This window comes from Amycolatopsis viridis, assembly GCF_011758765.1.
Lineage (GTDB): Bacteria > Actinomycetota > Actinomycetes > Mycobacteriales > Pseudonocardiaceae > Amycolatopsis_E > Amycolatopsis_E viridis.
In genome coordinates, this window is record NZ_JAANOU010000001.1 from 951,566 (window position 1) to 1,065,463 (window position 113,898).

The 113,898-nt window shown below is 71.0% G+C and carries 106 protein-coding genes, 1 tRNA gene, 2 pseudogenes and 1 riboswitch (2 of these 110 only partly in view); of the genes and pseudogenes, 70 read left to right on the forward strand and 39 right to left on the reverse strand.

Features of this window, described 5'->3' with window-relative positions:
• The 4 genes from galT to FHX46_RS04835 form a co-directional block, all read left to right on the forward strand.
• Positions 1-522, forward strand: partial view of a galactose-1-phosphate uridylyltransferase gene (gene galT / locus FHX46_RS04820; RefSeq protein WP_167111014.1) — the 3' portion only. It extends 564 nt beyond the left edge of the window; only the last 522 of its 1,086 coding nucleotides appear in the window; its start codon lies beyond the left edge, outside the window; the stop codon is at positions 520-522.
• A gap of 75 nt (positions 523-597) precedes the next feature.
• Complete coding sequence (locus tag FHX46_RS04825; protein WP_167111016.1) at positions 598-1,959, forward strand: trypsin-like peptidase domain-containing protein; 1,362 nt, start codon at positions 598-600, stop codon at positions 1,957-1,959.
• A gap of 712 nt (positions 1,960-2,671) precedes the next feature.
• Positions 2,672-3,172, forward strand: coding sequence for a MogA/MoaB family molybdenum cofactor biosynthesis protein (locus FHX46_RS04830; protein WP_167104119.1), 501 nt, complete (start codon positions 2,672-2,674; stop codon positions 3,170-3,172).
• A complete protein-coding gene (locus FHX46_RS04835) occupies positions 3,172-3,348 on the forward strand; it encodes a hypothetical protein (protein ID WP_167111018.1) in 177 nt (58 codons plus the stop codon). The genes FHX46_RS04830 and FHX46_RS04835 overlap by 1 nt, the downstream gene beginning before the upstream one ends.
• A 233-nt stretch (positions 3,349-3,581) precedes the next feature.
• On the opposite strand, the gene mscL is transcribed toward FHX46_RS04835, so the two are convergent.
• From mscL to FHX46_RS04855, 4 genes are all read right to left on the reverse strand, one after another.
• Entirely contained in the window at positions 3,582-4,016 is a 435-nt protein-coding gene (mscL, locus tag FHX46_RS04840; protein WP_167111020.1) for a large-conductance mechanosensitive channel protein MscL, read from the reverse strand.
• A 24-nt stretch (positions 4,017-4,040) separates the two neighbouring features.
• Positions 4,041-4,517, reverse strand: a complete 477-nt coding sequence (locus FHX46_RS04845) for a hypothetical protein (RefSeq protein WP_167111022.1) — start codon at positions 4,515-4,517, stop codon at positions 4,041-4,043.
• 136 nt (positions 4,518-4,653) lie between these two features.
• The gene (locus tag FHX46_RS04850) at positions 4,654-4,971 is read right to left on the reverse strand and encodes an FmdB family zinc ribbon protein (protein WP_313886024.1); all 318 of its coding nucleotides are present in this window, start codon (positions 4,969-4,971) and stop codon (positions 4,654-4,656) included.
• Positions 4,972-5,040: 69 nt separating this feature from the next.
• Positions 5,041-5,652 (reverse strand): 5-formyltetrahydrofolate cyclo-ligase, encoded by a 612-nt coding sequence (locus tag FHX46_RS04855; RefSeq protein WP_167111026.1) that lies wholly within the window; start codon positions 5,650-5,652, stop codon positions 5,041-5,043.
• A 24-nt stretch (positions 5,653-5,676) separates the two neighbouring features.
• Between FHX46_RS04855 and FHX46_RS04860 the strand changes: the two genes are divergently transcribed.
• From FHX46_RS04860 to FHX46_RS04880, 5 genes are all read left to right on the forward strand, one after another.
• Positions 5,677-6,579, forward strand: a complete 903-nt coding sequence (locus FHX46_RS04860) for a UTP--glucose-1-phosphate uridylyltransferase (RefSeq protein WP_167111028.1) — start codon at positions 5,677-5,679, stop codon at positions 6,577-6,579.
• The gene (gene glp / locus FHX46_RS04865) at positions 6,579-7,844 is read left to right on the forward strand and encodes a molybdotransferase-like divisome protein Glp (RefSeq protein ID WP_167111030.1); all 1,266 of its coding nucleotides are present in this window, start codon (positions 6,579-6,581) and stop codon (positions 7,842-7,844) included. Before FHX46_RS04860 ends, glp begins: the two co-directional genes overlap by 1 nt.
• A gap of 9 nt (positions 7,845-7,853) precedes the next feature.
• The gene (locus FHX46_RS04870; protein WP_313886025.1) at positions 7,854-8,513 is read left to right on the forward strand and encodes a GNAT family N-acetyltransferase; all 660 of its coding nucleotides are present in this window, start codon (positions 7,854-7,856) and stop codon (positions 8,511-8,513) included.
• Positions 8,514-8,656: 143 nt separating this feature from the next.
• Positions 8,657-9,415 (forward strand): divisome protein SepX/GlpR, encoded by a 759-nt coding sequence (gene sepX, locus FHX46_RS04875; RefSeq protein WP_167111032.1) that lies wholly within the window; start codon positions 8,657-8,659, stop codon positions 9,413-9,415.
• Positions 9,416-9,482: 67 nt separating this feature from the next.
• Positions 9,483-9,555 (forward strand) — tRNA-Ala (locus tag FHX46_RS04880).
• 218 nt (positions 9,556-9,773) lie between these two features.
• Here FHX46_RS04880 and FHX46_RS04885 read toward each other — a convergent pair.
• The 3 genes and pseudogenes from FHX46_RS04885 to FHX46_RS04890 all read right to left on the reverse strand — a co-directional run bounded on the left by FHX46_RS04885 (position 9,774) and on the right by FHX46_RS04890 (position 16,299).
• Positions 9,774-13,088 carry a hypothetical protein gene (locus tag FHX46_RS04885; protein WP_167111034.1) on the reverse strand — a complete coding sequence of 1,105 codons (3,315 nt, stop codon included), beginning with the start codon at positions 13,086-13,088 and terminating at the stop codon, positions 9,774-9,776.
• Between the two features lie 528 nt (positions 13,089-13,616).
• Positions 13,617-13,834 (reverse strand): annotated as a pseudogene (locus FHX46_RS28395) (hypothetical protein); the annotation flags it as partial.
• A 116-nt stretch (positions 13,835-13,950) separates the two neighbouring features.
• Positions 13,951-16,299, reverse strand: coding sequence for a poly(ethylene terephthalate) hydrolase family protein (locus tag FHX46_RS04890; protein ID WP_167111036.1), 2,349 nt, complete (start codon positions 16,297-16,299; stop codon positions 13,951-13,953).
• A gap of 300 nt (positions 16,300-16,599) precedes the next feature.
• Between FHX46_RS04890 and vanH the strand changes: the two genes are divergently transcribed.
• The 4 genes from vanH to FHX46_RS04910 are packed head-to-tail and all read left to right on the forward strand — an operon-like array spanning position 16,600 to position 20,457.
• The gene (vanH, locus tag FHX46_RS04895; protein ID WP_167111038.1) at positions 16,600-17,640 is read left to right on the forward strand and encodes a D-lactate dehydrogenase VanH; all 1,041 of its coding nucleotides are present in this window, start codon (positions 16,600-16,602) and stop codon (positions 17,638-17,640) included.
• A complete protein-coding gene (vanA-Sc, locus tag FHX46_RS04900; RefSeq protein ID WP_167111040.1) occupies positions 17,633-18,667 on the forward strand; it encodes a D-alanine--(R)-lactate ligase VanA-Sc in 1,035 nt (344 codons plus the stop codon). The genes vanH and vanA-Sc overlap by 8 nt, the downstream gene beginning before the upstream one ends.
• 2 nt (positions 18,668-18,669) lie before the next feature.
• Positions 18,670-19,278: a D-Ala-D-Ala dipeptidase VanX gene (gene vanX, locus FHX46_RS04905; RefSeq protein ID WP_167121131.1), complete on the forward strand. Its 609-nt coding sequence runs from the start codon at positions 18,670-18,672 to the stop codon at positions 19,276-19,278.
• 60 nt (positions 19,279-19,338) lie between these two features.
• Positions 19,339-20,457 carry a UDP-N-acetylglucosamine--N-acetylmuramyl-(pentapeptide) pyrophosphoryl-undecaprenol N-acetylglucosamine transferase gene (locus FHX46_RS04910; protein WP_313886026.1) on the forward strand — a complete coding sequence of 373 codons (1,119 nt, stop codon included), beginning with the start codon at positions 19,339-19,341 and terminating at the stop codon, positions 20,455-20,457.
• A gap of 3 nt (positions 20,458-20,460) precedes the next feature.
• On the opposite strand, the gene FHX46_RS04915 is transcribed toward FHX46_RS04910, so the two are convergent.
• Both FHX46_RS04915 and FHX46_RS04920 read right to left on the reverse strand, forming a co-directional pair.
• Positions 20,461-21,558, reverse strand: coding sequence for a sensor histidine kinase (locus FHX46_RS04915; protein WP_167111042.1), 1,098 nt, complete (start codon positions 21,556-21,558; stop codon positions 20,461-20,463).
• Entirely contained in the window at positions 21,551-22,246 is a 696-nt protein-coding gene (locus FHX46_RS04920; RefSeq protein WP_167111044.1) for a response regulator transcription factor, read from the reverse strand. Before FHX46_RS04920 ends, FHX46_RS04915 begins: the two co-directional genes overlap by 8 nt.
• 87 nt (positions 22,247-22,333) lie before the next feature.
• Between FHX46_RS04920 and FHX46_RS04925 the strand changes: the two genes are divergently transcribed.
• The 4 genes from FHX46_RS04925 to mptB all read left to right on the forward strand — a co-directional run bounded on the left by FHX46_RS04925 (position 22,334) and on the right by mptB (position 25,338).
• On the forward strand, positions 22,334-22,822 hold the full coding sequence (locus tag FHX46_RS04925; protein ID WP_167111046.1) for a D-alanyl-D-alanine carboxypeptidase family protein: 489 nt from the start codon (positions 22,334-22,336) through the stop codon (positions 22,820-22,822).
• An 86-nt stretch (positions 22,823-22,908) separates the two neighbouring features.
• On the forward strand, positions 22,909-23,658 hold the full coding sequence (locus FHX46_RS04930; RefSeq protein WP_167111048.1) for a hypothetical protein: 750 nt from the start codon (positions 22,909-22,911) through the stop codon (positions 23,656-23,658).
• A complete protein-coding gene (locus FHX46_RS04935; RefSeq protein ID WP_313886027.1) occupies positions 23,655-23,972 on the forward strand; it encodes a winged helix-turn-helix domain-containing protein in 318 nt (105 codons plus the stop codon). The genes FHX46_RS04930 and FHX46_RS04935 overlap by 4 nt, the downstream gene beginning before the upstream one ends.
• 70 nt (positions 23,973-24,042) lie before the next feature.
• Positions 24,043-25,338, forward strand: a complete 1,296-nt coding sequence (gene mptB / locus FHX46_RS04940) for a polyprenol phosphomannose-dependent alpha 1,6 mannosyltransferase MptB (RefSeq protein ID WP_313886028.1) — start codon at positions 24,043-24,045, stop codon at positions 25,336-25,338.
• Between the two features lie 52 nt (positions 25,339-25,390).
• Here the strand turns inward: mptB and FHX46_RS04945 are convergent, their stop codons facing one another.
• Positions 25,391-25,801, reverse strand: a complete 411-nt coding sequence (locus tag FHX46_RS04945; protein ID WP_167111052.1) for a hypothetical protein — start codon at positions 25,799-25,801, stop codon at positions 25,391-25,393.
• 213 nt (positions 25,802-26,014) lie between these two features.
• Complete coding sequence (locus FHX46_RS04950; protein WP_167111054.1) at positions 26,015-26,920, reverse strand: polysaccharide deacetylase family protein; 906 nt, start codon at positions 26,918-26,920, stop codon at positions 26,015-26,017.
• A 146-nt stretch (positions 26,921-27,066) separates the two neighbouring features.
• On the opposite strand from FHX46_RS04950, the gene FHX46_RS04955 reads away from it, so the two are divergent.
• From FHX46_RS04955 to FHX46_RS04975, 5 genes are read left to right on the forward strand one after another with little or no spacing between them, the layout of a single operon-like run.
• Complete coding sequence (locus FHX46_RS04955; protein WP_167111056.1) at positions 27,067-28,113, forward strand: Ldh family oxidoreductase; 1,047 nt, start codon at positions 27,067-27,069, stop codon at positions 28,111-28,113.
• Entirely contained in the window at positions 28,110-29,174 is a 1,065-nt protein-coding gene (locus FHX46_RS04960; protein ID WP_167111058.1) for a CapA family protein, read from the forward strand. Before FHX46_RS04955 ends, FHX46_RS04960 begins: the two co-directional genes overlap by 4 nt.
• Positions 29,168-29,884, forward strand: coding sequence for an RraA family protein (locus FHX46_RS04965; protein ID WP_167111060.1), 717 nt, complete (start codon positions 29,168-29,170; stop codon positions 29,882-29,884). The genes FHX46_RS04960 and FHX46_RS04965 overlap by 7 nt, the downstream gene beginning before the upstream one ends.
• Before the next feature lie 7 nt (positions 29,885-29,891).
• Positions 29,892-30,803, forward strand: coding sequence for an LLM class F420-dependent oxidoreductase (locus tag FHX46_RS04970; protein ID WP_167111062.1), 912 nt, complete (start codon positions 29,892-29,894; stop codon positions 30,801-30,803).
• Positions 30,804-30,819: 16 nt separating this feature from the next.
• Complete coding sequence (locus FHX46_RS04975) at positions 30,820-32,268, forward strand: purine-cytosine permease family protein (protein ID WP_167111064.1); 1,449 nt, start codon at positions 30,820-30,822, stop codon at positions 32,266-32,268.
• A gap of 27 nt (positions 32,269-32,295) precedes the next feature.
• Here FHX46_RS04975 and FHX46_RS04980 read toward each other — a convergent pair whose 3' ends face one another.
• The gene (locus tag FHX46_RS04980; RefSeq protein WP_208400005.1) at positions 32,296-33,336 is read right to left on the reverse strand and encodes a LacI family DNA-binding transcriptional regulator; all 1,041 of its coding nucleotides are present in this window, start codon (positions 33,334-33,336) and stop codon (positions 32,296-32,298) included.
• Between the two features lie 197 nt (positions 33,337-33,533).
• Between FHX46_RS04980 and FHX46_RS04985 the strand changes: the two genes are divergently transcribed.
• From FHX46_RS04985 to FHX46_RS05035, 11 genes are read left to right on the forward strand one after another with little or no spacing between them, the layout of a single operon-like run.
• The gene (locus FHX46_RS04985; protein ID WP_167111066.1) at positions 33,534-34,661 is read left to right on the forward strand and encodes an LLM class flavin-dependent oxidoreductase; all 1,128 of its coding nucleotides are present in this window, start codon (positions 33,534-33,536) and stop codon (positions 34,659-34,661) included.
• Positions 34,658-35,887: an enolase C-terminal domain-like protein gene (locus FHX46_RS04990; protein ID WP_208400006.1), complete on the forward strand. Its 1,230-nt coding sequence runs from the start codon at positions 34,658-34,660 to the stop codon at positions 35,885-35,887. Before FHX46_RS04985 ends, FHX46_RS04990 begins: the two co-directional genes overlap by 4 nt.
• 18 nt (positions 35,888-35,905) lie before the next feature.
• Positions 35,906-36,406, forward strand: coding sequence for a flavin reductase family protein (locus tag FHX46_RS04995; protein WP_167111068.1), 501 nt, complete (start codon positions 35,906-35,908; stop codon positions 36,404-36,406).
• Between the two features lie 28 nt (positions 36,407-36,434).
• A complete protein-coding gene (locus FHX46_RS05000; RefSeq protein ID WP_167111070.1) occupies positions 36,435-37,460 on the forward strand; it encodes an alcohol dehydrogenase catalytic domain-containing protein in 1,026 nt (341 codons plus the stop codon).
• Positions 37,457-37,963, forward strand: coding sequence for a helix-turn-helix domain-containing protein (locus FHX46_RS05005; protein WP_167111072.1), 507 nt, complete (start codon positions 37,457-37,459; stop codon positions 37,961-37,963). The genes FHX46_RS05000 and FHX46_RS05005 overlap by 4 nt, the downstream gene beginning before the upstream one ends.
• Entirely contained in the window at positions 37,954-39,399 is a 1,446-nt protein-coding gene (locus FHX46_RS28400) for an aldehyde dehydrogenase family protein (protein WP_167111074.1), read from the forward strand. The genes FHX46_RS05005 and FHX46_RS28400 overlap by 10 nt, the downstream gene beginning before the upstream one ends.
• Positions 39,390-40,217, forward strand: coding sequence for a carbon-nitrogen hydrolase family protein (locus FHX46_RS05015; RefSeq protein ID WP_167111075.1), 828 nt, complete (start codon positions 39,390-39,392; stop codon positions 40,215-40,217). The genes FHX46_RS28400 and FHX46_RS05015 overlap by 10 nt, the downstream gene beginning before the upstream one ends.
• A 2-nt stretch (positions 40,218-40,219) precedes the next feature.
• Positions 40,220-41,392 (forward strand): sugar ABC transporter substrate-binding protein, encoded by a 1,173-nt coding sequence (locus FHX46_RS05020; protein ID WP_167111077.1) that lies wholly within the window; start codon positions 40,220-40,222, stop codon positions 41,390-41,392.
• Positions 41,389-42,918 (forward strand): sugar ABC transporter ATP-binding protein, encoded by a 1,530-nt coding sequence (locus tag FHX46_RS05025; RefSeq protein WP_167111079.1) that lies wholly within the window; start codon positions 41,389-41,391, stop codon positions 42,916-42,918. The genes FHX46_RS05020 and FHX46_RS05025 overlap by 4 nt, the downstream gene beginning before the upstream one ends.
• Positions 42,915-43,964: an ABC transporter permease gene (locus FHX46_RS05030; protein WP_167111081.1), complete on the forward strand. Its 1,050-nt coding sequence runs from the start codon at positions 42,915-42,917 to the stop codon at positions 43,962-43,964. Before FHX46_RS05025 ends, FHX46_RS05030 begins: the two co-directional genes overlap by 4 nt.
• On the forward strand, positions 43,961-45,037 hold the full coding sequence (locus FHX46_RS05035) for a Gfo/Idh/MocA family protein (protein ID WP_167111083.1): 1,077 nt from the start codon (positions 43,961-43,963) through the stop codon (positions 45,035-45,037). The genes FHX46_RS05030 and FHX46_RS05035 overlap by 4 nt, the downstream gene beginning before the upstream one ends.
• 54 nt (positions 45,038-45,091) lie before the next feature.
• On the opposite strand, the gene FHX46_RS05040 is transcribed toward FHX46_RS05035, so the two are convergent.
• Positions 45,092-45,694 carry a CGNR zinc finger domain-containing protein gene (locus FHX46_RS05040; protein ID WP_167111085.1) on the reverse strand — a complete coding sequence of 201 codons (603 nt, stop codon included), beginning with the start codon at positions 45,692-45,694 and terminating at the stop codon, positions 45,092-45,094.
• 137 nt (positions 45,695-45,831) lie between these two features.
• Between FHX46_RS05040 and FHX46_RS05045 the strand changes: the two genes are divergently transcribed.
• The 9 genes from FHX46_RS05045 (at position 45,832) to FHX46_RS05085 (ending at position 54,261) form a co-directional block, all read left to right on the forward strand.
• Positions 45,832-46,296: a VOC family protein gene (locus FHX46_RS05045; RefSeq protein ID WP_167111087.1), complete on the forward strand. Its 465-nt coding sequence runs from the start codon at positions 45,832-45,834 to the stop codon at positions 46,294-46,296.
• Positions 46,297-46,375: 79 nt separating this feature from the next.
• On the forward strand, positions 46,376-47,314 hold the full coding sequence (locus tag FHX46_RS28965; protein ID WP_313886029.1) for a pyridoxamine 5'-phosphate oxidase family protein: 939 nt from the start codon (positions 46,376-46,378) through the stop codon (positions 47,312-47,314).
• Positions 47,315-47,322: 8 nt separating this feature from the next.
• The gene (locus FHX46_RS05055) at positions 47,323-47,532 is read left to right on the forward strand and encodes a ferredoxin (protein ID WP_167111091.1); all 210 of its coding nucleotides are present in this window, start codon (positions 47,323-47,325) and stop codon (positions 47,530-47,532) included.
• Complete coding sequence (locus FHX46_RS05060; protein ID WP_167111093.1) at positions 47,529-48,722, forward strand: NAD(P)/FAD-dependent oxidoreductase; 1,194 nt, start codon at positions 47,529-47,531, stop codon at positions 48,720-48,722. Before FHX46_RS05055 ends, FHX46_RS05060 begins: the two co-directional genes overlap by 4 nt.
• Before the next feature lie 328 nt (positions 48,723-49,050).
• Positions 49,051-50,460: an amino acid permease gene (locus FHX46_RS05065; protein ID WP_167111095.1), complete on the forward strand. Its 1,410-nt coding sequence runs from the start codon at positions 49,051-49,053 to the stop codon at positions 50,458-50,460.
• A 146-nt stretch (positions 50,461-50,606) separates the two neighbouring features.
• Positions 50,607-51,758, forward strand: coding sequence for a thiolase C-terminal domain-containing protein (locus FHX46_RS05070; protein WP_167111096.1), 1,152 nt, complete (start codon positions 50,607-50,609; stop codon positions 51,756-51,758).
• Positions 51,751-52,167, forward strand: a complete 417-nt coding sequence (locus FHX46_RS05075) for a Zn-ribbon domain-containing OB-fold protein (protein WP_167111098.1) — start codon at positions 51,751-51,753, stop codon at positions 52,165-52,167. The genes FHX46_RS05070 and FHX46_RS05075 overlap by 8 nt, the downstream gene beginning before the upstream one ends.
• Positions 52,164-53,087: an SDR family NAD(P)-dependent oxidoreductase gene (locus FHX46_RS05080; RefSeq protein WP_167111100.1), complete on the forward strand. Its 924-nt coding sequence runs from the start codon at positions 52,164-52,166 to the stop codon at positions 53,085-53,087. Before FHX46_RS05075 ends, FHX46_RS05080 begins: the two co-directional genes overlap by 4 nt.
• A complete protein-coding gene (locus FHX46_RS05085; protein WP_167111102.1) occupies positions 53,080-54,261 on the forward strand; it encodes a GNAT family N-acetyltransferase in 1,182 nt (393 codons plus the stop codon). The genes FHX46_RS05080 and FHX46_RS05085 overlap by 8 nt, the downstream gene beginning before the upstream one ends.
• 17 nt (positions 54,262-54,278) lie before the next feature.
• Here FHX46_RS05085 and FHX46_RS05090 read toward each other — a convergent pair whose 3' ends face one another.
• On the reverse strand, positions 54,279-54,863 hold the full coding sequence (locus FHX46_RS05090; RefSeq protein WP_167111104.1) for a TetR/AcrR family transcriptional regulator: 585 nt from the start codon (positions 54,861-54,863) through the stop codon (positions 54,279-54,281).
• Positions 54,864-54,921: 58 nt separating this feature from the next.
• Here FHX46_RS05090 and FHX46_RS05095 point away from each other — a divergent pair, with 58 nt between their 5' ends.
• On the forward strand, positions 54,922-56,442 hold the full coding sequence (locus FHX46_RS05095) for an AMP-binding protein (protein WP_167111106.1): 1,521 nt from the start codon (positions 54,922-54,924) through the stop codon (positions 56,440-56,442).
• A gap of 72 nt (positions 56,443-56,514) precedes the next feature.
• Here FHX46_RS05095 and FHX46_RS05100 read toward each other — a convergent pair whose 3' ends face one another.
• Both FHX46_RS05100 and FHX46_RS05105 read right to left on the reverse strand, forming a co-directional pair.
• Positions 56,515-57,720 carry a M20 metallopeptidase family protein gene (locus tag FHX46_RS05100; RefSeq protein ID WP_167111108.1) on the reverse strand — a complete coding sequence of 402 codons (1,206 nt, stop codon included), beginning with the start codon at positions 57,718-57,720 and terminating at the stop codon, positions 56,515-56,517.
• A 5-nt stretch (positions 57,721-57,725) separates the two neighbouring features.
• Entirely contained in the window at positions 57,726-58,730 is a 1,005-nt protein-coding gene (locus tag FHX46_RS05105; protein ID WP_167111110.1) for a cyclase family protein, read from the reverse strand.
• A gap of 442 nt (positions 58,731-59,172) precedes the next feature.
• On the opposite strand from FHX46_RS05105, the gene FHX46_RS05110 reads away from it, so the two are divergent.
• From FHX46_RS05110 to FHX46_RS05130, 5 genes are read left to right on the forward strand one after another with little or no spacing between them, the layout of a single operon-like run.
• Entirely contained in the window at positions 59,173-60,330 is a 1,158-nt protein-coding gene (locus FHX46_RS05110; protein WP_167111112.1) for an ABC transporter substrate-binding protein, read from the forward strand.
• 23 nt (positions 60,331-60,353) lie between these two features.
• Complete coding sequence (locus tag FHX46_RS05115; protein WP_167111114.1) at positions 60,354-61,244, forward strand: branched-chain amino acid ABC transporter permease; 891 nt, start codon at positions 60,354-60,356, stop codon at positions 61,242-61,244.
• Complete coding sequence (locus FHX46_RS05120) at positions 61,241-62,185, forward strand: branched-chain amino acid ABC transporter permease (protein ID WP_167111116.1); 945 nt, start codon at positions 61,241-61,243, stop codon at positions 62,183-62,185. Before FHX46_RS05115 ends, FHX46_RS05120 begins: the two co-directional genes overlap by 4 nt.
• Complete coding sequence (locus FHX46_RS05125; RefSeq protein WP_167111118.1) at positions 62,182-62,907, forward strand: ABC transporter ATP-binding protein; 726 nt, start codon at positions 62,182-62,184, stop codon at positions 62,905-62,907. Before FHX46_RS05120 ends, FHX46_RS05125 begins: the two co-directional genes overlap by 4 nt.
• Complete coding sequence (locus FHX46_RS05130; protein ID WP_167111120.1) at positions 62,907-63,617, forward strand: ABC transporter ATP-binding protein; 711 nt, start codon at positions 62,907-62,909, stop codon at positions 63,615-63,617. The genes FHX46_RS05125 and FHX46_RS05130 overlap by 1 nt, the downstream gene beginning before the upstream one ends.
• On the opposite strand, the gene FHX46_RS05135 is transcribed toward FHX46_RS05130, so the two are convergent.
• Positions 63,614-64,048 (reverse strand): Lrp/AsnC family transcriptional regulator, encoded by a 435-nt coding sequence (locus FHX46_RS05135; protein WP_167111122.1) that lies wholly within the window; start codon positions 64,046-64,048, stop codon positions 63,614-63,616. The two genes, FHX46_RS05130 and FHX46_RS05135, sit on opposite strands and share 4 nt — an antisense overlap.
• Before the next feature lie 161 nt (positions 64,049-64,209).
• Between FHX46_RS05135 and ilvN the strand changes: the two genes are divergently transcribed.
• The 5 genes from ilvN to FHX46_RS05160 are packed head-to-tail and all read left to right on the forward strand — an operon-like array spanning position 64,210 to position 69,257.
• Positions 64,210-64,734, forward strand: coding sequence for an acetolactate synthase small subunit (gene ilvN / locus FHX46_RS05140; RefSeq protein WP_167111124.1), 525 nt, complete (start codon positions 64,210-64,212; stop codon positions 64,732-64,734).
• Between the two features lie 33 nt (positions 64,735-64,767).
• Entirely contained in the window at positions 64,768-65,886 is a 1,119-nt protein-coding gene (locus FHX46_RS05145; protein WP_167111126.1) for a thiamine pyrophosphate-dependent enzyme, read from the forward strand.
• A complete protein-coding gene (locus FHX46_RS05150; RefSeq protein WP_167111128.1) occupies positions 65,883-66,890 on the forward strand; it encodes an alpha-ketoacid dehydrogenase subunit beta in 1,008 nt (335 codons plus the stop codon). Before FHX46_RS05145 ends, FHX46_RS05150 begins: the two co-directional genes overlap by 4 nt.
• 31 nt (positions 66,891-66,921) lie before the next feature.
• Positions 66,922-68,172 carry a dihydrolipoamide acetyltransferase family protein gene (locus tag FHX46_RS05155; protein ID WP_167111129.1) on the forward strand — a complete coding sequence of 417 codons (1,251 nt, stop codon included), beginning with the start codon at positions 66,922-66,924 and terminating at the stop codon, positions 68,170-68,172.
• 32 nt (positions 68,173-68,204) lie between these two features.
• The gene (locus FHX46_RS05160; RefSeq protein WP_167111131.1) at positions 68,205-69,257 is read left to right on the forward strand and encodes a Glu/Leu/Phe/Val family dehydrogenase; all 1,053 of its coding nucleotides are present in this window, start codon (positions 68,205-68,207) and stop codon (positions 69,255-69,257) included.
• 20 nt (positions 69,258-69,277) lie between these two features.
• On the opposite strand, the gene FHX46_RS05165 is transcribed toward FHX46_RS05160, so the two are convergent.
• Positions 69,278-70,189 (reverse strand): LysR family transcriptional regulator, encoded by a 912-nt coding sequence (locus FHX46_RS05165; protein WP_313886030.1) that lies wholly within the window; start codon positions 70,187-70,189, stop codon positions 69,278-69,280.
• A 75-nt stretch (positions 70,190-70,264) separates the two neighbouring features.
• Between FHX46_RS05165 and FHX46_RS05170 the strand changes: the two genes are divergently transcribed.
• The 4 genes from FHX46_RS05170 to FHX46_RS05185 all read left to right on the forward strand — a co-directional run bounded on the left by FHX46_RS05170 (position 70,265) and on the right by FHX46_RS05185 (position 73,727).
• Complete coding sequence (locus tag FHX46_RS05170; protein WP_243871226.1) at positions 70,265-71,488, forward strand: MFS transporter; 1,224 nt, start codon at positions 70,265-70,267, stop codon at positions 71,486-71,488.
• A 46-nt stretch (positions 71,489-71,534) separates the two neighbouring features.
• Positions 71,535-71,918 carry a hypothetical protein gene (locus tag FHX46_RS05175; protein ID WP_167111133.1) on the forward strand — a complete coding sequence of 128 codons (384 nt, stop codon included), beginning with the start codon at positions 71,535-71,537 and terminating at the stop codon, positions 71,916-71,918.
• Between the two features lie 100 nt (positions 71,919-72,018).
• Positions 72,019-72,963, forward strand: a complete 945-nt coding sequence (locus tag FHX46_RS05180) for an ATP-binding cassette domain-containing protein (RefSeq protein WP_167111135.1) — start codon at positions 72,019-72,021, stop codon at positions 72,961-72,963.
• Positions 72,960-73,727: an ABC transporter permease gene (locus FHX46_RS05185; protein WP_167111137.1), complete on the forward strand. Its 768-nt coding sequence runs from the start codon at positions 72,960-72,962 to the stop codon at positions 73,725-73,727. The genes FHX46_RS05180 and FHX46_RS05185 overlap by 4 nt, the downstream gene beginning before the upstream one ends.
• Here the strand turns inward: FHX46_RS05185 and FHX46_RS05190 are convergent.
• Positions 73,711-76,851, reverse strand: a complete 3,141-nt coding sequence (locus FHX46_RS05190; protein WP_167111138.1) for a BTAD domain-containing putative transcriptional regulator — start codon at positions 76,849-76,851, stop codon at positions 73,711-73,713. The two genes, FHX46_RS05185 and FHX46_RS05190, sit on opposite strands and share 17 nt — an antisense overlap.
• A gap of 112 nt (positions 76,852-76,963) precedes the next feature.
• Positions 76,964-77,971, reverse strand: coding sequence for an FUSC family protein (locus FHX46_RS05195; protein ID WP_167111140.1), 1,008 nt, complete (start codon positions 77,969-77,971; stop codon positions 76,964-76,966).
• Between the two features lie 97 nt (positions 77,972-78,068).
• Here FHX46_RS05195 and FHX46_RS05200 point away from each other — a divergent pair, with 97 nt between their 5' ends.
• Complete coding sequence (locus FHX46_RS05200) at positions 78,069-78,491, forward strand: MarR family winged helix-turn-helix transcriptional regulator (RefSeq protein ID WP_167111142.1); 423 nt, start codon at positions 78,069-78,071, stop codon at positions 78,489-78,491.
• On the opposite strand, the gene FHX46_RS05205 is transcribed toward FHX46_RS05200, so the two are convergent.
• From FHX46_RS05205 to FHX46_RS05215, 3 genes are read right to left on the reverse strand one after another with little or no spacing between them, the layout of a single operon-like run.
• Complete coding sequence (locus FHX46_RS05205; protein ID WP_167111144.1) at positions 78,456-79,961, reverse strand: PH domain-containing protein; 1,506 nt, start codon at positions 79,959-79,961, stop codon at positions 78,456-78,458. The genes FHX46_RS05200 and FHX46_RS05205 overlap by 36 nt on opposite strands.
• Positions 79,958-80,449, reverse strand: a complete 492-nt coding sequence (locus FHX46_RS05210) for a PH domain-containing protein (protein WP_313886031.1) — start codon at positions 80,447-80,449, stop codon at positions 79,958-79,960. The genes FHX46_RS05205 and FHX46_RS05210 overlap by 4 nt, the downstream gene beginning before the upstream one ends.
• A 16-nt stretch (positions 80,450-80,465) precedes the next feature.
• Positions 80,466-80,822, reverse strand: a complete 357-nt coding sequence (locus FHX46_RS05215) for an ArsR/SmtB family transcription factor (protein WP_167104274.1) — start codon at positions 80,820-80,822, stop codon at positions 80,466-80,468.
• Positions 80,823-80,895: 73 nt separating this feature from the next.
• On the opposite strand from FHX46_RS05215, the gene FHX46_RS05220 reads away from it, so the two are divergent.
• Positions 80,896-82,710, forward strand: a complete 1,815-nt coding sequence (locus FHX46_RS05220) for a heavy metal translocating P-type ATPase (RefSeq protein ID WP_313886272.1) — start codon at positions 80,896-80,898, stop codon at positions 82,708-82,710.
• Here FHX46_RS05220 and FHX46_RS05225 read toward each other — a convergent pair.
• From FHX46_RS05225 to FHX46_RS05245, 5 genes are all read right to left on the reverse strand, one after another.
• On the reverse strand, positions 82,695-83,261 hold the full coding sequence (locus tag FHX46_RS05225) for a TetR/AcrR family transcriptional regulator (RefSeq protein ID WP_167111148.1): 567 nt from the start codon (positions 83,259-83,261) through the stop codon (positions 82,695-82,697). The genes FHX46_RS05220 and FHX46_RS05225 overlap by 16 nt on opposite strands.
• Positions 83,234-84,043 carry an SGNH/GDSL hydrolase family protein gene (locus FHX46_RS05230; RefSeq protein ID WP_167121145.1) on the reverse strand — a complete coding sequence of 270 codons (810 nt, stop codon included), beginning with the start codon at positions 84,041-84,043 and terminating at the stop codon, positions 83,234-83,236. Before FHX46_RS05230 ends, FHX46_RS05225 begins: the two co-directional genes overlap by 28 nt.
• 155 nt (positions 84,044-84,198) lie before the next feature.
• Positions 84,199-85,788, reverse strand: coding sequence for a beta-N-acetylhexosaminidase (locus tag FHX46_RS05235; RefSeq protein ID WP_167111150.1), 1,590 nt, complete (start codon positions 85,786-85,788; stop codon positions 84,199-84,201).
• Between the two features lie 253 nt (positions 85,789-86,041).
• Positions 86,042-87,955, reverse strand: coding sequence for a propionyl-CoA synthetase (locus FHX46_RS05240; protein WP_167111152.1), 1,914 nt, complete (start codon positions 87,953-87,955; stop codon positions 86,042-86,044).
• A 412-nt stretch (positions 87,956-88,367) separates the two neighbouring features.
• On the reverse strand, positions 88,368-89,264 hold the full coding sequence (locus FHX46_RS05245) for a DUF1963 domain-containing protein (protein ID WP_167111154.1): 897 nt from the start codon (positions 89,262-89,264) through the stop codon (positions 88,368-88,370).
• A 797-nt stretch (positions 89,265-90,061) separates the two neighbouring features.
• On the opposite strand from FHX46_RS05245, the gene FHX46_RS05250 reads away from it, so the two are divergent.
• Complete coding sequence (locus FHX46_RS05250) at positions 90,062-91,786, forward strand: serine/threonine-protein kinase (RefSeq protein WP_167111156.1); 1,725 nt, start codon at positions 90,062-90,064, stop codon at positions 91,784-91,786.
• Positions 91,787-91,812: 26 nt separating this feature from the next.
• Here the strand turns inward: FHX46_RS05250 and FHX46_RS05255 are convergent, their stop codons facing one another.
• Together FHX46_RS05255 and FHX46_RS05260 are read right to left on the reverse strand one after the other, a co-directional pair.
• Positions 91,813-92,460: a class I SAM-dependent DNA methyltransferase gene (locus FHX46_RS05255; protein ID WP_167121147.1), complete on the reverse strand. Its 648-nt coding sequence runs from the start codon at positions 92,458-92,460 to the stop codon at positions 91,813-91,815.
• Positions 92,457-94,004, reverse strand: coding sequence for a dolichyl-phosphate-mannose--protein mannosyltransferase (locus tag FHX46_RS05260; protein ID WP_167111158.1), 1,548 nt, complete (start codon positions 94,002-94,004; stop codon positions 92,457-92,459). The genes FHX46_RS05255 and FHX46_RS05260 overlap by 4 nt, the downstream gene beginning before the upstream one ends.
• 64 nt (positions 94,005-94,068) lie before the next feature.
• Here FHX46_RS05260 and rsmI point away from each other — a divergent pair, with 64 nt between their 5' ends.
• From rsmI to FHX46_RS05280, 4 genes are all read left to right on the forward strand, one after another.
• Positions 94,069-94,896: a 16S rRNA (cytidine(1402)-2'-O)-methyltransferase gene (rsmI, locus tag FHX46_RS05265; RefSeq protein ID WP_167111160.1), complete on the forward strand. Its 828-nt coding sequence runs from the start codon at positions 94,069-94,071 to the stop codon at positions 94,894-94,896.
• A 550-nt stretch (positions 94,897-95,446) separates the two neighbouring features.
• Positions 95,447-96,046 (forward strand): DUF1989 domain-containing protein, encoded by a 600-nt coding sequence (locus tag FHX46_RS05270; RefSeq protein ID WP_167111162.1) that lies wholly within the window; start codon positions 95,447-95,449, stop codon positions 96,044-96,046.
• A gap of 5 nt (positions 96,047-96,051) precedes the next feature.
• Positions 96,052-96,654, forward strand: coding sequence for a flavin reductase family protein (locus FHX46_RS05275; RefSeq protein WP_208400010.1), 603 nt, complete (start codon positions 96,052-96,054; stop codon positions 96,652-96,654).
• Positions 96,655-96,692: 38 nt separating this feature from the next.
• The gene (locus FHX46_RS05280; protein ID WP_167111165.1) at positions 96,693-98,042 is read left to right on the forward strand and encodes an MFS transporter; all 1,350 of its coding nucleotides are present in this window, start codon (positions 96,693-96,695) and stop codon (positions 98,040-98,042) included.
• Positions 98,043-98,046: 4 nt separating this feature from the next.
• Here FHX46_RS05280 and FHX46_RS05285 read toward each other — a convergent pair.
• The 4 genes and pseudogenes from FHX46_RS05285 to FHX46_RS05300 all read right to left on the reverse strand — a co-directional run.
• Positions 98,047-98,424, reverse strand: a pseudogene (locus FHX46_RS05285) (chorismate-binding protein); the annotation flags it as partial.
• Positions 98,425-98,456: 32 nt separating this feature from the next.
• Positions 98,457-98,816 carry an OsmC family protein gene (locus tag FHX46_RS28750; protein ID WP_167111167.1) on the reverse strand — a complete coding sequence of 120 codons (360 nt, stop codon included), beginning with the start codon at positions 98,814-98,816 and terminating at the stop codon, positions 98,457-98,459.
• A gap of 711 nt (positions 98,817-99,527) precedes the next feature.
• Positions 99,528-100,766 carry an aminodeoxychorismate synthase component I gene (locus FHX46_RS05295; RefSeq protein ID WP_313886034.1) on the reverse strand — a complete coding sequence of 413 codons (1,239 nt, stop codon included), beginning with the start codon at positions 100,764-100,766 and terminating at the stop codon, positions 99,528-99,530.
• Positions 100,767-100,782: 16 nt separating this feature from the next.
• A complete protein-coding gene (locus FHX46_RS05300) occupies positions 100,783-101,448 on the reverse strand; it encodes a G1 family glutamic endopeptidase (RefSeq protein WP_167111168.1) in 666 nt (221 codons plus the stop codon).
• 111 nt (positions 101,449-101,559) lie between these two features.
• Here FHX46_RS05300 and FHX46_RS05305 point away from each other — a divergent pair, with 111 nt between their 5' ends.
• On the forward strand, positions 101,560-102,555 hold the full coding sequence (locus tag FHX46_RS05305; protein ID WP_167111170.1) for a DUF4185 domain-containing protein: 996 nt from the start codon (positions 101,560-101,562) through the stop codon (positions 102,553-102,555).
• Here the strand turns inward: FHX46_RS05305 and FHX46_RS05310 are convergent.
• The 4 genes from FHX46_RS05310 to FHX46_RS05325 all read right to left on the reverse strand — a co-directional run bounded on the left by FHX46_RS05310 (position 102,544) and on the right by FHX46_RS05325 (position 105,768).
• Positions 102,544-103,158 carry a GH25 family lysozyme gene (locus FHX46_RS05310; protein WP_167111172.1) on the reverse strand — a complete coding sequence of 205 codons (615 nt, stop codon included), beginning with the start codon at positions 103,156-103,158 and terminating at the stop codon, positions 102,544-102,546. The two genes, FHX46_RS05305 and FHX46_RS05310, sit on opposite strands and share 12 nt — an antisense overlap.
• A 176-nt stretch (positions 103,159-103,334) precedes the next feature.
• Positions 103,335-104,102: an ABC transporter permease gene (locus FHX46_RS05315; protein ID WP_167111174.1), complete on the reverse strand. Its 768-nt coding sequence runs from the start codon at positions 104,100-104,102 to the stop codon at positions 103,335-103,337.
• Positions 104,092-105,078: an ATP-binding cassette domain-containing protein gene (locus FHX46_RS05320; protein WP_167111176.1), complete on the reverse strand. Its 987-nt coding sequence runs from the start codon at positions 105,076-105,078 to the stop codon at positions 104,092-104,094. Before FHX46_RS05320 ends, FHX46_RS05315 begins: the two co-directional genes overlap by 11 nt.
• A gap of 84 nt (positions 105,079-105,162) precedes the next feature.
• A complete protein-coding gene (locus FHX46_RS05325) occupies positions 105,163-105,768 on the reverse strand; it encodes a PadR family transcriptional regulator (protein ID WP_167111178.1) in 606 nt (201 codons plus the stop codon).
• 62 nt (positions 105,769-105,830) lie between these two features.
• Here FHX46_RS05325 and metG point away from each other — a divergent pair, with 62 nt between their 5' ends.
• The 5 genes from metG to FHX46_RS05350 all read left to right on the forward strand — a co-directional run bounded on the left by metG (position 105,831) and on the right by FHX46_RS05350 (position 112,432).
• Positions 105,831-107,636 (forward strand): methionine--tRNA ligase, encoded by a 1,806-nt coding sequence (gene metG / locus FHX46_RS05330; RefSeq protein WP_167111179.1) that lies wholly within the window; start codon positions 105,831-105,833, stop codon positions 107,634-107,636.
• Positions 107,629-108,459, forward strand: coding sequence for a TatD family hydrolase (locus FHX46_RS05335; protein ID WP_167111181.1), 831 nt, complete (start codon positions 107,629-107,631; stop codon positions 108,457-108,459). The genes metG and FHX46_RS05335 overlap by 8 nt, the downstream gene beginning before the upstream one ends.
• 274 nt (positions 108,460-108,733) lie before the next feature.
• Positions 108,734-110,134 carry a resuscitation-promoting factor gene (locus FHX46_RS05340; protein WP_167121151.1) on the forward strand — a complete coding sequence of 467 codons (1,401 nt, stop codon included), beginning with the start codon at positions 108,734-108,736 and terminating at the stop codon, positions 110,132-110,134.
• A gap of 77 nt (positions 110,135-110,211) precedes the next feature.
• Positions 110,212-111,072, forward strand: a complete 861-nt coding sequence (gene rsmA, locus FHX46_RS05345; protein WP_167111183.1) for a 16S rRNA (adenine(1518)-N(6)/adenine(1519)-N(6))-dimethyltransferase RsmA — start codon at positions 110,212-110,214, stop codon at positions 111,070-111,072.
• A 65-nt stretch (positions 111,073-111,137) separates the two neighbouring features.
• A riboswitch (SAM riboswitch) is annotated at positions 111,138-111,230 on the forward strand.
• A gap of 188 nt (positions 111,231-111,418) precedes the next feature.
• Positions 111,419-112,432, forward strand: coding sequence for a methionine ABC transporter ATP-binding protein (locus FHX46_RS05350; RefSeq protein ID WP_167104334.1), 1,014 nt, complete (start codon positions 111,419-111,421; stop codon positions 112,430-112,432).
• 56 nt (positions 112,433-112,488) lie between these two features.
• Here the strand turns inward: FHX46_RS05350 and FHX46_RS05355 are convergent, their stop codons facing one another.
• Positions 112,489-113,898, reverse strand: partial view of a DHA2 family efflux MFS transporter permease subunit gene (locus FHX46_RS05355; protein ID WP_167111185.1) — the 3' portion only. Its footprint extends 6 nt past the window's final position; the window shows 1,410 of its 1,416 coding nt (coding positions 7-1,416); the start codon falls outside the window, past its right edge; it ends in the stop codon at positions 112,489-112,491.

Genomic DNA, 113,898 nt, shown 5'->3' on the forward strand with positions numbered 1-113,898 from the left:
CACGGCCAGATCTACGGCTACCCGTTCGTCACCCCGAAGACGCGGCGGATGCTCGACGTCGCCCGTGCGTACCAGGAGGAGCACGGCCGCCCGGTTCTCGGTGACGTCCTCGCCGCCGAGCGCAAGGTGGGCACGCGCGTGATCGCGGAGGGGCAGCACTGGACGGCGTTCGTCCCGCCCGCCGCGCGGTGGCCGGTGCACGTGCTGGTCGTGCCGCACCGCCAGGTCCCGGACATCCCCGCGCTCACCGACGCCGAGCGCGACGACTTCGCCGAGGTCTACCTGGACGTGCTCCGCCGCTGTGACGGGCTCTACGACCGCCCGCTGCCCTACATCGCCGCCTGGCACCAGGCGCCGGTCCGGATCGACCGCGAGCTGGGCTGGCTGCACCTGGAGCTGTTCTCGATCCTGCGCGCTCCGGACAAGCTGAAGTACCTGGCCGGCTCCGAATCGGGCGAGGCGGTGTGGATCAACGACGCCACGCCGGAGCAGATCGCGGACCGTCTCCGGGCGGGGGCCTGAGCCCGGCGGCATACTCATGCGTGACCCTCAGGCTGGCCTCAGCCAGCTCTCAGGACCGACACGCATGGTAGGGACATGACCGAGAACGACCCCAGCGCACCGCACGACGGCGGTGCCCCGCGGGACTCCGGTGCGCAGCAGCCGCCGGAGGACGCGAAGACACCCGCACGCGGAACGCCGCTCGGCTCGGGACCGCAGCAGCAGCCGAGCCCGTGGTCGGCGCAGGGAGCCGCGCCGGGGACCGGGCCACAGCAGCCCGGTGGGTACCCGTGGACGCCTCCTGGCGCGCAGCAGTCGCACTCGCCGTATGCGACCGCGACCATGCCGCCGCCGGCCGTGCCGCACCAACGGCGTGGCTCGGGCAAGCTCGTGGCCGGAGTCGCGGTGCTCGCGCTGATCGTCGGCGGCGGAGCGGGTGCCGCCGGGGGGTACCTGACCGCGCAGAACAGCGGGAGCGCCGGCACGGCCTACAACGCGCTCAACCAGCCGGTTCCGGCGCAGCAGACGACGACGGCCCAGCCCGGTTCCGTCGAGGCCGTGGCGCAGAAGCTGTCGCCGAGCGTGGTGGAGTTGCAGGTGGCCGGGCGCAGCGGGCAGGGCGAGGGGTCCGGCTTCGTGCTCTCCACCGACGGCTACATCCTGACGAACAACCACGTCGTCGAGGTCGCCGCGAACGGCGGGCAGATCCAGGCGGTGTTCCAGGACGGCAGCAAGACGCCCGCGTCGGTCGTGGGACGCGACCCGACGACCGACATCGCCGTGGTGAAGGTCAACGGCGCGAAGAACCTGACGCCGGTGGCGCTCGGCAATTCCGATGACCTGAACGTGGGGCAGTCGGTGGTGGCGATCGGGTCGCCGTTCGAGCTGGCCGGGACGGTCACCTCGGGCATCGTCAGCGCACTGCACCGCCCGGTGCGGGCAGGCGGCAGCGAGGGCGATCAGACGACGGTGATGAGCGCGATCCAGACCGACGCCGCGATCAACCCGGGCAACTCCGGTGGTCCGCTGGCGAACCTGGCGGGCCAGGTGATCGGCATCAACTCGGCGATCTACAGCCCGCAGTCGAGCGGAATGGGCCAGACGGAGGCGACCAACGCCGGTATCGGCTTCGCGATCCCGATCAATCAGGCGCGGCGCACGGCGCAGGAGATCATCGACACCGGTAAGGCGACGCAGACGTTCATCGGCGCCAACGTGAGCGACGCACCCCAGGGCGGAGCTTTGATCGCCGGCGTGCAGTCCGGCAGCCCGGCCGAGCAGGCCGGCCTGAAGCAGGGCGACGTGGTGACGAAGATCGACAACACGGTCATCAACGACGCGGACGGCCTCATCGCGGCCGTGCGGACCCGCGCTCCGGGCGACAAGGTGAACTTCACCCTGAGCGACGGGCGCACCGTGCAGGTCACGCTGGGCGGCCAGCCGGTGCCGACGAACTGAGGCTCGCGCGGGCCGGCTGCTCGGGGCGGCCGGCCCGGCAGGTCCGCCGGGATCGATGGCTCGGCTGGACGGATGGCCGGCCCGGGAGCGGTGAGGTCCTTGCCTGGTTGCTGTCGGGGCGGGTCAGGCGGGGTGATCCAGTCGTGACGTGGCCCGGGGCGGGCTGGACGGGCGGCTGTGGGGTTGGTTGCGCGCGGCCCGATGCGGCTCCGGGCGCGGTGCCCTAGTTGTCCTGCGGCCCGGGGCGGGGTGGTTCGGTTGACTCGTGAGCGGGGCGCGTCCGCGGAGGTGCAGGTGGGTCCCGGGGGTTGAACGAGGTGGCCGGTGGGACGAGCTCGGGGCTGGGTCGGGTGGCGTGCCTGCTGGATCGGCGGGGTGACGGCCGGGGGAGAGAGCCGCCGGCGCGTGTGGTCGGCCGGAGGTTCGGATGCCAGGTATGGGGTTTTGCGGCTGGTCGCACGGGGTGGCCGGCCTGGGGTCTGGCCACGGGGGTGGCCGGCGGGGGCGAGGAGACGCTCGGCCGCTCGGGGCGGCCGAGACCAACCTGACGGCTCGCTCGGGGGCGAGCCGCTTGCCGAGCCGCGTGCGACTGGGTCAACCGGTCGCGCGCGGCTTCCCATCTGCCGGGAAGCTCGTCCACTTCGGACGGCCACTCGGGTGTAGTGGTGACGTGCTCGCCCGCGTGCGGCGTGAACGGGATACCGTGTGCCCCATGGAACGCAGTGCACAGCGGCTGGGCCGCGCGCTCGTGGTGATCGTGGACGACCGCGCGGCGCACGGCGAGCATGAGGACACCTCCGGCCCCTTGGTTCAGGAGCTGCTGGAGGAAGCCGGCTTCATCGTCGACGGCGTGGTGCTCGTGCACGCCGACACGGTGGCGATCCGCAACGCGCTCAACACCGCCGTCATCGGTGGTGTGGACCTCGTCATCACCGTCGGCGGCACCGGGGTGTCGCCACGCGACGTCACCCCCGACGCGACGCTCGGCGTGCTCGACCGGCCCATCCCGGGCATCGGCGAGGCCCTGCGCTCCTCCGGGCTCGCCGCCGGCGCGATCGACGCCGGCATCTCCCGGGGCCTGGTGGGCGTCTCGGGCAGCACGCTCGTGGTCAACCTCGCCGGCTCGCGCGCTGCCGTGCGGGACGGCATGGCGACGCTGTCGTCGCTCGTGCCCTACGTGATCGACCAGCTCTCCGGCCTCGACGAGTCCTGATGGCCGGGCAGGACCGGGAGCGCAAGCCTCCCCGCGATCGCGACCGGCGCAAGCTGGACGAGATCTTCGGGGAGGTCCTCCCGGACACCACGTCCGACGAGCGCGAACCGGAACGCCCGGCCGGGAACGACGACACCTGGTACCGGGAGAACCGGCCGCCCCACCACGGCGGCTAGCGGGCTCGCCGGGCACGAGGCCGCGGTCTCGACCCCGGCCGAACCCGCCCGGCGGCAGCCGCGGGTGCCGGCCCGCGCGTGTCCTGACCCGCCGGCCCTGCCGGTGCACGACCGCGGGTGCCAGGCCGCCGCCCGTGACCGGACCTGCCCCCGCCCACCAGGCGGGTACGACGGCAACGGACCGTGCTGACGGCACCTGTTTCGCGAACCGGGCGCCCGGAGCAGGTGCGACCTCAGTCCTGGGTGGCGGTGTGGGTGGTGACGTGCCCGTCGGAGCTGTTCTGCTGCCGCAGCAGGTCGCGGATCTCCTTCAGCAGCTCGACGTCCGTCGGCTCGGCGGGGCCTGCCTCCTGGCCGCGCTTGCGGCGCTCCTGGATCTTCTTCATCGGCAGGACCAGCAGGAAGTAGACCACGGCCGCGACGATCACGAAGTTGATGACCGCGTTGATCACGCCCCCGAAGTCGAGGAACGTCGAGTCGTTGCCGCCCAGGACGTTGAACCCCAGCCCCTTGGCGGCCTCGGTACCGCCGATGGCGTTGATCAACGGCTTGATCAGCCCGTTCGTGAAAGCCGTCACGACCGCCGTGAACGCCGTTCCGATGACGACCGCGACCGCCAGTTCGACGACGTTGCCGCGCATCAGGAAGTCTTTGAAACCCTTCAGCATGTGCACCCCTCTTTCCGGAAACGGCTAACGGAGGGTAACCGCTACCGGGTTTCGCAGTGACAGCGCCGCCACCTCCCGAGCTGTCTCCTCGGGCAAGGACAGGACGACCAGCGGTCCGTCCCGCGCGCCGGCGAGGCGCCCGGCCGCGGCCGGTGGGGGCCGCACGGTGAGCACGGTGGCCATGCTGGCGAGGACTTTCCTGACTTGCGCGGACTCGTCGACGGTGACCACGTCGACCCGCATCCCGGGCATCAGCAGCTTGGCCACGCCGGTGTCGGCGAGCCGCACGGGCACCGCAGCCAGCGCAAGATCACCCGTGAAGGGGACGGGTGCGGACGGCGGTGGCGGCGCGGCCCGCGGCTCGGCCGCGCCGGGACGCGCGGCCAGGACGGCCGCCGTGATCAGCAGACCTGCGGCGACCAGCTTCCGCAGCCGGTGCCAGCGGCGTCCGCCCAGACGCAGCCGGAGCCGGTTCGCATGGGCACGCGGATCGAAGCGCATGGCGAAGCACCCCCAGTTGTCGGCGTCGGCGGCGGTGTGCCACCGACGACAGCGACGCTAGGGGTGCTGACACCCGGCGGAAAAGACGCGGATCTGGCAGCTGTGGATAACTGGGTGCTTGTGGATAACCCGGCGGTCAGGAAGCCGCCGCGGCCGCGGTTGTCGTACCGCTCGACGAGGATGAGGACGTGGAGCTGCTCTTGCTTTCGCCGGACGTGCTCGACGAGCTGGACGAGGAGGTGGACTTCGACGATGACGATGACGACGACGAAGACGACGACCGCGAGTCGGTCCGGTAGAAGCCGGAGCCCTTGAAGATCACGCCGACCGCTCCGTAGAGCTTGCGCAGGGGGCCGGTGCACTCCGGGCACTCGGTCAGGCTGGCATCGGAGAACGACTGCACGGCCTCGAAACGGTGGCCGCACTCCTTGCAGGCGTACTGGTACGTGGGCACAGGTGCTCCTTCGCGCATTGGCACTCGATCCGCAAGAGTGCTAACACAATTGTGTCGGACACCATTCCCTCAGCGCAAACAAGGGTTCGTCACAGGAAGCGGGACGTACCCGCGGCCGGGGGTGAGCGCGCCGGTCATGAGCACGTCGTGCTGCTCGGCGGGCAGGCGTTCCACCAGCTCGGCGTCCCGGACGACGGCCACCAGGGCGGCACCCGGCGCGGCGTGGGCGAGGGACCGGTCGTAGTGACCGGCGCCGCGGCCCAGGCGCACCCCGCGGTGGTCGACGGCCAGGGCCGGAACCAGCACCAGCCCGGCCCCGGCCAGCGCGGCCGGGCCCAGCCGTGGTCCGGTCGGCTCCAGGATCTGCCGGAACCGGCCCGGGGACAGGCTCGCGGTGCCGGTGTAGTCCGCCCAGTCCAGCGGGCCGGGCGCCGCGGGAATCACCGGGAGCAGCACCCGTGCGCCGCGCTCGCGGAGCAGGTCGAGCAGGCTTAAGGAGCCGGGTTCGGTGCCGAACGGGACGTACCCGCACACGGTGCCGGGCAGTGACATCGCCGACAGGGCGCGGCCCAGCGCGGCGGCCTCGGCGACCCGTTGCTGCACGGAGGCGGCGGCACGCGCGGCGGACAGCTTGGCGCGCCACTCGGCCTTCGTCACTTCGTCGTTGCGCTGCGCACCCATGTACGCAGGTTAGGCTTGGCGCCTATGACGGGCGCCTTCGACAACCACTCGTTCCGAACCGCTATCGTCCCGGCCGCCGGCCTGGGGACGCGGTTCCTGCCGACCACCAAAGCGGTTCCCAAGGAGCTGCTGCCGGTGGTGGACACGCCGGGCATCGAGCTCGTCGCGAGCGAAGCCGCGCAGGCCGGAGCGAAACGCCTGGTGATCGTCACCTCCCCGGGCAAGGAGTCGGTGGTCAGCTACTTCCGGCCCGCCCCGGAGCTGGAGGCGAACCTCGAGCGCAAGGGCAAGTCCGCGCTGCTGGAGAAGGTCCGCCGCGGACCGGAGCTGATCGACGTCGAGGTCGCCATCCAGGAGGAGGCGCTGGGCCTCGGGCACGCGGTCGCGCAGGCCGAGCCGAACCTGACCGATGAGGACGAGGCCGTCGCGGTGCTGCTGCCCGACGACCTGGTGCTGCCCGCCGGGGTGCTTTCGAGGATGGCGGAGGTGCGCGCCGAGCACGGCGGCAGCGTGTTGTGCGCGTTCGACATCCCCAAGGAGCAGATCTCGCCCTACGGCGTGTTCGACGTCACCGGCACGGCGGACGAGGACGTCAAGCGCGTGCACGGCATGGTCGAGAAGCCGGCACCGGAGGAGGCGCCGTCCACCTACGCCGCGGCCGGCCGCTACCTCCTCGACCGGGCGATCTTCGACGCCCTGCGTCGCATCAAGCCCGGCGCGGGTGGTGAACTGCAGCTCACCGACGCCGTCGCGCTGCTGATCGAGGAGGGCCACCCCGTGCACATCGTCGTCCACCGCGGCGGCCGGCACGATCTGGGCAACCCGGGCGGCTTCCTCAAGGCGGCCGTGGACTTCGCCCTCGACGACCCGGACTACGGGCCGGAACTGCGCAACTGGCTGACCGAACGACTCGGGACAGATCGCTGATGACCGACCCCACCCCGGAGACCGACCAGGCCGAGCAGGACCTCCGCTTGGTCGACGAGCAGGTCGCCCGCGTCCTGCAGGCCGCGGTGCGGCCGCGGCCCGTCCGGGTCGCGATCTCCGAAGCGCAGGGCCTGCTCTGCGCGGAGGAGGTCGTGGCCGAGCACGCGCTGCCCGGTTTCGACCAGGCAGCCGTCGACGGGTACGCGGTGCGCAGCGTCGACGTCCGCGTCGAGGGCGACGAGCCGGTGCAGCTTCCGGTGGTGGGGGAGATTCCGGCGGGCTCACGACAGCCCCGACGGCTACAGCCCGGGCAGGCGGTCCGGGTCGCCACCGGCGCACCGCTGCCGACCCTGGCCGATGCCGTCGTGCCCACCGCGTTCACCGACGGCCACCCGGCCAAGGTGACCGTGCACCGGTCGGTGCCGTCCGCGGCCTACGTGCGGCGCACCGGTGAGGACGTGCAGATCGGCGACGTCGCCGTCCGCCAGGGCGACACCATCGGCGCGGCGCAGGTGGGGCTGCTCGCTGCGGTCGGCCGCGCCAAGGTGCTGGTCTACCCGCGGCCGCGGGTGTCGATCGTGTCGGTGGGCGACGAGCTGGTCGACGTGGACCGCACCCCGTCGACCGGCCAGGTCTACGACGTGAACTCCTACGCCCTCGCCGCGGCGGCGCGCGACGCCGGTGCCGAGGTCAGCCGGGTCGGGATCGTGCCGAGCGATCCGTGGCGGCTGCGCGAGGTGGTCGAGGGCAGGCTGCTGATGTCCGAGGTCGTGGTGGTTGCGGGCGGCGCCGGTGGCACCGCGGGTGACGAGGTGCAGGCCGCCCTGTCCGACCTCGGCGAGATCGACATGACGCGGGTGGCGATGCACCCCGGGTCCGCGCAGGGTTTCGGGCGGCTCGGACCGGACTCGGTGCCGACGTTCCTCATCCCGGCCAACCCGATGAGCGCCCTGGTCGTGTTCGAGGTGCTGATCCGGCCGCTGATCCGGGCCGCGCGCGGCACCCGCAACCCGCATCGCCGCACGGTCAGCGCGCGGCTGCTGTCGCCGGTCTCGTCGACGAAGGGGCGTCGCGGCTACCTGCGCGGGCAGCTGCTGCGGGACGAGAGCACCGGTGAGTACCTGGTCCAGCCGCTCGGCACGTCCGGCGCGCACCTGCTCGCGTCCCTGGCCGAGGCGAACTGCCTGGTCAACGTGGACGAGGACCTCACCGAGGTGCCCGCCGGCGAGCAGGTCAAGGTGACCTTCCTGGCCCAGCGGGGTTAGAACTGTCCGGTGCAGCCAGCAGCGTATGACCTGGAGTCCCGGCACCCCGGGTGGCCGGCCCGGCTCGGCCCGCTCCGCGTGGCGGCCGGCGAGGTCGCGGTGCGGCCGATCCGCCTGCGCGACGCCGGCGACTGGAGCCGCATCCGGCTCCGCGACCAGGAGCACCTCGAGCCGTGGGAGCCGACGGGGCCGGGGCCGTGGCGCGATCGCAACAGCTACTGGTCGTGGCCCCCGCAGTGGACGGCGCTGCGCTCGCTCGCCCGGCGCGGCCAGTGCCTGCCGTACACGATCACCGTCGACGGCGCGTTCGCCGGGCAGATCACGATCGGCAACGTGATCCGGGCCTCACTGCGGTCCGCGTGGGTGGGGTACTGGGTGTCCTCGTCCGTGGTCAAGGGCGGGGTGGCCACCGCCGCCGTGGCGCTGGTCGTCGATCACGCGTTCACCTCCGCCGGGCTGCACCGGATCGAGGCGACCGTCCGGCCGGAGAACACGCCGAGCATCAAGGTGCTGACCAAGGCCGGGTTCCGGCAGGAGGGCCTGTTCCGCCGGTATCTGGATGTGGCCGGTGACTGGAGGGACCACTACTGCTACGCGATGACCGTGGAGGAGAGCGGCCCGGGGCTGGTTGCGCGCCTCGTCGCCGCCGGGCGCGCCGACTACCGGTAACCCGGTTCGTTAGCCGGCTGTGGCAAGGTTCACCGGATCAAGTGACCCTTTTTCTGTTCCCGGGCGGCGTGGCACCGTCCCTTCTGTTACTCCTGTGACTAGCGTGACGACATGTAGCAGTGAACGGGGGAGGTGAGAGGGGATTGCCCAGCTCGCTGATCATCGTCGCCTTGGCCGCGGCCTGGCTCGTCGTGCTCGTGCCCATGGTCGCGCGCAAGCGCCAGGCGGTCACGCAGACGGCCGATGCCGAACTGGCCGCCCGCGTGGTCCGCAGCGGCGGCGGCGCCGACGATGCGGAGGAGGAGTTCGCGATGTCCGAGACCACCCAGCAGGTCGCCGAGGCCGACGACGAGGTCGACTACGACGACGTCGAAGAGTACGACGAGGACCCGGTACGCGGCTACGAACAGCCGTCCGAGCGTCGTTACCGGCCCGGGCGTGGTGGCTTCGACCCGGAGGCCGCCGAGATCGCCGCGCGCGCCAAGTACGCGTTCCGCCAGCGGGTCGTCCTCTGCCTGTTCCTGCTCGCGGTCGTCACCGCCGCGGGCGCCGGCTTCCTGACCTCGTCGCTGTGGTGGCTGCACGGGGTTGTGGACCTCGGGCTGGTCGGCTACCTCGCCTACCTGCGCCGCCAGGTCCGCATCGAAGCCGAGATCCGCCAGCGGCGCATGGCCCGGCTCGGTGCCCGCACCGCGGCCCGCCCCGCCCGCCGCGAGCGGCCGGTCGAGGACTTCGAGGTCGTCGAGCCCGCGCGCGAGGTGCCGGGTGTCGAGCGTCGGCCGTCACCGGCCTCCCGCCTGCGTGGGCGCGCGGTGGTCGTCGACGTCGAGGACGAGGACCCGGCGTTCCACGACCTGGACGACCCCGACCAGCTCCCGTTCCGGCGCGCGGTCGGCGAGTAGCCCCCCCTCGCTGATCACCTCCGCCGGGTTGCTATGCTTCTGGAGCTTCCTTCGGGAAGTCCAGTAAGGGGCTGTAGCGCAGTTGGTAGCGCGTCTCGTTCGCATCGAGAAGGTCAGGGGTTCGATTCCCCTCAGCTCCACCGCAGGTCAAGGGCCGTCCGCCGTAGAGCGGACGGCCCTTTTCGTTGCCCTGATAGCAGCAAAGTACAGCAGTGGCGCTACTCGTCCAGGCTCTCGCCCAGCCGCTTGAGCGCGTCCCGCGTCTTCGTTGAGGAAGCCTGCGAGTAGATCTCCACGGTCATCGAGCGACCAGAACGCAACCACGGCTCGTCGCGTAGCGAAGCTGTCCCTGACCAGGTCAGGGCATCAGCGCCCGGGTCACCACAGTGGCGACGCCCGCCGCGTAGCTGGTGAGGACCTTGACGGGCAGCATCTCCTCCCACAACTCCGGGGAACGCAGGAACGCGGTCGCGGTCGGGAAGGCGCCCGTGGTGGTGTTCGCCCATTCCAGACACGACGCCTTCTTCGACGCACACGACCACAGTCCGGCGGTCAGTGAGGCGAGACCGGCCACGCTGTCGAGCCACACCCCGTAGGTCCCCTCCAACTTCGCGACGAGCGCGCGGTCCTTGTGCTTCACCGCGGTCACGATCATGATGCCGAGGTCGACTCCGAGGCTGATCAGGTCGATCATCCACTTCGCCCGGTCGGGGCCTGGTTCGTCGTCGACGACCTCACAGGCGACGCCGAACGAGGTCGCGCAGAGCAGTAGGAGACTCATCCCCGTCGCGACCTTCTTCGTGATCGGGTCGACCATCGCGATCGGGAGCAAATCGCTCGCCGCCTCCAGCACGGTCGACACGATGCCCAGGGAGAGGTCGAGCGCCTTGCGTTCGCCCGGCGATCCCGGTTCGGTCGGCAGCGGGGTCAGCGCGGCGTTCGGGAAGGCGACCAGCAGACCGAACATCCCCTTGACCGTCAACGGCCCCGTGGCGGTGTTCGCGTGCCGGGCGATGTAGTGCGCGGCCTCGTCGAGTGTCTTGATGCCCACCGGCAGGTCGAACACCGATTGCATGAAGGAGCTCAGCTTCACCAGCAGGTCCAGCAGCGCGTCCACAAGGGCTTTCGCCACATCCACCAAGGCCAGTGCGAACTGTTTCACCCCGCCGAGCACCACGCTGAGCGCGACGGTTTGCAGGTGCCCGTTGTTCTCGTCGATCGCCCCACGGAGCGAGGTGGCGAACGCGGTGGCCGCGGCCTCGAACGCGGCGAGGTGTTCGGTCACGTGGCTCATCGTGCTCTCCGCGGCCGGACCGAACTGCCGCGCGGCCGCCGTGATCGCCGACTGGAGCGAGCCGCCGAGTGGCTCGGCGTGGTTGGTCACCAGGTCGATCAGCCAGTTGGACGGCGCGGACACCAGCTGGTCGACCACGTGGAACAGGCTGGTGAGGTTGGCGCCGCTGCCACCGGCCACGACCGGGGGCACCGGGTCGTGCGACGAGCCCTTCACCGCACTGACCGGGTTCGCGCCAACCCTCGTGACGAGCTGGGTCAGCACGGGATCCAGATGGTCGCGGGCGAACGCGGTCAACTGCTGGCGTGCCGTCGCCTTGATCTCGGTCAGCCTGCGCGTCATCTCGGCCGGAAGCGCGTCGAGCTTGTCCTCCACCTCCAGTTTGGTTTCCCAGATCTGGGCGAAGGGAATCCGGTGGACCAGCCACTCGAGCACGCGTTCGGTCACGGCGCCCAGCGCGCGCATGGCACTGAGGAACAGGTCCACCGCTTCACCCGCGGTCCGCACGATCACCTGGCCGATCCGAATGGCCTTCCCCGCGATCGACACGGTGAGCGACACCGTGCTCGTCGACGCGTCGAGCGCGAGCCGGGTCACGGCCGTGACGCCGGAGAGCACACCGGCCACCACGTCGGTGAAGAACCTGGCGACGTCTCCGCCGAAGCCCTCCAAGGACGGTGCCTCGTCGTCCACGTCGTTCACACTGATCTCGCCGGTCGGCGAGAGCTCCAGCACCCAGGACCCCTTCGGACGCGGCAAGGTCGGGTTGCCCAGCGCGAGCAGGTCGCGCAGATGGTCGAAGACCTCCTGTGCCTTCCTGTCGCTCCAGCTGCTCGCGGTCGGGATCAGCTTGTGGCCGCCCACTCTGGCGGTGCGGAGCGTGTCGGCGGTGAACATTCCCCGGTCGGGGAGGGGAGCGATACCGGCGAGGTAGTCGTGCACGTGCTGAGCGGGGTGGATCTGCGCGCCGTCGGGTAATCCGTCGGCGGCGACGAGGATCGCGGGCGGGGTGAAGCTGTCGGCGCGCACGCTGACGGTCACCGCGCCGAGTCGGTTCGTGCGGGTCTCCAATACCTCATCGCGACCGGGTCCGAGCCTGACCACCTTGCCGTTCACCACGACCTCGGTGGACGTCGTGGTACGCAACCGGACGGGGTACTGCCCCGCCGGCGTCCCGCGCACATCCCGCAGCACGACACGGATCCGCCAGTACCGGACCTCGGCGACCGCCGTGTCGGCCACTCGCACCCGTTCGCCGCTCCACGTGCCGGTGTCCGGGTCCTGCTGGCGCAGCACGAGATGGTGGTCCCCGAATTCGACGGTGAAGAACCGCGGCACGGACTGGTGCAGCGGGTCGTAGTACAAGTCCGACTCGCTCGCGCTCCCGATCGGCACAGCGACCGGAACGCCGCCTTCGGTCGCCCAGGCCGGTCCGTTGTCGGTCCACCCGGTTTGTCGCAACAACCTGAGCCCGTCGACGTCGTTGCCGTTGATGTACACCTTTGTCATACCGGCGTTGTCGCCGATGGCCGTGAGCCTGGGTCCGGAGACACCAAGGGCCGTCCATTTCCCGTCGCGGAACTGGTGAACGGTGTTGGTTTCGTCGTCGATGCACAGGTAGCCGGCGGTCTCACCTGCGTCGACGTAGCTTCCCCGCACAATCATCTTCTGGTGTGCGCCGAACTTCGTCTTGTGCGTCGATCCCGTCTTCCCGCCGTGCAACTCGACCCGGACCAACTCGGTGTCGTTGCACCACGCGACCTCGAACTGACCGGGCCTGAACGCGATCACGGTCCAGATCCACCATTTGGCGAGCGCTCCGTCGACGTCGTACCCGTCGCGCTTCCAGGAGTCGCCGCCGGCGTAGCGGTAGCGCTGCAGATTGCCGTCCTTACCCGCGGCGAAGATCGACGGCTCGCGCGGACCGGGGCCCGGCAGGTACACGACCTTGAGCCCGACCAGTTTGATCTTTTCCTCATGCACCTTCGCGAAGCCGTCGCCGTTGGCCCTGAAGAACGTGATCCTCTGGTCGTCGACGGTGATCGTCCAAAGCCGACCGTCCGGGGTTCGCGCGACCACGACCTCAGTCCGGCGTCCGCCTTCCGCGGCCGGGCCGAACGTCCAGTGCCCAGTGTCCTGATCGCGGTGCAACGTGCGGACGAATCCGTTCTCGATGACCGAAGCGGACAGGGTGCCGTCGGCGTTCTGGTACGCGCCGATGACCGCTGCGCCGCTCGTTGTCATGACGTAGTCGCGGCGCTCGACGAGATCGCGGGTGAGCACGCAGTCGGACGACGCCGACAACGGCCTGCGGTTCACGGGAATCGCCGCGGCATCGACTCCCAGGTCGGACGAAGCTTCGGCAGCACTGGCAGACATGGCCCACTCCAATGGCGACTCGGCTCAGACGGGCGAAATTCCATCATGCACAGGTGGTCAATCCTTTCGGTCACCAAGGAAACCAGTCCCGGTCACACCCGGTGCTCCACAAAAGCTCCCGTCACACGCGATCGGTATCATTTAGACCAGGCCATCGATCAGCTCGCACCCGACCAAAGGGTCGGTCGGTGCTCCGTTGTGATGAACGCCTTATCGGATGAGTGATTCGCCTTGTGAACTTCCACCCCTGAAACCCCTGGGAGGCCGCCGCTGCGCGATCACCGTAGGGTCTCACCGCCGATGGCATGTCGATCTTCTGCGACCCGCGAGTTCTCAATTGTCTCACCGCGATGTCACCATGATCAGATCAACGATGGCGAATGCGCCATCGAAACGAAAACAGCGGCTGAGATAATGCCAAGATCATCGAAATCCTACCGTCACGTGCCACGCTGCCCGATCCTGACTCGCTGGCACCACGCGGAGGATCACACCAGATCGTCACGGATGCGTGACAGCGGGCGCCGGTCGGTCACCGAGCTCGTATACCGTCGCGCCGGACCGGTAGCCGGCGATCAACTGCTCGACCTGATCGGAGCCGAGCTGCCGGGCATGCCGGGGCGGTCGCGCTTCATCGACGGCGGCTTGGGGGTATCGAGGCCGGGAAGCTTCTCGCGGAGCTCTTCCGGGGCCCTGACCTGGTCTCTTGTGTTCGAGTAGGGTCCCTTACCTCCACCACAGGTCAAGGGCCGTCCACCGTAGAGTGGACGGCCCTTTTCGTTGCCCTGATAGCAGCAAAGTACAGCAGTGAAGCTGGGGTGCCGGGGGTTTCGCTCCGCGAGTGAAACCCCCGGCACCGGGATCATGCCTCGTCGTCGTGGACGGTGACGTAGGCGGTGTTCTTGCCGGTTACGGCGTTGGTGGGGTAGCCGAGCACGACTTCGTACGGGATGTCGGCACTCGGGTCCACCGTCGAGTTGTCGTGGACCGGGATGGTCACCGTGGCGGTGGTCTGCCCGGCGGGAATCGTGACCTCCTGCGCCGCTGCGGTGATCTGGGTGCTGGCACCGGTCCTGGCTTGGAGGTGCACGGTCACCGGCAGCCTGCTCGCCTTGGACAGCTGCACGGCGACCGTCGCGTTGCCGGCGTTCTCATTGGCCGTCGTGTCGCTGACGGACAGTTGCGGCAGCTTGGTCGGCACACCGGTGCCGACGGACGGCGTGGTGAACGCGAGGTCGGACAGGAGCACCCCGCCGGTGGCGCTCACCGTCGTGAGCGTGACCTGCCGGATGTCGGTCGTGTCCACCCTGGTCATCGTGGCGACCGGCCAGCGGACGGTGCGCAGCCACGTCTTCGGCAGCAGGTCCTGGTTCCCCGCCGGTAGCGGGGAGAGCGCACCGCTCAGGGCCGAGACGGTGGTGGACTGCGTCCTGCCGGCGCCGTCCACGACGGTGAGCCGCAGATCCGCGGCGGTGTTGCCCGCGTCCGGCGCCGCCCGCAGGGTCAGTGCGCCGTAGCCACTGACGTCGTACCGGCCGGACGGCAGTGCGGCCGCCATCTGGCCCCCGTTCACCCAGGTCAGGTGCAGCATCGGAGTGGCGGGCACGTTCGTGGTGTGCGTCACCGGGGTGAACGACGGGAAGCGGCCGGTGGCGGTGGAGTCGCTGCACGAGGGCAGGCCGCTCTGCGGGGAGGCGCCGGCGAGGCTCGCGCAGTACTGGCCGAGCACCTTGCCGGAGAACGTCACGTTCCCGGCTGCCGCCTGCAGCGGGGCGACGTCGAGCCGCTGCGCTGCGGGCGACTGCGTCGCCTGCAGCACCGTCGCCGCGCCGACCTGGACCGCGCTGCTGAAGCCGCTCTGGAACATCGGCAGGAAAGCGGTTTCCCTACCGAGGGTCATGCGGAAGAAGCCTGCGGTGTACGCGACGCCGGCCGCCCGCTGCTGGTCCAGGGTGAGCCGGGTGCTGCCCGCCGCGGTGCTGCCGCAGGCCGGGTCGGCCCGATCGACGTAGACGTCCCAGTCGTCGCCGTACACCTGTGACCACACGTCGTTGAAGTAGTTGTGGTTGGCGCCCATCATGAGCAGCGACGACTTCAGTGCGGAGTCCGTGCCGCTCGTGTACCGCGAGTCCTCGAAGAAGTGCTGGCCTTCCTGGTTCGAGACGTCGCCGTCGCAGTAGGGCAGCAGCACGGCCATCGGCACGTCGGGCAGTGCGGGGCGGGTCCGGTTGATCGGGGCGATCGGGAGCACGCCCCTGATCCCGTACGGGGTGGGGCGGGCGGCGTTGAGCAGTGCGGCGCGAACCACGCCGTCGCCGCCGCGGGAGTGGCCCATCAGGCCGACGTTGCCGAGATCGAGCTTGCCCTTGAAGGCGGTGCTCATTCCGGGAGCGGTGCCGGCGTCGGCCTTGGCGAGCAGGTCGAGGTGTGCCATCACCAGCTGGCCGCGGGCCAGGCCACCACGGTCGGGCGACGCCGTGCTCTGGTCGAACGCGCCGATCGCGTTCGCGCTGATCGACACGACGACGTAACCCTGGCTGGCCAGGGTTTCGGCCGACCGGGCGTAGCCGAGGTAGCTGGGCATCGGCTTGAGGCCGTTGACGCAGGGCCAGTTCGCGTTGTCGAGCGTGCCGGCGTCCGGGTCGTAGCAGGCGTCCTCGCGGCCGTGCAGGAACACCACCACCGGCTGCTTGCCGGACGCGCCGACCGGCACCCACGCCGCTGCGCGCTCCTCGACCGGCACGCCGGTCAATCCGGACAGCTGGAGCGCGGTGTCACCGAAGTCGTAGTCGGCGCGGGTGACGCCGTAGCGCCCCGTCGCCTCGGGTGCGGACGTGATCGGCGCCCCGGCGGGCACGTCCGTCGTGGCGGTGACGCTGCGGGTGGTCGTGCCGGGCACCACGCCCTGCCACGCCACCCGCACCGACGACGGGTGCGCCGCGGCGGGATCGGCCGTCACCAGGGTGAGCGTCCGGCCGTCCCGGGACTCCTGTGCCTCACCGAGCGACCGGCCGTCAACCGCGAGTTCCGGCGACGCGTCACGCGTCCGGAGCCGCTTGTCCAGCGTCAGCGTGATCCGGTAACCGCCGTCCACCGGCGTGACCGACCATGAACCATCGGGCGAAGCCGCCGACGCGGACGGCGTCGGCAGCAAAGCCAGTCCCAGGGCCAGTACCGCGCCGGTGATCGCCGGTCTCCAATGCTTGCGCATCCGCACCCTCCCAGTTTTGTTGCGGTCTAGGACAAACACCGCTGTCAATCTAGGCCCGGGTGCTGACGGGGTGGTGTCACGAAGATCGTCAAAGCGCGCAGGTCAAGCCGCCGGGTACGGGAGCACAACCAAGTGCGGTACTGCCCGTCACGGTTCCGCCCGCACCGACGGGCGAGACCGGAGGGCCGGACGTGGTGTCCCTCGGGGTGGCCGGAGCACGAGGATCGAGAGACCAACATATCGCCGGCATATGGAAAATCAGATACGGCCCGGCAACACCACGCCGTCTTGACTGGCGGCATGAGCTACCGCGAGCCGGCACGAACAGTGGGCCGCCGCACCCGTTCGCCGGCGCCCTCATCCTCCTCGGCCGCCCCGGCCACGGGCATCACGATTTACGGCTGCGGGCCGGACGAGGCTCCGGTGTTCCGGGAGATGGCATCTCGCTTCGGCGTTGTGACCACCGTCACCGCGGCGCCGGTGTCCGAAGCCAATGCCGGACTGGCATCCGGGAACCGGTGCGTCAGCATCGGTCACAAAACCCGGGTCACCAACTCCACTCTTCTCGCGCTCAGCGACGTCGGTGTCAGGTACATCTCCACCCGCAGCATCGGGTACAACCACCTCGATGTGAACTACGCGGCGAGCGTCGGCATTTCCGTGGAGAACGTCTCCTATTCTCCGGACAGCGTGGCCGACTACACGCTGATGCTGATGCTGATGGCCGTGCGGAACGCCAAGTCCGTCATCCGCCGCGTCGACGTCCACGACTACCGGCTGACCGAGGTGCGCGGGAAAGAGCTACGCGACCTGACCGTCGGGGTGATCGGCACCGGACGCATCGGCGCCGCAGTCGTGGACAGGCTGCGAGGTTTTGGCTGCCGGATCCTGGCCTGTGACAACCGTCCCAAGGCCCCCGTCGATTACGTTCCTCTTGATGAGTTGCTGCGGCGCAGTGACATCGTCACGCTCCACACGCCGCTCACCGCGGATACCCATCACCTCCTGGATCACCAGCGCATCGAGCAGATGAAGCGCGGCGCGTTCATCATCAACACCGGCCGCGGTGCGCTCGTTGACACCGAGGCCCTCGTTTCGGCGCTGGACAGCGGCAGGCTGGGCGGTGCGGCGCTGGACGTCCTCGAAGGTGAGGAAGGAACGTTCTACGCCGACTGCCGCGACAAACCCATTACGAGCAAACCCTTGCTGCGGCTGCACGAAATGCCGAACGTGCTCATCAGTCCGCACACCGCCTACTACACCGACCACGCCCTGCGCGACACGGTGGAAAACTCCCTCGCCAACTGCCTGAAATTCGAAAGCAGGAACCAGCATGGATAGGTTGCAGGTCGGAATCATCTTCGGGGGCTGTTCCGAGGAACACCCGGTCTCCGTCAAATCCGCACAAGAGGTCGCAAAACACCTCGACACCGAGAAGTACGAACCGTTCTACATCGGGATCACGAGCAGCGGTGCCTGGATGCTGTGCGACGGCCCTGGCGCGAATTGGGAAAACGGTCGTTGCCGCCCGGCTGTGCTGTCGCCGGACCGCAGCGTGCGCGGATTGCTCGTGCTCGAACAGGGGCACTACCAGACCATCAATCTGGACGTCGTGTTGCCCGTCCTGCACGGAAAGCTCGGCGAGGACGGTGCGATCCAGGGTTTGCTGGAGCTCTCCGGCATCCCCTACATCGGGTGCGACGTGCAGAGCTCCGCTCTGTGCATGGACAAATCCCTGACGTACACCGTCGTCCGCGGCGCGGGAATCGCTACGCCGAATTTCTGGATCGTCCCGGCGGACGAGGATGTCCATCCCGGCCGCTTCACCTTTCCCGTCTTCGTGAAGCCGGCCCGGTCGGGATCATCGTTCGGCGTCAGCAAGGTCTCTCGAGAAGAAGACTTGATGGATGCGGTGGAGACCGCGCGGCAGTACGACTCGAAGGTGCTGATCGAGGAGGCTGTCGTGGGCAGTGAAATCGGGTGTTCCATACTGGGGAACGATCCGGACCTGTTCGCGGGCGAGGTGGATCGAATCGCGCTGTCCCATGGCTTTTTCCGGATCCACCAGGAGGATGCACCGGAACTCGGATCCGAGAACTCGGCGTTCATCGTTCCCGCGGACATCCCGGCCGAGTCGCGCGCGCTCGTCCAGGAGACGGCGAAGGACATCTACCGCGCCCTGGGATGCCGGGGACTCGCGCGGGTGGACATGTTCCTCAAGGAGGACGGCAGCGTGGTGCTCAACGAGGTCAACACCTTTCCCGGGCTGACCTCCTACAGCCGTTATCCGAGGATGATGGCGGCCGCGGGACTGCCGCTCGCCGAGGTGATCGACCGCACGGTGTCGCTGGCGCTGACGGGGAAGTGACGATGCACGAGGATTTTGTCTTCGTCGACGAGTTCGTGACGGGCATACGCTGGGATGCCAAGTACGCCACGTGGGACAACTTCACCGGCAAGCCGGTGGACGGCTATCTGTCGAACCGGATAGTCGGTACCAGGGCGTTGTGCGCAGCCCTGGCGGAAGCGCAGGAAAAGGCCGAATCCCTCGGCTTCGGTCTGCTCCTGTGGGACGGCTATCGCCCGCAACGCGCAGTGGACTGCTTCCTGCGCTGGTCGCAACAGCCGGAGGACGGCCGGACGAAGCCACGACACTATCCGAACATCGACCGAGCCGAGATGTTCGAGAAAGGCTATGTGGCCGCCAAGTCGGGCCACAGCCGCGGCAGCACGGTGGACTTGACGCTCTACCACCTGGCTACCGGTGAACTCGCGCCGATGGGTGGCGGCCATGATCTGATGGACCCGGTATCCCATCATGGCGCGGCGGGAACCACGCCGGTCGAAGCGTGGAACCGGGAACAACTGTGCGCCATCATGGAGGCATGCGGTTTTGCGCGGTACGACTGCGAGTGGTGGCATTACACGCTCAAGGACGAACCCCATCCGCACACCTATTTTGATTTCCCCATCACGTAGTTGCCGGTGCCGATCGCGTGCCCCCCGGGCCGACGGGATCGCCCGGTGACGGGGGCAGGCGTGCCGGCACCGCGCATCGTGGTCGCCGGCGGCCATTCGGCCGGGCACATCGAGCCTGCGATGAACTTCGCCGACGCGCTGCGCGAGCTGGAGCCCGCGGCCGGGATCACCGCCCTCGGCACCGTCCGCGGCCTGGACACCAAGCTCATCCCGGCCCGCGGCTACCCGCTCGAACTCATCCCGCCGGTGCCGCTGCCGCGCACGCTGAACCGGGCCCTCGTGCGGACGCCGGGCAGGCTGCGTGACTCGGTGCTGGCAGCCGGGTCGGTGCTCGACCGCGTGCGAGCCGAGGTCGTGGTGGGGTTCGGCGGCTACGTGGCCGCGCCGGCCTACCTCGCCGCCCGCAGCCGGGGCGTGCCGATCGTCGTCCACGAGGCGAACGCCCGGCCCGGCGTGGCCAACCGGCTGGCGGCCCGGATGACGACGCACGTGTTCACCGCCTCGCCGAGCGTCCAGCTGCCGCACGGCATCGCCATCGGGATCCCGCTGCGGCCGGCGATCACCGGGCTCGACCGGCCCGCGCTGCGCGACGCCGCCCGGCGGCGGTTCGGCCTGCGACCGGACGGTCCCGTGCTGATGGTCACCGGCGGTTCGCAGGGCGCCCGGGCGATCAACGCCGCGGTGTCCGGTGCAGCCGCGGCGGTACGGGGGGCCGGCGTGCAGGTGCTGCACATCACCGGGCCGGGGCACGTGGTCGAGGTGCCGGACGGCGACCCCGCCGACCCGCCCTACGTCGTCGTGCCCTACGTCCACGAGATGCAGTACGCCTACGCCGCGGCCGACTTCGTGATCTGCCGCTCGGGGGCGATGACGTGCGCCGAACTCGCCGCTGTCGGCCTGCCGGCCGCCTACGTCCCGCTGCCGGAGCGCGGCGGAGAACAGCGGCTGAACGCCGAGCCGGTCGTCGAGGCCGGCGGGGCGCTGCTCGTCAACGACGCCGACCTCGGCCCGGGCCTGGATCGAGACCACCCTGATCCCGCTGCTCACCGATCCCCGGCGATCGCGGCGATGTCGGCCCGGGCGTCGGCGGCCGGCGCACCCGACGCGGACGTCGTCCTGGCCCGGCACGTGCTCGCCGTCGTCGCTGAGCGACGCGGGCCTGAGAGGCGGCGCTGCTGATCGTCATGCGCCGGTGTGCCGCGGCGCCGCGGGTAGTCGCACCGTGACGCAGAGCCCCCCGGCGGCCCGGGGGGTGAGGGTCAGCGTTCCGTCGTGTGCCTGGACGATGCTCTTGACGATGGCCAGGCCGAGGCCGACACCGGCGTGGTCACTGCGGATGCGCTGGGTGCCGCGCTGGAACGGCTCGGTGAGTGTCGAGACCAGCTGGGGGGAGAGCTTCGCGCTGGTGTTTTCGACGGTCACCACGACGGACTCGGCGCGGACGGCGGTGTGGACGTGCACCGTGCCGTGTTCGGGCAGATTGTGGACGATCGCGTTGTGCACGAGATTCGTGGTCATCTGCAGCAGGAGCGCGTGAGAGCCGCTGGCCGGGGCCATGTCGCCGGAGGTCTCGATGGTCAGACCGCGTGCTTCCGCGAGGGGAAGGAGCGTTTCCGTGGCCTCTTCCGCGATGAGCGACAGGTCGACGAGTTCCCGGGTGAAGGACCGCTGGTCGGCGCGGCTGAGCAGGAGCAGCGCCTCGATGAGGTCGATCGCCCGGGTGTTGACGAAGCGGAGGCGGTCGATGAGTTCGCCGGTGTCCCGGCTCGGGTCGTTGCGGGCCACGTCGAGGAGTGTCTGCGTGATCGCCAACGGGGTGCGCAGTTCGTGGGAGGCGTTGGCCGCGAATCTCTGCTGTTCGGCGACGTGTGCTTCGAGCCGTGCGAGCATCGTGTCGAAGGCGTCGGCGAGTTCGCGGAACTCGTCGTTGCGGCCTTCCAAATGGATCCGGTGGGCGAGCGATCCCTCCGCCGCGAGGCGGGTGGCGTGGGTGATGCGCGTCAGGGGCGAGAGCATCCTGCCGGCGAGGACCCATCCGCCCAGGAGACCGAACACCAGCAGGAACGCCAGCGCTGCGACTGCTTTCGGGACGAAGGCGCGCTGGAGGTCGGAGCGGTTGGGAATGTGGATGTACAACCCGGGGATGCGGATCACCTCGGGTACGTAACGCAGCAGGAACACCCACACTGCGCCGAGCAGCAAGGCGCAGGCGAGCATGAGGAACCCGGCGTAGCTGACCGTGAGTTTGAGACGAACGCTCAACCCGGGCGGTCTATTCACGGTCCCCTCCCGCGCGCCCGGTCTCCGCTTCGGTGCTGATGCGGTAGCCGACGCCGGCCACGGTGGCGATGAGCCAGGGTTCGCCGAGGCGTTTGCGCAGGGCCGAAACGGTGATGCGCACAGCGTTGGTGAACGGGTCGGCGTTCTCGTCCCACGCTCGTGCCAGGAGTTCTTCGGCGCTGACGACACCGCCTTCGGCAGCGACGAGAACTTCGAGCACGGCGAACTGTTTGCGGGTGAGCGCGACGTAGCGGCCGTCCCGGTAGACCTCGCGGCGGAACGGGTCCAGGCGCAGTCCCGCGATTTCCCGCACGGGGGGCCGGTTGTGGGCGCGCCTGCGGTCGAGTGCTCTGAGACGGAGCACGAGTTCGCGGAGTTCGAAGGGCTTGGTGAGGTAGTCGTCGGCTCCGAGTTCGAACCCGGAGGCCTTGTCGTCGAGACGGTCGGCAGCGGTGAGCATGAGGATCGGGGTGCCGCTGCCGGAAGCGACGATGCGTTTGGCGACCTCGTCGCCGGAGGGGCCGGGGATGTCCCGGTCGAGGACGGCGATGTCGTAGGCGTTGATGCTCAGCAGTTCCAGAGCGGTATCGCCGTCACCGGCGATGTCCGCGGCGATCGCTTCCAGGCGCAGGCCATCACGGATTGCCTCGGCCATATACGGTTCGTCCTCGACGATCAGCACACGCACAGTCGCGATACTACGAGCTGACGCATATCGCCCGCATATCGAAAACCGGATACCGCCTGGCAACACCGCACTGCCTTCACTGGACGCATGCCCTACAGCGAATCCGTCGTCCGGCGCGCCCTCGGCGAGGCCGAGGGCGCGGTCCCCATCCCCGTGTCCGTTTTCGACGAAGAGGTCCCGGCCGTGGCCAACCTCGACCCCGATCTGCTCGCTGCCCTGCGCAAGGCCGCAACCGCTGCCGCGGCCGAGGGGGTGGAGTTCTTCGTCAACGGTGGCTGGCGTTCCCCCGAGTACCAGGAACAACTACGCGATGCAGCGGTCGCGAAGTACGGCTCGGCGCGGGAAGCTGCCCGGTGGGTGACCACGGCGGAGACCTCTGCTCACGTGGCGGGGCAGGCGGTCGACCTCGGGCCCGCCGAGGCCAGGGCGTGGTTGTCCGAGCACGGCGCCGAGTACGGGCTGTGCCAGATCTACCGCAACGAACCCTGGCACTACGAACTGCGTCCCGAAGCGGTCGAACACGGCTGCCCGCCCCTGTACGACGACCCCACGCACGATCCGAGGATGCAGCAGTGAGCAGCAGGCGGAGAGCTGTCCGTGGGTGTCCACTCGCCGAGGTGCGGGGCTTGACGCATTAGGTTTGTTCTGCAAACCTGATGCGTATGCAATCGAGTCTGGGGGACGAGAACGCTGCCGCGGCCACCCTCGAGGATCTGCGAACGCTCCGCCGCAAGGTCCGGCAGGACCGGTGGGGGTATCCGTTCCCGCTGCTGCTGTTCGGTGCGTTGCTCCTGGTGGCGCCGTACGTCCACCGGAACTTCTGGCTGGCCGGGGTGATCGGCGGTGTCGTCGTGACCGCACTGTGGTACCGGCGGCGGGGCGTGCGCGTGGGGGTGGAGGCCGACACCACGAACTGGCTGCTGGCCGCGGGCGCGGCAGTGCTGGGATTCGCGGTGGGGGCTCCGCTGCTGTCCACGCTGTTCTTCGGGCTGTATTCACGCCCGGAGGTGAACCTGCCGATCATGCTCGGCGCGGCCGTCGGGGTGCTCATCAGCTGGCGCCGGGGTCGCCGCCTCGCCGTGGTCCTGTTCTCGGTACTGGGTTTCGCGTCCCTCGGCGTGTACCTGATCCGCGGCATGGCCGGGCTGCTGGTGATCGCCGCCGGACTGCTCGTCCTCGCCTGGCTCGAACGCAGCGCGCTGTGCGCCGCCATCGGGGTCGCGTTCACCGGCACCGCGCTGCTGGCCAATCTCTACGACATGTCGAACGCGCTGGCGCACACCGGGATCTGGCACCCGGACCTCGTGCACGACTCACGCCTGCAGCTTCTCTGCGACCTCGCCTTTCCCGCGGCCGTACTCCTCGCCGGCGGGCTGATCGCCTTGGTCTGGACCAACAGGGCTGCCCGGTGAGCGCACATCCGACCAGCGGTCTCGACGAGGTCGTCCACCAGCGCCACCGGCTGGGCATCCTGACCATCGCGGTCGAGTCCAAACGGGTCGAGTTCGGTTACCTCCGCACGACGCTGAACCTGACCGCGGGCAACCTCTCGCGGCACATCGCGGTGCTCGAGGAAGCGGGTCTGATCACGGTCGAGAAGGGGTACGAGGGCAAACGGCCCCGCACCTGGATCAGCATCACTCCACGCGGCCGGGACGCCCTCGCCGAGGAGATCGCCGCGCTCTCCGCCATCGTCGACAGCCTGGGTTCCCGTGACAGAACTTGACCTCCTCCCGCGGCACCGTCCACTCACGACCCGTGCACAGTGGACCGGGTTCGGTGGTACTGCGACCCTGGTGGTCGTCACCTCGGGTCTTCCGGTGTCGTCGGTCGTGGCGCTGGCGTTGGGGTTGACCGGCATGGGCGTCGTCGTACTGGCGTGGCTGGAACTGGGGCGTCACGCCTCCACGATCGGGGTCCGGCGGCTGTACCTGATCGCGGCGACCTGGTGCGTTCCGCTGCTGGCCGCGCGGCCGCTGTTCAGCGGCGACGTGTATTGCTACCTCGCCCAGGGGACGGTCGCCGACCTGGGGTTCGACCCGTACCGGCTCGGTCCGGCCGCCGCTCTCGGCGCGGACTCCCCGGTGACCAAGCTGGTCAGCGTCTACTGGCAGGACACACCGGCGCCGTATGGTCCGGCGTTCGTCGAGCTGTCCCGCGTGATCGCGCACTTCGCCGGGCAGAACGTGGTGGCAACGGTTCTGTCGTTCCGGCTCGTCGAACTGGCCGGGGTCGCGCTGATCGCCTGGGCCCTGCCCCGGCTAGCCCGGCGCACGGGAGTCGTGCCGTCCACCGCGGTGTGGCTGGGATTGCTGAACCCGCTGCTGCTGTGGCACATCGTTGCCGGGGTGCACAACGAGGGTCTCCTGATGGGCCTGCTGCTCGCCGGGCTGGAGATCGCGCTGTCCGGGCGGGTCGCCGCCGGTGTCGTGCTGTTGACGGTCGCGGCGAACATCAAGTTCGTGGGGGTGGCGGCGCTGTGCTTCCTGGCGGTGGAACTGGCGCGCCGCGCGACCCACACCCGGGACCGGGTCGCGGTGGTCTTCGGTGTGGCCGCGGGTTTCCTGCTCGTGTCCACCGCGATCGCGGCCGGCACCGGGCTCGGCTTCGGCCGGATCGCGGCGGCCGGTTCCCCGGCGCAGGTGCACAGCTGGCTGGCACCGACCAACCAGCTCGGCTTCCTGATCGGTGCCCTGGCCGGCACCAGCCTCACCGACGCGGCGATCAGGACGTGCGTGTGGGCCGGTGCGGTGGTCGGTGCCGTGGTGGCGGTGAGACTGCTGTGGGGCGGGTTCCACGGCCGGTTCCACGCCGTGCACGGTGTCGGGCTGGTGTTCGCGGCGATGCTCGTCACCGGTCCGGTCGTGCAACCGTGGTATCTGTTGTGGACACTCCTGCCGCTGGCGGCGGGTGTCCGGACCGGACGGTCGCGCTGGGTGCTCGCCGGGCTCAGCGCGGTGGTCGCACTCCTGCTCCCGCCCGCCGCGGGAAGTCCCGGCGTTCTCTTCGCGGGGTACCTGACCGCCGTGTTCCTGCTCGGCGGCGTCCTGTTGCTGCCGCGCACCCGACGGCCTGGCCTCGTGTCCGAATGAGATGGCGAAGGTGCCCGCCCCGACGGGGTGGCGGCGGGCGCCTTCGCCCACGTCAGCGATCGTTCGGAAAGTCCTGCATGACGCGTTTGCCGCTGAAAGTGCCCTCGACGAAGACGGTCAATTTTCGTTCAGGGAGGTTGTGCCGGCCACCTTGCGATGCGCGATGAGTTACGCACTTTCCAAGACCGTTGATGGAGGCCCAGTCCCTCGAATGCCACTCATCATCTTCCACATAGCCCACGTCGTATTGCGCGGAATAGTTGTTCGCCTGGGTGTCGCAGAGCTTGAAGATGTCGCCGTGTTTTTTGATGTATAGTATTGCGCCAGGCGCCGAGATGACGTAGTCCCAGCCACCGGGCGGCGGCGGGTCGGTGGTGGCCGAGGCGGTGGTGGTTCCGGCGAGTACGGCTGTCGCGGTTGCGGCGATCGTGCCTGCGGTGAGCAGGGTCTTGCGGAGCTTCATGATCGGGCCTTTCGGCGAGTTGCGGGTTCAGCCATCGATGACGAGCAAGGTACTGGACCAGTGGTCAATCTGACAAGAGGATCGTTCAACAATCCTCTCGGCATTGGCGTCATCCGCGCCGCACGAAATCGCCCGGCCTGCGAAGTTCGGCAGGCCGGGCGACGCATGCCGGGCGTGAGGGACCGGTCCCGCGGAGAGCCCGGCCGAGGCGGATCACCCCGATGTAGGTGGGTGGTGGGCGCGCCAGTAGTCCGCGATCCGGTCCCGGCCGGCGAGCCAGACGTCCGAGCGGTGCGCAATCTGGTCGAGCACCCGCTGCAAGCCCGCCATGCGGGCGGGACGGCCGATGATGCGCGGGTGCAGCCCGATCGACATCATCCGCGGGCGCCACCTGCTTTCGGTGAGCAGGAAGCTGAAGCAGTCCAGCGTGTACCGCGCGAAATCCTCGCCGGTGAAGAACTGCTGCTTGTAGAACTTGGTGTCGTTGACGTCGAGGCTGTACGGGATGACGAGGAACGGTTCGCCGTCCACGTCCTCGTAGTACGGCAGGTCGTCGTTCACGGCGCCGGAGTCGTAAACCAGCCCGCATTCCTTCAGCAACGACCTGGTGTGCACGGTGTTCGGCGGCCGGGTGAACCAGCCCTGGACCCGCCGTCCGGTGAGCTTTTCCAGTGACCGCACGCACGCCTGGATGTTGTCCCGTTCCTGCTCCCGCGTCATGCCGGTGTGCGGGATCCAGCGGTAGCCGTGGCCGACGAAGTCGCAGTCGCGCTCCAGCAGGGCGGCGGTGACGGCCGGGTTGCGTTCGAGGGCCAGCGCCGAGGCGAACACCGTGGGGACGACGCCATGCGCGTCGAGCACCCGCAGCAGGCGCCAGATCCCCACCCGGCTGCCGTATTCGAAGGTGGACTCGGTGAACAATTCCCGCTCGCCGTCGGGGACGTCGTAGCGGGCTTCGACGAGGTGTTCACGAGTGGTGTCGCCGTCGAGGCCGTTGCGTTCCGCGCCCTCCTCGTAGTTGATCACCACGTCGACCGCGAGCCGCGCGCCACCGGGCCATTCGAAGTCCGGTGGGAATTCCCCGTAGCCCACGAAATCGCGGGAAATCGCAGTACTCACTCACTCCTCCTCGAACGGCCTGCCGGTCCGAGCCCGGACTGTACGGCCCACACCGGGCTCCGCGCTGTCCCACAGTTTGAGGACTGCCCCTGTCCGGCCCGGCGTCCTAGCGTGAGCCGACACCGAGAATCCGGAAAGGACGTTCGATGCCCGCTGTGAAGCACGGTGACCTGACGGTGTTCGCGACGCGCGTGCTGTCGAGCATCGGCATGCCGGCGGACCACGCCGCGGCGACCGCGGAGTGTCTGGTGTCGGCCAACCTGCGCGGGCTGGACAGCCACGGTGTGCTGCGGCTGCTGCAGTACGCCGAAACCGTGCGTGAGGGCCGGGTCCGGCCCGATCCCGCCGTGACCGTCCGCCGCCCGCGAGGGGGGCACCCGCTCGTCGACGCGGGCGGCGGATACGGCTACGTGCCGACGCTGCTGGCGGCGGATCTCGCGGTGCGGACGGCGGCGGAACGCGGGGTGGGTGTGGCCGGGGTGCGCAACAGCCACCACTTCGGCATGGGCGCCACCTACGTGGAGCGCATCGCGCGGGCAGGGCTCGCCGGGATCGTCCTGTCGAACACCGGTCCGGTGCTCGCCCCACCGGGTGTCCGGCGCCCCCTGCTGGGCAACAACCCGCTCGCCATCGCGATTCCCCGCCGTGCGCCGCACCCGCCGATCGTGCTCGACATGGCCATGAGCCAGACGGCCTTCGGCCGGATCAGGCTGGCGGCGGCGGAATCCCGGGAGATCCCGGAAGGCTGGGCATTGGACGCCGACGGCCGCCCGACCACAGACGCACGAACCGCGCTGGCCGCCGGATTGCTCGCGCCCATGGGCGGGCACAAGGGCTTCGGCCTGGCGCTGATCGTCGACCTGCTGGCCGGGGTCCTCACCGGATCGCGGTTCGGCGCCCGGGCCGACGCACATGACCACCCGGACGGCGGGGTCGGGCACCTGGTCATCGCGATATCACCCGAGCTGTTCCTGGACCGCACCGAATTCGAGACCCGCGTCGAGGAACTGGTCGGCCAGCTGCGGGCCGGCGACGTACGCGACGCGGTGCTGCTACCGGGGGAGCGCGAACAACACACCGAGCGCGAACGCCGTCGGCACGGGATCGAGATCTCCGCCGATCTCGCGGCGCAGCTCGCCGCCCTGGCGCGAACCCTCGGCGTGCCGGATCCATTCGACGGGAGTGAATCATGACCTTCACCCTTGCTGCCGTGGGGGACCTGGTGCCCACCCGGCCGCTCGGCGCCGAGCTCCGGCCGGCGGTGCGGGGCGTCGCCGGGCTGCTGTCCGCGGCCGACGTCGCGTTCGGCGACCTGGAAATCGCTCTCACCGACCGCGGGTGCCCGCAGGAGAAGCTCATTACGTTCCGGGCGCGGCCCGGGCTCGCTGACGACGTGCGCGCGCTCGGGTTCGACGTGGTGGCCCTGGCCAACAACCACAGCATGGACTACGGCTTCGACGCCGTCGCCGGCACGATGGGTGAGCTCGACCGCGTCGGCATCCGCCACACCGGCGCCGGGGCGGGGCTGCGGGAGGCCGAGCGTGGCTGCGTGCTCCGGGTGGGCGACGTCCGGGTCGGCTTCCTCGCCTGGTCGTGCTTGTTGCCGCCCGGCTTCGCCGCCGCCGCCGACCGCCCGGGGATCGCGCCCATCCACGTGTCGACCTCGTTCGAGATCGACGGGGCGGGTGTGCTGGAGGAGCCGGGGGCGCCGCCCGTCGTCCGGACCCGGGTCGTTGCCGGCGACCTGGAGCGGGTGACGGCCCGGATCGCCGAGTTCCGCGGCGACGTGGACTTCCTGGCGGTTTCGGTGCACTGGGGCTTCGGCTTCGGTCCGGCGCTGGCGGAGTACCAGCGCCCGCTGGGACACGCACTGATCGACGCCGGCGCCGACCTCGTCCTGGGCTCGCACGTGCACGGTCTGCAAGGCGTGGAACGCTACCGGGACAAGGTAATCCTCTACAGCCCCGGCAATTTCATCGCCCAGCAACCCCGTGCGGGCGTCTCCGCGGACATCCTCCGGATCTACGACGCGATGTCACCGGACGGCTACCTGGCGGTAGCGGAGGTGGCACCCACCGGTAGCTACCGGATGCACCTCCACCCGACGATGACCGGACCGGACGGCCTTCCGGGACTCGCCGGGCCCGCCGACCGGGAACGCATCGCGCGGGAGCTGATCCGGTTGTCCGGGCCCTTGGACACGTCCCTGACCTTCGACGGCGAGGTGGTCGGGGTGGGTGATCGCACGTGCTGACCGTTCACGAACGCAGCGAGCGGCTGCGGGCACTGCCCACGGTGGTCGTGCGTGCCGTGCTCGCCGAACTCGGGATCCGCCGGACCCTGGTGTCGGGACTGCGGCCGGTAGTGGGCACCGGAACGCTTGCCGGTCCGGTCCGGACACTGCGTTACCTGCCCGCCCGGGAGGACGTACCCGGCTCACCGGTGGCCCGGCGGGCGGTGGAAACGCTGCAGGAGGGCGAGATCCTGGTGGTGGACGCGCTCGAGTGCACCGGTGCTGCCGTATTCGGGGACATGATGGCCGCCCGCGCCCAGCGGCTCGGCGCCGCCGGAGTGGTGGCCGACGGTGCGGTGCGGGACGTGCCGGGCATGCGAGGAGTGGGTCTGCCGGTCTGGGCGCGGGGCCTGCACCCGGATCCGAGTTCCGTCGCGCTGGTGCCGTGGGAGGCGGACGTCGCAGTGCGCTGCGGTGGCTGCCTCGTCCAGCCGGGCGACTGGATCCTCGCCGACGACGAGGCCGTGCTGGTGATCCCGGCAGCGCTGCTGGACGAATTGCTGGCTCGCGCACCCGGCCAGGCTGCCGCCGAGGACTTCTCCCAACGGCTGCTCGCCGCCGGGTGGGCGCTGGACGAGGCGTACCCCCTGCCTCAAGATATGCGGACCCACCTCTCCCGGTTCTTGCGGGACGGCACCGTCCCCGTTCCCCATCGGACCGACGAAAGCTGAGGCAGTTGTGAAGTTCGGTATCAACCTGATCAACAATGGGCCGGGCGTCACGCCCGAAGTGCTGACCAGGCGCGGGCAGCACGCCGAGGACATCGGGCTGGACCTGGTGATGATCTCCGACCACGTCGCGATCACCGAAGACGTGGCGGAGCTGTACCCCGCCCCGTTCTACGACCCGCTGGTCACGCTTGCCTTCCTCGCCGGGCACACCAGCCGGATCGAGCTGGGCACGACCGTCCTCGTGGTCCCCTACCGGCATCCGCTGCTGCTCGCCCGGATGACCGCGAGCCTCGACCAGCTGAGCGGCGGCCGGCTCGTGCTCGGTGTCGGACTGGGCTGGGCTCGCGAGGAATACGCGGCGCTGGGCGTGGACCACGCCCAGCGGGCGGCGATCACGGACGAGTACCTCGCCGTGCTCAAGGCAACCTGGACCTCGCCGCTGGTCTCCTACGAGGGCGAGTTCGTGCGGTTCACGGACGTGCGTGCCGAGCCGCTGCCACACCGGAAACCGCACATCCCGCTGTGGGTCGGCGGGCAGACCGGGCCGGCGCTGCGCCGGGTCGCGCGGTTCGGCGACGTCTGGCACCCGCTGCACCTGACCGTGGAGCAGATCCGGCAGGGCGCCCGGGAACTGGCGGAACTCGCCGAGGAGGCAGGGCGAGCGGCACCGGCTGTTGCGCCCCGCCTGAAGGTCCGGCTCACCGACTACCCGGTGAACGGGGCGGGCCGGGTCGCCGGGAGCGGCACTCTCGACCAGATCCGGGCCGATCTGCACGCACTCGAGGACCTGGGGGTCGCCGCCGTGGTGTTCGACACCTACGACCCGGACGCGGTCGGCACGGCGCAAGAAAACGATCTCAAGACCATCGAGCTCCTTGCCGAGCACGTGGTGGACCTGACCGGGGGGACCATCCGATGAATCGAGGAGAGCAGCCATGGCCCGTGACCCCGACGACCGGACACTCGAGCTGGCGCGTCGCTACCGCCAGCCACGCGGAGTGGAGCAGTTCGGCATCGAGGCCGTCCCGCCCGAGTTGCGCACGGTCCGCTGGTACGACATATCGCTGATCATCCTGAACATCGTGGTGAACCCCGGCAACGTCCTGGTGGCGGGGCTTGCCGTGGCAGCGGGACTGTCGTTCTGGGCGGCTCTGCTGGCGGTGGCGGCGGGCACCTCGATCGGTTTGGGCGCCTACCTGGTCATGGCCACGCTCGGGGTGGACCACGGGCTGCCGGGCGAGGTCGCCCTGCGCATGCCGTTCGGCGTGCACGGTGCCAAGATCGGCCCGTCGGCGCTGCGGGTGGTGGCCTCGATCTACTGGTTCGCCTTCCAGACGATCGCGGGCTCGCTCGGCATCACCGCGGCCCTGCGCATCCTCACCGGTCACGACATCCCGCTGCTGCCGGTGAGCCTGGCCTTCGCCGCGCTGCAGATGCTGGTGGCGCTGGTCGGCTACGACTCGCTGAAGAAGCTGTCCCGGTACGCGTTCCCGGTCAAGATCACGCTCACCGTGCTCTTCCTGGTGCTGCTCATGACGCACCGGGAACCGGGATTCGCTGTCGATGAGGCGTTGTCCTGGAACACCGGCGGGCTGTCGTGGCCCCTGCTGGCGTTGTGGATCAACAGCGTCGCCTCGGGCTGGCTGAGCATGATCACCGACGCGTCGAACTGGTGCCGCTATTCCCGCAGCCGCGCGGACATGTGGATCGGCACCGCGTCCGCGGTGCTGGTCGGCACCGTCCTGGTGAGCGCGCTTGGCGCCTACGCGGCGGCGGCCACGCGCGGACAACAGGGCAACGCCTTCGACGTGGTGGCCGCGATGGCGTCCGGGAAGCCGGTCGTTCTCACCCTGCTGATCGTGTTCATCGTGCTGGACAACTGGACAGTCAACGTGCTCAACCTCTACACGGGTGGCATGGCCGTGTCCAACATCGCTCCGAAGATCGGCCGGTTCTGGTCGACGCTCGCGGTGTCGGTCTTCGGGGTGGCTCTAGTTCTCGTGCCCGACCTGGTCAACGGCTACACCGAATACATGAGCGTGCTCGGCACGGTGTTCGCGCCACTCGCCGGTGTCCTGGTCGCCGACTACCTGTACCTGCGGCGGTGCCGGATCGACGTGCCTGCGCTGTACGACGCGTCCCGGCGCTACCGGTACTGGGGTGGGGTGAACTGGCTGGCGATCGGCTGGGTGGTAGCCGGTTTCGCCGGTACCAACCTCCTGCCTGCCGCCGCGGTCCCCAACCTCGTGGGGATGGTTGTCACGGCGCTCGGCTACGCGGTGAGCGCGAAGGCGCTCGCCGGCAGGTCGGGGGTCTTCGCGACCGCGCTCGACCCGGTCGTCCCCGCGACCGCCACGGCGGTGGCGCGCCAGCCGGTGCAGTAGCGGCCGGACCTCGGTCGCCCCGTGCCCTCAGTCCTGGGGGCGCGGGGCAGCCGTCGTCGCGCGGACCACCAGGCGCGGGGGCAGCAGTCGGTGCCGTCCTTCGCCGCCGGCCTGGTCGATCCGGCGGAGGAGAGCGGCGACGACCACCTCGCCCAGGGCCGGCCGCGGCTGATCGATCGTGGTGAGGGAAATGTGCCGCATCGCGGCGAGCCAGGTGTTGTCGTAGCCGACCACCGACACGTCGCCGGGCACTCGCAGGTCCAGGCTCTCCAGGGCGTTGATGGCGCCGATCGCGGCGAGGTCGTTGCTCGCGAACACCGCGGTCGGGCGCGGTCCGGGCCGGCTGAACAGCCGGTGCACGCCCTGGTAGCCGCCCTCCTCGGTGAACTCGCCGGGTGCGACGTGGATCTGGTCCGCCAGCCCCAGGCGTCGCATCGCGTCTTCGTACCCGGCGCGGCGCCGCGTCGCGGCGTGTGCGGTACCGCCGTCGATCAGCGCGATGCGCTGGTGGCCCAGAGCGGCCAGGTGCTCGACGGCGAGCTGTGCACCTTGGTGGTCGTCGCCCAGCACGAGGTCGACGCTGGGCACGCGGATGCTGCCCTCGAGGCTGGCCACGGGCACGCGCCCGGCCACGTCGGCGACCAGTTCCGTACCCAGTCCCAGCGGGCCGGCCAGCACGATCGCGTCCGCGCGCAATTCGATGAGCTGCTGGAGCGCGTGCGACTCGCTCAACGGGTCCCGGCTGCTCGTGGTGATGATGGTGCGGTACCCGTGTTCGGCCGCGGCGCGGTTGATGCCGTCCAGCACCTCGACGAAGAACGGGTTGTGCAGGTCGGTGACCAGCACCCCGATGTTGTTCGATCGCTTCTGCACCAGGCTCCGGGCGGCCGCGTTGGGCGTGTATCCGAGCGACTCGGCGGCGTTGAGCACCCGTTGCCGGCTGCGCGCGCTGACCCCCGGTTCGTTGCGCATCACGCGGGACACGACGGATTTGGAGACCCCGGCCGCCGCGGCGATCGAGAGGATGGTCGGAGGTCGCCGCTCCGGCGACCGAGGGGACGCTGGCACGCAGGCATCCTTCCCGGGAATGAACGCGGTTTCTGAACCCAGTAAACCAGATGTCGTCCCACTCGCGGGGTTGACAACGAGAATTCTGGAGTTCAAGCTGCTTACCACGAACAGGGAACGTTCCCGATTTGTTCCCAGAAGATCAGTCGCCAACGCCGGAAGGCGGTGACGACGCGAGCGAAGGAGAGCCGTTTCGCATGGAGCTCGGCCTGTTCCTGATGCCCTGCCACCCGCCGGAGCGGGACCCGCGCGCGGCAGCGGAGTTCGACCTGTCGGTCATCAAGCGGGCCGACGAGCTCGGCTACCGCGAGGCGTGGATCGGGGAGCACTTCACCGTCGGCTGGGAGCCGGTCCCGGCGCCCGACCTGCTGATCGCCCAGGCGCTGCGCGAAACCCGGCAGATCGTTCTGGCGCCGGGTGCGCACCTGCTGCCCTACCACCAGCCGGTGGAGCTGGCTCACCGCATCGCCTACCTCGACCAGCTCGCTGCCGGGCGGTACATGCTGGGCGTCGGCAGCGGCTCGATCCCCGGTGACGCAGCGCTGTTCGGCACCATGCAGCGCAACCCCGACGGTTCCCCGAACCTGGTCCAGAACCTGGAGATGACCCAGGAGGCGCTGGACATCCTGCTGAAGATATGGCAGGCGGACGGCCCGTTCGAGCACCGCGGCAAGTACTGGTCGTTCGAGTACCCCGCCTACGACGAGTTCCAGGGCGGACCGCACATCAAGCCGTACCAGCAGCCGCACCCGCCGATCGGCATGGCCGGCCTGGCTCCCAACTCGCGCACCCTGCGGGTCGCGGGGCAGCGCGGATTCCTGCCGATGAGCCTCAACCTGAGCCCGCACTACCTCGCGCAGCACTGGGAGACCTACAGCGAGGGCGCGCGGGAGGCCGGGCTCACCCCCGACCGCCGGCAGTGGCGAGTGGCCCGGGAGTTCCTCGTCGCCGACACCGACGAGGAGGCGTTGCGGCTCGCGACCACCGGCGCGATGGGGCGCATCCTCGGCGACTACCTCGTCCCGGCCTTCGTCAACAGCGGCCTGGGGCACTACATGGTCCCGCCGGACGCCGACGTCGAGGGTGACGCCATCACGCCCGAGTACCTCGCCCGCACCATCTGGCTCGTCGGCTCGCCCCGCACGGTCGCCGACCGGCTGGTCGAGCAGTACGAGCAGGCCGGTGGCTGGGGCACGCTGCTCGGGCTGACCTTCGACTTCGCCGACGATCCCGAGCCGTGGTTCCACTCCATGGATCTGATGATCAACAAGGTGATGCCGCTGGCGAACGAGCGGCTCGAGCGGATCGCCACCCGGCAGCGGTGAACGAGGCGGTGGTGGAGGACATGCGCATCACGCGGATCCGCTGCGTGACCTACACGGGCACGCTGGACTGGCCGGGCGAGCTGTGGGAGGACCGCCAGCACCGGCCGCTGGACCGGTACCCCGAGTTCCGCGGGGACGGCGCGGCGTTCATCCACCCCCTCGGCCGCACCGCCGGCGGGCGCTACCTGGTCCGGTCGGTGTTCCTCCACGTGGACACCGACGCCGGGCTGACCGGCACCGCGGGGCCGATCAGCCCGGAGCAGGCCATGGTGATCGCGCGGACCAAGGCGCCGCTGCTGCTCGGCGCCGACCCGCTGGCCGTGGAGCGGGCGTGGGACGTGCTCTACCGGGCCAGCGTGCACGGCCGCAAGGGACTGGACATGCTCGCGATCAGCGCACTGGACTGCGCACTGTGGGACCTGCGTGGCCGGTTCTTCGACGCGCCGGTCCACCGCCTGCTCGGCGGGCCGACACGGCCGTCGGCACCGGCTTACGCCTCGATGCTGGGCGCGTCCCTCGACCCGGAAGCCGTGCGGACCCGGACCCGGCAGGCCGTTGCCGAGGGCTACCGCGCCATCAAGTGGTTCTTCGGGCACGGACCCGCGGACGGTCCGGAAGGCGAGCGGGCCAATCTCGCACTGGCCCGGACGGCCCGCGAAGCGGCCGGTGACGACGTGGACCTGATGTTCGACGCCTGGATGTCCTGGGACGTGCCGTACACACTGCGGATGGCCGACCGGCTCGCGGAAATACGTCCACTGTGGATCGAGGAGCCGGTCATGCCGGATCAGCACGAATCCTACGTGGAGCTGACGAGGCGACTGTCCGGGCGGATCGCGATCGCCGGCGGCGAGCACGAGTACACGCGGTGGGGCCTGCACGAGCTGATGCGCCGGCGCGCGATGTCGGTGTACCAGCCGGACACCTACTGGGCGGGCGGGATCACCGAGATGAGCAAGATCGCCGCACTCGCGAGCGTGCACGACGTTCCGCTCATCCCACACGGCCACTCGGTGCCGGCCAACACCCACCTCACGTTCGCCCACCCGGCATCGACGATCCCGCGAGTGGAGTACCTGATCCGCGCCAACGCGGTGCGGCAGCACTTCCTGGCCAACCCGGTGCGGCCCGTCGGCGGCGAGATCCGGCCACCCGAGGTTGCGGGTCTGGGCATGGACCTCGACGAGGACAAGATCGAGGCCCGCGAAGAACTCGTTTTCGACTGACACGCAAAGGAGCCAGCCATGACATCGGCGTCACCCCAACCCCCACCGGTCGACGGAGCCCTGCTGCGCGACGTGGCCGGTTCCTACGCATCGGGTGTCACCGTAGTGACCGGATTGGACGGTGACGGACCGGTCGGGATGACCGTGCAGGCATTCCATTCCCTGTCGCTGTCCCCTCCGATGATCCTGCTCTGCGCGGGGCGGCACTCGCGCACGTGGGCGCGGCTGATGCGGTCGGAGCACCTCTGCGTCAACGTGCTCTCCGCGGAGCAGCAGGACCTCGCGTGGCGGTTCGGCAAACCCGGCCCGGACAAGTTCCGCGAGGTGCGCTGGCAACCGGACCCGGTGACCGGCACGCCGGTGCTCGACGGAGTGCTGGCCTGGCTCGCGGTCCGGATCACCACCGTCGTCGACGGGGGAGACCACCACGTGATCCTCGCCCGGGTGGTCGGGCTGGAAGCGCGGCCGGGCACACCGCTGGTCTTCTTCAAGGGCGACATGCACGCCCTCGCGTCGTGACGGCGGGGCCGGAAAGGGGAGCATCGGAGTGAAAGCCATAGTCATCGACCGGCCCGGAGAGTTCGCCCTGCGCACGGTCGCCGATCCACGGCCGGGGCCGCGTGAGGTGATCGTCCGGGTCGACCACTGCGGAGTCTGCGGGACCGACCTGCACGTGGTGGAAGGAAACTTCGCCAGCACGCGCTACCCGCTGGTTCCCGGTCACGAGCTCGCCGGCGAGATCGTCGCCGTCGGTCCCGAGGTGTCCGCCTGGAAGGTGGGGGACCGGGTGGTCGCCGACCCGTCGTTCCAGTGTGGACTGTGCCGGCAGTGCCGGCTCGGGCAGGACAACCTCTGCGACCACTTCGGCGGTACCGGTCTGACCCTCGACGGCGGGTGCGCCGAGTTCGTCCGCGTGGCTCAGGACAAGGCGTTCCGGGTGCCCGACGGGATGCCCGCTGCGTGGGCGACCCTGGCCGAACCGCTGGCGTGCGCGCTGCGCGGGTTGGACCGGCTGCCACGGCACGCGGGCAGTTCGTACCTCGTCTACGGAGCCGGCACGATGGGCTTGCTGCTGGCCCAGCTAGCCGCACGTGGCGGTGCGTCCCGCGTCGACGTCGTCGACGTGCACGAGCGCCGCCGCGCCGACGCCAAGCGGTTCGCCGCGGACGCCGCCGTCGCCTCCGCCGACGAGCTCGATCGCGGGGCGTGGGACGTCGTCATCGACGCAACCGGAGTGCCGGCCGCCATCGCCGACGGACTGGGCCGGGTCGTGCGTGGCGGGACGTTCCTGCAGTTCGGTGTCGCCCCCCAGGATGCCGCCGTCACGGTCTCGCCCGCACGTCTGGCCGCCGACGAGATCACGATCCTCGGCTCGATGGGCATCCGCGGCACGTTCGGCCGCGCACTGGACCTGCTCGCCCGCGGTGACGTCATCGCCGCGGACGAGATGGTGACCCACCAGTTCCCGCTGGACGCCTACGCGGACGCGCTGGCCGCGGTGCGGTCCGGCGCCGGGATCAAGGTGCAGGTGACGCCCAGCGGCGTGCCTGCCGGGAAGGACGGTGTTGCATGAGGAGAACCACGGGCCCGCTCGCCCCACCGGTGGTCTTCACCGGACCCGCGAGAGCCGACCAGTTCGCGGCCGCCATGGCCTACTGCGCGGAGTCACGGCTGCCCGTGCTGTCCGCCCGGTACGGCCGGGGGCACGCCACGATCCTGACCCCCGGTGACGTGGACGCCGATTCGGTCAGCCGGGACTTCGCCGCACACGGTCTCACGCTGCGTGCCGAGCCCGCCGACATCGGGCTGTTGTCCGCCCGGGAACGCGACCTGCTGGGCTGCTTCGCCGCGGGCATGCAGATGAAGGAAGCCGCCCGCGCGATGGGCGTCACGACCAACACCGTGCGCGAGTACTGGCTGCGGGCCAAACGCAAGCTCGGGGTCCGTTCGGTGGCGCAGGCCGCGGCGCTGTGGAGCCTGGAGTTCGGGCTGACCGAGTGGGCCTTTCCGCCGGCTCCGGCACGTGCCGGCGGGCGGGAACTCGTGACCGCGGCGGGAGGTGTGGCATGCAGGTAGCCGGACAGGTCGCCGCGCTGATCGGCGGGCAGCACGTCGCGACGGACGACGTGATCACGGTGACCGATCCGTCGACGGGACAACCCCTGTCCACGGTGGCCCGCTGCCGGGAGGCCGAAGTGGCCCAGGCCGTGACGGCCGCACGGCGGGCCTTCCGCGACGACTGGCGACACCGCACCGCCTCCGACCGAGCCGAGGTGCTGCGCCGCTTCGCCACCGCGATCCGGGAGGAGCTGGCGGAACTGGCCACGCTGGAGAGCCGTGACACCGGCAAACCGCTCAGCCAGGCCCGCGCCGACGTGCACACCACCGCGGCCTACTTCGAGTTCTACGCGAGCACGGTGCTCGCGCTGCACGGCGAGGTGGTGCAGCCGAGTGCGCCCGGGACGATGGTGCTGTCGGTCCGGGAACCACACGGCGTCACCGGGCACATCATCCCGTGGAACTACCCGATGGCGATGATGGGCCGGACCGTCGCGCCTGCACTGGCCGCCGGCAACTGCTGCGTGGTGAAACCGGCCGAGGACGCGCCGCTGACCCCGCTGCGGCTGGGCGATCTCGCGCTGGAAGCCGGACTGCCGCCCGGTGTGCTCAACATCGTGCCGGGGTACGGCGAGGAGGCCGGCGCGGCGCTTGCGGCGCATCCCGGCCTGGACCACTTGTCGTTCACCGGTTCCGGCTCGGTCGGCGCGGCCGTCACCCGGGCGGCCGCCGCCCACGCGGTGCCCGTGACCCTGGAACTCGGGGGCAAGTCGCCCAACATCGTCTTCGCCGACGCCGACCTGGACGCCGCCGTGCCCGCGGTGGTCTCGTCGATCCTGCAGAACGCGGGACAGACCTGTTCGGCGGGGTCGCGTCTGCTGGTGGAGCGGCGGATCCACGCGCAGGTCATCGCCGACATCGCCGACCGGTTCGCCAAGGCGAGGCTCGGGCCGGGGCCGGAGGACCCGGACGTGGGGCCGCTGATTTCGGCACGGCAGCGCGACGGGGTCGCCGGGCAGGTCGCCGCGGCCGCGGACGGGTGCCGGATCGTGACCGGTGGCTCGGTGCCCGCGGACGTGCCCGGCGGCGGCTTCTACTACTCGCCGACGCTGCTCGACGAGGTGGACCCCGGCTCGGCGGCCGCGCAGGCGGAGATCTTCGGCCCGGTCCTGGCGGTCCTCCCCTTCGACCAGCCCGCCGAAGCGCTGCGCCTGGCGAACGCTACCCAGTACGGGCTGGTCGCGGGCGTGTGGACCAAGGACGTGGACCGGGCGCTGTGGCTCGCCCGGGAGGCCGAGGCCGGATGTGTGTACGTGAACACCTTCGGCGGGGGTGTCGAGGTTCCCTTCGGCGGCGTCAAGCGTTCGGGACACGGGCGCGAGAAGGGCTTCGAGGCGCTGGCGAGCTACACCCGCACCAAGTCGATCGTGCTGCGGGGGAAGCCGTGCGGATAGGGCTGTGCCAGATCACCGCGGGCACCGACCCCACCGCGAACCTGGACCTCGTGGCGCGGGCCGCCGCGGAGGTGGCGGCACGGGGAGCGCGTATCGCGTTGTTCCCGGAGGCGACGATGGCGGCGTTCGGCACCGACCTGCGGGCGGTGGCCGAGCCGCTCGACGGCCCCTGGGCACGGAAGGTCCGGTCCATCGCCGACGAGCACGACCTCGTCGTCGTCGCCGGGATGTTCCGGCCCGCCGGCGGCGGCCGCGTGTGGAACACGACCCTGGTCACCGGTTCAGGACAGCACCGCGGGTACGACAAGATCCACTTGTACGACGCGTACGGTTACCGGGAGTCCGACCGCATCGCCCGGGGTACGGCGCCCGCCCTGATCGAGGTCGACGGGGTCCGCTTCGGCCTCGCGACGTGTTACGACCTCCGGTTCCCGTGGCTGTTCGACCTGCTCGCCAAAGCCGGTGCACGGGCCTTCCTCGTCGGTGCGTCCTGGGCGGCCGGCCCCGGCAAGCGGGCGCAGTGGGAGCTGCTCACCCGCGCCCGCGCCCTGGACACGACGTCCTGGCTGGTCGCCTGCGGCCACAGTCCGCCGGCCCACACCGGATCGCGTGACGCCTCCCCGGTTCCGGCGGGCATCGGCCGCAGCGTGGTGGTCGACCCGTACGGCCGCGTCCGCGCCGAGCTCGGTGCCGAGCCCGGCACCGCGATCGCCGATCTCGATCTCGACCTCGTCGAGCGAGCCCGTGCAGACCTCCCGGTCCTGCGCGCCCATCCCTGTCCCGCCACCCCGTCCCCCGTGTCACTCAAAGGAGAGTGATCATGCGTCGTCATCACCGGGCCCGGCTCCTGTGGCCGCTCCTGACCGCCGTCCTCGCCACCGCCTGCGGGACGGTGTCCACCGCGGGCAACACCGCCGACACCGTCCGATCGGACGACCCCCGTGTCGCCGAGGCGAGGAGGACGGTCGCCGAAGCGATGAACGTGCCCGAGTTCACGCTCGACGCGCCCGTCATCGACGCCGCCAAGGCGCGCGGCAAGCGCATCGCCCACATCCCCGGCACCAGTCAGCTCGCTTACCAGCAGAACATCACCGCTGCCCTGAAGAAGACCGCGGCGCGGCTGGGCATCGAGTTCATCGACTTCTCGGTCAACGGCACCCCTGCGGACTGGGCGAAGGCACTGGACACCGCGATCACCCAGCGGCCCGACGTGATCCTCGTCGACAGCCCCGACCCCGGCCTGCTCGTCCCGCAGCTCACCCGTGCCAAGGCGGCGGGTATCCAGGTGGTGAGCGGATTGCTGTACCAGAGTCAGGACACGGTACCGGAGAACGTGCGCGGCCTGTTGTCCGCCGTCGTCACCAAGCCGTTCCGGCAGGCCGGTGCGCTGCAGGCGACGTATGCGTTCAGCCAGCTCGGGGACAAGCTCAAGCCACTCGTGCTGTCCACACCGGACTTCCTGGGTTCGCGGTTCGGTGAGCAGGGCATCACCGAATCGCTCGGCCAGCTCTGCCCCGGGGGCTGTCGCCCCACCTTCATCCGGCTGCCCTCAACCCAGTGGGACAAATTCCGCACGGAGGTGCAGTCAGCGCTCAACCGGGATCCCTCGCTGAACTACATCTTGCCGCTCTACGACAACATGGCCCTGCCGGTGGTGAGCGGCCTGCTCGCGCAGGGCCGCACCGGCACGACGCCCATCGCGACGTACAACGGCACACCGGCCGCCCTGGACCTGGTCCGGTCGGGCGGAATCGGGATGGACATCGGTGAGAGCCTCGACTGGTACGCGATGGCGATGTTCGACCAGTGCCTGCGCCTGCTCGTGGGCGCACAGCCGGTCGCGAGCGGCGACGAGCGCACACCACTGCGAATCTTCACCAAGGACAACGTCGCCGAAACCGGTGTGCCGGCCACCCCGGCCAACGGGTACGGCACCGGATACCTCGACGGTTACGCGAAACTGTGGTCCGTCCCGGCGGAGGCCCTGCGATGACCAGCGGCGCGCCGGTGCTGTCGCTGCGCCACGTGTCCCGCAGGTTCAACGGGGTGCCCGCGCTCGACGACGTGAGCCTCGACGTCCTGCCGGGTGAGGTGCACGGCTTGATCGGGGAAAACGGCTCCGGGAAGTCGACTCTGATCAAGGTGCTGGCCGGCTACTACACGCCTGAGCCCGCGGCCGAGGTCCGGATCAATGGCGAGATCAGCTTCGTGCACCAGAACCTGGCCCTCATCGGCGATCTCACCGTCGCGGAGAACCTGTGGATGCACGCGTTCACCCGCGCGCCACTGACCGCCCTCACCTCGGGCCGGCGGATGCGTGAGCGGGCGCGGACGACCCTGCTGCGCTACGGCGTCGATCTCGATCCCGCCGCGACAGTGGGGTCGCTCAACCCGACTGACCGGGCGCGGCTGGCGATCGTCCGGGCGGGGGAGCAGATCCGGCGCCTGGACGACGCCCCGGGGTTGCTGGTGCTCGACGAGCCCACGGTGTTCCTGCCCCGGGAAGGGGTGGAGGCGCTGTTCCAGCTCGTCAGCGAAGTCGTCGGCAGGGGCGCGAGCGTGCTGTTCGTCTCGCACGACCTGGACGAGGTGTGCAGCCTGACCGACCGGGTTACCGTCCTGCGTGACGGGCGCAAGCAGGCCACCGTCAGCACCCGGGACACCGGCAAACCCCGGCTGATCGAGCTCATCACCGGGCACACGCTCGATGCCGCGCCCCGCCGCGAAACCACCGCGGCGGGCGACGTCGCGGTCCGGGTCGAAGGGCTGTGCAGCGGACGACTGCGGGACGTGCACGTCAGTCTGCGGCGCGGTGAGATCGTGGGCTTCACCGGGTTGATCGGCAGCGGCGCGGAGGAGCTGCCGTACGCCCTGTTCGGCGCCACCGGACGGACCTCCGGCAAGATCGTCCTCAATGGACGGGGCCAGGCGCTCGAGCGGCTCACCCCGGCCGAGGCCGTACGCCGCGGCATCGGACTGATCCCCGCCGACCGCGCCGGCCAGGGCAGTGCCGGATCGCTGTCCGTGCTGGACAACCTCCTGCTGCTCGCTCTGGACCGGTGCCGCAAGCGGGGGGTGCTGCACCCGCGGACCATGCGGGACAAGGCCCGGCGCCTGATCGACGCGTTCGACGTCCGGCCACGCGACCCGCTCGTGCCCTACCAGACACTCAGTGGCGGCAACCAGCAGAAGGTCCTGCTCGCCAAGTGGTTCGACGCCGATCCGGCGCTGCTGCTGCTCGACGAACCCACGCAGGGCGTCGACATCGGCGCGCGGGAGGAGATCTTCCGGCTGCTGCGCCGGCAGGCGCGCGCCGGTACGTGCGTCGTGCTCGCCACGACCGACTACGAGCAGCTCGAACTCGTCGCCGACCGCGTGCTGATCGTCTCGGGCGGTCGTGTGGTGGCCGAGCTGACCGGTGACGAGATCACCAAGACACGTATCGCGCACGAGGTGTACGTCTCCGGCGAGGGCGGCTCGCCCACCGCCGGGCAGCCGAGGCAAGGAGGCCAGCTGTGAGCGGAGTACAGGAGCGGGTGGAAGACGGCGTCGCCGCCACGGATTCCCAGGACGGCGGCGAACCGCGCGGCGCGCGGGCGCACCGCGCCCTCCGGCTGAGCGGTCTCGCGCTGCCGGCGGCGTGGCTGGCCATCGTGGTCGCGTTCAGCCTCTGGCAGACCGAGACGTTCGCGACCACGGCCAACTTCCAGACGATCTTCGGTTCGCAGGCGGTGCTCGTCGTGCTCGCGCTGGGGTTGCTCATCCCCATGTCGACCGGCGACTTCGACATCTCCGTGGCGCAGATGCTGTCCCTGTCCAGCATGCTGGTCGCGGTCCTCAACGGCGCGCACGGCTGGCCGCTGTGGCTCGCGGCGCTCGCCAGTCTGGGCGCGGCGATCGTGGTCGGTTCCGTCAACGCGCTGCTCGTCGTGGGGTTCGAGCTGAACTCGTTCATCGTGACGATCGGGATGAGCTCGGTGCTGACCGGGGTTGTGTACTCGATCAGTGGCGGCCGCACCATCAGCGGCGTCGATCCCACCCTGTCCCACCTCGTCGTGCTCGACACCTTCCTCGGGCTGGCACCGGCGTTCTGGTTCGGCGTGGTGCTGTGCGCCGCGATCTGGTTCCTGTTCGCGTACACACCGCTGGGGCGGCGGATCCTGTTCACCGGGCGCGGGCGCAACGTCGCCAGGCTGAGCGGCATCCGCGTCACGCGTGTCCGCGCCGGCGCTCTGGTCGCCTCCGCGATCATCGCGGCGCTGGCGGGTGTGTGCTACACCGGCACGCTCGGCGGCGCTGACCCCACCTCCGGCGACCAGTTCCTCTTCCCGGCCTTCGCTGCCGTGTTCCTCGGCTCCACCAGCATCCAGCCCGGCCGGTTCAACCCGTGGGGGACGCTCATCGCGGTGTACTTCCTGGTCACCGGCATCACCGGGTTGCAGCTCCTCGGCGCGCAGGGCTATGTCCAGTACCTCTTCTACGGGCTCGCCCTCATCGTCGCGGTCACCCTGTCCCAGCTGGTGCGCATCCGCAGCGCACGCGACGAAGCGAGCGCGGGCGCATGACCGGCATCGGCCTCGTGGGCTGCGGTGCCATCAGCGGCGCCTACCTGGAGACGATCAGCGTGCGGCCTGAGCTGACGCTGGTCGGCTGCACTGACCTGATCGCCGAGCGCGCGGAACGGGTCTCGGCCGCGCACGGCGTCCCGGCCCTGGACGGCGCCGAGCTGCTCGCGCATCCAGACGTCGACATCGTCCTGAACCTCACCAATCCCGCCGCCCACGCCGAGGTTTCGCTCGCGGCGCTGGCCGCGGGCAAACACACCTACGTCGAGAAACCGCTCGCGACCGACCGGGCCGAGGCCCGGTCGGTCCTCGACTCCGCCCGCGCGGCCGGGCTGCGGGTCGGTGTCGCACCGGACACCTTCCTCGGCCCGGGCATCCAGACCTGTCGCGACCTGATCGACCGCGGGGTCATCGGTGAACCAGTCGGCGCCACGGTCGCCTTCAGCTGCCCCGGTCACGAGCTGTGGCACCCGGACCCCGGCTTCTACTACCGCCGCGGAGCCGGGCCCCTGTACGACATGGGTCCCTACTACCTCACGGCGATCATCGTGCTGCTCGGGCCCGTGCGGGCGGTGCGGGCCGCCGACCGCACCACGCACGCCCGGCGCACCATCGCCACCGGTCCGCGTGCGGGCGGCGCGATCGACGTCGAGGTGCCCACCTACGTGACCGCCATCCTGGAACTGGCATCCGGGCCGCTCGTGTCCTGCCTGCTCACCTTCGACGTCACCGCGTCCCGGCTGCCGCACATCGAGATCCACGGAACCGACGCCACGCTCGAGGTTCCCGATCCTGACAAGTTCGACGGACCGGTCAGGCTCGGCACCGGTCCGACGGCGGTCTGGCGGACGGTGGCGCCGCTGGCGGGACTGCCGACCGGGAGAGGAACCGGCCTGGCGGACCTCGCCGACGCGATCGCTGCCGGACGTCCACATCGCACCGGGTCCGAGATGGCCTACCACGTTCTGGACATCATGTGCGGCATCGGAGAGGCCGCCCGCACCGGTAACCGGGTGGAATTGGCCAGCAGGTGCGCCAGGCCCGCGCCGGTCGCCGCCCGTGGCGGGTCCTGACCCGGTTCCTTCTCCAGACACAAGGCTCGCGCTCGGACGGAGCGCGAGCCTTTGTCAACGGTGGGGGCCGGTGCTCCCCGTGCCGGTGGTCCGGGGTTCCCGGCGTCGCTGGTAGTGGCGGGACGCCTTGGCGCGGTTGCCGCAGCCCGCCATGGAGCACCAGCGCCGGGTGCCGTTCTTCGACACGTCGTAGAAGTGCAGCACGCAGTCCGGGTTCGCGCAGCGCCGGATGCGCGCCGGGGCCTCCTCCAGCAGGCGCAGGTAGTCGGCGGCGGCGAGCCAGGCCGGGAGATGACCGGGCGGGTTGGTGTCCACTTCGGACTCCGGGCCGCCGGGGCCGAGGGAGCGGCGGATCCAGCCGTGGCCCAGCGTCCGGTTGAGCGCCGCGCGTGCCTCGCCGGAGTCGTCTTCGCGCTCCGCCAGCGACCACAGCGCTTCCCGGACTTCCCGCAGCGCGTCCAGGGCTTCTGGGGTGGCGGCGACCCGGTCCGCCAAGCCCGAGGACCGCAGCCAGACGGCGAGTCCGTCGACCGACTCCAGCAGGTCGTAGCGAGTGCCCTGGTCGATCCACCGCGTGTTCAGCAGATCCAGGGAGAGCGGCTCGCCCGTCAGCGGACGCGGGTCCGCGGCGGCTTCCTGGCTTGGACGTCCCGACACGGTCCGGCCTCCTTCTCGGTGATCACCCGCGACAAGGTCCAGTCTAACCGGCCAAGACGATTACGGTGGTTGACACCATCGGGTCTAACCTTTAATCTTCCGATCACTGGTTAGAACTGCGACTCAGGAGGAATGTGATGGGACAGACCCCGGGCATCAAGGCGCTCCAGACGGGGCACGTCGGCCTCACCGTGACCGACATCGAGCGATCGCTGCCGTTCTACCTCGACGTGTTCGGATTCGAGGTGCTCGCCGAGGGCAAGGAGGAGGACCGGCGCTGGGCGTTCCTCGGGCGCGACGGGCAACTCCTGGTGACCCTGTGGCAGCAGGGCGACGCCGGCTTCGCGGCGTCTTCGGCCGGACTCCACCACCTGTCCTTCCAGGTGGAGACGATCGAGGAGGTCCAGGCCGCGGAGCGGGTCCTGCGCGAGCGGAACGCCGCCTTCCAGTACGACGGCGTCGTGCCGCACGGCGAGGGCGCGGCCTCCGGTGGCATCTTCTTCAGCGATCCGGACGGCATCCGCCTGGAGATCTACGCCCCGACCGGCGCGGACACCGCCCCGGCGCCGGCCGGAGCCGCGCCCACCTGCGGATTCTTCTGATCGATCCGTCGGGCCGGTGCTCTGCTCCACGGGCAACCGGCCCGACTCCCGGATGCGCCAACGAAAAGGACACGTCGCCGTGACAGACGTCTACCACGAGGGTGAACGGGCCGTTCAGGCCCGAGCGGGTGTGCTCGACCAAGCGGGTTTCTCCTCGGGCGCCATCCACGCCCGGATTCCGGACGTGGCCCGGGACTTCCTCCGGCAACAAGTCATGCTGGTGCTGGGCGCGACCGATCGGCAGGGGCGGGTGTGGGCTTCCCTCCTCACCGGAACGGCCGGTTTCCTCCGGGCCGATGGCGACCGGAGCCTGGTCGTCGATGCGCATCCCGCTGCCGGTGACCCGCTTCGGCCCCTGCTCGCGGATTCCGGCGAAGCCGTGCCGGTGGGCATGATCGCCATCGAGCCCGCCAGTCGTCGTCGCATGCGGATGAACGGCCGCGCCACCACGACCGGGGCCGGAATCCGCGTGGACCTCGACCAGGTGTACGCCAACTGCCCCAAGTACATCCAGAAACGGGCGCCGCGCCGGGATCCGGGTGACCCTGCCGCCCCGTTGCGCACCGACCGGCTCCAGGACAGCCACCTCGACCTGATCACCCGCGCCGACACCTTCTTCGTCGCGACCGCGGACCGGGACGGCAACGCCGACGCCTCGCACCGCGGGGGCAATCCGGGCTTCGTCGAGGTGCTGTCGCCCACCGCGCTTCGCTGGCCGGACTACGTCGGCAACGCGATGTTCGGAACGCTCGGCAACATCGAGGTCAACCCCGTGGCGGGGCTGCTCTTCCCGGACTGGGACACCGGCGCCACCCTCCAGCTCACCGGAACCGCGCGGGTGGACTGGGACCCGGACCGGGCCGCAGCCGTCCCCGGCGCACAGCGCCTGGTCGAGTTCACGATCAGCGAGGTCGTCGAAATCCGCGGCTCCAGCCCGTTGCGCTGGAGCGCGCCGGTCTATTCACGCTTCAACCCGCAAGCCGTCCGGCCCGCGTCGCCCGGGCCGGCGAAACCATGAGGACGGTCATGAAAATCCAGGTGGACATGGATCTGTGCGAGAGCCACGGGCAGTGCGTCTTCGCCGCGCCCGCGATCTTTTCCTTCGACGACGACGACAACCTCGTCCACGCGGAAACCGCGGACGAAAGCCTGCGCGACGCCGTGGAGAAGGCAGCCGCGGCCTGCCCGGTTCGGGCCATCCGCATCGAAGCCGCCACCGGTGACGCAGCCGCATGAGTGCTCGGTTCGACGAGCACGGCATCCTCGTCGTCGGGGCTTCGCTCGCCGGGCTGCGGGCGTGTGCGGCGCTGCGCAAGCACGGGTACGACGGCCGCCTGACGGTCATCGGGGACGAACCACATCTCCCGTACGATCGCCCGCCGCTGTCCAAGGAGTTCCTCGCCGGCGGGACCGACGGTGCGGACCTGCCCTTGCCCGTCGCCGGCCTCGGCATCACCTGGCAGCTCGGCCGCCGGGCGACCCGGCTGCACCTCGCCGCGCGCACGGTCGAGGTCGACGACGGCACCCGCTTCCCGTTCGACGGCCTCGTCATCGCCACCGGGTCCACGGCCCGGCCGTGGCCCGCAGCGCCTGCCGGTGTCCACACCCTGCGTGGCCTGGACGACGCCCGGAGCCTGCGGGCAGCACTGCGGCGGGACGGCAGGCTGCTGGTGATCGGGGCCGGGTTCGTCGGTAGCGAGGTCGCCGCGACCGCGCGAGGCGCCGGCGTCGACGTCACCGTGGTCGACCCGGCGCCGCAACCCCTGCATCGTGCCGTCGGCGAAGCGGCGGGTGAATTCGTCGCGGCACTCCACCGGCAGGCCGGGGTGGACCTGCGGACCTCGACCAAGGTCGTGTCGCTGGAGGGCGTCCGCAAGCTCACCGGAGCCCGGCTCTCCGACGGCACGGAGGTGCCCGCGACCGCCGCGGTGGTTGCCCTGGGCTCGGCGCCCGCTACCGGCTGGCTGGCTGGTTCCGGGTTGGACATCACCGCCGGAGTCCGCTGCGACCGGCACGCCCGCGTACTCCGCCGGGACGGCACTCCCGCCCCCGGCGTGGTCGCCGCCGGGGACGTCACCCGCTGGCCGCACCCCTGGGCGGACGCTCCGGGCGTCACCCTGGGGCACTGGAGCCACGCCGCGGAACAGGCGGAAACCGCCGCGCACTCACTGCTCTTCCCAGGAGCGCCCGCGAGCTACCGCCCGGTGCCCTCGTTCTGGTCGGACCAGTACGACGTCAAGTTCCGGTCGGTCGGGCTGCCCGCGCTCGCCGACTCGGCGGACGTGCGCGAGTACGACCTCGGCGCGCGCCGTCTGGATGTCGCCTACTTCCGGCAGGGCCGGCTGATCGGCGCGCTGACCGGCAACCGGGTGGCCCGCATCGCGGCTTATCGCGCGCAACTCGCCGCTGACCTCGAAGGACGGTGAGCGCCGGGACGGTGGCTGAGGCTCGCGCTCGGTGGAGCGCGGGCCTTTTTCGTGTCAGCCTTGACCGGGCGTAGCTGCCGTCGGCTCGCGCAAACTGGGCGATCGCTTGCTTTCTTTTGCGGCGGGAGCTAGCGTGCTGTGATGCAAGCCACCCGGGCCCGGCCGGGACGCCCGTGCAGGTTCGCGGCGGACGCCGGGCTCCCGCTCGGTCCGCCGGCATCCCCACCCCGGCGGCGAGCCCGGTCCGTCCCGCTCTCGTGCCCCACACCGGGAACGGCGCCGGGTGGCGGCTCGCAGGCCCGATCCGGAACCAGTCAGGAGGTCCGTGGTGTCAGAGTCGACATCAGCCAAGCCTTCGTCACCGCCCCGGGGCGAATGGCCACGAAGTGGCTCCCGCCGCGAGCGGCTGAAGAACCGTCACGTCACCCTGCTGGCCATCGGCGGCTGCATCGGTGCCTCGCTGTTCGTGGGCATCGGCGAGGTGGTCCGCTCGGCGGGGGCCGGCGCCATCCTGTCCTACGTCATCGGCGGGGTCATCGTCTTCTTCGTCATGCGGATGCTCGGCGAGATGGCCACCGCGCGTCCCGATCTCGGGTCGTTCGTCGACTACGCCCGGGAGAGCCTCGGGGCCTGGGCCGGTTTCAGCGTCGGCTGGATGTACTGGTACTTCTTCGTCGGGGTGATCGCCTTCGAAGCGGTCGTCGCCGGGCAGATCGTCGGCGGCTGGCTCGGCATCCCGAGCTGGATCTGCTCGCTCGTGATCATGGTCGTGTTCGTCGGGGTGAACACGTACTCGGCGCGCAGTTTCGGCGAGTCCGAGTTCTTCCTCGCCAGCGTCAAGGTCGGCACGATCGTCGTTCTCGTCGTCGGTGCGGTGCTGTTCGTGCTCGGCCTCCTGCCCGGCGCGCACTTCGTCGGCGTGTCCAACCTCGGGCACGCGCCGTTCCTGGTGAACGGGTTCGAGCCGGTTGTCCGCGGTGTGGTGACGGCGGTCCTGTCGTACTTCGGCACCGAGATCGCGGTGATCGCGTCGGCGGAGTCCGAGGATCCGGGGCGCGCGGTCGTGCGCACCACGCGCCTGGCCGCCTGGCGCATCGTGTTGTTCTTCGTCGGGTCGGTGGTGGCCCTCCTGCTCGTGCTCCCGTTCTCGGAGCTGCCCACGGATTCGAGTCCGTTCGCGGCCGCGTTCAGCCGGTTCGGCATTCCGTTCTCCGCCCAGATCGTCGATGTCGTGCTGCTCGTCGCGGTGCTGTCGATCGTCAATTCGTCGATCTACGCGTGTTCCCGGACGCTCTTCCGCCTGTCGGCGAACGGCTGGGCACCGGCCTCGGTCACCACCCGCAACCGGCGAGGTGTGCCCTGGCGGGCGGTGCTCCTGAGCGGGAGCGGCGGCGTCCTCGGCGCGGCCATCAACTTCTTCGCCTCCGAGAAGGCGTTCGCCTTCATCCTCGACTCGGCGGGGGCGGTGGCGCTGATCGTCTACGCCTTCATCTGCCTGTCGCAGCTGCGGATGCGGGCGCGGTTGTCCGCGGACGAGGTGGCGCGGCTGCCCGTCCGGATGTGGTGCCACCCGTGGTTCGCCGCGCTCTGCGCGCTGGCGCTCGTGGCGACCGACGTCGTCATGCTCGTGCACTCCGACACCCGCATCCAGGCCGCGCTGAGCCTGGTGGCGCTCGCCGTCGTGCTGTGCGCGTACGGAATCCTCGCCGCGGTGCGAAAGCGCGCACGCAACTCCTGAGATCCACCGGAAAACCCTGACTGCGCCGGGAATGCGTTGACACCGGCCCGAAGGCCGTGCCATATTACAAAGCGAGCGTTCGCTTTGAATGCGACCCGCTGCGGATCCACTTGACGAAGGGGCGACCCGTCCCAGAGGGGAAGGAAATGCCGGAGTTCTGCATCGCGGGCGTGGCGGAAAGCCCGCTCGGGCACGTCACCGACCAATCCGAACCATCCATGATCGCGCTCGCCGCCATGGCCGCGCTCGACGAGGCGGGCATCGCGCGCACCGAGGTCGACGGGTTGTTCGTCAACTACCTCGGCGAGGAAGGCTCGGTGCAGCTCGGCGAGTACCTCGGCATCGAGCCCAGCCACGCCGACTCCTCGGACCTGGGTGGCGGCTCGTGGGTGGGGTTCATCGGGCACGCCATGGCGGCGATCGCGGCCGGTCAGTGCGAGGTGGCACTGCTCGCGTACGCGTCCCGTCAGCGCACCCTGCGGAAACGCTCCCGGGCGCACGTCCTCGCTCCGCCGCCACCCGAGTCGATCACCGCGCAGTTCGACCAGCCGGCCGGGGTGCCGGTCCCCATCGGTCACTTCGCTCTCGTCACGGCCCGGCACATGTACGAGTACGGCACCACCGAGGAACAGCTCGCCTCCGTCGCCGTCACCGGGCGCGAATGGGCCCGCCTCAACCCGAAAGCCTGGCGCCGCGACCCGCTCACCGTTGCGGACGTCCTCGCCTCGGACCGCATCTGCGGCCCGATCAAAAAACTGGACTGCTGTCCCATCACCGACGGGGGCGGCGCCATCGTCGTCACCACGGCCGAGCGCGCCCGCGCCGCGAAGCGCCCGCCGGTCGGCATCCGGGGCTGGGGGGAGAGCCACACCCACTGGCATCCGCACCAGCGCCGGGACATCACCTCGACGGCCGCCGTCCGGTCCGGGCGCCAAGCCTACGAAATGGCGGGCATCGGGCCGGAGGACGTGGACATCTTCCAGCCCTACGACGCGTTCACGATCACGCCGATCCTCCAGCTCGAGGATCTCGGCTTCTGCGAAAAAGGCGCCGGTGGGGAAATGTTCGCGCAGGGACATCTGCGGCCCGGCGGAAAGCTGCCGGCCATGACGTCCGGCGGTGGTTTGTCTTACACGCACCCGGGGGCGTTCGGGATCTTCCTGGTCATCGAGGCCGTCCGGCAACTGCGTGGCGAAGCCGGTGACCGCCAGGTGAACCCCGCGCCGAAAACCGCGCTCGTCAACGGAATTGGTGGCTTGTGCTCGTACAGCTCGACGGTGGTGCTCACGAATGACTGACAACGACGACATCCTCGATCCGACGACGGCGGCGTTCTGGACAGCGGCCGCCGACGGGAAACTGGTCGTGCAGCGCTGCGCGGCCTGCGGCCACAGCCAGCTGTACCCGCGGCCGTTCTGCCTGGCCTGCGACTCCACGGACCTGACCTGGGCCGAGACACCCGGCCTGGGCACGGTGTACTCGTGCGTGACGGTCCACCTGCCCGTGCGCGCCGACCTGCCCCCGCCGTACAGCGTCGGGCTGGTCGAACTGGACGAGGGCCCGCGGCTGCTCGCGGCCGTCCCCGACGACGCCGCCATCGGTGACCGGGTGGCAGCTCGCTGGCAGCCGGGCGACGGTGGCGCGCGCCCCGTCCTGTCCTTCGCCCCGGCCGGCAGCCTCGCCGACGCCGCTGAGGTGGTGTCATGAAGCCGCTCGCCGGGCTGGCCGCGATCGTCACCGGTGCGGGCAGCGGCCTGGGCCGCAGCCATGCCCTGCACCTCGCGAGCCTGGGTGCCGCCGTGGTGGTGAACGACGTCGGGCGGGCCGGTACCGGATGGCGGGCCGACGACGTGGCCGGTGAAATCACCGCGCGGGGTGGCCGCGCCGTGAGCGACCACGGCGACATCTCCAGCTGGACCCACGCAAGCGACCTGGTGGACACCTGCGTGGACGCGTTCGGGCGGCTCGACATCCTGGTCAACAATGCGGGGATCGTGCGGGACCGGACAATGGCTCGCATGGCCGAATCCGAGTGGGACGACGTCGTCCGCGTGAACCTGAAGGGCCACGCCGCCCCGGCCGTCCACGCCATGGCCCACTGGCGGAAGCAGGCGAAGAGGACCGGAGCGCCGGCGCCGGGCGCGATCGTGCACACCAGCTCCATCGGCGGCCTGATGGCCAACTTCGGCCAGGGCAACTACACCGCCACCAAGCTGGGCATCGTCGCGCTGTCCGCGGTCCTCGCGCTCGAGGGTGCACAGCTGGGGGTGCGGTCGAACGTCATCGCGCCCTCGGCGCGCACCGAGACGACCCTGAAAGCCATGCCCTCGGCCAAGCAGTTCCCCCCGATGGGCGGCGACGACTCCGACTTCTGGGACCCGGCCAACGTCTCCCCGGTGGTCGGGTGGCTCGCGTCCCCCCGCTGCCGGGTCACCGGTCAGGTCTTCCACGTCGTCGGCAACGAGGTGCGCCTCTTCGCGCCGCCCACCGTGCTCAAGCGGTTCACCACGAACGGCCGCTGGACGGCCGACGACCTGGAGCGGCAGATCGGCCCGGAACTGACCCGGTGGCCGACGGCGATGGACTTCCTGGACACGGTCGAGAAGGAGGCGCGTGCCGATGGGTAGCCCGGGAACCCCGCTGGTCCGTCCCGCCCGCCCCGACGACGAAGCGGTGATAGCGCGGCTACGGCACCAGAGCTTTTCCGCACCGGTGGACATGGCCCTGTGGTTGGAGTACGGCCACGTCCTCGAGCTCGACGGGAGCCCGGTGGCCGCGCTGCTGGCCCGGCCGTGCGGGCAGTGGTTCGGGGGCCGGCCCGTCCCGGGAGTCACGATCTCGTCGGTCATGGTCGACCTCACGCGCCGCGGCGGCGGGGTCATGGCGCACCTGCTCGGCCCCGTCCTCGCGCACCACGCCGGGGCCGGGGCCGCCATCGCCACCCTGACCCCGTCCGCCGTGGCGCCGTACCGCCGGGCCGGGTTCGAGGTCAGCGGCTTCCGGTACCGGCACCACGTGTCGCCCCGGGCTCTGCGGCCCGGCCAGGAGATGGACGACATCCGCTGGTTCACCGCGAGCGATGCGGACCGGCTCGCCGAGGTGTACGACGCGCTCGTCCGGCGCAGCAACGGTCCGATCCACCGGGATGCGGCCTGGTGGCGGAGCCACATCCTGCCCCGCGTGCACTCCGGCGAGACGTTCGCGGTGGTCGCCGTCCGACAGGACGCGGTGACCGGCTACGCGCTGTGGGACCAGGTGAGCGCACCGCTCGGCGAGTTCACCTTCCGGCACCGGGTCCGGGCGCGCGAGATCGTGTGGACGACGGTCCCGGCGGCCCGCGCCCTGCTGCACGCCCTCGCGCAGGCCGGGTCGCCGGGCGAGGAGATCTCCTGGTTCGGCGGTCCGTCGGACGGGCTGGCGACCTTCTTCGACGCCCCGGTGGCGATGGACTGGGTCCACCCGTGGATGACGAAGATCCTCGACCACCCGGCCGCGCTCACCGCGCGCGGCTACCACACCACCCTGGACCTGACCCTCACGCTGGGCATCCAGCTCGAGACGGGTGCTCCCGCCCGCAGCCTGGGACTCGTAGTGCGGGACGGCCGGTGCCAGGTCGGGGAAGCCGGCACCGAGCCGGACGTGACGGTGGCGGCCCGCGCGTTCGCGGCCCTCTTCACCGGCCGGTCGACCGCGCAGGAGGCACTGGCGATGGGGCAGCTCAAGGCGCGCTCCGCAGCGGCCGTGGACCATCTCGACGCCCTGTTCGCGGGCCCCAGTCCATGGCTGTTCGAGCACTTCTGACGTGGCCCGCGTGGCGGTCAGGGGGCGAGGAACCCCTGGAGCATCTCGTCGGCCACCTTGCCGAACACCTCCCGGACCGACTGGCGGCCCTTCGGGTTGAACCACATGATCGCCCAGTTCCCGACCGACAGCGTGATCAGGCGCGCGGTGTGCGGGTCCATGTTCTTGCGGAACACCCCGGCGTCGATCGCTTCGCCGATGATGTCGTCCCAGAGCTGCTCGTACGCCCGCCGCTGGTCGAGCACGTCCTCGAGCTCCTGGCCGGTCAGGTGCCGCCACTCGGTCAGGAAGATCCGCGGGGCCGACGCCGCGCCCACCTCGAAGTTGGACGACACGTGCGCCAGGAAGGCGGCCCGGAACTTCGCCTCCGGTTCGAGGTCGCTCTCCTGGACCTCGACGACAGCGGCCCGCTGGCGCTTGTGCGTCTCGATCACGATGTGGTGCAGCAGCGCCTCTTTGGAGGGGAAGTGCGAGTAGAGCCCGCCCGACTGCATGCCGGCCGCCTCGGCGATCGCCCGCACCGACGTTCCCTGGAACCCCAGTTCGCTGAACAACTTCGTGGCGGCGGCGACGATTTCGTGGACACGGGTCGGACGGGGCACAACCGCATCGTACCAGCATCAATAACAAGCGCTCGCTCACAGATGAGGAGAAGATCGCATGACACCGCACCGCCTCGCGTTCGACCACTACGTCTCCTACGGCGAGCGCATCCGGCACCTGGCGACGTCCCGCCCGGACGACGTGGCGCTGACGTTCGTCACCCACCCGGACGGCGCGGCTGTCGAACTGACGTGGCGGGAGCTGGACGCGCGCAGCGACTCCTTCGCCTCGGGCCTCGCGGCGCGGGGCGTCGGTCCGGACAGCCTGGTCGTGGTGAAACTGCGCAACTCGGTCGAGCACGTGCTGACCACCGTGGCCGTGTGGAAGCTCGGCGCCTGCGTGGTGCCGCTCCGCTCGGACATGCCGGCCCGGGAACGCGAGCAGATCCTGCGCCTGGCGAAACCCGACGTGGTCGTCTCGCTCGATCCGGTGCCCGGCTACGAGTGCCTCACCCCGGCGGAAATCGAGACCCGGCAGGACCCGGACTGGCAGCTCGCCGACGCCCGGCCGGGCAAGGCCGTGTGCTCCGGCGGCTCCACCGGCGTGCCCAAGCTCATCTTCGATCCCTTGCCATGGGGCAATCCCGGGGCCGTGGCGGGCACCGCTGACGGTCACGCGCTCGAACCGCTGGCCCGCACCATCGGGTTCCGGCACGACCAGACCCAGCTGGTCGCCGGCCCGCTGTACCACAACGCGCCCTTCGGCTGGGGGTACTGGGGGTTGTTCTTCGGCCACCACCTCGTCGTCCTGGAGCGGTTCACCCCGGAGATGGTCGTCGACTGCGTGGAACGGTACGGCGTGAACTTCATGTTCGCCGTCCCCACCATGATGATGCGGATCATGCGGCTGGACGGTGTCGCCGACCGCGACTGGTCCAGCATCGAGTCGCTGTTCCACGGCGCGGCGTCCTGCCCGCGGTGGCTGAAGAAGCAGTGGATGGACCTGCTCGGCCCGTCCCGGGTGCGCGAGCTCTACGGCGCCACCGAGGCCATCGGCGCCTCGGCGATCACCGGCGACGAGTGGCTCGCGCACGAAGGCAGCGTCGGCAAGCCGCTCGGGTGCGATCTGCGCATCCTCGACGACGACCAGCGCGAGCTGCCGGCCGGCGAGGTGGGCATGATCTACATGCGACCGCACTACCCGGGCCCCACCTACGAGTACCGCGGCAGCGAGCCCGCTCCGTCCACCAGCGACGGTTTCATCACGGTGGGGGACTTCGGCCGCGTCGACGACGAGGGGTACCTCTACATCGCCGACCGGCGGGTGGATCTGATCATTTCCGGCGGTGCCAACATCTTCCCCGCGGAGGTGGAGGAGGCGCTGCTGGAACACCCCGAGGTGGCCGACGCCGCTGTCATCGGCCTGCCGCACCCGGAGTGGGGTCAGACGGTGCACGCGGTGGTGCAGCCCGCCGACGGCTCGTCCCTGACGGCCGAGGCGCTGAGCGAGTTCATGCGCGGCCAGCTGGCGGCCTACAAGCTGCCGAAGACCTACGAGCTCATCGCCCGGGTCCCGCGCGACGAAGCCGGGAAGCTGCGCCGGTCCGCCCTCCTCGCGGAACGCACGGGTTCCGCCTGATCCGCCCGCCCGCACGCCTCAGCGGCCCGGAGGAACCTCCTCCGGGCCGCTGAGCGGTGCGCCCTGGGCGGATCAGGCCGCGCGGGCCAGCTGCTGGATCGCCAGTTCCGCGTAGACCGCGGCGGCACCGGGCAGGACGCCGGGATCGAAGTCGGCGTGCGGGCTGTGGTTGTTCGGCGCGGATTCCGGGTCCAGGCCGGGCGGCGTGGCACCCAGGGCGAGGAACGCGCCCGGAACTTTCGCCAGCACGCGCGAGAAGTCCTCGGACGCGGCGATGGGATTGGCCAGTGGCCGGTACCGGTCCTCGCCGAGCAGGGACTGCGCGACCTCGGCCGCCAGCCGGACCTCCCGCTCCGTGTTGATCGTGAGCAGGGTTTCCTCCTCGAAGACGATGTCCGCACCGACCCCGTGCGCCGCCGCGACGCCGTGCAGGGTCTCTTCCAGACGCGACAGGATCACGCCGGACGTGTGGCCGGAGAAGGTCCGGACGGTCGCTTCGAAGGTGGCGTCGTCGGGAATGACGTTGTGTTTCGTACCGGCCGCGAGGTATCCGACCGTCACCACCACCGGGTCGAAGATGTCGAAGCGCCGCGTCACCATGGCTTGCAGCGCCGTGACCATTTCCGCGGCCGCGATCACCGGGTCCTTCGCGCGGTGCGGCATCGATCCGTGGCCTCCGGCGCCGTTCACCCGCACCCGTAGCCGGTGGGAGGCCGACATGACCGGTCCGGTGCGGCTGCTGAGCACGCCGCGGGGAATCCCGGCCGAGAACACGTGCAGGGCGAAGGCGGCGTCGGCCCGGTAGCCGGCCGCGTCCAGCACCCCGTCGTTCACCATGATGCCCGCGCCGTCGTAGCCCTCTTCGCCCGGCTGGAACATGAACACCACGTCCCCGGCGATCCGGTCGCGGTGCTGGTGCAGCAGCCGCGCGGCGCCGATCAGGGACGTGGTGTGCAGGTCGTGCCCGCAGGCGTGCATCGCACCGTTGGTGGCCGCGAAGGCGAGACCGGTGCGCTCGCGGACGGGCAGCGCGTCCATGTCCGCGCGCAGGACGACCGCGTGCGGGTCCTGCTCGTCCCGTGCGCCGCCGCGCAGCACGCCGACCACCGAAGAGGTCGTCTTCCCGGTGGTGATCTCCAGCCCCAGGGGATCGAGCTCCCGCAACACGCGCTCCTGGGTTCGCGGCAGGTCGAGACCCACCTCGGGTTCGGAGTGCAGCAGGCTCCGGAGGTGGGCCAGGTCGTCCTGCATGCCACGGGCGTCGTCGAGGATGTCCATCCCGGTCACCGCACCGCGACGGCGTTCGCGGGTGACCCGGTCCCGCCGGTCAGGTTCAGCGGTGTGGACACGATGAGGCAGTCCCAGCGGCCGTCGCGGGCGCAGCGCTCCGCGAGGCCGTCCAGGTCCCACAGCTCACCGAGCGGGAACCCGAGCAGTGCGATCAGGACGTTGTGCATGACGCCGGCGTAGGCGCGCGGCACCTCACCGCGGCGTTCGGCTTCCGTGATGAACGGTGAGTCGTCCGGCGCCGGATACGCCTCCACGCCGAAGTTGTCCACGGCGATCATGGCGAACTGGTGGTCCCAGAGCCATTCCACGGTTTCCTCGCTCGCCAGCAGCCCCGATACGTGGATCGGGCTCTTTTCGTCGTGGCGCTGCTGCGGAGTCAGTTCGTGGAGGTGGCGGTGCACCCAGCCGGTCCGGATGAGCAGGATGTCGCCGGGCCGGAATTCGACGCCCTGGTCCGCTGCCGCGTCGGCGACGTCGCCGATCGGGATGCCTTCGGCCCCGGCGTGGTCGATGGGGCGGCCCTGCGCCCGGCGGTAGCGGTCCACATCGACCAGTACGCCGCGGCCGACGATGCCGCGTTCGGTGAAGCGGTTGATCCCGAGGAACGGGTCGCCCGGCTGGAAGCGTTCCGGATCGGCGCCGTTGTAGAAGCCGAACACCGGGTGGCCGATGTGCCGGAACCCGTCGATCTGGGTGCTCGCCTGCGGGTAGAAGCTGTCCAGGTACTCGTCGCGGTGGTACCCGTAGTTCGCGTACATGTTGTGCTGGAGGCTCTTGCGGTACGGGCTCATCGGCGGGTCGAACGCCTCGAGCGGCAGGTTCAGGTTGACGACCTCCCCGGTGCGCACCGCCGCGGCCGCCGCCCGGACCCGCTCGGGGGTGAGGTGGTTCAGGGTGCCCAGCTCGTCGTCGGGTCCGAAGACGCCCCAGGCCGAACCCGCCGGCGCGTCGGTGCGCTTTCGTAGTTCCGCGTAGGTCGGAACGTGCTTCTCGTCCATTTACCCTCCCTGGTAGCCGATTCACGAGTCCCGGCGTGTCTGGTGTGGATGGTTGACGCGCGTGGCCGACGAGGCCGGTGATGGTGCGGAGCAGGCGCGCGCGGACTTGCCGCCGCGCGGAGGACGGTGCGGCCGCCACCGCCCATGAAGCTACTCCGGCGCCGCACACATAGCAATCGATCGCTCAGTTTTAGTGGTATCCTGGAGCCGCGGCCGACCTCTTTCGTCCTTGACACGGGTCGCGAGCCCCTTCTATCGTCAAACAAAGCGATCGTTCACTTCGTTGCCGCTTCCATCGCAGCAGATACCCCTGAAGACGCCACACGGCACAACGCAATGCAGGTCAAGGACGACCGGCCCAGCCGTGGGGTCGGCGTGCTCCGCGAATGGCTGCCGGGCTACCCCGGATTCAGCGACTCATGAGAGAAGGGTGTAGCGGATCATGAAGAAACGAAGCAGCCTCGTGCTCGTACTTCTCGCACTGCTCGGTCCAGGAGGTGTGGCGGCCTGCGGATCCGCGGACTCCGGATCATCCGGCGACGGCTACGTGCTCGGCGCCGCGCTGCCGCTGAGCGGGGCGGCCGCCTCGTTCGGAACGGCCTACCAGCGCGGGATCGACGGCTGCGTGAACCTGGTCAACGAGCGGCACGACCTGCCCAAGCCGGTCACCGTGAAGTACGTGGACACCGGCGCCGGCGAGACCTCGAAGGGGATCGCGGCGTTCACCCAGCTCACCACGGTCGACCACGCCACGACCGTGTTCAGCGCGTACAGCTCGATCACCACCGCGCTCGCCCCGCTCGCCCAGCGCACCCGCGTGCCCGTGTTGAACGGCGGTTCGCTCAGCCCTTCCCTGGCGAACCAGCCGTGGGTGTGGAACACCGTTCCGTTCCTCAGCTCCGAACTGTCGGCCAGCGTGCCCTACGTGAAGGAACGCATGCCGGACCGCAAGAAGGCGATGCTGATCTACCAGGACGACGTGGTGGGCAAGGACGCCGTGGGCCTGGTCCGCCAGGCGTGGGAAGGCGACGGCCGCACGCTCGACACGCTGCCGGTGGCCGTGCAACTGGCCTCGTTCTCCGCGCAGGTCGACAAGGTCAAGGCGCAGGACCCCGATGTCATCTTCCTGGTGCACTCCGGCGACCCGCAGGCGGTGCTCATCCAGCAGTTGCGGAGTGCGGGCGTGACCGCCCAGATCGTCGGCGCCTCACCGTTCCCGACCCCGGCGGTCCTCAAGCTCAAGGAGGCCGAGGGGTCGCTGTTCACCCTGCAGGCGGTGGACTTCTCGGCCAAGGACCCGACCACGACCGGGTTCCTGCGGCTGACCGGCGCGAAACCCGGCGAAGGCGCGATCGTGGGCGAGGCGGACTACTGCAACGGCGTCCTGATGTGGGCGCAGGCCGCGAAGCGGCTGGTGGCCGAGGGTAAGGACGTCACCGGCGCGAACCTCAACGACAAGTTCGGCAGCCAGGGCCGCATCGACGCCGTCGGCGGGACCCTCGAGCTCCTGCCCGATCACACCCTCAAGTCGCCCATCGCCATCAACCAGGTCAAGGACGGGGCGTTCACCACGGTGGCCACCGTTCCCGCGGCCGGCTGACCGACACCGGAGGTCGTCCCGAGATGCACGAGCTAGTTCAACTGGCGGTCGGCGGGTTGTTCCTGGGCGGGATCTACGTCCTGATCGCGATCGGCATGTCCACCATTCTCAGCGTCACCGGCATTCTGCACATCGCGCACGGCGCGAACCTCAGCCTGTGCGCCCTGACCTTTTCCGCACTGGCATCGACGAACATCCTGATCGCGGTGCTCGCCACGACCGCCGTGTCGCTGGCGTTCACCATGGCCAGTTACGAGTTCCTGTACCGGCCGATCGGCCACCGGCAGACGACGTTGTTCCCGCTGTTCCTGGTTTCGTTCGGGTTGTGGATCGTCGGCAGTTCGGTCCTGACCCTGATCTTCTCGGCCACCGCGTCCCACCCGCGCACCTCGCTCAACTCCACAATGGACATCGGTTGGCTGCACCTGCTGAAGATCAACCTCCTGGCGTTCGGGGTCGCGATCGCCTGTTACGCCGCGACGCGGTTGTTCCTGGCGAAAACCATGACCGGTTCGCTGATGCGGGCCGTGGCGTGCAACCGCGACATGGCAGACGTGTGGGGGACGCCGCGCCGGCGCGCGGAACGCGTCGCGTTCGCCATGGCTGCGCTGCTCGCGGTGCCGGCCGGGATATTCGTCGCGTACACCCTCGGTGCCTACCCGACGGTCGGGGACACGCCGTTGCTGATCGCGTTCTCGACCGTCATCCTCGGCGGCGTCGGGAGCATCGCGGGCGCCGCGGGTGCCGCGCTGCTCTTCGGGGTCATCCAGGGCGTCGCGGTGTGGAAGCTCCCGGCGACCTGGCAGGACGGCGTGGTGTTCGGGGTCTTCCTGCTGCTGATCCTCGTCAGTCCCCGTGGCCTCGCCACGCTCCGCACGCGGCGTCCGGCCGGGACGAGGAGTGCGTCGAAGTGATCGAGTACCTGACGACCGTGGGAACCCTCACGGGGATCTTCGCCATCGCCGGGGCCGGCCTGAACATCACGCTCGGCTACGCGGGCGTCTTCTCGGCCGCCCAGGCGGTCTTCGTCGGCATCGGCGCGTACACGACCGCGCTGCTCGGGCCGCGCGTGGACGGCTCCTTCCTCGTCTGCGCGCTCGTGGGCACCGGGCTGGCGATGGTCGCCGCGATCGCACTGGCGTCCACCGGATTGCGGGTGAGCGACGAATACTTCATCGTCGCCTCGCTGGCCTTCCAGATCATCATCTCGACCGTCTTCGCGAGCTGGTACTCGGTGACGAAAGGGGCCGACGGGATATCCGGTGTGCCCTACCCCCAGGTGTTCGGGATCGAGCTGGGGACACACGGCGCGGGATCGGCGCTGGTGTGGACGATCGCGATCCTCGTCGTCGCCCTGACCGCGGTGCTGCGCCGGGGCGCGGCCGGCCGGTTGTTCTTCGCGATCCGCGAAGACCCGGTCGCGACGGAGACGCTGGGGCGCAGCCCGGTCGTCGGCAAGTACGCCGCGATCGTCCTGGGGGCCGGCGTGTCCGCGCTCGGCGGCGTGCTCTACGCCTTCTACACCGGCTTCGTGAACGCGCCGACGTTCGGCTACTCGCTGTCGATCGAACTGGTCGCGATCGTGGTCGTCGGTGGCATCGGCCTGTCCATCGGCCCGATCATCGGCGGCGCGATCATCGTCGCCGCCATCCCGCTGATCAGCCTGCTCGACCTGCCGTCCACGGTCGTCGGGCCGCTCCAGCAATTGGTCTACGGAGCGCTGATCATCGCCGTGGTCGTGCTGCGCGGCTATTTCTCCGCCGGCAGCGCCCTGCGCGGCCGGATGGTGCGGCGGCTCAAGGAAATGCGCCCGGAGCCCTCGGGGCCGGCGAGTGGCGGGAAGGTGACGTCATGACCCTGCAGGTGAACGATGTCCGCGTGGCGTTCGGCGGGCTGGTTGCGCTGGACGGTGTCTCGCTGACCGCCGAACCGGGAGCCGTCACCGCTCTGATCGGTCCGAACGGAGCCGGCAAGACGACGTTGTTCAACGTCATCTCGGGCCTCATCGAACCGGAGAGCGGGAGCATCCGCCTGGACGACGCCGAACTGCTCCGGCGTTCGGCCCGCCGGCGCGCGCGGATGGGCATCGTGCGCTCGTTCCAGGAATTGCGGCTCTTCGGGGGCGTCTCGGTGCAGGAGCAGACGGTGTTCGCGGCCGAGCGGACCGTTTTCACCCGCTCCCACCACACGCGAGTGCGCGCCACGCAGATCCTGGACCGCCTCGGGTTGTCCGGGGCCCGGCGCGACCTCGCCGCCAACCTCAGCTACGGGCAGCAGAAGGCGGTGTCGATCGCCCGCATGCTGGCCATGAACGGCCGGGCGTGGCTGCTCGACGAGCAGGCCGCCGGACTCGCCCCGCGGGAGTACGACCTGTTCTGCGAAGTGGTGACCGAGGCCAAGGAACGCGGCCTGATCATCCTGTTGATCGAACACAACCTCCAGCTGGTCCGGGACCTGGCCGATGTGGTCGTGTTCCTCGACCGGGGACGGGAACTCGCCACCGGCACGGCGGACGAGGTGTTCTCCGACGAGGTGGTGCGGGCGCTCTACTTCGGCAAGCGAGACCAGGAGGTCTGATGCTCACCATCGACTCGCTGACCGTCCGCCTCGGGCACCGCACCGTGGTCGACGCCTTGAGCGCCGCCCTGCCGCCCGGCGAGATCAGCTTGATCCTGGGGCACAACGGCGCCGGCAAATCGACGTTGTTGCGCACCATCGCGGGACTTCTCCGCCCGGCGGGGGGCAGCATCGCCCTCGACGGCGCCGACATCGCCCGGCGCTCCCCGGTGGAGGTGGCCCGGTCCGGTGTCGTCCTGGTTCCGCAGGGCCGTGGTGTCTTCGCCGACCTGAGCGTCGCGGAGAACATCAAGCTCGGCATGTGGAACGCCCGGCGGCTCGGCCGCAGCACCACCGACACCGAGCGCGCCCGGCTCGACGACGCCCGCGAACTCTTCCCGGTCCTGGACGAACAATGGCACTCACGCGCGGGCTCGCTCTCCGGCGGCCAGCAACAACAGGTCGCGATCGCCCGGGCCTTCCTGGCCAACCCGAAGGTCCTCCTGCTGGACGAACCGTCGGTCGGTCTGTCGCCGAAGCTGGCGGACGTCGTGCTGACCACGGTCGCCTCGCTGCGCCGCGAGGACCGCATCATCGTGCTGGTGGAGCAGAACGTTCACCAGGCGCTCGCGGTGGCCGACTCCGTCGCGGTCATGCGTGCCGGCGCGGTGGAACAGCACGGCCTCGCTCCGTCCGACATCGCCCAGCAGGACCTCGCCGCGATCTTCTAGGTCAGCCGGGACCAGGAACCGAGCACCACCAGTGTCTTCGTTCCGGTGACCTGGCCGTTGGTGCGCAACAGGTTGACCACGCGCTGCAGGTCGTCGGTGTTCGTGGCGTGCACGCGGACCAGGGCGTCCGGATCGCCGGCCAGGGTCAGGACCTCGGTGACTTCCGGGATGTTCTCGGCGAAGGACAGGATCGTGTCGAGCTCCAGGTTGCCGACCACCCGGAGCTCGACCACGGCCTCCAGCTCACCGTCCACTTTGGTCGTGTCGATGCGGGCGGTGTAACCGTTGATCACACCGGTTTCCTCGAGACGATCGATGCGCCTTTTGGTCGGCGCGACGGTCAGCCCGATCTGGCCGGCGATGTCCCGGACGGTCCGGCGGCCGTCCTGGCGCAGGAGCTGGAGGATCTCCCGGTCGATCTCGTCGAGCATGTCGTAAGGATGCAGCTTATTGCTCTACAGCGCAACATTCTGCGAGCTGGTACCGCCGATCGCAGCTACTTACCCGCTTTTTGGTGCGCGTTGTGTGCGTGGACGTTGCGCCGCGCCACACGCCACCCCGACGATGTCCGTGAATACCGGAGGTGATCGTGGTGCAAGAGCATCTGCTTGCCGTCGTCGCAGGACCGGGGTGCGACGTGCCCGCACGGGTCGCCGGTCTGCTGCTGCCCTCCGATGTGGACATCGTCGGCATGCAGTTCAGCCATCCGCCGGATTCGGACCTGTGGTGGATCCAGCTGGCGGTGCGGGTCCCGTCCCAGGACCGGCTGGAACTGCTCACGAAGCGGCTGAACCGGCTCGTGGCCGTGCTCCGGGTCGTGACGCTCGAACCCGGCGCGCACCGCAGGCAGTCGGTCTACGTCAAGCTGCGGCCGGACACCGCCGACCTCGGTCAGGTCGGGGAGCTGGCCCGGTGGTTCCACGCCGAGACCCTCGAACTCAGCGCCGCGGCGGTGGTCCTGCACTTGACCGCGGCACCCGACCAGTGCGCGGCCTTCGTCGCGATGCTCCGTCCACACGGGATCGCCGAGGTCGTCACCAGCGCGGTGTCGGGTGTGCGCACCGGTGCCCGCCTGACCCACCGTGTTCCGCGATCGGCGACGCGCACGCACTCCTAGCCACGGCAACCCCATCCGCACAGAAGGGCCGTCATGACGGACTTGACCGACGTACCGAAGACACCGGCCGACCTCGGTGTCGCGCCCGAGCCGCCGATGCGCCTGCTCGGCGAGGACGGCGAGCTGCTGGCAGGTGCCGCGGACGCCGGCATCACCGCCGAGCTCACCCGGGGCCTGTACCGCGACATGGTGCTCGCGCGCCAGTTCGACCAGGATGCGTTCAACCTCCAGCGCCAGGGCGAGCTCGGGTTGTGGTTGTCCTGCCGCGGGCAGGAGGCGGCCCAGGTCGGCAGCATCCGGGCCGTCCGCGCGAGCGATCACGTGTTCCCGTCCTACCGGGAACACGCGGCCGCGTTGTGCCGCGGCCTGGAACCCGCGGAACTGCTGACGCAGTGGCGCGGCACCGCCCACGGGGGCTGGGACCCCAGCGGGTACCGCTTCCACCTCTATTCGCTGGTCTTGTCCACCCAGCTGCTGCACGCCACCGGCTACGCACTGGGCGTGGCCGCCGACCGGCGCCGGGAGCCCGGCGTGGACGAGATCGTGCTGTGCTACTTCGGTGACGGTGCGGCGAGCCAGGGCGACGCGAACGAGGCCCTGAACTGGGCGGCGGTGACCGGCGCGCCGCTGGTGTTCTTCTGCCAGAACAACCAGTGGGCGATCTCGACCCCGTCCGCCGCGCAGAGCCGGACCCCGTTGCACGTGCGGGCGGCCGGTTTCGGCCTGACCGCCACGGTCGTCGACGGCAACGACGTGCTCGCCGTGCACGCGGCGACCGCGGCGGCGGCCGCACGGGTTCGCGCCGGCGGGCCGCCCGAGTTCATCGAGGCGATCACCTACCGGATGGCGGGGCACTCCACTTCGGACGATCCCACCCGGTACCGGGACGCCGAGGAGGTGCGGCGCTGGGAGGAGCGGGACCCGGTCACGCGCGTGCGGCGGCTGCTCGACGCCCGCGGCTGGGCCGGCGAGGAGTTCCACACCGCGCTGAAGGAGGAGGCAACGGCGCTGTCCGAAGCGACTCGTGCCGCCTGCCGGGCCCTGGCGCCGCCGCCGCTGGAGGACACCTTCCGCCACACCCTGGTCGAGGAGACCGCGGCGCTGCGTGCGGAACGTGAGCGGTACACCGCGTGGCGGGAGTCCTTCGCATGAGCACGACAGCAGAAGTGCCCGCCGGGGAACTCACGCTGGGAGCCGCGCTCAACGCCGGTCTCCGGCAGGCCATGGCCGACGACGAGTCGGTGATCCTCGTCGGCGAGGACATCGGCGCGCTCGGCGGGGTGTTCCGCGTGACCGATGGCTTGCGCGCCGAGTTCGGCGACCACCGGGTGATCGATTCGCTGCTCGCCGAATCCGGCATCGTCGGCACCGCGATCGGCCTGGCGCTGCGCGGGTACCGGCCGGTCTGCGAGATCCAGTTCGACGGCTTCGTCTACCCGGCGTTCGACCAGATCGTCTCGCAGCTGGCCAAGCTGCGTGCCCGCTCCGGGGGACGGCTCCGCATCCCGGTGACGATCCGGATCCCGTGCGGTGGCGGGATCGGTGCGGTCGAGCACCACAGCGAGTCCAACGAAGCCTATTTCTGCCACACCGCCGGCCTCCGGGTCGTCGCGTGCGCCAGCCCCGCCGACGCGCACTGGATGATCCAGCAAGCCATCGCCTGCGACGACCCGGTGATCTTCTACGAACCGAAACGCCGGTACTGGGACAAGGCGCCCGTCGAACCGGGCCCGGTGCCGGCCGATGCGCCCGCCCTCGATCAGGCGCGCATCGCGCGGGCCGGTGCGGACGTCACGGTGATCGCGTACGGCCCGGCGGTCCGCGTCGCACTGGACGCGGCGACCGTCGCCGAATCCGAGGGCCGGTCGCTGGAGGTGATCGACCTGCGTTCGCTGTCGCCGCTGGACTTCGGCACGCTCACCGCCTCCGTGCGCAAGACCGGCCGTGTGGTGGTCGTGCACGAGGCGCCCACGTTCTGCGGGCTCGGCGCCGAGATCGCCGCGGAGATCACCGAACGGTGCTTCCACCTGCTCGAAGCCCCGGTGCAGCGGGTCGGTGGCTGGAACACCCCGTACCCACCGGCCCGGACCGAAGAGCACTACCTGCCCGACCTCGACCGCGTGCTGGATGCGGTCGACGGCACCTACCAGTACTGACCGCCCGCGCCAGTCTTCCCGAAGGACCCAGATGGCCGAAGCACACCAGTTCACCCTGCCCGACGTGGGCGAAGGACTCACCGAAGCCGAGATCGTCGCCTGGCGCGTCCGGCCCGGCGACGCGGTGGAGGTGAACGACATCCTGGTCGAGGTCGAAACCGCGAAGTCCCTCGTCGAACTGCCGTCGCCGTACGCCGGGGTGATCAGCGACCTGCACGCGGCCGAGGGGGACACCGTCGAGGTCGGTTCCGTCATCGTCAGCTTCGGTGCGGCCGGTGCCCGCCCGGCCGAGCCGGAGCCCGAGCCGGCGCCCGAGCCGGAGGAAGAACGGCGGCCGGTGCTGGTGGGTTACGGGCCGAGCCGCCGGAAGGTGGCGCGCCGCGCCCGCAAACCCGGCTACCGGCCCGTCCCGAACCCGCCGCAGCAGACAGCTCCCGGCAAGCCGCACGCCACCCCACCGGTCCGCCTGCTCGCCCGCGAACTCGGTGTCGACCTGACCGCGGTGCGTCCGACGGGACCGTGGGAACGGATCACCCGATCCGACGTGCGGGCCGCCGCGGAGCGGACGGCGGGCAGCGGCGAACCGGCGGAGACCCGGATCCCGGTCAGGGGGGTGCGCAAGGCGACGGCGGAGGCGATGGTCTCCTCGGCCTTCACCGCCCCGCACGTCACGGAGTGGGTGACCGCCGACGTCACCGAGTCGCTGGCGCTGCTGGACCAGCTCCGCGCCGACCCCGCGTTCCGCGGAGCCCGGCTCACCCCGCTCGTGCTGATCGTGCGGGCGGTGCTGTCCGCGCTGCGCGCGCACCCCGCCATCAACGCGAAGTGGGACGGCGGCGCGGGCGAAATCGTGCAGTACCGCGATGTGAACCTCGGGATCGCGGTGGCCGCCCCGCGCGGCCTGCTCGTGCCCACCATCAAGTCGGCGCAGCAGCTCGGCACGCGCGAGCTCTGCGACGCCCTCGACGAGCTGATCGTCCAGGCGCGGGACGGGAAGACGCCGCCGGAGGCGATGACCGGCGGCACGTTCACCATCACCAACATCGGGGTCTTCGGCGTCGACGGCGGCACCCCGATCCTGAACCCCGGCGAGGCCGGCATCCTCTGCGTCGGCCAGATCGTGCGCAGGCCGTGGGAACACCGGGGCGCGATCGAGCTCCGCAGCGTCTGCACGCTGTCGCTGTCCTTCGACCACCGGCTCGTCGACGGGCAGCTGGGCAGCGCGGTACTCGCGCACATCGCGCAGTTGCTCACCCAGCCGTCACTCGCGCTCGTCCGATGAGCGCTGTTCCGGTTCACCTGAAAGGAAATCTCATGCCGATCAGCCTCGGAGACGCCGTGCCCGACGATGCCGAATTCGAGCAGATCCTGCACTGCTCGGACGACCACAGCGGGCTGTCCTCGGTGATCGCCATCCACGACACCACACTCGGGCCGTCCCTGGGCGGCATCCGCATGCGGCGCTACCCCGACCAGGCGGCCGCCGCCGCGGACGCGAAGCGGCTCGCCGAGGCGATGACGTACAAGTCCGCGCTGGCGGGTCTCGACCTCGGTGGTGGCAAGAGCGTGATCAACGCCGATCCGGCCGCGCCGGACCGGAACGAGTTGCTGCTCGCGCACGCCCGGCACATCCAGTCTCTGGGCGGCCGCTACATCCCCGCGGTCGACATGGGAACGACCGTCGCGGACCTGCGTCTCGTCGGAACCGTCGTGTCGACGGTGTCGAGCAGCCGCCGTGACCCGTCGGACTTCACCGCGCGTGGCGTCGTCGCGGCCATCCGGGGTGCGGTGCAGGCGACCGAAGGCCGCGGCCTGAGCGGGTTGCGGGTCGGCATCCAGGGCCTCGGGCACGTCGGCAGGCAGATCGCCGACCTGCTCGCGGACGAGGGCGCGAAGCTCGTCGTCGCGGACATCGACGATCGCCGGGCGCGGGAGGTGCGGGCCCGGACCGGTGCGGTCGTGGTCCCGCCGTCGGACATCCTGCTCGCCGATGTCGACGTGCTGTGCCCGTGCGCCGCGGGCGGTGTGGTCGATGCGGAGCTGGCGAAGACGCTCACCGCGCGCTACGTCATCGGCGCGGCGAACAACGTGCTCGCCGATCCGGCGCTCGCCGCCACGTTGCGCGCGCGGGACATCGTGCACGTCCCGGACTTCGTCGCCAACGCCGGCGGTCTCATCGCCTGCGCCGCGGAGGTCCGCGGTGACGATTCCGATTTGCTGCACCGGGTGGAGGCCATCGGCGACACCACCGAGAACCTCCTCCGGACGGCCGGCCGGCGCGGGCAGGACACCGTGTCGGTCGCGATGCAGCTCGCGGAGGACCGCATCGCCGGGGCACGGGCGGCCGGGAAAACCGTTCCCCGGTAACCGGTTCGCGCCACAGCGGCTCAGTGGTGCACGGCTTCGTCCAGGAGATGGGCCAGGGCGGTCAGCTGCGGGCTGGTGTGCTCGGTGCGCCAGACGAGGCCGAGCTGGCTGGTGGCTTCGAGTCCTCGGACGGGGATGACGTCGAGGTCACCGCGGCTGCTGTGCTCGATGAGGGGCCGGCAGACCAGCATGCCGTGCCGCCCGGTCGCGGCGAGGGCGAGTCCCTGCTGGATGGTGGTGATCCCGGTGGTGGACAGGATCGGCGTCCCGGATGGCGTGGTCAGCGGGGTGCGGGCGGTTTTCCAGTAGTCCGGCGCATCGCCCTCGCGGTGGAGCAGGTCGATCTCGGCCAGTTCCTCCGCGGTGAGGTTCTCCCGTTCGGTGAGCGGGTGGCCGCGAGCGAGGACGAGGAACTGGTCCTGGGCCGGGAAGCGGAAGCCGACGGTCAGGTCGGGTTCGTGCACCGGCAGCTCGATGATCGCCGCGTCCAGCTCGCCCGCGGTGAGGGCGGTGAAGGGCGAGCCCAGGGGCAGGTCGTGGGTGTGCACGGTGACCCCGTGCTGCTCGTACAGCGCGCGGAAGGTGCGGGTGATCTCTTCGTAGACCATACCGGTGAACCCGATCCGCAGCTCCTCCAGCGCGCCGCGCATGGCGCGCTCCCGGGCGTGGGCGAAGGCCGTGGCGAGGTTCTGGTAGGCGGGCCGGACCTCCCGGACGAACTGCTCACCGAGCCGGGTCAGCGCGACCCGGCGGCTGGTGCGCTGCACCAGGCGGGCACCGACGCGGTGTTCCAGGGAGGCGATGAGCTGGCTGGCCCGGGATTGCGAGTAGCCCAGGCGTTCGGCGGTGCGCCCGAAGTGCAGCTCGTCGGCCAGGGTCAGCAGGCACTCGATCTGCTGGAGATGGACCTGGTTCATCGTCGGGACCCGCACATCGATGAGTCTAGCTCATCGATCGGTGAGGAGATCGGCGTTGTTCCCCGCGTGGAGCTCGGGTGGACTGGCGGCATGCCCGCTGCTGATCCCTTCCCCACCACGCCCGCGCGCACGGAGCCCGCGGAGCGCACCAGCCCCGGCCAGTGGGTCGCGGTGGCGATGGTGACGTTGAGCACCTTCCTGGTGGTGACCTCGGAAATGCTGCCGGTCGGGGTGCTCACTCCGATGGCCGACGGGCTGGGCATCTCGTCCGGGGTGGCCGGGTCGAGCCTGACGATCACCGGGCTGGTCGCCGCGGTGACCGCGCCGGTGGTGCCGCGGCTGCTGGGGAACGCGGACCGCCGCCACGTGCTGGCGGTCGCGGTGCTGGCCCTGACGGTGGGGAACGTGCTCACCGCGGTCTCCACCGGTTTCGGGATGCTGGTGGCGTCCCGGACCGTGCTCGGTCTCGGCATGGGCACGGTGTGGGGACTCGCGGCCGCGGTCGCCGCCCGCCTGGTGGCTCCGCGGAGTGCTGCCCTGGCGGTGTCCATCGCCGTGTCCGGAGTCGCCTCCGCCTCGGTGTTCGGTGTCCCGCTGGGAACCCTGATCGGCAACGCCTTCGGCTGGCGCACGGCCTTCGCCGCGCTCGCCGGTCTCGGGGTCGTGCTCGCGGCCGGACTGCTGGCCGCGTTGCCCCGGCTGCGCCGGCCACAGACCACCGAGGCAGGCGACGAAGCGCCGCGCCGCTCGCTGGTGCGCCCGGCGGTGGTGATCGGTTTGCTCGTCGTGGTCTTCCTGGTCACCGCCCACTTCGCCGCCTACACCTACGTCCGTCCCGCCCTGGAGCAGCTGCCGCGGCTCGCGCCGGATGCCGTGGCCCTGCTGTTGCTGATCTACGGCGTGTTCGGGCTGGCCGGGAACTTCCTCGCGGGCGCCGCCGCCGCCCGTCGGGCCAAGGCCACGGTGCTCGCGCTGGCCGCCGGGATCGCCGCCGCGATCGCCGCACTGGCGTTGTTCGGCAGCGGTGCGCTGGCGGCGGGGCTGGCGATCGCGTTGTGGGGGATCGCCTACGGCGGGCTGTCGGTGGGTGGCCAGCTCTGGATGACGCAGGCGGCACCGGACCGGGTGGAGCACGTCACCGGGATCTACGTCGGCTTCTTCACCGCCGCCATCGCCGCCGGGGCGTTCCTCGGCGGGGTGGTGATCGAGACCGCGGGCATCGTCACCCTGCTGTGGGCGACCGCCGGACTCGCCGCCCTGTCCCTGGTGATCGGGCTCGCGGCGCGAGGTCCCCGGGTGACCGCCGCCGGCTAGCGTTCCGGCCGGACCCGGCCGCACCGGTGAGGCGTGCCGGACGACGATGTCGCCGCCGTGGCTGCGCAGGCGCACCGGGACGGGCCGGCCGGCCGGTCCGGCTCCCGCGAACTCGTTGCGCACCCGGCCGGCCGAGGTGTGCGCGTCCAGCGCGACCGCGAGACCACTGGGAATCCCGACCTGGACGGTGCCGGTGGCGGCGGACGGGGCGGCCGGGCCGCCGAGCTCGCCGATGCGGATGCTGCAGCTCCACCAGCACCTCGACCGTGGTGTCGGCGCGGTCACCGGCGACGAACCGATGTCGCCGAACACGATGTCGACGGTCGCGGAAATCGGGGCGGGGGTCTCGAACTTCTGCACGGTGTGCCTCCCCGGGCTCGTTGCGGTGTCCCCGTCCGCCGGGGACCTGATCACGATCGCCCGGCGCTGACACGTCACCGCCACCGCGCCTGACCCGGCGGGACACCGGCTCCCGGGCGTGTCAGAGCCGTGTCAGGGCAGTGTCAGAGCGACCGTCGACAGTGGTCGCCATGACGAACTCCGCGATCACGGCCTCCGGGCTACGGAAGGCCTACCAGGACAAAGTCGTGCTCGACGGCGTCGACCTGGACGTGCGCACGGGCACCGTGTTCTCCCTGCTCGGCCCGAACGGGGCCGGCAAGACCACCACCGTCAACGTCCTCACCACACTGCTGAAGGCCGACAGCGGCACCGTCCGCGTCGCCGGGCACGACGTCGCCACCGAAACCAAGGCGGTGCGCTCGGCGATCGGGGTCACCGGCCAGTTCGCGGCCGTGGACGAGCTGCTGACCGGCGAGGAGAACCTCCAGCTGATGGCCGATCTGCGGCACCTGGGCACCCGGGAGAGCAAGCGGGTCGTCGAGGATCTGCTGCACCGGTTCGACCTGACCGAGTCGGCGCGCAAGACCGCGGCCACCTACTCCGGGGGCATGCGGCGGAAGCTGGACCTGGCGATGACCCTGGTCGGGCGGCCCCGCATCATCTTCCTGGACGAGCCGACCACCGGGCTGGACCCGCGCAGCCGCCGGACGATGTGGACGATCGTGCGGGACCTGGTGGCCGAGGGCATCACCATCTTCCTCACCACCCAGTACCTCGAGGAGGCCGACCAGCTCGCCGACCGGATCGCGGTGCTGGACCGGGGCAAGCTGGTGGCCGAGGGCACCCCCGGCGAGCTGAAGCGGATGATCCCCGGCGGTCACGTGCGGTTCCGCTTCCCCGACGCCGAGCGGCTCGCCGCGGCCACCCGGGTGCTGCCGGACGGCACGCCGGACGAGGAGAACCTGACCCTGCGGTTGCCCAGCGACGGTGGCGTGAAGTCGCTGCGGACGGTGCTGGACCGCCTCGACGACTACGCGATCGAGGTCGAGGAGTTCTCCGTGCACACGCCGGACCTCGACGACGTTTTCCTCGCCCTGACCGGACACTCGCACACGGAGGCCGACGCCCGATGAGCACCACCACTGCAGCCGCACCCCTGACCGACGCCGCGATCATGCTGCGGCGCAACTTCAAGCACACCCTGCGGAACCCGGTCGCGTTGTTCAACTCGATCCTGATGCCGCTCATCATGATGCTGATCTTCGTGTACGTGTTCGGCGACGCCTTCGACGTCGGTGTCGACTACATCGACTACGCGGTGCCCGGCATGCTCATGATGACGGTCAGCTACGGTCTGAGCGCCACCTCGGCCGCCGTCAGCTCGGACATGGCGAAGGGCATCATCAACCGCTTCAAGGTCATGGACGTCTCCCGGGGCGCGGTCCTGACCGCTCATGTCGTGGCGACGATGGTGCGCACCCTGCTGGCCCTCGCGGTCGTCCTCGGCGTGGGTCTGCTGCTCGGGTTCAGCCCGGCCGCGACCTTCCCGCAGTGGCTCGGCGTCGCCGGCATCCTGGTGCTGACGGTGTTCGCGGTCAGCTGGCTCACCGTCGCGCTCGGACTCGCCGCGAAGACACCGGAGTCGGCCGGGTTCGCCACGGTTCCGCTGATCATGTTGCCGTTCCTGAGCAGCGCGATCGTGCCGGCGGAGAAGATGGGCCCGGGGATCCGGGAGTTCGCGGAGTACCAGCCGTTCACGCCGATCATCGAAACCGTGCGCGGGCTGTTCACCGGCGCCCCGTCGGCCGGCAGCGTGATCGCCGCCGTGGCCTGGTGCGCGGGGATCGCGATCGCCGGCTACGTGTGGGCGCGCGCGAAGTTCAGCAAGCGAGCGTGACCTCGGCCAGTTCGCGCCAGCTCGCCCGTGCCCCCTCGGCGGCCGCCTCGGTGTACTTCTCCGCACCGAGGCGGTCGCGCGCTGCCTGCTCGATCCGGGTCGCGTCCGGCTGCGACCGGTCCGGCGTGCCGCGGATCGCGGTGCTCGCCGCGAGCAGCCGCGCCGCCTGCTCGTACTGGCCGGCGTGCAGGGCCAGGTCGGCGAGGCCGACCAGGGCGGCCGCGATCAGGAGCGGGTGCCCCGATTCGGTGGCTGCCCGCAGGGCCGCGGCATGGTGTTCGCGGGCCGCGCCCGGATCGCCGGCGAGATAGCCGAGCATGAGGTGCCGCATCGCGCGGACGTTCGGCCGCTCCGCGTCCTCGCCCAGCAGCGTGATCGCCTGCTCGAGTTGACGCCGGGCCTGGTCGGTCTCGCCGCGCCAGCGCGCGAGCTCCGCCTTGCTCAGGGCCAGATCGGCCAGCATGCTCGGCCAGGCGACCCGGTCGGCGGACCGCTGCGCCTCGGCCATCGCGGCCGCGCTGGCGGCCGCGTCGCCCGCCAGCCAGTACAGCTGGGCCTGCCGCGACCGCATCTGCACGACGTCCTCGACGGCACCGGCTTCGGTGACCACCGCGACCGCCTGTTCGAAGTGCTCGATCGCGTCGTGGAATTCACCGCGCGTGGCCATCCGGTTCGCCAGCTCCGTCAGGGCGAACGAGATCCCCCACCGCTCGCCGAGCGCGCGGAACTCGGCGAGCGCCGTCTCCAGGTGCGTGTCCACATCCGGGCTGTCCTGGCCGAGCACGATCCGCATCTTCCCGAGTTGCAGCCGGGCGAGCGCGCGGACCCAGGGGTCGTCGTCGGCGAGGAGCGGTTCGAACGCCGGCCCGAACTCCTCCGGTGCCTGCACCAGCCGTTCCAGCGCGCCGGCGAACCGCAGCGCGGGGTGCGGGTCGGTCACCCGCTTGCTGATTTCGTAGCCGCGGCGGATCCACTGGTCCGCCCGGTACTGGTCGGCCTGCTGCCCGGCGGTCAGGAAGGCCGCCACGAACACCAGCACCACGCCGGAGAACTCGTCGGGCACCGGGCCGGGCAGGGCGGCCGCCGCGACGAGCAGCTCGTGGCCCTCCGCCTTGTGCCCGCCGAGCCACCAGTACCAGCCGCTGGCGGCGGCGAGGCGCATCGCCCCGGCCGCCTCCCCGGCCGCGAGCGCACCGCGCATCGCGGCGGTCAGGTTGTCGTGCTCGGCTTCGAGCACGGCCAGCCACTCCAGCTGCTCGGCACGGCGGAGATGCGGTTCCGCGGTTTCGGCGAGTTCGGTGAAGTAGGCCAGGTGCGCACGGCGGGCGAGTTCCGCCTCGCCCGCCTCGGCGAGCCGGTCGGCGGCGTACTCCTTGATGGTGCCGAGCATCCGGTACCGCGGCGCCCGGTCCCCGGCGGTGACCACCAGCGACTTCTCCGACAGTGCGGTGAGCAGTTCGAGCACCTGCCACTCCGGCACCCCGTCACCCGAGCAGACCCGTTCGGCCGCCTCCAGGCTCGCGCCACCGGCGAACACCGACAGCCTGCGCAGCACCACGCGTTCGGCGTCGCTGAGCAGGTCCCAGCTCCAGTCGATCACGGCGCGCAGCGTGCGGTGACGCGGCAGCGCGGTGCGGCTGCCACCGGTCAGCAAGCGGAACCGGTCGTCGAGCCGGTTGGCGAGCTGTTCGAGGGACATGGTGCGCAACCGCGCCGCGGCGAGTTCGATCGCCAGCGGCATCCCGTCCAGCGCCCGGCAGACGCGGGCCATGGCCGGCAACGCGGCGGCGTCGGTGGTGAGGTCCTGGCGCACCGCGGCGGCCCGGTCCCGCAGCAGCCGCACCGCGGACGACGATGCGATCTCGGCCGGGCCGGCGTCCTCGGCAGGCAGGCTCAGCGGCGCGACCGGCCACAGCGCCTCCCCGGTGATGCCGAGCGGCTCCCGGCTCGTGGTGAGGACACGCAGGTGCCGGCACTCGCCGAGGACCCGGTCGGCGAACTTCGCCGCGGACTCGACGACGTGCTCGCAGTTGTCCAGGATCAGCAGCATCGCCCGGTCCCGGACGGCGGCGACGACGCGGTCGATCGGCTCGGCCTCCGGCGCGTCGGCGAGCAGCGCGTCCCGCAGGCCCAGGGCGGCGAGCACGGCCTGTGCCACGTCACCGTCGGTGCCCAGTGGTGCGAGCTCGACGAACCAGGCGCCGTCCGGCACGTCGCCGAGCACGGCGCGCGCGGTTTCGGTGGCCAGCCTGGTCTTGCCGGAACCGCCGGGGCCGATCAAGGTGGTGAGCCGGTGCTCGCTCACCAGTTCGCGGACCGCGGCGACGTCGTCGTCCTTGCCGACGTAACTGGTCAGCTCCGCCCGCAGGTTGGTCTTGCGGGTCTCCTCCCGCCGTCCCAGCTCACCCCGCAGCAGGGCGACGTGCAGTTCGGACAGTTCCGGGGCGGGGTCGACGCCGAGCGTGTCGGCCAGCGCCTCACGGGTGCGCTCGAACAGCAGCAACGCCTCGGTGTCCCGGCCGGTGGCGACCAGCGCGCGCATCAGGGCGGCGACGAGCCGCTCCCGCAGGGGATGGGCGGCCACGAGGTCGGTCAGTTCGGACACCAGTTCCGCGCCGTGACCGAGGCTGATCTCGGCGTCGAACCGGTCCTCCATGGCGGTCAGCCGCAGCCCGTCGAGCCGGGTGGCCGCCGCGTCGAACGCCCCGCTGTCGGTCAGACCGACGTCCTGCATCGCCGCGCCGCGCCACAACCCGAGGGCCTCGCGCAGCAGCCGCAACCGCCGCGGCTCCTCCGCGCCGCGAGCCTCGCCGAGCAGGCGCTCGAACCGCACCGCGTCCACCGCGCCGGGTTCCACCCGCAACCGGTAGCCGTCCGTCAGCCCCTCGACGGTCCCCTGCGGCAGGATCTTCCGCAGCCGGGAAACCAGGCGCTGCAAGGCGTTCGCCGCTTCGGCCGGCGGGTGTTCACCCCAGATCCAGTCGACGAGCGCTGCCTTCGGGACCACCCGGCCCGCCTCCAGCGCGAGGGCGATCAGCAGCGCGCGCAACCGGGCGCCCGGCACGTCCGCGACGGCGCCGTCGTCCGTGCGGACCTCGAACGGCCCGAGCATCCCGATCTGCACCCGGCCGATTTTGCCATGACCAGCGGCGGGGTGGCGCCGGCCACGGTGGCGGGCAGCCCCCGCCCGGTGCGGGGTGGCCTGCCACGTTCCACTGTGGATTCCGGTTTGCCGCTCAGGCGGCGGAGTCGGTGCGGTCCGCGCGCGCATCGCGGGTGGTGTTGTCCCCGGTGGACCGGCCGCGGGCCCGGATGGGCAGCACGTACCAGGCGGCGAGGACCGCCAGCACGCTGCCGGCGGCGATGCCGATCAACCGGTGCGCCAGCACCTCGGTCCCACCCTGCCCGAAGAAGCCGTAGAGGAACGCCAGCGCGCCGGTGACACCCCCGGCCCAGAACACGTAACCGAACGGGCGCAGCCCGGCGGCGAGCGCGAGTAGCCCGAAGACGGCGACGACGGCGAGGTTGTCGCCGGGGGCGAGGCTGCTCGTCGCCCAGGTCGCCAGTGCCGTGCCGCCGAGCGCACCGGCCATCCGCTGCGCCCCTTTCCGCAGCACGTCGGCGCGGCCGCGGTTGCCGCTGCTCACCAGCAGTACGGTCAGGACCGGCCACACCAGGTGGTCCGGATCGAGGAGTTCCCCGGCCACGAACGCCCCGGCCAGCGCCCCGAGCAGCTGCACGGCCTGCCGCGTGCTCGGTGCGAGGCGCTGCCGGGAACGCCGCGCCGGTGCCTTGGTCGCGGCGGGGGAGGTGAGTGCGAGCGTCCAGCACACCGCCACCACCCCGCCCACGGACATCCAGCCCAGGACCGGCCAGGTCCGGTCCAGGGGGAGCGGGTGGACCAGGACCGCGGTGAACGGCACACCGGCGGTGATGCTCGCGGTGCGCCACGCGGCGCCGAACCGGCGCAACCACACCGCGGCCGAGGCGGTGACCGCGAATGCCGCCGCGCCGAGCAGCACCTGGGCGGTGGTGCCGGACAGGAGCATGCCGCAGCCGGTGGCGATGACGACGCCGGCGAGCGCGCCGGCCGCCGCGACCGGCAGGTGATCGCGGGGCACGGCCTGGATCGCGCGGGGCAGGCCGAGGGCCAGCATGACGGCGAAGACCACGGCGTCCACCGGGGGCGACCACCACGTCGTCAGCTGGCCCATGGACCAGAACACCGGCAGCACCACGGTCATCAGAGCGACCGCCTGGGCAATTGCTAAGCGTCCGCTGACCAATATGTCTCGCGGTCTGGGTGTCACGACGACAGATACTACGTGATAACTTACTAAAATGAGCAGTGAAATCGAACGGTGCGCCCCGCTGGTCCGGTCCGCCGTCCTGCGCCTGGCGCGGCGCCTGCGGGTCGAACGCGACCAGTCGGCGCTGTCCAACAACAAGGTCGCCGTGCTGAGCCACCTCGCGCGCACCGGGTCGAGCACGCCGTCCCGCATCGCGCGAGACGAACGGCAGCATCCCCAGTCCCTCACCCGGGTCTTCGCCGAGCTCGAGGCCGACGGGCTCATCCGTCGGCACCCCGGGGCGGACGACGCGCGTCAAGTGCTGCTCACCCTCACCGCCGCGGGGGAGGAGGCGCTGGCCGCCGACATGGCGTTGCGGGACCGCTGGCTCGTGTCCGCGATGCGCGACCTCAGCAGCACCGAGCTCGGCGTGCTCCGGTTAGCCGCGGAGATCCTGGACGGCCTCGGCGACTGACCGCTCCCGGACCAGGAACGGCTCCAGCAGCCCGGGTTCGGCGGCGTCGGCGAGCGCGACGGCCTCCGCGGCCGGGATGTCGATACCCGTGTAGTGCTGACGGCCCGCCGCCGTGGTCGCGGTCAGCGAGAGCAACCCGGCCCGCCGCTGGAAGAACGACCGGTGGAACACCCAGCCGATCACGCCCTCGGTGGACAGCACCTGCCGTCGCCGCACCAGGCTGCCCTGCCGGACCACCAGCTTCCCGCCGATCAGCGTGTGGCCCAGGTTGCGGTAGCGGTCCTCGGCGAGCAGCGCGCCTGCCGGGAACAACGCCAGCGCCACCTGCCACGTCCACGCCGGCCAGTCCGCCAGCCACCACAACAGGACGAACAGCCCGGTCACCGCCGCCGCGACCAGCGCTGCCCGCGTGTGCCGGCGCAGGTGCGCACGCGACCCGTGCCCGATCAGCTCCGCGGACGCCGCGACGGGGTCCGCCAGCACGTCACCGGCCACCCGGTCCGCCACCACGCGGGGCGCCGGCGGCAGCAGCACGGAGCTGCTGTGCTCGCCGTGCAGCCCCGTCGTGATAGCCGAGCAGCGGGCACCTCCCGCGGCCCGCAGCAGGAGCGGTTCGCTGATCTCGGTGCCGCGCAGGCGGCGCAGTTCGATCGTCGTCTGCCGGGTGGTCAGCAGGCCGCGGGTCACCCGCAGCGTGCCTTCGCCGCGCGCCAGCCGGAAGTTCCAGAACGCCAGCACGTACGCGACGATCGACAGCACCGACACCAGCACCACGGTCAGCACCGCCAGCCCGGTCACGAGGACCCACACCGGCGCCGACGCGATCTGCCCGATCCACGACTGCACCGCACCGAAGTCGGTCCGGTCGACGGCGATCTCGTTGAACAGGTTCACCAGGGACCCGACGACCACGCCGATCGCGGCGATCCCGGACAGCGTGAACGGCGCGAACCGCACCCACGGCGGCCGGAGCTCGGCCAGCACGTCGACCAGGGCTCCGGCCTCCGCGGGGTGCGCGGCGCGCTTGTGCAGCAGTTCCTCGCGCAACCGCGCCGCGTCCACGGTTGCGAGCGCGTCGAGCGTGACGGTCCCGCCGCCGTGCCCACCGCGTCCACTGTGTCCACCGTGCCCGGTGCCGATCACGACCCGGCTCAGCCCGAGGACCCGTTGCAGTGGACGGGAAGTCAGGTCGACCGTGCGGATCCGGTCCCGCGGCACGGACAGTTCCTTACGGCTGAACAGCCCGCGCCGCACCCGCACGTGCTCCGGGGTGATCTGGTAGGTCGTGGTGAACCAGCGGAGCAGCCCGGTCCCGACCGCCAGGCACAGGCCGACGAGGCTCCAGATCTGCCCCTGGCCGCCGCGCCCGACGAACAGCACACCGATCAGCACCGGCAGCAGCCGGACGACCTCCTGCACCGGGTGGACGGCGAGCATCCGCGCGCTCAGCCGGTGCCAGTCGGTGCTCACGTCGCGTCCCCGGGCGTGGCCTGGGTGCGGGTGGCGAGTTCCTGGGTCAGGCGTTGCGCCACGTCGTGGTCCAGACCGTGGATGTGCACCGGCCCGCGTGCGGATGCCGTGGTCACCGTCAGGTTCGCCAGCCCGAACAGCCGCTCCAGCGGGCCGCGCTCGGTGTCGACGGTCTGGATGCGGGACACCGGCGCGATGCGCCGCTCCTGGTTGATCCAGCCGGACTGCGTGTAGACGACCTGCGGCGTGGTTTCCCAGCGGTGCACCCGGAACCGCCACTGCGGCATCACGGCGAGGTGCGCGATCGCCACCACCGCGGTCAGGGCCAGCACGACGACGAGCGGGAACCAGCCGGTCAGCCCGAGCCACACCCCTTCGCCGGTGAGCACGACGACCCAGCCGATCGCCGCTCGCGTCGCCCAGAAGAGCACCGCCTTGCGGCTCACCAGGTTCGCGGGCGGGCGCAGATCCACCACGGGACTTGTCACGTCACCACTGTGCCAGTCACGCGGTCGAGCTGTCCGGAACTCCGAGGCGGAGGTGTTCGATGTGGTAGACGGCCTCGTCGAGGAGCTGGGCGACGTGGTTGTCGTAGAGGCTGTAGACGATGCTGCGGCCGGAGCGCTGACCGGTGACCAGGCCGAGGTTGCGCAGCAGCCGGAGCTGGTGGCTCACCGCGGACTGCTCCATCCCGACCGCCTCGGCCAGCTCGCCGACCGCGCACGGCCCTTGACGCAGCCGGGTGAGCATGAGCAGGCGGCTCGGGGTGGCCAGCGCCTGCAAGGTCGCGGCGACCGTTGCCGCGCTCTGCGCGTCCAGCGACGCTGCCGGCCTGTCCTTGCCGTCGACTCCGTGACCCACGGGAAGGGATTCTAGTCGAAGAACACATGTAGAGGTCTTCATGTGTTCGGGTATGCTGCGGCACGTGGTTCAGGTGATCGAACGAGCAACCCCCGCGCGCCCCGCGCGCCGGCTGCTGCTGCCCGAGGTCCGCTGGGCGCTGGCCGCCCTGGCGCTGTTCCTGGCCGGCCTCGCGGCCGATCTGGCCGGGAGCCCGGGATGGCTGTCCTGGGTGCTCTACCTGGCCTGTTATGGCGCGGGCGGCTGGGAGCCGCTGCTGGCCGGACTGCGCGCACTGCGCGAGCGCACACTGGACGTCGACCTGTTGATGGTGGTCGCGGCCGTCGGCGCCGCGGCCATCGGGCAGGTCTTCGACGGCGGGCTGCTGATCGTCATCTTCGCGACCTCCGGCGCGTTGGAGGCGGTCGCGACCCGGCGGACCGCCGATTCCGTGCGCGGTCTGCTCGACCTGACCGCCGAGACCGGCGGCTACGAGATCGGCGACGAGTTCGTCACCCGGCCCGGACAGCGCATCGGCGGGGACGGCATCGTGCTCGACGGGGCGAGCGAGGTGGACCAGTCGTCGGTCACCGGCGAGTCGATGCCGGTGCCGAAGGCGCCCGGCGACGAGGTGTTCGCCGGCACGCTGAACGGGACCGGGATGCTGCGGGTGCGGGTCACGCGCGATCCGTCCGACACGGTGCTGGCGCGGATCGTGGCGATGGTCGAGGAGGCGTCCGCGACCAAGGCGAGGACCCAGCTGTTCATCGAAAAGATCGAGCAGCGGTACTCCGCCGGAGTGGTGGTGGCGACACTGGCGTTGTTCCTGGTTCCGCTGGCGTTCGGAGCCGGGCTGCAGGACACGCTGCTGCGCGCGATGACGTTCATGATCGTCGCGTCACCGTGCGCGGTGGTGCTGGCGACCATGCCGCCGCTGTTGTCGGCGATCGCGAACGCCGGGCGGCATGGCGTGCTGGTCAAGTCGGCCGTGGTGCTGGAGCGGCTGGGCACGACCGAGCGGGTGGCGTTCGACAAGACCGGCACGCTGACCGAGGGCACCCCGCGCGTCGTCGAGGTCCGTCCACTCGGCATGTCCGAACCGGACGTTCTGCGGTACGCCGCCGGTGCGGAGCAGTCGAGCGAGCACCCGCTGGGGCGCGCGATCGTCGCAGCCGCGGACCGGGTACCGGTGGCGGGGGACTTCCGGGCCGAGCCGGGCCGGGGGGTGCACGCGGTGGTGGACGGCCGGCGTGTGTTCGTCGGCCGGGGCGACGGCGACCCGGTGCGCGAGGTCGAAGCCGCGGGCCGGACCGCGGTGCTGGTGCGGGTCGACGGCGAGCCCGCGGGCGTCCTCGGTCTGGCCGACCGGGTGCGCCCGGACGCCCGCGCGGCGGTGGGCCTGCTGGCCGGGGCTTCGCCGGTACTGCTGACCGGTGACAACGAGCGCGTCGCCGCTCGCGTGGCGGACGAGGTGGGGATCACCGACGTGCGGGCCGGGCTGCTGCCGCAGGACAAGGTCACCGCGGTGCGCGAACTCGGCGAGCGGGTCCTGGTGGTCGGCGACGGGATCAACGACGCACCCGCGCTCGCCGCGGCGCACACCGGCATCGCCATGGGACGCGCCGGGTCCGACCTGGCGCTGGAGACCGCGGACGCGGTGGTCGTGCGGGACGAGCTGACCGCGATCCCCGCGGTGGTCGCGCTGGCCCGGCGCGCCCGGCGGCTGGTGCTGGCGAACCTCGTGATCGCGAGTGCGTTCATCGCCGGGCTCGTGCTGTGGGACCTGTTCGGCGAGCTGCCACTGCCGCTTGGCGTGGCCGGGCACGAGGGCTCCACGGTGCTGGTGGCGCTCAACGGCCTGCGGCTGCTCGGGGAGCGGGCTTGGCGGACGGCTCAGGGGCGCAGGTAGGTGTTGAGCGTGACGGCGAGCGTGTGCTCCACGTCGGCGGATTCGGCGGCGGACGGCAGCCCGCCGCGCAGCCACAACGCGGCGAGGCCGTGCAGCGCCGCCCACAGCGACGCGGCCAGCGGGCGGGACGCGGTACCCCGGCGCCAGCCACCGGCCTGCGCACTCGTCACGAGGTCCAGGAACTGCTCGAACACGGCATTGCTCAGCCGCGCCAGCTCGGGTTCGCGCACGTCGATCAGGTCGGGCCGGAACATCAGCTCGAACATCGCGGGGTTCTCCAGCGCGAAGTCGAGGTACCGGCGGCACGCCGTCAGCAACCGTTGCTGCGGGTTTCCCCCGGGCAGGTCCGCGGCCTGCCGGTGCAGTTCGGCGAATCCGGATGCGGCGACGGCGGCGAGCAGTTCGGCGCGTCCGGTGAAGTGCCGCAGCGGCGCGCCGTGCGAGACGCCGGCCTCCCGCGCGATCCGGCGCAGGGTGACGGCCTCGACACCCTCGCTCGTCAGGACGGCGACGGCGCTGCGGATCAGGCGTTGCCGGGGATCGTCGTCCACGAGGCCAACTCGTCTGCGATGACGGGCAGCAGGTCCGGGCGTTTGGGGGCGAAACCGTCGCCGGGGGACCGGCCGGTGAACCAGTTGCGGGTCCGCGTGACCATCACCGGCAGGACCTCCCGCCACACCCAGTCGGCGTGCGCGCGCAGGCCCGGCCGCACCGGGTCGCCGGGCAGCGGCTCGAGCCAGGCGGGGTCGTAGCCGACGCCGAGCCGGGTCAGCAGGTACGCGGCGAGGCGGCGGTGACCGTGCTCGGACAGGTGCAGCCGGTCCGGGCCGAAGTACCGCAGGTCGTGCACGGCCTCCTCGTCCCACAGGTCGACGACCTGCGCGCCGTACCGGGCCGCGGACGTGCGGATCGCGTCGTTGAGCGCTTCCAGCCGGCCGCGGATCCGCAGCAGCCCCGGCACGCGGCTGGACACGTCGCTGAGCGTGAAGACGACGACGGTCGGGGCGGCGCGGGTGAGCATGCGGATCGCGGCGTCCACCCGCTTGGCCACGACTTCCGCCCGGTAGCTGCGGGTCAGCACGTCGTTGGCGCCGCCGAACAGGGCGACGAGATCGGGGCGGAGGTCCAGCGCGGCCGGGATCTGCTCGACGATGATCTGGTCGAGACGGCGGCCGCGGACGGCCAGGTTGGCGTACCGGAACGACGGGTCGTGCCGCGCCAGCGCGGCGGCGGCCAGGTCGGCCCAGCCGCGGTAGACGTCGGTCCCCGGGTAGGGGTCGTGCAGACCCTCGGCGCAGCTGTCCCCCAGTACGACGAACCTCTGGTAGCCCATTCGGCGCTCCGACATGCGGTGTTCATTTGGTAGACACTGTCTATCAAGGTTTGTAGACGGTGTCTACGTCCGATGCCGCGGCCGCCCGGGCGTTCTCGTTCGAGGTGGGCCCGCCGCCCCCTCACGACGGGCCCACCTCGATGCCGGCTGGCGAGCTACTGCCAGTCGACCTGCGGGGAACGGTAGAAGTCGATCCCCTGGACCGCCCAGCGCGGCGCCTGCTGCGCGAGCCGCACCCGGTAACCGGCCCAGTCGTGCGCCGCCCTCGGCGACCAGCCGATCTCCGCGATGCCGGGCAGGCGCGGGAAGGCCATGAACTCGATGGCGTCGCTGTCGGTCAGGGTCTCCGACCACAGTGGCGCCTCGATACCGAGAACGGAAGCCTCGCCCACACCCTGGACGGCGGTGGCCGGATCCCAGTCGTAGGAGTCGGCGACCTCGACGTACCCGGCCCAGTGCAGGCCGAGCGGGCTGTTCGCGGTGTACTGCATGTCCAGGTACGCCTTGTTGGCCGGGGACATCAGCACCTTGTTGCCCGCGGCCGCGGCCGCGGCGGTGGCGGCGTCCACGCCGTCGGTGTCCCAGAACTGCGGCACCGCCGACACCGGCGGATGGGCCTGCGCGATCTCGTGCCAGCCCTGCGCCAGCTTGCCGTGCTTCGCGACGATCGGCAGCACCTCGCCCATGAACTTCTGGTAGTCCCCGGGCGGCGTCGCGTGCGCCTCGTCGCCCCCGATGTCCAGGTACCGGCCGGGTGTCAGGGCGGCCAACTCGCCGATCACGTCGTCCAGGAACCGGTACGTGACGTCCTTGCCGACGCACAGCGAGCTGAACCCGACTTCGATGCCGGTGTAGAGCGGCGGGGCGACGCCGTCGCAGTTCAGCTCCGGGTAGGAGGCCAGTGCGGCGTTCGTGTGGCCCGGCATGTCGATCTCCGGGATCACCGTGATGTGCCGGGACGCGGCGTAGGCCACCAGCTCCCGGTACTGGTCCTGCGTGTAGTAGCCGCCCGGACCGCCGCCGACCTCGGTGCTGCCGCCGTAGGTCGCCAGGCGGGGCCGGCTCTTGATCTCGATCCGCCAGCCCTGGTCGTCCGCCAGGTGCAGGTGCAGCCGGTTGATCTTGTACTGCGCGATCTGGTCGATGTAGCGCTCGACCTCACCGACGGAGAAGAAGTGCCGGGCCACGTCGAGCATCGCGCCGCGGTAGGCGAACCGCGGGTGGTCCACGATCCGGCCGCCCGGCACGACCCACGGGCCGCGGGCGACCGTGCGCGACTCGACCCGTGCGGGCAGCAGCTGGCGCAGCGTCTGCACACCGGCGAACAGGCCGTCGTCGCTGTTCGCGCGGATGGTGACGCCGCGCCGCGTCACGGTGAGCTGGTAGCCCTGGTCACCGGCCTCCGCGGTCGGGCCGAGCTCGAGCGCGATCGACGGTGCCGACGGTGCCGACGGCGCCGACGGTGCCGACGGCGTCACGGTGCGCTCCACGACCGGCAGCGGAAACCCGGTGGACGGGCGGAGCAGGCCGGCCAGGTAGGCGGCCACCTGGCGGGCGCCGCCGCCTGCCTCGATCGCGGTGGCCGGCGTGAGCCGGAAGTCGTTCCGCGGATCGGCTTTCGCGGATACCGGAACGGGAATCACGTCCGCCAGGGCGTGGGTGGCCGGCTGGCTCGCGGTGGCGGGCTGGGTGAGGGCCAGGGTCAGCGCGGTGGCGCCGAGCAGTGCGGCCAGGGATCTGAGCATGGATCACTCTCCGGGTCTCGGGAGCGGGTCACCTAAAGGTATAGACCAGTGCTCCCGGCCCGCGCAATGCTCCACCTGGCGGCCGCCTGCTCCGGCCGGGTGAATCGGCCCGTTCGACTCGATCGGGTGGCGATCTTCCGGCCGGAGCACGGTTTTCGTCGGCGGTCGCGGCTAGCGTGCCGGTATGAACTTCGAGAGCACGTTCATCCATCTCAAATGGACACTCGGCGTCGTCGTCCGGCGCGCCCGCGGGTCAGGAGTCCTGCAGGATCGTGCGCAGGTTGTCGAGCACCGAGGGGTCCTCGATCGTCGACGGCACGGGCTCGTCGCGGCCTTCCGCGAGTCCGCGCATGGTCTTGCGGAGGATCTTGCCCGAGCGCGTCTTCGGCAACGCGTCCACAACAGACACCTGGCGGAACGCGGCCACCGGGCCGATGTCCCGCCGGACGGCGGCGACCAGTTCGGACTTGAGCTCCTCCTCGTCGACGTCCACACCGGACTTCAGCACCACCAGCCCACGCGGCACCTGTCCCTTCAGCGCGTCCCGCACGCCGATCACCGCGCACTCGGCCACGGCGGGGTGCGCCGCCAGCACGGCCTCCATCGATCCGGTCGAGAGCCGGTGCCCGGCGACGTTGATGACGTCGTCGGTGCGGCCCATCACGAACAGGTACCCGTCCTCGTCGAAGTACCCGGAGTCACCGGTGAGGTAGTAGCCCGGGTACCGGGACAGGTACGCCTCGACGTACCGCTCGTCGTCGCCCCACAGCGTGGGCAGGGTGCCCGGTGGCATCGGCAGCTTGAGGCAGATCGCGCCCTCCTGCCCGGCCGGCAGCGGCTCACCGGACTGGTCGAGGATCCGCACGTCGTAACCCGGCACCGGGACGGTCGCCGACCCCGGCTTGACCGGCATCGGCTCCACCCCGCGCGGGTTCGCGGCGATCGGCCAGCCGGTCTCGGTCTGCCACCAGTGGTCGATCACCGGCACGCCGAGCTTGTCGGAGGCCCAGTGCAGGGTCTCCGGGTCGAGCCGCTCGCCGGCCATGAACAGGGTCGAAAACGACGACAGGTCGTACTTCGCGAGTTCCGTGCCCTCCGGGTCGACCCGCTTGATGGCCCGCAGCGCGGTGGGGGCGGTGAACAACGCCTTCGCCCGGTGCTCGCTGATGACGCGCCAGAACGCGCCCGCGTCCGGCGTGCCCACCGGTTTGCCCTCGTACATCACCGTCGTCGCGCCGATCAGCAGCGGCGCGTACACGATGTAGGAGTGGCCGACCACCCAGCCGACATCGGAAGCGGTCCACCAGATGTCGCCGGGCTGGATGTCGTAGATCGCGGTCATCGAGTAGGCCAGCGCGACCGCGTGCCCGCCGGTGTCCCGCACGACGCCTTTCGGTTTCCCGGTCGTGCCGGAGGTGTAGAGGATGTAGAGCGGGTCCGTTGCCGCGACCGGCACCGGGCCCACCGGGGTGGCGTCCGCGACCAGGTCCTGCCAGTCGACGTCCCGTTCGCCGAGCGTCGCCCGGGCCGCGTCGCGTTGCAGCACCACGACCTTGTCCGGCTGGTGCGTGGTGCCGGCGAGTGCCTCGTCGATGATCGGCTTGTACTCGACCACCCGGCTCGGTTCGATGCCGCACGAAGCGGCGACGATCACCTTCGGTTTCGCGTCCTCGATGCGCGCGGCCAGCTCCTTGGGGGCGAACCCGCCGAACACCACCGAGTGCACGGCGCCGATGCGGGCGCAGGCCAGCATCGCCACCACCGCCTCGGGCACCATCGGCAGGTAGACGATCACCCGGTCGCCCTTGCCGACGCCGAGCGACCGCAGGGCCCCGGCGAACCGGGCGACCTCGTCGCGCAGCTGGGTGTAGGTGTAGGTGCGTTTGCCGCCGGTCACCGGCGAGTCCCAGATCAACGCGGCCTGCTCGCCCCGGCCGTGTTCCACGTGCCGGTCCAGCGCGTTGTAGGCGGTGTTCAGCTCGCCGTCCGGGAACCACCGGTACAGCGGGGCCTGCGACGAGTCGAGCGCTCTGGACGGCTCGCGCGTCCAGTCGATCGCCTTGGCGGCGGCCAGCCAGAACCCCTCCGGATCGGTCAGGCTGCGCTGGTATTCCTCCGCGTGACGGCCCATGGGACAGACCTCCTCGTCGTCGAGCTCGTGCCCCACATCATGGCCCAGAAAACGGCGGCGAGCAGCGGTCCTGCCCGCACCGATCCAGCCGCCCGCCCAGTGCGCTCGGACCACCCCGGCGCCCCAGCCCGCTTCGACGCGTCCGCACGGCCGGCCCCGCTCGCTCCGGCGACCGCGGTGCACGAATCCTCACTCGATCCGCAGCGCTGCCCCGCTCGCCTGTGCCGCCCCCGGTGCACGGGTCCGCCTCGGCTCCGCCGCAGGCTGTGCCCCGTGGTTTCCGGCTGCGCACGCCCCGGGCCCGCCTCGATGGGCGCGCGGGGATTGTGTCCCGCTGGCTTGAGCTACTGGCCCACAGGGCCGGTCCCCTTCAGGGAGCAGCTCCGCGAGGGCGCCGGGCTGGTGAGGGTGGTTCGTCACACGCGGCAGCACTTGGCCGGGAGGGCCGTCACTGACCGTAGAACGTTGCCGGGTGATCAGGAGCCGCTGAACAGACGAACACGCCTCCATGGGAAGCCCGGCCGATGCTCGCGCCGGTCGGCTCACAGGCTTGCTGGTACTCCGCAGTGTGCGCGACCAGGTGGCGTTCTTCGAGCGGCTGCCACCGCGAGACACGGTGGGGGTCCCACTCGAGGTGGGGGCACCATTCGTGGGTGTCGAGCTGGAGCAGGAGTACGGACGGTGCCTGGCACGTGGGGCACACGAGCTCCTCCGGCATGTCGGTCGTCCACCAGCCCATACTGCCGCCGACCTTGAAGCCGGGCGCCGTCGCGACCTCGTCGTACAGCGGCGGATACCACTCCTCGTCCGGGTACGGGGTCTCCCAGGCCCGCAGCCGCTCGAGCAGATCGTCGGGAAGCTCTTCGTACCACGGGTACTCGACAACGCGCTCCGGATCGAGGACACACGGACGCGGAACGAGTCTCTGCGCGGACAACTCCGGCGCGGGGGTGGGCTGCTCGGCCAGCGCCTGCCTCACGTCGGCGGCCCGGCGCCAGAACACCCGGACCGGCTCGGCCCCCTCGGGCGCCCCGTGGTAGCCACCGCACCACAACACCTGCACCAGATCCGCCCCGTCCGGGAAGGCGATCTCGGGAAAATCCGCGGCGGTCAACTGGGCGACCACGATCATCGGATCGTCCGGACCCAGCGCGCAGTACGGGGATTGCCCACAGCGCGGCCACGGTTCCGAGGCCGGCCACAGCAATGGGCCACCGATGTGGCTGTCCCGAAGGCCGGGGCGGCCCGGCCGGGGGTGAAGTCGTACCGCGTGGCGAACGTGTGCCTCGATGCCAGGAACAACCTGCGCGAGGTCAACCGGCGGCGCATCCGAAGTGCGAGTCACCGCGTCATCCTGCCTGACTACCTGCCGCGAGAGACCTCGAACTCACCAAGCTCGCGCACCAGCCCGGAACGCGTGCCATCCCGTGCGGGTGAACCGAACCGACTCAGGTCCGCCCGTAACCGGCCGGACCTCCCGCAGCCCAGGCCGCACGGCGACCGCTGCGGCGTCGGTGGTGCTGATCATCTCGTCACCGGCGACCTCGGCCAGGAATCCGCGCCGCTGGACCAGCGAAGACGACGATCAGGCTGTGCGCGCCGAGCGTGCTGTCGGGCATGCCCACCGTGGTGCACGCGCCGGCTCCCACCGATCCGCAGGGCTGCTCGTCCGGTTCGGCTACACCGCGCACGAGACCCCGCGCACCAGACCGCGCGCACCAGACCGCGCGCACCAGACCGGGCCGGCAAGCCCCAGTGTCTCGCCGTCCGGGCCTGCCGGCCCGGCATCCACCGTCGATGCACCCTGGCCGGGCGACCACCAGGACGCGAGTCCGGACGGGCGTCACCCGGAGGCCGCCGCTCCGAGCCGCGCAACTCGCGAGCCACCGTCCCGGCCACGGCCCGGCACCCACGACCCACGCCGATCCGCGGTCCGTGCACGCTCACCCGCTGTCCCTGCGCCGGGACGCGAACCGGCAGCCGTGCGTGTCCGATGGCCCTCGCGGGAGGGGCATCCACCAGGTGCTTTCACTCGTCCGGGTGGGCTGGAACGCGACCGCAACCCGCCCGCGCCCTGGCGCGTCCATGGTGCGAATAGGGTGAGAGGCCAGAAGAAGACCCCGACCACGAAGGGACCCGGCGGTGAACGCGTTCGCGGACTGGCTGCTGTCCCTCGCGCATACCCTGCTCAGCCCAGGTCTCTGCCCCGGCGACTGGGTCTGGTCCACGGTGGCCGCCGGTGCGCTGACCGCGCTGTTCCCGGTGGCCGGCGCGGTCCTCGTCGCGCTGATGCGGAAGTTCACCGGCAACCGCTACGACACCGGCACGATCTCGGCGATCAGTGTGATCGCGTTCGTGTTCACGTTCGGGTTGCCGTGGCTGGCCTTCAACGGCATCTCGAGCACCTACCGCGCCGTCCGCCAGGGCACGGCCTCCCTGCCGGGCGCCGACAGCGGGACGATATTCCGCGAGTACTGCTCGCTCATCGGCGTCCAGAGCGACTATCTCGGCGGTGGCCAGAACATCTTCGAGACGATCTTCTACTCGTCGGGCAACGTCCTCTCCTACGGCTACTACCTGGGTGGGCTCGTCGGGTTGCCGCTGGTCGCGCTGCTGTTCATGATCTTGCAGGCGCGCACCGCGATGCGCCGCGGACCGAAGTGGCCGGGCCGCCTGCTGTGGGTCGGGTTCGTGCTGTTCGTCGCGTTCTCGGTCGGTGTCTCGGCCAACACCGCAGTGTTCCTGTGGCTCGGCTTCCTGCCGGTCGCGATGCTCGGGATCATCCCGATCGCACTGGTCGGACCGCCCGCGTGGGTCGTGATCAACCGCCCCGAGCGGGAGCGCCCGGAGCCGCGGCCCGAGCCCCCGCCACCGGTGGAGCCGCCGGCCCCGCCGCCGCAGCAGCAGCCGAAGCAGTACACCCCCACCGCCGTCGCGCCGGCGGCGCAGCAGCTGGCCGCGGCGCCCGGCCCGATCCCGATGCCGCCGGGTTCGACGGCCAACGGCGGCGGCCGGTACCGGCGGATCAAACGCCTCGGTCACGGCGGGTTCGGCACGGTCTGGCAGGCGGTGGACAACCAGCTCGGCCGCACGGTCGCGTTGAAGATCGCGCACGCGCCCGACCGGGACACCGAGGAGCGCATGCGCCGCGAGGCCCGGGCGCTGGCGATGGTCAACCACCCGAACTGCGTGCGGGTGTACGACCTGGTGGAGGAGCCGGACGGGCTCGCCCTGGTCATGGAGTACCTGGAAGGGCAGTCGCTCGCCACCGCGGTCGACACCATTGGCCCGCTCGACGACATCGCCGCGGGCCGCCTGTGGGCCACGATGGCCGGGGCGCTCGCCGCGGCCCACGAGAAGGGCGTGCTGCACCGCGACGTGAAGCCATCGAACGTGATCCTGGACCCGCAGGGCATCCCGCACCTGATCGACTTCGGCATCGCACGCAGCCGCGGCGACTCGACGATGACCGCCACCGGGATGATGATCGGCACGCCGGACTTCGTCGCACCCGAGCAGGCGGCCGGCGCGCCGGCTTCCCCGGCCTCGGACGCGTGGCAACTGGCGGCGACGGTCAGCTACGCGCTGTCCGGCTACCCGCCGCGGGGCACCCGCGAGACGCCCATGGCCGCCCTGATGGCGGCGGCACGCGCGGAGCCGGTGTCCCGGCTGCCGCAGCGCTCCGTGCACGCCCGGCTGTTGATCGCCTCGCTCGACAACGAACCCCGCCGCCGTCCGACGCTGCACACGGTCGTGCGCGAGGTGGAGGGTTTCCTGGCGCGGTCGGGCAAGTCGGCGGACGGCCCGGTCACGCGCATCGTGCCGCCCGTCGGCGGAACAACGAGGGCGATGCCGCCGCGCCGCTGACGCCGCGTCCGGGGGTGGCGTCAGACCTACCGATGTGGCAGGGCAGAACGCCGGGTGGTGCGCTTCCGGCCGAGCAGGATCGCCTGCGGGTGCTTCGCGCCGTCCAGTTCGACCCGCGCGACGATGTCGAAACCAGCCCGTTTCAGCAGTCTCGCGACGTGGTCGGGCGGCAGCAGGTAAGCGTCGTAGTCCACCGGACGGCCATAGGCCTGCTCGGGCTGCAACTGGGCGTTGCCGGCGTGGAAGCCGATCAGCACGTGACCCGCGGGCGTCAGCGCGCGGGCGAAGCCGGTGAACACCGCGGGCAGGACTGCGGGCGGCACGTGGAAGATCGACCACCACGCGACGATCCCGCCCAGCTGACCCGCGGGCAGGTCGAGCGCCGTCATGGTGCCCACGTCGAACCGCAGGTACGGGTACGTGCGCCGGGCAACCGCGATCATCTTGGGGGACAAGTCGACACCGAAGGCGTCCACGCCGAGGCCGGCCAGGTGCGCCGTCACCTGGCCCGGGCCGCAGCCCACGTCGGCCACCGGCCCGGTCACCAGCTCGGCGAAGGCGCCCAGCACGCCGCGGCCGACCGCATCGGCCGCGAACCGCGGGCGGACGAACTCGGCGTAGTCCTCCGCGACCCGGTCGTACGACTCCCGCGCGCGGTCGAGGTACCCGGTCATCGCCAGGACGGCAGCCACAGCTCCGCCTGCCAGCGGGCGCTGCTGATCGGGTCGCCGTTCAGGATCGGCCACAGCCAGGCGAAGTTCGCCACCACCAGGCCGACGTACAGCGCCACCACCAGCAGCCCGGTGCCGCGCCGTTCGAACCCGCGCCTCGCGCTGCCCAGGATCTGGCCCAGCGCCAGCGTCAGGCCCAGTGCCAGGAACGGCGCCATCGGCGTGGCGTAGAAGAAGTACATCTGCCGGTCGATGTTGGTGAACCAGGGCAGCAACCCGGCGAGGTAGCCGACCAGGACGGCCGCGTACCGCCAGTCGAACCGGAACAGCCACCGCCACAGGCCCCAGCCGAGCATCGGCAGCGCCAGCCACCACGTCGCGGGCGTGCCGATCAGCATCGTTGCCTGAACGCAGTCCGAGCCGCCGCACGTGCCGTTGCCGGACTCGTAGTAGTAGAGCATCGGCCGCAGCCCCATCGGCCACGTCCACGGCTTCGACTCCCACGGGTGCGGGTCGTTCTTCGGCGTGACCAGGGTTTCGTGGAAGTGCAGCACGTTCATCGAGTAGTCGCCCAGCGACCGCAGCGCCGGCGGCACCCAGCTCCAGAACCCGGGCGCGATGCCCTGGATCTCGACGTAGTGCCGGTCGGTGGCGGACTCGCTCGCGAACCAGGCCCACCAGCTCGCCAGGTACATCAGCACGGGGATGGCGAGGAGCGCCCACAGCGCGGGCAGCACGTCCCGGCGCAACGTCCCGAGCCACGGTCGCGGCACGCCCGCGGCGCGCCGCGCGGCGACGTCGAAGCCGACGCACAGCAGCCCGAAGAACGCCATGTAGTACAGGCCCGACCACTTCACCGCGAAGGTCAGCCCGAGGCACACCCCGGCCGCGAACCGCCACCACCGGAAACCCAGCCGCGGTCCCCACGGCGACTCGTCCGCCCAGCCCTGCGCCACCGCGACGGCCAGGCGCTGCCGCACCTGGTCGCGGTCGCACACCAGGCAGGCGAACGCGGCCAGCGCGAACAGGGCGATGAAGATGTCCAGCATCCCCATCCGCGCCTGCAGGAACAGCACCCCGTCGCAGATCACGAGGATCCCGGCGATGCCGCCGAGCAGCGTCGACCGGGTGAGCCGGCGCGCGAGGCGGATCGTCAGCAGCACGATGAGCGTCCCGGCGAGCGCGGCGCTGAACCGCCAGCCCCAGCCGTCGTAGCCGAACGCCCACTCGCCCAGCGCGATGAGCTGTTTCGCCAGCGGCGGGTGCACCACGAGCTCGTAGCCCGCGTTGTCCTCGAACCAGCCGTTGCGCAACATCTGCCACGCCTGCGGCACGTAGTGCTTCTCGTCGAAGACCGGGGTGCCCTTGTCGGTGGGGAAGCCGAGGTTCTGGAACCGGGTGACCGCCGCGACGAGCGTCAGGACGATCGTGACCACCCAGCCGCGCAACCGGTCGTCCGGCATCGGCCGTCCGAGCAGGGTCGCGGCACGGTCCGTCGGCGGGCGGAGCGGGTCCACCTGGTCCGGGCGCGTCAGCAGAGCGGTCACGCGCCTGATCCTAGGTTCCCACGGGTGAGCTCGGGATGCCCGCGCGGCTAATAGGGTGAGGGCCATGCCGCTCGTCCTCGCCGCGACCCCGCTCGGTGACTCCCGGGACGCCTCGCCCCGCCTGGTCACCGCTCTCGCCGAGGCGGACGTGATCGCCGCCGAGGACACCCGGCGGCTGCGGTCGCTGGCCACCGCGCTGGACGTGACACCGCGCGGGCGGGTGGTCAGCTTCTACGAGGACGTCGAGACGGCGCGGCTGCCGAAGCTGCTGGAGGCACTGCGCGCCGGGGAGACTGTCGTGCTGGTCACCGACGCCGGCATGCCCAGCGTGTCGGATCCGGGATATCGGCTGGTCACCGCGTGCGTCGAGGAGGACCTGCCGGTCACCTGCCTGCCCGGCCCGTCGGCGGTGACGACGGCGCTGGCGCTGTCCGGCCTGCCCAGCGACCGGTTCTGCTTCGAGGGGTTCGCGCCGCGCAAGCCGGGTGAGAAGGGGCGCTGGTTCCGGGAGCTGGCGCACGAGCCGCGGACGGTCGTGTTCTTCGAGTCGCCGCACCGGCTGGCCGCGACGCTGACCGAGGCCGCCGACGCGCTGGGCGGCGAGCGGCGGGCGGCGGTGTGCCGGGAGCTGACGAAGACGTACGAGGAGGTCCGGCGCGGGACGCTGCCCGAGCTCGCCGAGTGGGCAGCCGAGGGTGTGCGCGGCGAGATCACCGTGGTGCTGGAGGGCGCCCGGCCGCGGGCGGTGTCGCTGACGGACCTGGTGGCGGAGGTGTCGGCGCGGGTGGCGGCCGGCGAGCGGCTGAAGGCCGCGGCGGGGGAGGTCGCCGAGGCGGCCGGGGTGTCGAAGAAGGAGCTCTACGACGCGGTGCTGGCGGCGCGGCGCGCGTGACTGGTGGTGCCGGGCGGCTGAGTGCGTCTGGGGCATGCGGTTGCGGGTGAGTGGTGCCGTGCGGCGGGGTGCGGCTCCGCGTGAGCCGGTGGTGCGGGGCGCGCGGTGTGCGGCCTGGGTGCGCGCCGCGCTTGACAGGCTGGATTCCGGGGTTGGGCGTCTGGGGTGTGCGGCCACGGATGAGCGGTGGGTGCGGGGCGGGCGGGTCCGCGTCCAGGGTCTGCCGCCGGGGTGCGCGGCGCGTTTGAGTAGTGGTGTCGGGCGGCTGAGTTCGCGGCTGGAGTGCGGCTGCGCCTGAGAAGTGGTGCTGGACGAGCGGGGTACGCGGCGCGCGTGACTGGTGGTGCCGCGGCCCGTTCGCGGCCACCCAGCGCGGCGCGGCGTCGATGGGCGCCGGGGGAAGGTGTGACCCGCTCCCGCCGAACTCCGTCCCCGCCTGAGCAGCGCTGATCGGGATGGCCCCGTGAACTGGCACCGGACCTGTTGACCTAACCCCGACGTTTGGGTAAGGATGCTGTCAACACCTACCCAAACGTTTGTGGAGGCTCTGATGGACCTTGCAGCGCGCTCCGGCATCGCGCTTCGGCTCTCGGCGGGGGAGCACCTCGTGGTGACGAACACGCACGGCCAGCAGGTGGTCGACACCTGGGCGTTGTCGGCGCAGGAACCGTCGCGGTTCCTGTCGGCATCCCACACCTGGATGCACACCGGCCGTCTCGTGGTCCGGGCCGGTGACGACCTGGTGGACAACACCCGGCGGCCGCTGTTGTCGTTGTCGGAGGACACCAGCCTGGGCGACCACGATCTGCTCATCCCGAGCTGTGATCTGCCCCGCTACCGGCAGCTCGGGGTGCGGGAGTACCACGACAACTGCCACGACAACTTCTACGCGGCTCTGGCGGCGCTCGGCGTCCCGGCTCCGCAGTTCGTCCCGCAGCCGTTGAACCTGTTCATGCGGGTGCCGATCGCCGCCGACGGGGCGATCTCGATCGAGTCGCCGCGCGCTCGCGCGGGTGACCGGGTCCGGCTCACCGCGGTCGAGGACGTCGTCGTGGTGCTCTCCGCCTGCCCGCAGGACCTGGCGGCCACGAACGGCGTGGGACGCACCCCGACCGGTGTCGCCTACGACATCGTCGGGGCCACCGTGTGATGCCGATGATTCCCCTCGATCACCTCGATCCGGCGGAGCTCTTCGCGATGGTGTCGTGGACCATCGCACCCCGGCCGATCGCCTGGGTCACGTCGGTGAGCCCGGCCGGCGACCACAACCTCGCCCCGTTCAGCTTCTTCACCATCGCCTCGACCGATCCGCTCATCCTCATGATCGCCATCGAGCCGCGCGAGGACGGCAGCGTCAAGGACACGCTCGGCAACGTCCTGTCGACCCGGCAGTTCGTCGTGCATATCGCCGAGCTCGACCGCCTCCCCGAGGTCGCCCGGAGCGGCGACCCCAGCCCACCCGACTTCGACGAGCTGGCGGACCTGGCTCTGCCGACCAGCGCGGCCACGGTGGTGCGGCCGCCGGTCATCGACGGTTGCGCCGCGGTGTTCGAATGCGAGCTGCTGACCACCCACCGCCCGGGACTGGAGACCCTGGTCTTCGGGAGAGTCGTCGCCGCGCGGGTCGCCGAACACCTGATCACCGGGTGCGGTCGCGTCGACGTCGCGGCCCTGCGTCCCCTCGGCCGCATCGGCAACGTCTTCACCGCGAGCACCCTCCTCGAGCGGCCCGATCGCCCCGTCGGGACCGCGTGCTGACCCCGTCACCCCCCGCCCCTCAACGGAGAGGAACGCTCATGGCCGGCCATGATGCCCAGTCCTTCATCGACCGCGCTCCGCTCACCCGGTTCCACCTGAAACTGACCCTGTTCTCGGCCGGTGGCCCCTTGCTCGACGGCTACGCGGTCACCATCATCGGGCTCGCACTGCTGACGCTGGCCCCCGCGCTGCACCTCGACGCCACCCAGACCGGTCTCACCGCGGCCGCGGCCCTCGCCGGAATCCTCATCGGCGGGCTGGTGTTCGGGCGCCTGACCGACCGCATCGGCCGCAAGGTCATGTACATCGCGAACCTCGTCGCGCTCAGCGCTGTCTCGATCCTCTGCGCGTTCGTCGTCGACGCCTGGCAACTGATCGCGCTGCGGTTCGTGCTCGGCATCATGATCGGCGCCGACTACCCCATCGCGAGCTCCCTGCTCGCGGAGTTCGTGCCCAGCCGGCACCGCGGCCGTCTTCTCGGGGCGCTGTTCGCCGCGTTCGGCGTCGGGGCCGCACTCGCCGCCGGGACGGGCTGGGCGCTGTCGGCGCTCGGGCCGGATGCCTGGCGGTGGATGCTCGCCTCGCCCGCCGTCATCGGCGTGGTCACACTCGTCCTGCGCCTGAACGCACCGGAATCACCGCGCTGGCTGCTCAACCACGGGCGGCGCGACGATGCCGAACGCGTTGTCCGGAAGATCTGGGGTCCGGACGCGCAGGTGGACGAACTGCGCGAGCCCGAAACCGCTCCCGCGACGGCGCTGCTGAACCGGCGCTCGGTGCGGCGCATGGCGTTCGTCAGCGCGTTCTTCATCGCCCACGTCGTCCCGCTCTTCGCTGTCTACAGCTTCGGGCCGACGCTGCTGCACCGGCTCGGCATCGGGACCGATTCGCCCTATCTGCCCGAGGTGATCATCGCGTTGCTGTTCGTGGTGGGCAGCGTGCCCGGGCTGTGGCTGGTGGACCGGATCGGGCGCATCCCGCTGCTGGTCGGCACGTTCGCGATCATGGTCGTCGTCTTCGCGTTCATCGCCTTGGCCCCGACCGCTCCGCCCGGCTTGCTCTTCGCCGCGCTGGCGTTGTTCGCGATCGCCTCGGGCGCGTCGAACTTCATCGAGATCATCGTTCCCAACGAACTGTTCCCGACCTCGGTCCGGGCCACGGCCACCGGAATCGTCGTGGCGGTCAGCCGCATCGGCGCGGCCATCAGCACGTTCCTGCTCCCGACCGTGCTCGCCGGATTGGGCACCACCGCGGTCATGTGGTTCCTGGCGGCCGTCAACGCGGTGGGCCTGCTGGGCACGGTCGTGCTCGGGGAGGAGACGATGGGGCGTCCGCTCAGTGCGCTCCCGGCCGGTGCGCGACTTCCCGCGCGCGGCGGACGGGGGTAGCCGGTCAGCCGAGCAACGCCTCCAGCGGCGCGGCCTTGTGCAGGCATTCCTGCCATTCGGCGTCGGCGGCGGAATCCGCGGTGATGCCGCCGCCCACGCCGAGCGCGATGCGGTCGCCGTGCAGTTCGAAGGTGCGGATCGCGACGTTGAGTTCGAGCCCGGCCACCGGCGAAGCGAGGCCGATCGCCCCGGTGTACACCCCGCGCGGGCGGGGTTCCAGCTCGGCGATCAGCTCCAGTGCCCGGATCTTCGGCGCACCGGTGACCGATCCGGGCGGGAACGTGGCGGCCAGCAGGTCGGCGTCCGTGCCGGACAGGCGGCCTTCGACCGTGGACTCCACGTGCCACACCCCGGGCGCCGGCCGGACGCGGCGAGGCTGCGGATATTTACCCAACGCGGCGGTGGTCCAGGCGGTCAGGCCGGTTCGAACGTCAGGGGCTTGCTCAGGGTGGAGCGCACCGGTGAGCACTCGATGCGCTTCACGACCGCGGGACGGAAAGCCTCCAGCGCCGACGGCAGGACGAGCTCGTACCGGAACCTCGTCGTCGACTCCTCGCGCTCCAGGTGCACCCGGACGGTCACGTCCGCGTCGGCGACGCCGGCCTCGGCCAGTGCCATTCGCGCCGAGATGGTCATGCACGTGGCCAGCGACGCCTCCAGAAGTTCATGCGGCCGCATCCCCGTCGAACCGCCGACGCCCTCCTTGAGCGTGTCCGCGAGGCCGTCATTGCCGCCCGCCCGGAACTTGACCTGCCAGGGTGTCGGAAGCGCCACGGCTTCCACCATCGTTCTCGCCTCCCCGATGTTGGCCGACTCGCCGGAAGTCTAGCGGGAAGCCCACAAGATGGGAATTCCAGTCCACTTAATGGGACATAGGTCTGGACAACTGGTGCGCGCCACCATCCGGTTCCACGATCAGGGCAATCAGGGCCGGATTGCCGGGCCACACCGGTGAGCGCGCGGGCATCGAGGACGTCGAACCCCGGTGTCGCGCCAGCTGTCGAGGAAGCGGGCGCGGACCCGGCGGAGGGCGTCGGGGACAGGCCGGTGATGAAGCCGCGCATCGCCGAGCCGAGGTAGACCGTCCGGGTGCAGCGGCTGCAAAGAGCGGCGCCCGGGCTTCGACGAACTGGCGGACCTGCGGTTGCCGACGAGCACGGCGTCGGTGGTGCAGCCGCCGGTCATCGACGGCTGCGCTGCGGTGTTCGAATGCGAGCGTGTTGCCGAACCCCTGCTCAGCGGAGGCGGTCGCGTCGACACCAAGGCCCTCCGTCCACTCGGCCGCATCGGCCTCGCCTTCACCGCAAGCAACCTGCGAACCGGCCCGATCTCCCCGTCACGAGGACGTGCCCCGTCCGCCCACCCCTCAACGGAGAGGAACGTCCATGGCCGGCCACGGGTTGGGCTCCAGTGCGGTCATGTGGTTCCTCGCGGCCGTCAAGGGGCGGGCCTGACTTTCCGGGCTCGGCGGACGGGGGTAGCCGGTCAGGCGAGCAACGCCTCCAGCGGCGCGGCCTTGTGCAGGCATTCCTGCCATTCGGCGTCGGCGGCGGAATCCGCGGTGATGCCGCCGCCCACGCCGAGCGCGATGCGGTCGCCGTGCAGTTCGAAGGTGCGGATCGCGACGTTGAGTTCGAGCCCGGCCACCGGCGAAGCGAGGCCGATCGCCCCGGTGTACACCCCGCGCGGGCGGGGTTCCAGCTCGGCGATCAGCTCCAGTGCCCGGATCTTCGGCGCTCCGGTGACCGATCCGGGCGGGAACGTGGCGGCCAGCAGGTCGGCGTCGGAGGTGACCACCCGCCCCTCCACCGTCGACTCCAGGTGCCACACCCCGGGCGCCGGCCGGACGCGCAGCAGCTCGGGCACCCGCACGCTGCCCACCGCGCACACCCGGCCCAGGTCGTTGCGGACGAGGTCGGTGATCATCACGTTCTCCGCGACGTCCTTGACCGACTCGCGCAGCTGCCGGGCCAGCACGTCGTCCGCCGGGCCGCGCCGGGGGAGCGTCCCCTTGATCGGCGTGGACCGGACCCGGTCGCCGTGCCGGGCGAGGAACAGCTCCGGCGACAACGACACCACGCTGCCCCACCCGCCGGTGAGGAACGCCGCCCGGCGCGGTTGCAGGCGCCGCACCCCGGCCGCGAACAACGCCGCCGGGGAACCGGCGAACGAGCCCTCGAACCGGGTGCAGATGTTGGCCTGGAACAGTTCTCCCGCCTCGATCGCGTGCACGCACGCCTTGACCGCGTCGGCGTGCTCGGCCGGCAGGGGCCGGTGCAACGGCCCCGCCCGCCAGGTCACGGACGGCGCCGGCCGCGTCAGCAGCTCGGCGAACTCCGCCGCCCGGTCGTCGCCGAGCGATTCGAACCACCACCAGCCGTCGGCGTCCAGCCGGAGTACGTGGTCGGCCCATCCCCACACCGCGGCCGGCAGCGGGGTGCGCCGCCCGGACGGGTCGGTCAGGTCGTAGGACAGGTAGCCGAACCACCCGCCGCCGACCGTGCCCGGCGGCGCGTCGACCGGGGGACAGCGGTCCGGTACCGAGAACGCGTCGGACGACGGCTCCAAGCAGACCTCCGGCGCCAGGACGGCCCGCGAGCCGAACCAGTCGCCGCACAGCCCGGCCGCCGTGCCCAGACCGCGGAGGCGGGCCCGCTCCTCGAGCAGCAGCAGCACCTCGTCCGGTGTTCTGCCCCGGCCCAGTCTCGTCCGCGTGACCTGCACCGGGACATTGTCGGTGTCAGTGCCGGGTCACCGTGAACGCGGTGCCGTCGGCGGAGATGGCGCTGGGCGACCAGGTGTAGGTCCCGCGGTCGTCCGCCTCGAGCCTGGTGGGGCCGGTGTCGGCGAGGTCGGTGCCGTTGAACCGGACGCCGGTGAACTGCACCCCGCCCGGGATGGCGGGGTAGGAGTCGGTGGGGGACTCGATGACCGCCTCGGCGGACGAGTGCTGCGAGCTGAGCGTCCTGGTGGCCGTCTGCGTCCAGCCACGTGTGGTGTCGCTGAGGTCGAGGCGGTAGGTGTTCGCGCCGGTGCGGGTCACGGTGGCGGTGATGTGGTCACCGGCGGAGACCGGGTTGGCGAAGTAGACCGGGGGCGCCGGGTACATCTCGTACCAGGCCCGGTAGACGGGCCGGCCGCTGGAACAGTCGGTCGACACGCCGGTCTGCTCCACGGTCGGCGAGCCGTCCCCGTCGATGCCGACCCACGGCGCGAAGAGGTCCTTGGTGGAGGTGCAGGTCACCGACGGCTCGACCCAGCCGGCGGTGGCCGAGGTGAAGCTGCCGACGCTGACGTAACCACCCCAGTTGCCGCCCGGGAAGTCCAGGGCGCCGAACGTGGGTGCGGTCGCCGCGGGAGCGGTGACGGCGGAGAGGACGAGGACGGCGACGAGGGCGCATTTCATGGTTCGAGTATCGGAGGTGGGAAATTCGCGCACCAGCTGCTTCCGCCGCAAAGGGGTCGCCCAAGGTGGTGGCAAGCTGCGGTGACGCCGTGTCGCACCTAGCGTCGGGGCATGGTTCGGGTCATCGGGACGGAGCGGATCGCCAAGATCACCGGCGCGGATTCGATCAACCGCACGGATCGGTTCGCCATTCACGGCACCGACCTCGGCATCCTGTGGGACGGCGGGGACGGCCGCGTGTTCGTGTTGTTCGGGGACACCTTCGGCGAGGGCTGGGGCGGCGACGGTGGCGGCCCGGACAGCGCGGACTGGCGCAGCAACGTCCTCGCGTTCTCGACCACGACGGACCTGGCGTCCGGCCTGACGCTGGACGGTGTGGTCGCCCGGCCGGACGGCACCGCGGCCCAGGTCATCGCCCGTGACGACCGGCCGGACGAGGTCGGCGAGGTCACCGTCATCCCGAACTCGGGCCTGGCGGTCGGCGGGCTGCAGGTCGCGCATTACATGTCGGTGCGGCAGTGGGGTCCGCCGGGGAAGTGGACCACGAACTACTCGGGACTGGCGGTCTCCGACGACGGCGGCCGCACCTGGGCGAAACCGTGGAGTGCGCGCTGGATCAACCGCGCCGAGCGGGACGACCCGTTCCAGATGGGCGCACTGGCCCGCGAGGGTGACCACGTCTACCTCTTCGGCACCACCAACGGCCGGCACGGTCCCGCGTACCTCGCCCGCACCGCGATCCCGTACCTGCTCGACGCGTCCTCCTACGAGTACTTCGACGGCCGTGGCTGGATTCGCGACGAGTTCGCCGCCGCGCCCGTCCTGCCCGGGCCGGTCGGGGAGCTCTCCGTCGCCTACGACGGCCACCTCGGACAGTGGCTCGCTCTGCACCTGGACGACCCGGGCGGTGCGATCCTGCTGCACTCCGCCGACCGCCTGACGGGGCCCTGGTCGCCGGGCGTGGTCGCGGTGCCCGGGCACCAGTACCCCGGGCTCTACGGCGGGTACCTGCACCCGTGGGCGCTGGACGGACCGGACATCTACTACCTGATGTCGCAGTGGGGCCCGTACAACGTGTTCCTCATGCGCAGCCGGCTAGAGCAGTAGGTCGGCGAGGGTGAACGGGTAGACGAGGGCGTCCATCCCGATGGGGCCGGCCACGCCGGGCATCGGCGGCACCGAGCTGTGCTCGTGCAGCGCCAGGCGCGGGTGGAACCAGCCGGGCCGGCCGGGGATGTCGTTGTGCCGCGCCACCCACAGCACGACCTCGCGATCGGCCCATTTCTCCGGGTGCAGCCGGCGCAGCCAGAGCCCGTAGTCGGCGTACACGACGACCCGCTCGATACCGGCGGTCTGCCGCACGGTCTTGATCCACGCCCGCACGAACCGGTCGTCGACGCCTTCCGCCTCGACCTCCAGCGTGGGCGCGAGCGAACCCGGTCCGAACACGCCGAGCCCGCGTCCGGCCCGGACGCACAGCTCCGCCTGGTCGTGCGGCGCGCCCGGCCGCGCGTAGTGCCGGATGCCGGTGCGGATACCCGCCTGCTGCGCGGCCTCGATCTGCTTGCCCGCGCCGTGGTCGAGCCAGTTCGTGTTCTCGGTGACGGTGATGGAGGCGAACGAGACGGCGCCGGCGCGGACTGCGTCCCAGTCCGCCACCGTCGCGTGCAGCGCGAGGTTGATCCCGCGCTCGGTGCTGCCCTCGGTCACGCCGCCGCCCTGTTCCCGAACTCTTCGCAAGAAACCGTGTGGTCACCATAAGCGCGAAGAGCCCCGGTCGCCGTGTCGACGCACCACCCGAAAGCGGTGTGACCCACGCCAACCGCACCCGCCGCCCGCGGCGGTGACGACGCGGGCGGCGGACGGGGTCCAGTCCACTGTGGAGGTCAGGCGTTCTCCTTCTGGAAGGTGCGGGTGCCCCAGAAGACCGCGAGCGCGGCCATCACCACCAGGATGATGGATCCGGTCGCGAGCGCGTCGATCGTGAGGTCACCGCGGAACGCGGCCCGTTCGGCGTCGACGACGTGGGTGAACGGATTGATCCGGGAAATGGTGAACAGCCAGTTCGGGGCCAGGATGCTGGTGATCGGCAGCAGGATGCCGGACAGCAGCAGCACCGGCATCAGCACGGCGTTGAGCAGGGCCGGGAACGCCTGCTCGCTCTTCAGCGTCAGCGCCACCGCGTACGAGGCGGATGCGAGCGTGGCCGCGACCAGCCCGACGATCACCAGGCTCAGCAGCACCCCGCCCAGCGGTGCGTCCAGTCCGAACGCGACGTAGGCCAGCACCGTGATCAGCGCGGCCTGGAAGACCGCCTGGATCACGTTGTTCGCGACCTTGCCCAGCAGCAGCCCGGCCCGGCTGGCCGGTGTGACCCGCAACCGCTCCAGCACCCCGCTGCGGAAGTCCATGAGCAGCGAGAACCCGGCGAACGAGGAGCTGAACAGCGCCAGCTGGACGATCAGCGCCGGGGTCAGGATGGTCCAGCTGCTGCCCGGCGGGAACCCCGGCGTGCTGCTGACCACCTTCTCCATCAGCGGACCGAACAGCACCAGGTAGAGCACCGGCTGCATGATGCCGATCATGACCCAGGCGGGGTTGCGCATGGACAGCGTCCAGTCCCGCTTGAAGATCAGCCAGGTGTCACGCAACATGGGCGGCCTCCGGGTGTGACTGGGTCTGCTCGGCGTCCCGCAGGGACCGGCCGGTGAGCGTGAGGAACACGTCGTCCAGCGTCGGCCGGTGCACCTGCATCGAGGTCATCGCGATGCCGTCGGCGTCCAGCCGGCGCAGCAGCTCCGGAAGCACGGTGTCCCCGCGCGGCACGCGGAAGCGCACCACGCCCTCGCCGGTGGTCACCTCGTGCGCGCCGTCGAGGCGCCCGGCGACCTCCGCCGCGGCCACCACGAACTCCGGGGCGACGCCGATCGTGACGCCGTCCCCGGACACGCGCGCCTTGAGCGAGTCCGGTGACCCCTCGGCCACGATCCGGCCGTTGTCGATCACCAGGATCCGGTCGCACAGCGAGTCGGCCTCGTCCAGGTAGTGCGTGGTGAGGAACAGCGTCACGCCGTGGTCGGCGCGCAGCCGCCGGATGTGTTCCCACAGGTTGGCCCGGCTCTGCGGGTCCAGGCCGGTGGTCGGTTCGTCGAAGAAGATCAGCTTCGGGTCGTGGATGAGGCTGAGCGCGATGTCCAGCCGCCTGCGCTGACCGCCGGACAGCGTCTTGGTCAGCCGCTGGTCCAGGTTTTCGAGGTCGAGCTGGGCGATCAGGTCCCGGCCGCGGCTGTGCGCGTCGGCCTTGCTCATTCCGTAGAGCCGCCCCTGGAGCTCGATCTCCTCCAGCACTTTCAACTCCGGGGTCACGCCGCCGCCCTGGGCGACGTACCCGATCTGCCGCCGCACACCCACCGGGTCGGCGAGCAGGTCGCGCCCGGCGACCTGCGCCTCGCCGGCGGTTGGGCGCAGGAGCGTGGTCAGCATGCGCAGGGTCGTGGTCTTGCCCGCGCCGTTGGGGCCGAGGAACCCGACGAGCTCGCCCTCGGCGACGTCGATGTCGACCCCCTTCACCGCCTCCACGCTGTGGCCGCGCGCGGTGAAGGTCCGCGCGAGGCCGCGTGCCTTGATCATGCACATCCCCCTTGGTTCAGTAGTCAAACTTGACTAGTGACAGCGGGCACTCTGCCTCAACTATCGCCCGCTAGTCAAATTTGATTACTTGATCTCGGGGGGAGCGCCGAAGTGGTGCCCGGGGTCGTCCGCCATCACGTACGCGCCCTCTTCCAGGCGCTTGATCAGCCCGCGCAGCCACTCGGTGGTCGCCTCGACGTTCACGCCCCACAACCGGTACAGCTCGCTCACGTGCGCCGGGTTCGCCCAGCACGACGTGCCCTCCAGCGTGTCCCGGACCAGGCCGAGCTCGCTCTCCAGGCGGGCGAGCCGCTGGCGCAGCAAGGACACCGCCCGTTCCCTCGGCAGGCAGGGCAGGAAGGTCAGCGCGGCGGCGAAGGCGAAGGCGTTCTGCGCGCCGTCCGCCTCGGTGTCCGCGATCATCTCGGCGAGCCCGGCCTGGAACTCGGCCTCGCCGTCCGCGGTCAACCGGTAGGCGACGCGGTCCGGGCCCCGCCCCTCCGGTTCGTCCGCCGCGGCCTCCAGCAGGCCCTCGGCCGCCATCTTCTTCAGCGCGTGGTAGATCGACCCCGGCTGGACGTTGGCCCAGCGATCGGCCGACCAGGTCAGCAGCTCACGCCGCACCTGATAGCCGTGCGCCTTGCCGTACATCCGTACGACGCCGAGCACCAGCAGCCGCGTGGGCGACACCGGACCTCCTTAAGCCTTCCCAGGTAACAATGCACGAGACGGCATCCGTACGCTAAACAGGCATGAGCATCCCTGTGTTGACGGCGGTGGCCTGGCCTTATGCCAACGGGCCCCGTCACATCGGCCACGTCTCCGGATTCGGCGTCCCGTCGGACGTGTTCTCGCGCTACCAGCGAATGGCCGGCAACCGGGTGCTCATGGTCTCCGGCACCGACGAGCACGGCACCCCGATCACGGTGCAGGCGGACAAGGAGGGCCTGACCTCCCAGCAGACCGCCGACAAGTACACCCGCCAGATCGGCCAGGACCTGCAGGGCCTCGGGCTGACCTACGACCTGTTCACCCGCACCAGCACCGGCAACCACGCCGAGGTCACGCAGCAGATCTTCCTCGCGCTGCACCGCAACGGCTACGTCGTGCCCAAGACGACCACCGGCGCGATCAGCCCGTCCACCGGCCGGACGCTGCCGGACCGCTACATCGAGGGCACCTGCCCGATCTGCGGGTACGACGGCGCACGCGGCGACCAGTGCGACAACTGCGGCAACCAGCTCGACGCGGCCGAGCTGATCAACCCGCGGTCGCGGATCAACGGCGAGAAGCCGAAGTTCGTCGAGACCGAGCACCTGTTCCTCGACCTGCCCGCGTTCACCGAGAGCCTCGGCAAGTGGCTGGCCACGAAGACCGACTGGCGGCCCAACGTCGTCAACTTCACCAAGAACCTGCTCGACGACATGCGGCCCCGGCCGATCACCCGCGACCTGGACTGGGGCGTGAAGATCCCGCTGGACGGGTGGCGCGACCAGCCGATGAAGCGGTTCTACGTGTGGTTCGACGCGGTGATCGGCTACTTCTCGGCCAGCGTGGAGTGGGCGCGCCGCAGTGGTGACCCGGACGCGTGGCAGGAGTTCTGGAACAACCCGGACGCGCGCGGCTACTACTTCATGGGCAAGGACAACATCACCTTCCACGCCCAGATCTGGCCCGCGCTGCTGCTCGGTCACAATGCCGCCGGCGACCGTGTCGCTCCTGGCGGTGGGGTCGGCCCGTACGGCAAGCTCAATCTGCCGGACGAGATCGTCTCCAGCGAGTTCCTGACCATGAGCGGGTCGAAGTTCTCCACCTCGCGCGGCACGGTCATCTACGTCAACGACTTCCTGCGTGAGTTCGGCCCGGACACCCTGCGCTACTTCATCGCGGTGGCCGGCCCGGAGACCCAGGACACCGACTTCACCTGGGACGAGTTCGTCCGCCGGACCAACTTCGAGCTGGCCAACGAGTGGGGCAACCTGGTCAACCGGTCGATCTCGATGGCGCACAAGAACAACGGCGCCATCCCGGCGCCCACCAAGCCGGCCCCGGCCGACGAGGAGCTGAAGGCGTTGTCCCGCAAGGCGTTCGAGACCGTGGGCGGGCACCTGCAGCGGTCGCGGTTCAAGCTGGCCGCCACCGAGGCGATGCGCGTGGTGTCGGCGGCCAACCGGTACCTGTCCGACCAGGAGCCGTGGAAGCTCAAGGATGACCCGGACCGGCGGGACGCTGTCCTGCACACCGCGCTGCAGGTCGTGTCGGACGCGAACACGCTGCTCACCCCGTTCCTGCCGCACTCCGCGCAGCAGGTGCACGAGGCGCTGGGCGGCACTGGTGTGTGGGCGGCGCAGCCGGAGCTCAAGGAGGTCGAGGACCTCGACATCCCCGGCCGGATCAACCCGATCCTCACCGGCGACTACGCGGCCGAGCAGGCGCGCTGGGAGTCGATTCCGATCGAGCCCGGCCGTCCGCTGGCCAAGCCGACGCCGCTGTTCACCAAGCTCGACCCGAAGCTGGGCGAGACCGGGCCGGAGTGGGCCCCGATCGTCGGTGGGTGAGAAGGAACGGCCACCGGTGCCGGAGCGCCTGCCGGTGCCGGTGGTCGACGCGCACACGCACCTGGACGCCTGTGGCGCGGTCACGGCGGCCGACGTGGCCGTGCTGGCGGACCGCGCCGAGGCGGCCGGGGTGACCCGCATGGTGACCGTCGCCGACGACCTCGCGGCTGCACGCTGGGCCGCGGAGGCGTCCACCTGGGACGACCGGGTGTGGGCGGCGGTCGCCATCCATCCCACGCGCACCAAGGATTTCGGTGATCCCGAACGGTCCGAAGTAGAGCGTCTGGCGCGGCAGGAACGAGTGGTCGCGGTCGGCGAGACCGGTTTGGACTACTACTGGGACTACTCGCCGCCGGACGCGCAGCAGGACGCGTTCCGGTGGCACATCGACCTCGCCAAGCGCGTGGGCAAGCCGCTGATGATCCACGACCGGGACGCGCACTCCGACGTCCTGCGGATCCTGGACGAGGAGGGCGCGCCGGACACGGTGGTGTTCCACTGCTTCTCCGGGGACGAGGACATCGCCCGCCGGTGCGTGGACGCCGGGTACGTGCTGTCGTTCGCCGGGACGGTCACGTTCCGCAACGCGCGGGCGTTGCAGGCGGCGGCGAGGCTGGTGCCGTCCGGGCAGTTCCTCGTCGAGACCGACGCTCCGTTCCTGACGCCGCACCCGTTCCGCGGCCGACCGAACGAGCCGTACTGCGCGGCTTACACGGCCCGGTTCCTCGCCGAGCTCCGTTCGGACGACCTGGACGAACTCTGTTCGGCGGTATCGGCTACGGCGGAGCGGGTCTTCCGGCTGCCGTCCGTCACCGCGGGCTGAACGGACTGCGACATTCGTGGACGGCAACCCCACCACTCGGCGGAGTGACGAAGGACACGTGATTCCCCCCGGTGTTTGCGCAACCCGCCGGGGTTCGTTACTGTCCCGTGACCGTGCCGCATGATCGTTCGAACCGAGCGAGCGCGGGACACCCGGAGTCAAGCCAGTGCAGGTCGGGATCGGGGATGGCGACGACTTCCGGGAGCCGTAGTGCGAAAGGGATCGACCTGCTGTGACTGGTAGTAGACGGGCCGACGCGCGCCTGGACGAGACGGTGGACTGGTTCCAGTCCAGCGGTGGTGGCGCGGTGGGCACCCTCGACTGGCCCGACGTGGACGAGTTCTCGGACGACCTCGCGGTCACCGAGCACGACATCCGCACGGTGCTGGGCTCGGACGCGGACGATCTCATGGCCGAGGCCGAGATCGACGTCGACGAGCTGATCAGGCTGATCAACGCCGAGACCACGTTGCTCCCGGCGCTGGCCATCCCGGACGCGGTGTCGGAGGACCGGACCGCGGCCGTCGAAGCCGAGGAGGAGCCGGAGAAGGCCCTCGTCACCGCCGTCAAGACCTGGAAGCGCCGGTTCCTCCGGGGCTCGGTCCTGGCCCTGCTGATCAGCCTCACCGGTGGCGGCGCGGCCGCCCTGGCGATGAACAAGAGCGTGACCGTCGACGTCGACGGTCACACGCAGACCGTGCACAGCTTCGGCAAGACGGTCGGCGAGGTCCTCGAGGACGCCGGTCTCACCGTCGGTGAGCACGACGCGCTGTCCCCCTCGCCGCAGGCGCCCGTTGGTGACGGTGGCGTCATCAAGCTGGAGCGCGGCCGCAAGCTGAACCTGCTCGTCGACGGTGTGGCCCGCGAGTCCTGGGTCCGCGCGACGAGCCTGCAGGAAGCCATCACGCAGCTGGGCCTCGGCGACGAGTTCGGCCCGGGCACGGCCTTCTCGCTGCCGCTGGACGCGGAGCTGCCGCTGGACGGCGCGACCGTCGAGATCAAGACCGTCAAGAACATCACCGTCTACGACGGCGACGCGGCCCCGCGCCAGCTGAGCACCACCGCCCTCACCGTGGAGGAGTTCCTCGCGCAGCAGGGCCTGTCGCTCGGCCCGGACGACTCGATCGACGGTGGCCCCGGCCTGAAGCTGACCAACGGCGCCGAGGTGCACATCTCCCGCACCGGCGTGTCCGTGATCAACCAGGAGGAGGACATCGATCCTCCGGTCCAGGAGGTCAAGGACAACACGCTGGAGGCCGGCAAGGAGGTCGTCCAGGACCAGGGCACGCCGGGCAAGCGGCTGGTGACCTACCGGATCACCAAGCGCAACGGCAAGGAGACCGCCCGGGAGCAGCTGTCGGCCAAGGTGGTCGTCGAGGCCAAGCCGAAGATCGTCCGGGTCGGTACCAAGCAGCCGGTGGTCAGCGACGGCTCCATCTGGGACGCCATCGCGAAGTGCGAGTCCGGCGGCAACTGGTCGATCAACTCCGGAAACGGCTACTACGGCGGCCTGCAGTTCAACAAGAGCACCTGGGACGCCTACGGCGGCGACCAGTACGCGGCCTACCCCCACCAGGCCACGCGGGAACAGCAGATCGCGGTGGCGACCAAGGTCCGCGACTCCCGCGGTGGCTACGGCGCCTGGCCCGTCTGCGGCGCCAAGGCCGCCGGCTGACCCCGTCAGCACGCCCATGATGCCCCCGGCCACCGGCCGGGGGCATCTGATTTTTCCGGCGCACTACCATCACGCGGGTGACCGCACTGCTCGGACCAGCCGAGATCCGTGGCTTGGCCGCCGAGCTGGATGTCCGCCCCACGAAGAAGCTCGGCCAGAATTTCGTGCACGACCCGAACACGGTCCGCCGCATCGTGGACCTCTCCGGTGTCGGCCCGGGTGATCACGTCCTCGAGGTCGGTCCCGGTCTCGGCTCGTTGACCCTCGGGCTGCTCGGCTCGGGCGCCCGGGTGACCGCCGTCGAGATCGACCCGGTCCTCGCGGGGCGCCTGCCCGCCACCGTCGTGGAGCGCGCCCCGGGGGCCGCGGAGAGGTTCACCGTCCGCACCCAGGACGCCCTGAAGCTGCGGGCCACCGACCTCGCGGACCAGCCGACGCACCTCGTCGCCAACCTGCCGTACAACGTCGCCGTCCCGGTGGTCCTGCACCTGCTGGCCGAGCTGCCGTCGCTGGCGCACGGCCTGGTGATGGTCCAGACCGAGGTCGCCGACCGGATGGCGGCCGGACCGGGCAGCCGCATCTACGGCGTGCCGAGCGTGAAGCTCGCCTGGTACGGCCCGGCCCGCAAGGTCGCGCCGGTGCCGCGCGCGGTGTTCTGGCCGGTGCCCAACGTCGATTCCGCGCTCGTCGCGTTCGAGCGGTCGGCGGAACCGGCGTCCGGCGCGGACCGGGACGAGGTGTTCGCGGTCGTCGACGCCGCCTTCGCGCAGCGCCGCAAGACCCTGCGGGCCGCGTTGTCGTCCTGGGCCGGGTCCGCCGAGCGGGCCGAGGCGATCCTGCGCGCCGCGGGTGTCGATCCGCGCACCCGCGGTGAGCAGCTGGGGGTGCGGGACTTCGCGAAGATCGTGGAGAGCAAGTCCTTACCACCGTTGGTGTGATCTCGCACCCTGATCCCGACCTGGGACTTGCCAAGGACACACGAGGTCCGCTGTACTCTTTGAGGTATCCATCCCGAGCGGCTGAGAGACCTGGCTCGCCGAAGCCGCAGCAACCACCCCAACCGGGGGGCAGGTGCTAACGCCAGGACCGATGGAGGATTCCTGTGTATCGCATGCTGCTCACGAGGCGCCGCGTCGTCGACGAATGTCGTCGCACGGTCTGTGCGTGTCGTCGCTGACCGCTTCTCCTTTCCTCACCGTTTCCTGACTTCGCTTGACCGTCCTCTGTAGACGGTCGCCTTGGTGTGCGGTCGGCGCGTTCGCGCCCGTTGTGCTGGAGCCCTTCGTGATCACTGTCGAAAACCTGACCAAGTCCTTCCCCGGTGCCGCCAAGCCCGTTCACGCCCTGCGGGACGTGAGCGTCGAGGTGCCCGCCGGCGCCCTGTTCGGCGTCGTCGGTCCCGCCGGGTCCGGCAAGTCCACCCTGACCCGGTGCATCGCCCTGCAGGAGAGACCCGACCGCGGAACCGTCCGCCTGGACGGGCTGAACACCACCGGCCTGGACGGGCGGAAACTGCGCGAGGTGCGCCGCCAGGTGGCGGTGCTGGACGCGCAGCCGGTGCTGCACGCCGACCGCACGGTCGCCGGCAACGTCGCGGCCCCGCTGGAGCAGCTGGGCCTGGAGGGCCCGCAACGCCGGAGCCGCGTCGGCCGTCTGCTCGACCTGGCCGGTCTCACGCAGCGCGCGGCGCAGCGCCCGGTCGAACTGACCCCCGGCCAGCGCCGCCGGGTCGCGCTCGCGCGGTCGCTGGCCGCCGGCCCGGCCGTGCTGCTGGCTGACGACCCGACCGCGGGTGTCGGCGCCGAGGAGGCCGGTTCCGTGCTGGCGGTCCTCGACCGCGCGCGTGCGGAGCTGGGCGTCACCGTGCTGCTCGCCACCCAGGACGGCGCCGCGGTGCGGCGGGTCTGCGACGGGGTGGCCGTGCTGGAGGACGGGCGGCTCGTCGAGCAGGGCACCGTGCTCGAACTGCTGTCCACGCCCGGCAGCAAGGTCGCGCAGACCCTGCTGCCCGCGATCGACACGCCGCGGACCCAGTCGTCGCGGTACGACCGGTCGGTCGACGTGGTGCTGATCGGGTTCGCAGCCGTCGGGGCGCTGCTGCCGGAGGCTGCCGCCCGGTTCGACGTCGAGCTGGCCACCATCGGCGGCGGGCTGACCCGCGTCGGCGACACCCCGGTGGCCCGGTTCCGCGTCGGCGTCAACGGCAGCCAGGCCGACGCGGCGCTGGCGTGGATCGCCGACCGCGGCGCCCACGTGGTGCACCCCAAGGAGGGCCCGAAGAGCATCGTCGCGGCCTGACCCGGCAGGCGGCAACGGGGGCGTCCCGCGTGACGGGACGCCCCCTTCTTCTGGAGTCACCTGCCGCGCGCGAGGGCGCCGGCCGCGATCGCACCCACCGCGACGATCCCGGCGGCCCACCCGTTCGCCACCGCGTAGCCGTGCACCGTCGCAGCGGGCAGGCCGAGGCCGGCGACCGAGGCGGTCGCGCTCGCCGCGACCGTGTTCAGCGACGCGGTGCCCAGCGAGGCACCCACCTGCTGCGAGGTCGTGATGAACGCCGACGCCACCCCGGAGTCCTTCGGTGCCACGCCGGCGGTGGCGATGTTCATCACGGTCGGCATCGCCAGCCCGGCGCCGGCCCCCAGCACCAGCTCCGCGGGCAGGATCAGGCTCCAGTACGAGGTGCCCACGGACAGCTGGGTCAGCACGGCGAGCCCGGCGGCCAGCAGCAGGAGTCCGATCACCAGCAGCGGCCGCGGCCCGGTGCGCGGGATGAGCCGCCGGGTCAGCACCGTCGAGACGGTGATGTTGGCCAGCAGGAACGGCAGGAACGCCAGGCCCGCGCCGAACGCGCCGAACCCCATGATCCCCTGCAGCTGGTAGGTGAGGAACAGGAACATCCCGAACATCCCGAAGGCCGCGAGCGCGATCGTCAGGAAGCCGGCGGACCGGGTCCGGTCGGTCAGGATGTGCAGTGGCAGCAGCGGGTTGCCGGCTTTGGTCTGCCGGAGCACGAACGCGCCCAGCAGCACGACCGCGCCGGCGACCGAGCCGAGCACGACGGCCGAACCCCAGCCGCGCGCGGCGGCCTCGGACAGTCCGTAGACCAGCCCGGCGATTCCGGCGCTGCCCAGGAGCCCGCTGAACCAGTCCAGCCGCGCCGACCGGTGCCCGGGCACGTTGGGCAGCACGAAGGCGCCCGCGACGGCGGCGGCGATCGCGATGGGCAGGTTCACGTAGAGGCACCAGCGCCACGATGCGTACTCGGCCAGCGCGCCACCGGCCAGCAGACCGAGCGCGCCGCCGGACATCATGATCGCGCTGAAGATCCCGAACGCCTTGGCCCGTTCCCTGGCCTCGGTGAAGGTGATCGTCAGCAGCGAGAGCGTGGACGGGGCGAGCAGTGCGGCGAAGACCCCCTGGGCCGCGCGGGCGGCGATGAGCAGGCCCGGTCCGGCGGCCATCCCGCCGACCGCCGAGGCGGCGGCGAAGCCGAGTGCCCCCACGATCAGCGTGTTCTTGCGGCCCAGCCGGTCGGCCAGCCGGCCGCCGAGCAGGAGCAGGCCGCCGAACGCCAGTGTGTACGAGCTGATCGCCCACTGCCGGGCCGCATCGGTCATGCCGAGGTCGGCCTGTGCGGTGGGCAGTGCGATGTTGACGATCGTGGTGTCGATGATGACGAGGAGCTGGGCGAGCCCGACGACGGCGAGTGCCAGCCATCTCCTGGTGTCCGGGGGTGCCGGTGCGGGCGCCGCAGTGGTAGT

Bases quoted from the DNA above. Each gene is read 5' to 3' on its own strand.
- FHX46_RS04825 (WP_167111016.1), top strand. From the start codon at position 598: ATGACCGAGAACGACCCCAGCGCACCGCACGACGGCGGTGCCCCGCGG.
- FHX46_RS04830 (WP_167104119.1), top strand. From the start codon at position 2,672: ATGGAACGCAGTGCACAGCGGCTGGGCCGCGCGCTCGTGGTGATCGTG.
- FHX46_RS04835 (WP_167111018.1), top strand. From the start codon at position 3,172: ATGGCCGGGCAGGACCGGGAGCGCAAGCCTCCCCGCGATCGCGACCGG.
- mscL (WP_167111020.1), bottom strand. From the start codon at position 4,016: ATGCTGAAGGGTTTCAAAGACTTCCTGATGCGCGGCAACGTCGTCGAA.
- FHX46_RS04845 (WP_167111022.1), bottom strand. From the start codon at position 4,517: ATGCGCTTCGATCCGCGTGCCCATGCGAACCGGCTCCGGCTGCGTCTG.
- FHX46_RS04855 (WP_167111026.1), bottom strand. From the start codon at position 5,652: ATGGGTGCGCAGCGCAACGACGAAGTGACGAAGGCCGAGTGGCGCGCC.
- FHX46_RS04860 (WP_167111028.1), top strand. From the start codon at position 5,677: ATGACGGGCGCCTTCGACAACCACTCGTTCCGAACCGCTATCGTCCCG.
- glp (WP_167111030.1), top strand. From the start codon at position 6,579: ATGACCGACCCCACCCCGGAGACCGACCAGGCCGAGCAGGACCTCCGC.
- FHX46_RS04885 (WP_167111034.1), bottom strand. From the start codon at position 13,088: ATGTCTGCCAGTGCTGCCGAAGCTTCGTCCGACCTGGGAGTCGATGCC.
- FHX46_RS04890 (WP_167111036.1), bottom strand. From the start codon at position 16,299: ATGCGCAAGCATTGGAGACCGGCGATCACCGGCGCGGTACTGGCCCTG.
- vanH (WP_167111038.1), top strand. From the start codon at position 16,600: ATGAGCTACCGCGAGCCGGCACGAACAGTGGGCCGCCGCACCCGTTCG.
- vanA-Sc (WP_167111040.1), top strand. From the start codon at position 17,633: ATGGATAGGTTGCAGGTCGGAATCATCTTCGGGGGCTGTTCCGAGGAA.
- vanX (WP_167121131.1), top strand. From the start codon at position 18,670: ATGCACGAGGATTTTGTCTTCGTCGACGAGTTCGTGACGGGCATACGC.
- FHX46_RS04925 (WP_167111046.1), top strand. From the start codon at position 22,334: ATGCCCTACAGCGAATCCGTCGTCCGGCGCGCCCTCGGCGAGGCCGAG.
- FHX46_RS04930 (WP_167111048.1), top strand. From the start codon at position 22,909: ATGCAATCGAGTCTGGGGGACGAGAACGCTGCCGCGGCCACCCTCGAG.
- FHX46_RS04945 (WP_167111052.1), bottom strand. From the start codon at position 25,801: ATGAAGCTCCGCAAGACCCTGCTCACCGCAGGCACGATCGCCGCAACC.
- FHX46_RS04955 (WP_167111056.1), top strand. From the start codon at position 27,067: ATGCCCGCTGTGAAGCACGGTGACCTGACGGTGTTCGCGACGCGCGTG.
- FHX46_RS04960 (WP_167111058.1), top strand. From the start codon at position 28,110: ATGACCTTCACCCTTGCTGCCGTGGGGGACCTGGTGCCCACCCGGCCG.
- FHX46_RS04975 (WP_167111064.1), top strand. From the start codon at position 30,820: ATGGCCCGTGACCCCGACGACCGGACACTCGAGCTGGCGCGTCGCTAC.
- FHX46_RS04985 (WP_167111066.1), top strand. From the start codon at position 33,534: ATGGAGCTCGGCCTGTTCCTGATGCCCTGCCACCCGCCGGAGCGGGAC.
- FHX46_RS04995 (WP_167111068.1), top strand. From the start codon at position 35,906: ATGACATCGGCGTCACCCCAACCCCCACCGGTCGACGGAGCCCTGCTG.
- FHX46_RS05005 (WP_167111072.1), top strand. From the start codon at position 37,457: ATGAGGAGAACCACGGGCCCGCTCGCCCCACCGGTGGTCTTCACCGGA.
- FHX46_RS28400 (WP_167111074.1), top strand. From the start codon at position 37,954: ATGCAGGTAGCCGGACAGGTCGCCGCGCTGATCGGCGGGCAGCACGTC.
- FHX46_RS05020 (WP_167111077.1), top strand. From the start codon at position 40,220: ATGCGTCGTCATCACCGGGCCCGGCTCCTGTGGCCGCTCCTGACCGCC.
- FHX46_RS05025 (WP_167111079.1), top strand. From the start codon at position 41,389: ATGACCAGCGGCGCGCCGGTGCTGTCGCTGCGCCACGTGTCCCGCAGG.
- FHX46_RS05035 (WP_167111083.1), top strand. From the start codon at position 43,961: ATGACCGGCATCGGCCTCGTGGGCTGCGGTGCCATCAGCGGCGCCTAC.
- FHX46_RS05045 (WP_167111087.1), top strand. From the start codon at position 45,832: ATGGGACAGACCCCGGGCATCAAGGCGCTCCAGACGGGGCACGTCGGC.
- FHX46_RS05055 (WP_167111091.1), top strand. From the start codon at position 47,323: ATGAAAATCCAGGTGGACATGGATCTGTGCGAGAGCCACGGGCAGTGC.
- FHX46_RS05060 (WP_167111093.1), top strand. From the start codon at position 47,529: ATGAGTGCTCGGTTCGACGAGCACGGCATCCTCGTCGTCGGGGCTTCG.
- FHX46_RS05070 (WP_167111096.1), top strand. From the start codon at position 50,607: ATGCCGGAGTTCTGCATCGCGGGCGTGGCGGAAAGCCCGCTCGGGCAC.
- FHX46_RS05075 (WP_167111098.1), top strand. From the start codon at position 51,751: ATGACTGACAACGACGACATCCTCGATCCGACGACGGCGGCGTTCTGG.
- FHX46_RS05080 (WP_167111100.1), top strand. From the start codon at position 52,164: ATGAAGCCGCTCGCCGGGCTGGCCGCGATCGTCACCGGTGCGGGCAGC.
- FHX46_RS05085 (WP_167111102.1), top strand. From the start codon at position 53,080: ATGGGTAGCCCGGGAACCCCGCTGGTCCGTCCCGCCCGCCCCGACGAC.
- FHX46_RS05095 (WP_167111106.1), top strand. From the start codon at position 54,922: ATGACACCGCACCGCCTCGCGTTCGACCACTACGTCTCCTACGGCGAG.
- FHX46_RS05100 (WP_167111108.1), bottom strand. From the start codon at position 57,720: ATGGACATCCTCGACGACGCCCGTGGCATGCAGGACGACCTGGCCCAC.
- FHX46_RS05105 (WP_167111110.1), bottom strand. From the start codon at position 58,730: ATGGACGAGAAGCACGTTCCGACCTACGCGGAACTACGAAAGCGCACC.
- FHX46_RS05110 (WP_167111112.1), top strand. From the start codon at position 59,173: ATGAAGAAACGAAGCAGCCTCGTGCTCGTACTTCTCGCACTGCTCGGT.
- FHX46_RS05115 (WP_167111114.1), top strand. From the start codon at position 60,354: ATGCACGAGCTAGTTCAACTGGCGGTCGGCGGGTTGTTCCTGGGCGGG.
- FHX46_RS05125 (WP_167111118.1), top strand. From the start codon at position 62,182: ATGACCCTGCAGGTGAACGATGTCCGCGTGGCGTTCGGCGGGCTGGTT.
- FHX46_RS05130 (WP_167111120.1), top strand. From the start codon at position 62,907: ATGCTCACCATCGACTCGCTGACCGTCCGCCTCGGGCACCGCACCGTG.
- FHX46_RS05135 (WP_167111122.1), bottom strand. From the start codon at position 64,048: ATGCTCGACGAGATCGACCGGGAGATCCTCCAGCTCCTGCGCCAGGAC.
- FHX46_RS05145 (WP_167111126.1), top strand. From the start codon at position 64,768: ATGACGGACTTGACCGACGTACCGAAGACACCGGCCGACCTCGGTGTC.
- FHX46_RS05150 (WP_167111128.1), top strand. From the start codon at position 65,883: ATGAGCACGACAGCAGAAGTGCCCGCCGGGGAACTCACGCTGGGAGCC.
- FHX46_RS05155 (WP_167111129.1), top strand. From the start codon at position 66,922: ATGGCCGAAGCACACCAGTTCACCCTGCCCGACGTGGGCGAAGGACTC.
- FHX46_RS05160 (WP_167111131.1), top strand. From the start codon at position 68,205: ATGCCGATCAGCCTCGGAGACGCCGTGCCCGACGATGCCGAATTCGAG.
- FHX46_RS05170 (WP_243871226.1), top strand. From the start codon at position 70,265: ATGCCCGCTGCTGATCCCTTCCCCACCACGCCCGCGCGCACGGAGCCC.
- FHX46_RS05175 (WP_167111133.1), top strand. From the start codon at position 71,535: ATGTCGCCGCCGTGGCTGCGCAGGCGCACCGGGACGGGCCGGCCGGCC.
- FHX46_RS05180 (WP_167111135.1), top strand. From the start codon at position 72,019: ATGACGAACTCCGCGATCACGGCCTCCGGGCTACGGAAGGCCTACCAG.
- FHX46_RS05185 (WP_167111137.1), top strand. From the start codon at position 72,960: ATGAGCACCACCACTGCAGCCGCACCCCTGACCGACGCCGCGATCATG.
- FHX46_RS05195 (WP_167111140.1), bottom strand. From the start codon at position 77,971: ATGACCGTGGTGCTGCCGGTGTTCTGGTCCATGGGCCAGCTGACGACG.
- FHX46_RS05200 (WP_167111142.1), top strand. From the start codon at position 78,069: ATGAGCAGTGAAATCGAACGGTGCGCCCCGCTGGTCCGGTCCGCCGTC.
- FHX46_RS05230 (WP_167121145.1), bottom strand. From the start codon at position 84,043: ATGGGCTACCAGAGGTTCGTCGTACTGGGGGACAGCTGCGCCGAGGGT.
- FHX46_RS05235 (WP_167111150.1), bottom strand. From the start codon at position 85,788: ATGCTCAGATCCCTGGCCGCACTGCTCGGCGCCACCGCGCTGACCCTG.
- FHX46_RS05255 (WP_167121147.1), bottom strand. From the start codon at position 92,460: ATGACCGGGTACCTCGACCGCGCGCGGGAGTCGTACGACCGGGTCGCG.
- rsmI (WP_167111160.1), top strand. From the start codon at position 94,069: ATGCCGCTCGTCCTCGCCGCGACCCCGCTCGGTGACTCCCGGGACGCC.
- FHX46_RS05270 (WP_167111162.1), top strand. From the start codon at position 95,447: ATGGACCTTGCAGCGCGCTCCGGCATCGCGCTTCGGCTCTCGGCGGGG.
- FHX46_RS05275 (WP_208400010.1), top strand. From the start codon at position 96,052: ATGATTCCCCTCGATCACCTCGATCCGGCGGAGCTCTTCGCGATGGTG.
- FHX46_RS05280 (WP_167111165.1), top strand. From the start codon at position 96,693: ATGGCCGGCCATGATGCCCAGTCCTTCATCGACCGCGCTCCGCTCACC.
- FHX46_RS05300 (WP_167111168.1), bottom strand. From the start codon at position 101,448: ATGAAATGCGCCCTCGTCGCCGTCCTCGTCCTCTCCGCCGTCACCGCT.
- FHX46_RS05305 (WP_167111170.1), top strand. From the start codon at position 101,560: ATGGTTCGGGTCATCGGGACGGAGCGGATCGCCAAGATCACCGGCGCG.
- FHX46_RS05315 (WP_167111174.1), bottom strand. From the start codon at position 104,102: ATGTTGCGTGACACCTGGCTGATCTTCAAGCGGGACTGGACGCTGTCC.
- FHX46_RS05320 (WP_167111176.1), bottom strand. From the start codon at position 105,078: ATGATCAAGGCACGCGGCCTCGCGCGGACCTTCACCGCGCGCGGCCAC.
- metG (WP_167111179.1), top strand. From the start codon at position 105,831: ATGAGCATCCCTGTGTTGACGGCGGTGGCCTGGCCTTATGCCAACGGG.